We start from the raw sequence: 92,052 nt of genomic DNA on the forward strand, positions 1-92,052 counted from the left end.
TACGCGCTGCCCAAGCAGCTGGTCGGCGAGGGGAACGTCTTCATGCTGGAGGTTCGCGGCGACTCGATGATCGATGCGGCCATCTGCAACGGCGACTGGGTGGTCGTGCGCCAGCAGCCCGATGCCGACAACGGCGACATCGTGGCGGCCCTGCTCGATGACGAGGCGACGATCAAGACGTTCAAGCGCACCGCCGACGGGGTCTGGCTGCTGCCGCACAACCCCGCGTACGACCCGATCGACGGCACGTACGCCACTGTCCTGGGCAAGGTCGTGGCGGTGCTGCGCCGGATCTGAGACCGTCCGACTACTCCCCCGCCAGCCGCTTCAGGGCCCCGACAGCAACGTCGGGGTCCATCGTCGTCCACATCGGCGGCAGGGACGCCCGCAGGAAGCCGCCGTAGCGTGCGGTCACGATCCGGGGATCCAGGATCGCCACCATGCCCTGGTCGGTGGTGCGCCTGATCAGGCGGCCCGCCCCCTGGGCCAGTAGCAGTGCCGCATGGGTGGCGGCGACCGACATGAAGCCGTTGCCGCCATGGCGCTGCACCTCCTGCTGGCGTGCCTGCATCAGCGGTTCGTCCGGCCGGGGGAAGGGGATCTTGTCGATGATCACCAACCGGCAGGTGTCCCCGGGGACGTCGACCCCCTGCCACAGCGAGAGCGTCCCGAACAGGCTCGTCTCCGGCTCGGCGACGAATCGCCGGGTCAGCTCGGCGAGGTGCGCGTCCCCCTGCAGCAGGATCTCCAGGGCCGGCAGCTCCTCGCGTACGTGCTCGGCCGCTGCCTGGGCCGCCCGCTGCGAGGCGAACAGACCGAGGGTGTGCCCGCCGGAGGCCCAGACCAGCTGGGCGATCTCCGCCAGGACCGCCGGGTCCGTCCCCTCGCGGCCCGGACGCGGCAGGTCCTTCGCCAGGTAGAGGATGCCCTGCTTGCCGTAGTTGAACGGCGACCCCACGTCCAGGGCCCGCCAGGGCATCGTTCCCGCCATGGCCCCCTCGAAGCCCTCCCCCATCACCTCATCGGCCGACGGCCCCTTGTCCGCGCCAGGCGCCTCGTCGGTGACCTCCTCGCCCGCCCGCAGGCCGAAGGACCCGGCGACCTTGGTGAAGCCACCGCCGACCTTGAGGGTGGCGGAGGTGAAGACCACTGTCCGCTGGGAAAGGATCGAGCCCCGCATCAGTCCGGCCACCGACAGTGGGGCGACGCGCAGCTCGCGCCCCGAGCGCTCCCGGTCGATCACCCACACCACGTCAGCCTCGGACGGGGACGCCATCCGCTCGGCGACCTCGAAGACCTCCTGCAGCGCGGCCTGTGCCTGGCGCCGCTCCCCGTCGGCCTCCTTGCTCTCCTTGCCCTTGCCGACCTGGGAGACACCGTCGCGAGCCAGGTCACGCACCTGGCCGAGGGCGGTGAGCAGGGCGGAGTCACCGGGCTCGACCCGTGCCAACGGGGCCGTTGCCAGCGCCGTCCCGACGGCTTCCCCCGCGTCCATCAGGTCGAGGGCGGTGTCGTCGTCCATCCAGGCCATCGCCCGCTTGGCGACCCGCTCCACCATCTGCGGGCTGAGCTCGGCGGAGGCGGCACCCGTGACCCGGGAGACCAGCTCATGGGCCTCGTCGATCACCACCGCGGAGTGCTCGGGCAGGACGGTGCCCTCCTGCATCGCATCGATGGCGAGCAGGGCATGGTTGGTCACGACCAGGTCCGCGGCGCGCCCCAGTTCGCGGGACTTCTCCACGAAGCACTCGCCGCCGAACGGGCAACGCTGGGCCCCCAGGCACTCGCGCGACGAGATCGACACCTGCGACCAACCCCTGGCGGTGTGGGTCGGCGCGTCGTCGCGGTCCGCCAGCCCCTTCCGCTCGGCCTCCTCCTCGGCCCACTCGCGCAGCGCGAGGACCTCGGCCCCCAGCACCGACACCTCGTCGGCGCCGGAGTCGCGGATCTGGTCGACGACGTCGGCCCCACCGAACAGGCCCTGTTGCTCCATCGGCCCGTTCTCCCGGACCCGCAGCAGGCAGGCGTAGTTGCTACGGCCCTTCAGCACGGCAGCGCGCACGCTGCGCCCGGCGACCTTCTCCATGGCGGCCAGGGCGTGCGGGATGTCGCTCTCGGCGAGCTGGGCCTGCAGCGCCAGGGTGGCCGTCGCAATCACCACCCGGTCGTCGGGGTGGGCGGCCAGGTGGGTCAGGACGGGGGCCAGGTAGCCCAACGACTTGCCGGTACCGGTTCCGGCCTGCACCAGTAGGTGCTCGCGGCCGGCCAGCGCGGCGGCGACGGCCTGGGCCATCTGCTGCTGGCCAGGCCGTGGGCTGCCGCCGATCTCCCCGACCGCCGCCTCGAGGACGGCATCGACGGTGACCGCGGGTTGCTTCTCGGATGGCACCCGTCAACCCTAGACGCTCCCACCGACGCTTCCTGCCCGCGCCGCCATCGGGCCGCCGGCCCGATGACCGTGCCTCAGTTGCCCAGCAGCCGGGCGACACCAGCCAGCGGCAGGCCGTGGGCCTCGGCGACGCCACGATGGGTGACCCGGCCCGCATGCACGTTGAGCCCGCCGGCGAGCGCCGGGTCGTCCCGCATCGCCTGGCGCCAGCCCTTGTCGGCGAGCGCCAGAACGTACGGCAGGGTCGAGTTGGTCAACGCGTACGTGGAGGTGTGCGGGACGGCTCCGGGCATGTTCGCCACGCAGTAGAACAACGACCCGTGCACCCGGAAGGTCGGGTCACTGTGGGTGGTCGGCCGGGAGTCCTCGAAACAACCGCCCTGGTCCACCGCGATGTCGATCAGTACGGACCCGGGTCGCATCGTGGCGACCATCTCATTGGTGACCAGCTTCGGCGCCCGCGCCCCGGGGATCAGCACCGAGCCGATCACCAGGTCAGCGCGCGGGAGCAGGTCGGCGATCGTCAGCCGGGTCGAGAACAGGGTGTCGACATGGCCATCGGTCCGCCAGAACACGTGGCGCAACTTCTCCAGGTCGGTGTCCAGGACGGTCACGTCCGCACCCATGCCGAGCGCCACCCGGGCGGCGTTCTGGCCGGCCACTCCCCCGCCGATGATGACCACGTGCGCCGACGCGACACCGGCCACGCCGCCCATCAGGATGCCCCGGCCCCCGTGCGAGGCCTGCAGTTCGACAGCACCGATCTGGGGCGCCAGCGAGCCGGCGACCTCCGACATCGGATACAACAGCGGCAGCGTGCCATCGGGCAACTGCACGGTCTCGTACGCGATGGCAGTGGTGCCGGCGCCGATCAGCGCCCGGGTGCACTCCGGGGACGCGGCCAGGTGGAGGTAGGTGAACAGCATCTGGCCCGAGCGCATCAGGGGCCACTCGGACGCCACCGGCTCCTTGACCTTCAGCACCAGGTCGGCCTCGGCCCAGATCTGGGCGCAGTCGTGCTCGATCCTCGCACCCTGCGCGGCGTAGTCCTTGTCGGGGATGGAACTGCCGGCTCCCGCACCGGCCTGGACCAGCACGTCATGGCCGCGCCGGACCAACTCGTGCACGCCACTGGGGGTCAGCGCCACGCGTTCCTCGTTGTTCTTCACCTCGGTGGGTACCCCGATGCGCATGCCCGGTGTCCTTTCACGTACGGCGTCGTCAGGGGCCACGCTACCGCCCGGAGAGGTTCGACACCCCACGTACGCTGGTCCCGTGGCTCCCGACTCCTCCCCTGCACCGACGACCGCGCTCTGGAGGCCCCTCGTCCGGACCCTGCTCGCCGTCGTGCTGGCCTGGGGCGCCGCGGCCGTGGTCGGCTGGGTCGCCCTGGGAACGGTTCCCGGCCAGTACCTGGACGAACGGGCGCTGCGCGGCGGCCAGGCCCTCACCTTCCTCGGCCCCCGGACCCGGCAGGTGCTGGACACGCTGCCGGCGGTCGGCGCCGCTGTGGGCGGCCTGGCCCTGGTGGTGATGTCGGTACGGGCGCGGTCGCTCCGCGCCGCCGTCGTGGGACTGGGCGTGGCCCTCGGTGCCACGGTCTCGGTCCAGGTCCTCAAGCGGCTGGTGATCGACAAGCCCGACCTCAACGTGCAGGCGGCAGCACTGAACTCGTTCCCCTCCGGGCACACCACGATGGCCGCGGTGGCCGGGATGGTGCTGGTGCTGGCGATCCCGGCCGGTGCCCGCGCCCGGGTGGGGCTGCTGGCTGCCCTCTACACGGCCCTGGCCGGCGCCTCGACCGTGGTGAACGGCTGGCACCGGCCCTCCGACGTGGTCGCCGCGGTGTTCATCACCGCAGGATGGGCCATGATCGGTAGCCTGGTGCTGCACACCACCACCGGGCCCGAACAGCCGCGGGCGAGCGGGACGGGTGAAACGTCAGCCGTAGCGCTGGGGCTGGTGGCCGGAGGCGCCTGCGTCCTGCTGGCCGGTGCTGCTGCGGTCCCGACCTTGGCCGGGGTCGGCCTGGCCTGGGGACTGGTCTCGGGGATGGCGACGGTCCTGGGCGCCTGCCTGCTGTCGTACGCAACGCTGGCAGCCCTGGCCCGACACCGCTGAGCCCCGGCTCAGTCCTCCAGGTAGGGGGCGAACTCCCCCGCCAGCCCGGGGTGGACCCGCGCGACGACACGGGTGCCGTCGGGGGTGTGCTCCTGGGTGACGAACTCCCCGTGCTGGTGGACCTTGTCCAGCAGGTCCCCACGGGAGTAGGGCACCAGGGCGCGGACCTCGACCTCGGGGTGCGGCAGGGCCGCCTCGATGGCGGCCTGTACCTCGGCCACCCCGGCCCCGCTGCGGGCGGAGCAGAACATCGCCGAAGGGAAGGCCGAGGCCAGCTCCAGCCGGGTGGTCGCATCGACCAGGTCCATCTTGTTGAACACCAGCAGCTCGGGCAGGTCGGTCGCCTCGATCTCGCCGAGCACCTGGCGGACCGCCTCGACCTGGCCGGCCGGGTCGGGGTCCGCCCCGTCGACCACGTGGACCAGCAGGTCGGCCTGGGCCGATTCCTCCAGGGTCGAGCGGAACGACTCGATCAGGTCGGTGGGCAGGTGGCGCACGAAGCCGACCGTGTCGGTCAACGTGTACACCCGGCCGTCGGGCGCCTCGGCCCGGCGCGTGGTCGGGTCCAGGGTGGCGAACAGGGCGTCCTCGACCAGCACCCCCGCCCCGGTGAGCCGGTTCAGCAGGGACGACTTGCCCGCGTTCGTGTAGCCGACGATGGCGACCGAGGGGATCCGGTTGCGGTGGCGCTCGGCCCGCTTGGTCTCCCGGGTGGTGTCCATCTCGCGCAGCCTGCGCTTCAACAGGGCGATCCGGGTGTTGATCCGGCGTCGGTCCGTCTCGATCTTGGTCTCACCGGGTCCACGCCCACCGATACCGGCACCGCCGGCGGCCTGGCCGCCGGCCTGGCGGGACAGGTTGCCGCCCCAGCCGCGCAGGCGCTGCTTGCGGTACTGCAACTGGGCCAGCTCGACCTGGGCCTTGCCCTCGGCGCTCTTGGCGTGCTGGGCGAAGATGTCGAGGATCAGGATCGTACGGTCGACGACCTTGACCTTGATCTGGTCCTCCAGGTTGCGCAGCTGCGAGGAGGACAGCTCGCCGTCGCAGATGACGGTGTCGGCCCCGGTGCGCTGGACGACCTCGCGGACCTCCGTCACCTTGCCCCGGCCGATATAGGTCGCGGGATCGGGGTGCTGGCGACGCTGGATCAGGCCGTCAAGCACCTCCGAACCGGCGGTCTCGGCCAGCAGCTTCAGCTCGGCCATCGCGTTCTCGGCGTCCTGTTGGGTGCCGGTGGTCCAGACACTGACCAGGACGACCCGCTCCAGCCGCAGCTGGCGGTACTCGACCTCGGTGATGTCCTGCAGGTCGGTACGGATCTCCGGGACCCGACGCAGTGAGAGCCGCTCGGCGAGCTCCAACTGGTCCCCGTCGTACGCCTCCGGGTCGTCCCCCTCGATCGGGATGAAGTCATCGCCGAACAGCGTGGGTCCCTCGTCGGACTCGTCGAGGTCATCCGACCACTCGGTCTCGTCGGTCTCCTCGGCCGGCAACCGGTCGCCATCGCCGTCGAGCTCGTGCAGCCGTCGGTCACGGATGGAAGCGGCCCGGTCGCGGGTCGGCCAGAAGTCGCCGTCGTCGGCATCGGCGGGACCGGACTGGGCAGGGGTGGTGACGATGGTTGTTCTCCTCGGTGTGGTGATCCCCCCAGTGTAGGAGGTGCCGCCGCGCCGCGCCGGACGGCGGTCGCCGGGCCGCCACGGTCAGGAGAGGTCGGGGATCACGATCGTGCCGTTGTACACCAGCTGGGCGGGGCCCGTCAGGGTGGCCAGCACCGGGGCCTGCGGGGTCGCCCGGCTGAGTCCGACCTCGACCGTCCCCCCGGGGACGTCGACGCGGACCATGTGCTCCTGCGGGCCGACCTGCACCCCCAGGCGGGAGAGCGTCGCGGCAGCGACGGCGACCGTGCCGGTGCCGCACGATTCGGTCTCCCCCACCCCGCGCTCGTGGACGCGCATGCCGACGTGGCCGGCATCGTGGACCCGGACGAACTCCGCGTTCACCCCGTCGGGGAACTCACCGATCGGCCAGACCGGCTGGTGGGTCAGGTCGAGGGTCCCGATGTCGTCGGTGAACGAGACCGCGTGCGGGTTGCCGACGTCGACCGGCTGGGCCTGCCAGGTCCGGCTCCACGGCGTCCCCTCGGCGACGGTGATCGGGACCGTGGGTGCCAGGCGTCCGGGCTCGACCCGGACCGGTCCCATCTCGACCCGCACCCGGTCGTCGGGCAGCAACTCGGCCCGGCGCAGGCCCGCACGCGTGCCGATGCTCATGCTGCGCTCGTTGACCAGCCCGCACTCGTAGAGGTAGCGGACGAACACGCGCACCCCGTTGCCGCACATCTCCGCCACCGAGCCGTCCGCATTGCGGTAGTCCATGAACCAGATCGCCGGGTCGCCATCCCAGCCCAGGATGTGCTTGGCACGTACGGCGCGGAGCATACCGTCGGCCCCGATGCCGCCGCGACGGTCGCACAGGAAGCGCACCTCCACCGGATCGAGGTCCAGCAGGCCACTGTGGTCGGTGTACACGACGAAGTCGTTCCGGGTGCCGTGGCCCTTGGCGAAGGTGATGTCGCGCATGGGGACCATCATTCCACGGTGGACAATCCGAAGCGCCGCAGCGGTCCGTCCAGGAGCTCGGCCGCGAGGGCCTCCGGGGGACGGGTGGCATCGACCCAGAGGATGCGATCATCCCGGCGGAACCAGCCGAGCTGCTTGCGGGCGAACCGCCGGGTACGGGTGATGGTGCCCTCCTTGGCGGTGGCCTCGTCGATGGTGCCGTCGAGCAGGTCGAGCACCTGGCGGTAGCCGATCGCCCGCGAGGCCGTACGTCCCTGCCGCAGACCCTCCCCCTCCAGCCGGCGCACCTCGGCCACGAAGCCGTCGGCCCACATCTTCTCCACCCGCCGGGCGATCCGTTCGTCGAGGACGTCCCGCTCCAGGGACATGCCGATCTCGACCACGTCCTCGAGCGCATAGCTGTGCGCCGGGAGGGTCGAGGAGTAGTGCCCGGTCAGCTCGATCATCTCGAGCGCCCGGACGATGCGCCGGGCGTTGTTCGGTTCCACCCTGGCCGCTCCCTGAGGATCGGCGGCCCGGAGCCTCTCGTACATCGCCTCGGAGCCGACCTGCTCCAGCTCGGCCTCGAGCCGGGCGCGGACCGCCGGGTCGGTGCCGGGGAAGTCGAAGTCGTCCAGGATCGCCCGGATGTAGAGCGAGGAGCCGCCGACCAGTACGGGAACCACCCCGCGGGCACGGCAGTCGGCGATCGCCTCCCGGGCCAGCCGCTGGAAGTCGGCGACGGTGGCGGTGCGGGTGAGGTCCCAGATGTCGACCAGGTGGTGCGGGACGGCCGCCAGCTCGTCCGGGGAAGGCTTGGCGGTCCCGATGTCCATCCCGCGGTAGACCAGCATCGAGTCCGCGTTGACGATCTCCGCCGGATGCCCGGTCCGCCCCATCAGCCGGGCCAGCGCGATCGCCAGGGCGGTCTTGCCCGAGGCGGTCGGGCCGATCACGGCGATCACAGGCAGGGAGGAGGCTCTGGGCATTCCCACAGTCTGCCCCAGGGCCGGTAACCGTCCGACTGCGGCCGGTGGTGTAAGGATGGGGTCAGGCGGCAACAGCTGTCGCCGATGTCACACGCGAGGGAGTCACTCCATGAGCTTGTTCGACCAGGCCCGCAATGCGGCCGAGGACTACGCCAAGAACAACCCTGACCAGGTCAACGAGGCCATCCAGCGCGTCGGCGAGGAGGTCGACCAGCGTACCGGCGGTCGGTTCACCGACCAGATCGACCAGGCCGAGCAGGCCGTGGCCCAGCAGATGGGCGCCGAGCAGGCCGATCAGCCCGCCGCGCAGGACCAGCCCGCGCAGCAGGACCAGACCGAGGGCGACCAGCAGGCCTGAGCATCCTCAGGGTCCAGCGGCGGGTCACCTACGGGGTGGCCCGCCGTTCGGCGTTCCTCGCCCGCAGGGCGGTCTCAGCCCCGTGCTGCGGGCATCCCGAGTCCGACGGGGGCGGGCCGCAGCGTCGGCATCCCGAGTCCGACCCCTGCGGGCGCGGACTCGACCTGCTGGCGGGCCTGCCAGGCATCGCCTCCGCGGGTGCGGCGCAGGCCGGTGATGCCGGCATCGGCGTTCAGGTGGTGGGGGGCGGCGTACGTGATCACCGTCTCGGCGATGTCCCCGGGCCGCGGGCGCTGCGCCGGGTCCTCGGGGACGGCAACGTGGACGAGCCGGTTGTCGCGGGCGCGGCCCGACATCCGACGCGTGTCGCTGTCCTTCTTGCCCTCGCCGTCGGCGAACATCACCTCGACGGTCCGGCCGACGAGCTTCTTGTTCTCCTCCCAGGCGATCTCGTTGACCAGGTCGACGAGCCGCTGGTAACGCGCGTGCTTGACATCGTCGGGCACCTGGTCCGGCATGGTGGCGGCCGGCGTACCGGGACGGATCGAGTAGAGGAAGGTGAAGGCTGCGCTGAAGCGTGCCCGGCGGACGACCTCCATGGTCTGCTCGAAGTCGGCCTCGGTCTCGCCGGGGAAGCCGACGATGATGTCGGTGGTGATCGCGGCGTGCGGCATCGCCTCCCGCACCCGGTCCAGGATCCCCAGGTAGCGCTCGGAACGGTAGGAGCGACGCATCCGGCGCAGTACGTCGTCCGAGCCGGACTGCAGCGGCATGTGCAACTGCGGCATGACGTTGGCCGTCTCGGCCATCGCCGCGATGACGTCGTCGGTGAAGTCCTTCGGGTGGGGGCTGGTGAACCGCACCCGCTCCAGGCCCTCGACCTCCCCGCAGGCCCGCAGCAACTTGGCGAAGGCCTGGTGGTCGACCGAGGTGTCCGCATCCTCCGGCCCGAACCAGCCGGTGCCGTAGGCGTTGACGTTCTGGCCGAGCAGCGTGACCTCCTGGACGCCCTGGTCGACGAGGGTACGGATCTCGTTCAGCACGTCCCCGGGCCGGCGGTCGGTCTCCTTGCCGCGCAGCGAGGGGACGATGCAGAAGGTGCAGGTGTTGTTGCAGCCGACGCTGATCGAGACCCACGCGGCGTACGCGGAGTCGCGGTGGGTGGGGAGGTTGGAGGGGAAGGTCTCCAGCGCCTCCTTGATCTCGACCTGGGCCTCCTGCCGGATGCGTGCGCGCTCCAGCAGGACCGGCAGCGAGCCGAGGTTGTTGGTGCCGAAGACCACGTCCACGTAGGGCGCCTTGCGGACGATCAGGTCGCGGTCCTTCTGGGCCATGCAGCCCCCCACGGCGACCTGCATGCCGGGATGCTCGGCCTTGACCGAGGCGATGTGGCCCAGGTTGCCGTACAGCCGGTTGTCGGCGTTCTCACGGACGGCGCAGGTGTTGAACACCACCAGGTCGGCCACCGCACCCTCGGGCGCGGGCACATAGCCGCCCTCGTCGAGCAGGCCAGCGATGCGCTCGGAGTCGTGCACGTTCATCTGGCAGCCGTACGTGCGCACCTCGTAGGTGCGCGGCGCGACGGACGGGGAGGAGGGCTCGTTCAGGGCGGAGGTCTCATTCATGGCGGCCCCACTCTACAGGAGGGGCACCGCTTCCCCACCGTCCGCGAACGTCGGCCCAGCCGACGTACACCCCGGTTGCAGGCGGGTAACGACATGCGAACATCACCCGCGAACTCCACCAAAGGTCTGTCCATTTGCCCGTTCGGGCCCTAGCCTGCGGATATGAGTGCATCGCTCCCTGAGGACACCGGCCCGCTTCCCCACCGGATCGGTGAACCGATCGTCACGATGGAGCACGTGCAGAAGCACTTCGGCGACCTCCACGTGCTGCGCGACATCAACCTGGAGGTGGCGAAGGGCGAGGTGGTGGTCGTCCTGGGACCGTCCGGTTCGGGCAAGTCCACCCTGATCCGTACGATCAACCGGCTGGAGACCATCGACTCGGGCACCATCACCGTCGACGGCAAGGAGCTGCCGTCCGAGGGCAAGGAGCTGGCCCGCCTGCGCGCCGAGGTGGGGATGGTGTTCCAGTCGTTCAACCTCTTCTCGCACAAGTCCATCCTGGAGAACGTCACCCTCGGTCCGACCAAGGTGCGCAAGCTCTCCAAGGCGGAGGCGGAGAAGGAGGGCATGCAGATCCTCGAGCGCGTCGGCGTCGCCAACCAGGCCCAGAAGTATCCCGCCCAGTTGTCGGGCGGCCAGCAGCAGCGCGTGGCCATCGCCCGCGCGCTGGCGATGAAGCCCAAGGTGATGCTCTTCGACGAGCCCACCTCGGCCCTGGACCCGGAGATGGTGCAGGAGGTCCTGGACGTGATGGTCGGCCTGGCCCGCCAGGGGATGACGATGCTGGTCGTCACCCACGAGATGGGGTTCGCACGCAAGGCCGCCAACCGCGTGGTGTTCATGGACGAGGGCCAGATCATCGAGGAGGCCGAACCGCAGGCGTTCTTCACCTCTCCGACCAGTGATCGGGCCCGCGACTTCCTGTCCAAGATCCTCCCCCGCTGACCCTGACAGCAACCGAACAACGGGGCGTACGAACGTACGCACGCCAACCGGGCCAACCCCGGCAACGAAAGGAACGACCCATGCAACGTCGAAAGATCGGTTTGGCAGTCGGCGCGGTCGCCATGAGCCTCGCCCTGTCCGCCTGCGTGGCGGGCGGCTCAGGTGGTGGATCGTCCAGTGGGTCCACCCCCGGCGGCCAGACCGGGAACATCACCATCGGCATCAAGTACGACCAGCCGGGTCTGGGCATGCAGGTGGGCAACCAGTACCAGGGCTTCGACGTCGACGTGGCGCGCTACGTCGCCAAGGAGCTCGGGTACGCCGACAACCAGATCACCTTCATGGAGACCCCCTCGGCCCAGCGCGAGACGCTGATCCAGTCCGGACAGGTCAAGCTGATCTTCGCCACCTACTCGATCACGGACGCCCGCAAGGAGAAGGTCGACTTCGCCGGCCCGTACTTCGTGGCCGGCCAGGACATCCTGGTCAAGTCGGATCGTACGGACATCAACGGGCCTGCCGACCTGAAGGGGCACAAGCTCTGCTCGGTGGTCGGCTCGACCTCCGCGAAGAAGATCAAGGACCAGTACCCGGAGGTGCAGCTGCAGGAGGTCGACACCTACTCCAAGTGTGCCGAGGCCGTGGCCGCCGGCTCGATGGACGCGATGACCACCGACGACATCATCCTGGCCGGCTACGCCGCCCAACCGCAGTACAAGGGCAAGCTGAAGGTCGTCGGCCACCCGTTCACCCAGGAGCGCTACGGCGTCGGCCTGAAGAAGGGCGACACCGAGCTGCAGACGAAGGTGAATGACGCGCTGAAGAAGATGATCGCCGACGGCTCGTGGCAGAAGTTCCTCGACAACAACTTCGGCGCCTCGGGCTACCAGTACAACAAGGACACCAACCCGCCGACCCCGGGAACGGCCTGATCCCCCAGCGGGCGGGGCGCGCCTGATCCGGCGCGCCCCGCCCGGCCCATCCATCGACCTCCCAGGAGGTGAACCCGTGCAAGGCCTGATCGAGCTGCTCCAGCAGTACAACGTGCTGGCAGCGTTCTGGATGACCATCCGACTCACCCTCATCTCGGCGGTGGGGGCCCTGGTGCTCGGCACCATCATCGCGGTCATGCGCGTCTCTCCGGTGCCGGTCCTGCAGCGTTTCGCGACCACGTACGTCACTCTGGTCCGCAACACCCCGTTGACCCTGATCGTCACCTTCTGCGTGCTGGGGCTCTACCTGTTCATGAACGTACGCCTGCTGCCCCCGAGCGTGGATCCCAAGGCCCAGCTGTTCACCTGGGCGGTGGTGGCCCTCACGATCTACCATGCGACCTTCGTCGCGGAGGGAATCCGTTCGGGGATCAACACCGTGCCCCAGGGCCAGGCCGAGGCGTCGCGGGCGATCGGCCTGAACTTCGGCCAGGTGCTGGGCCAGGTCGTCCTGCCCCAGGCGATGCGCGCGGCGATCACGCCACTGGGCAACACGTTCATCGCCCTGACCAAGAACACCACGGTTGTCTCGGCGGTGGGTGTGGCCGAGGCGTCGTACCTGATGAAGAACATGATCGAGTTCAGCCCCCAGTTGCTGTTCGCCATCTTCTTCCTGATGGCGCTCGGGTTCGTGATCCTCACCCTGCCGGCGGGACTCTTCTTCTCCTGGGCCTCGGCGAAGTGGAGGGTACAGCGATGAGCGCAGCGCAAGCCACCGTCCTGTTCGACGCGCCCGGGCCCCGCGCGAAGGCCCGCAACCGTCTCCTGAGCATCCTCGGCACCGTGCTGATCCTGGCACTGGTGGGGGGTCTGGTCTACGGACTGCGCGGCCAGCTCACCGGCGCCAAGTGGGTGCCCTTCCTGCGGCCGGACACCTGGGTGTCCTATCTGCTGCCCGGCGTCCTCAACACCCTCCAGGCGGCGGTGCTGTCGGTGGTCACCGCGTCGGTGCTGGGTCTGGGCCTCGCTCTGGGACGGATGTCGTTCAACCGTCCGCTCTCGGTGCTCTGCACGGTGCTGATCGAGTTCTTCCGTGCGGTTCCGGTGCTGATGATGATGCTGTTCGTCTACTTCCTGACGATCTTCGTCCCGGTGATCGCGAACCTCTTCCCCGGCCCGCTGGTGCAGCTCAAGCCGCTGGTCGCCGTCGTCGCGGGCCTGACCTTCTACAACTCAGCGGTCATCGCCGAGCTGCTCCGGTCCGGCGTCGGCAGCCTGCCGCGCGGCCAGACGGAGGCCGGACTGGGCATCGGCATGAGCATCGGGCAGACGCGTCGGCTGATCCTGTTGCCCCAGGCCATCACCGCGATGCTGCCGGCCCTGGTCTCCCAGCTCGTCGTGATCGTGAAGGACTCGGCGCTCGGCTACATCATCAGCTACCCCGAGTTGCTGCGGTCCTCGCAGACCCTGGCCAGCCGCTGGTCCAACTCGATCGCCGCGTTCCTGGTCGCCGCCGCCCTGTTCATCCTGCTGAACTGGTCACTGACCCGCCTCGCCGGCTTCCTGGAGGGCCGCGGACGGGCCCGGCAGGCCGGGCGGATGGTCCAGCTGGAGGAGATCGACGTCAATGCGGTCGACAGGGGGGTCCCGAGAGGCCTCTGAGGCCTGCAGCCGGACCCAGGGATCCGGTCCCAGGGATCCGGTCCCAGGGATCCGGTCCCAGGGATCCGGTCCCAGGGATCCGCCACGACGTTGCGAGGGGCCGTCCACCGATCGGTGGACGGCCCCTCGCAACGTCGTGACGGGATGGTCAGCGGGCGACCTCGGTGGCCCGCGACTCACGGACCACCGTCACCCGGATCTGTCCCGGGTACGTCAGCTCCTCCTCCACCTGCTTGGCAATGTCTCGGGCGAGGACCTGGGCCCCGATGTCGTCGACACTGTCCGGCTCCACCATGACGCGTACCTCGCGCCCGGCCTGCATCGCGAACACCTTCGCGACGCCCTCGTGGGCCGCCGCCAGCGCCTCGAGTCGTTCCAGGCGCTGGACGTACGACTCGAGGGACTCCCTGCGGGCGCCGGGCCTGCCACCGCTGATGGCGTCACAGGCCTGGGTCAGCACGGCCTCCACCGAGTGCGGCTCGACGTCGTTGTGGTGCGCCTCGATCGCGTGCACGATGTCCTCGGACTCTCCGTACTTGCGTGCCAGGTCGGCCCCGATGACGGCATGCGGTCCCTGTACCTCGTGCGTGAGGGCCTTGCCGATGTCGTGCAGGAACGCCGCCCGCTTGCAGACGGCGACGTCGAGCTTGAGCTCGGCCGCCATCACCCCGGCGATGTTGGCGCACTCGACCAGGTGCTTGAGCACGTTCTGCCCGTACGAGGTGCGGTACCGCAGCCGGCCCATCAGCGTGACGAGCTCGGGGTGCATGTCGTGGATCCCGACCTCGATCAGGGCATCCTCAGCCGCCTGCTGGCAGCGATCGGCGATGCGCCGCTGGGACCGCTCGTAGACCTGCTCGATCCTGGCCGGGTGGATGCGCCCGTCGGCGATCAGCTCGGTCAGCGCCAACCGGGCGCTCTCCCGGCGCACCGGGTCGAAGCAGGAGAGCAGGACCGTCTCGGGGGTGTCGTCGATCAGCACGTTCACCCCGGTGATCTGCTCGAACGAACGGATGTTGCGCCCCTCGCGGCCGATGATGCGGCCCTTCATCTCGTCGCTGGGCAGGTCCACGGTGGAGACCACCGACTCGGCGGTCTGTTCGGGGGCCAGTCGCTGGATCGCCTCGACGATCACCGCCTGCGCCTTCACCTCGGCATGACGACGGGCCTCCGACTCGATGTCCCGCGCGACGATCGCGGCCTGCCGCCTGGACTCCTGCTGGGCCGTGGCCAGGACCTCCTCGCGGGCCTGGTCGGCACTCAGGCCGGCGATCCGCTCCAAGGCGCTGCGGTGCTCCGCCTCGGCCTCGGAGAGGGCAGCCTCCCGAGCCACGAGGGCGGCCTGCAGCCCCTCCAGCTCGGCGCGCCGCCGCTCGACGTCGGCGCCGTCGCGGTCCAGCCGCTCCTCGCGTTCGGTGAGCCGGTGCTCACGACGTTCCTGGCTCAGGCGGATCTCGCGGATCTCGTCGTGCTGGGTCTGGGAGAACGTCGCGGCCTCACTGCGCAGGCGCTCCCCCTCCAGCCGCGCCTCCTCCGCCTCGCGCAACGCCGCCTGGGCGAGCTGGCGCTGCTCCTCGGCCGTCGTCCGGATCGACTGGTCATAGCTGTCGGCCTCGTCGCGGGTGAGGCGCTGGTAGGCGTCCGCCTCACCGCGCAGCGAGGAGGCCTCGGCGCGCAGGGCGTCGAGTTCCTCCTGGGTATCGGTGCGCAGCTGGCGGACGTCGGACTGGGCACGGGCCCGCAATTCGTCGACCTCGGTCTGGGCCTCGGCCCGCAGCCGGGCGATCGCCTCCCGTTGGGCGGGCGTCGGTTCGTCGGCCCCGGTGGTCCGGCTCCGGCGCAGCATGATGACGGCGAGGACCCCCACGGCGATCAGCAAGATCACCAGGAGGATCCCCACCACGAGGAACCCGATCATCGAGTTCATGTGCACTCCCTTCGACACGTCTCCGTGCTGGTTGGGAGGGCGCTACAGCGAGATACGCCGAAGAGCCGACATCGACGGATGCCGGCCGAATCTACGTCCATGTCTATCGTCGGTGGGGTCGTCGACCCGCACCCATCAAGTTCATATACAAAGGATCACTGCACAACCCTCAACAGTCATCCTACTGAGGTCCCGGATGCTGACTCAACAGCCGCGCCGCCACTGTCCCGCAAACCGCGGCGGAGTCATCGTCCGAGGACAGCACGGGTCACCAGTCATCGCCGGGGACGTCCTCGGGAAGGCCCCGGTCGAGCTCCGCCAGTACCCGTGTGGTGAGCCCGGCGGAGAACCCCCTGCGGGCCAGCGCACCGGCCAGGCGCCGCCAGCGCACCTCGGGGGCCAGTTCCGACATCGAACGGGCCCGGCGCTCGGCCAGGTCGTACGCTGCCCGGTACTCGTCGTCGGAGTCGACCCCCTCCAGCACGTCATCGATGATCGTGCGGTCGACGCCCTTCTTCATGAGTTCGTCGCGCAACGCCCGCCGGGACAGGTGGCGTCGCTCCTGGCGGGAGCTGACCCAGGCCTCGGCAAAGGCCCGATCATCGACCAGCCCGACCTCGGTCAGGCGGTCGAGCACCTGGCCTGCCACCTCGGGATCCGTGTGCCGTTTGGCCAGCGCCTGCTCGAGCTCACGACGGGACTGCGCCCGGTCGGCCAGGCGCCGCAGGACGATCTCGCGGGCGACCCCGAACGGGTCGGCCTCCGGGTCCGGATTCTCCTCCGGACCCGGACCGCGCCGCGCGGCGGGACTCAGAACTTCACCTCACCGGTGACCGGGTCGATGTCCTCCTCGGCTTCGACCTTCTCCTCCGCGGCATCCTTGTCGACCCCCACGCCCATCTTCGCCTTGATCTTGGCCTCGATCTCGTCGGCGGTCTCCGGGTGGGTCTTCAGGAAGTTGCGGGCGTTCTCCTTGCCCTGCCCGAGCTGGTCGGAGTCATAGGTGAACCAGGCGCCTGCCTTGCGGACGATGCCGGACTCCACGCCCATGTCGATCAGGGACCCCTCGCGGCTGATGCCCACGCCGTAGATGATGTCGAACTCGGCCTGCTTGAAGGGCGGGGCCACCTTGTTCTTGACCACCTTGACGCGGGTCCGGTTGCCGACCATCTCGCTGCCGTCCTTCAGCGTCTCGATCCGGCGCACGTCCAGACGGATGGAGGCGTAGAACTTCAGCGCCCGGCCACCGGTGGTGGTCTCCGGGTTGCCGAACATCACCCCGATCTTCTCGCGCAGCTGGTTGATGAAGATGGCGGTGGTGCCGGCACTGCTCAACGCACCGGTCATCTTGCGCAGGGCCTGGCTCATCAGACGCGCCTGCAGGCCCATGTGGGAGTCGCCCATCTCGCCCTCGATCTCGGCGCGCGGCGTCAGGGCCGCCACGGAGTCGATCACGATCAGGGCCAGGGCACCGGAACGGACCAGCATGTCGGCGATCTCGAGGGCCTGCTCGCCGTTGTCCGGCTGGCTGATCAGCAGGGCATCCGTGTCCACCCCGAGCCGCTTGGCGTACTCCGGGTCGAGAGCGTGCTCGGCATCGATGAAGGCACAGATCCCGCCCAGCTTCTGCGCCTGCGCCACGGCATGCAGGGCGACGGTCGTCTTGCCGGAGGACTCCGGGCCGTAGATCTCCACCACGCGCCCGCGGGGCAAACCACCGACGCCCAGGGCGATGTCCAGGGCCACCGACCCGGTCGGGATCACCTCGATGGCGGCATGCCCACGATCACCGAGGCGCATCACCGAGCCCTTGCCGAACTGCTTCTCGATCTGGCCGAGCGCGGCGTTCAGCGCCTGCTCGCGGTTGTTGCTGGCTGCCATCGGACCGCCCTTTCGTGTCCCCGTCACCGGAGGTCTGTGTCCCCGGAGGTCCGGGGCGTCTGCGTTCGTTGCTGTCATCGACAACCCTAGGTAGTCCCACTGACACTTCTCGGGTCCTGCGAGCATCTGGGGATACCGGCACCGTCGAGGTCGTCGATGGGGACAAGGTTACCGAACATACGTTCGAAGTGGGAGTGGGTGTCGGCGTGTCGTTCAGCGGTCGCGCGCGGGGAGCTCCAGGGCCCCCCAGCAGGCCCGCCAGATCGTCTTCAGGTTGACCCCGGCAGCGATCGCCTCGACCACCGTGCGGCCCCCGAGGTCCGCCAGCACCTGCTGCTCGGCCCAGACCCGCGCATAGCCGGACCCCAGGTGCAGCTCGAGACGTCGCCACAACTCGGTCTCACGCATGGGCACAGTCCACCTGTCGTACCAGCGGCACAGAACTCCCGCCGCCGCTCAGGCCGCGGTCGCGGTGGCGTCGCGCACGCGCAGCGGCAGGGTGGTGACGTCCCGCTCGGTGGCGGCCATCCGGTCCGCGACGTCCCCGATCACCCGGGACATCGGCACCCGCAGTGCTCCACAGATGGCTCCCAGCAGCTCGCTGGAGGCCTCCTTCTGGCCACGCTCGACCTCGGAGAGATACCCCAGGCTGACCCCGGCCCGGCGCGACACGTCCCGGAGGGTCTTTCCCTGCGCGACACGCTCGGAGCGCAACGTGGCTCCCAGGTGCTCGCGCATAAGCGCGGGCTTGGTGATGTCGGTGACAGGGGTCATGTCGTCAGCTTACTAGCGCGGACCACACTGTCCCACTCCGACCACACCGTACTTTTCAGCCAGTGGCGATGGCACGTTCCAGCTGGCGCAGGGCCGCCTCGACCGTGCGGGAGCGGATGGCGTGCCGGTCCCCGTCGAAGCGGTACTGATCCACTGCGGCGGAGCCGTCCCGGGCAACCGCGACGAAGACGGTGCCGGCCGGTCGCCCCTCCTGCTCATCCGGTCCGGCCACGCCGGTGACGGCCACGGCCCAGTCGGCCAGGCAACGCTCCCGGGCCCCGGAGGCCATCGCCAGGGCGGTTCCGGGAGCGACCGCGCCGTCACGGTCGAGGTCGTCCTGGTCGACCCCGGCGAGCACGTGCTTGAGGTCGGTGGCGTAGGTGACCAGGCCGCCACGATAGGCCGCGGAGGCCCCCGGAACCGACGTCAGCGACGCCCCCAGCAGTCCGCCGGTCAACGACTCGCAGGTCGCCAGCGTCTGGCCGGCGTCAGCGAGCAGGCCGAGGACCCGGACGGCAGCGTCGTACGCCTCCTGGGTCGGGGCCGCTCCGGAGGCCACCTCACTCCCCGGCTGGCTGGGCAGCGCGATAGGCGGTCCGCATCCGGAACGCCTCGCGGACATAGTCCAGGCCGGTCAGGACCGTCAGCAGGAAGGCCGCGGCCATCACGATCCAGGAGATCACGTCGACCGCCGAGCCGACCGAGAGCTCGTCGACGATGAGGGGCAACGGCATCAGGTAGAGCACCAGTGCGGCGGACTGGGTCATGGTCTTGAGCTTGCCACCGCGGTTGGCCGCCATCACCCCGTACTTGAGGATGAAGAACCGCATCACGGTGATCCCCCACTCCCGGACGAGGATCACGATGGTGACCCACCACCACAGCTCCCCCACGATGCTCAGGCCGATGAAGGCCATGCCGGTGAGGGCCTTGTCGGCGATCGGATCCATCAGCTTGCCGAAGCTGGTGATCAGCTGGCGGGACCGGGCGATGTGGCCGTCGACGAAGTCGGTCGCCATGGCCAGGACGAAGACCGCGGTCGTTGCCCAGCGCCAGCCGGCCTCGTCGGGGTGGGCGAGCAGCATCCAGCCGAACAGCGGCACCATCAGGATCCGCAGGACGGTCAGGGCATTGGGGACGTTCCACGGCGATGGCTCGCCGGCCGGGTGCAGTGCCGAGGCGTTCACGACAGCACCTCGATCGGGGTGGCCTCCAGGTCGATCCCCGCCGAGTCGGTGACCCGCGCACGGACGAAGGTACCCACGGCGAGGGAGAGGTCGGGGTCGGCGGACAGGTCGAGCAGGGTGATCCCGTCAACCTCCGGCCCCTGGTGGGCCGCTCGGCCGATCCAGGTGCCGTCGTCCTCGTCGCGCTGTTCCAGCAGCACGACGACCTCCTCACCGACGCGATCGGCAGCCCGCCCCTCCATCACCTCCATGGCGAGGTCGGCGAGCATCGCCCGGCGATCCTCGATCTCGTCCTCGGACACATGGCCGTCCAGGTCGACGCCCTCGGTGCCGTCCTCGTCGGAGTAGGCGAAGACCCCGCACACGTCGAGGCGTGCCTCGCGCAGGAAGTCGGCCAGGATCTCCACGTCGCGCTCGGTCTCCCCGGGGAACCCGGCGATCACGTTCGCACGGATGCCGGCCTGGGGCGCCACCTCGCGGACCTGCTCGACCAGGCCGAGGAAGGACTCCGGGTCGCCGAAGCGCCGCATCCTGCGCAGCACGTCGGGGGCAGCATGCTGGAAGGAGAGGTCGAAGTAGTCGACCACCCCGTCCAGGCTCCCCATCGTCCGGATCAGGCCCGGCCGGATCTCGGCGGGCTGCAGGTAGCTCACCCGCACCCACGGCAGCTCCTCGATGCCCGACAGGGCCCGGAGCAGCGCCTCCAGGTCCTGGCCGGGGGCCAGGTCCTTGCCGTACGAGGAGGTGTTCTCCGAGACCAGGAAGGCCTCCTTGACCCCCTGGGTGGCCAACCATCGGGCCTCGGCGACGACATCGTCCAGGGTGCGGGAGACGTACGAGCCACGGAAGGAGGGAATGGCGCAGAAGGCGCACCGGCGGTCGCACCCGGACGCGATCTTCAGCGGGGCCGAGGGTGCGCCCGAGAGTCGACGCTGGAAGGTACGCGGGCCGCTCGCCGGCACCGGGCCCTCGCCGGCACGGGTCACGCCGGGGACGATGATGCCGCTGGCAGCGGCCTGCCGCTCGACCGGGGTGATCGGCAACAGCTCGCGACGGTCCCGCGGCACGTGCGGGGTGGGGTGCACGCCGCCGAGGATCCCCTGGAGTCGTGCGGCGATGTCGTCGTAGTCGTCGAAGCCGAGGATGTCGGCCTCGGGAAGCTCGGCGGCCAGGTCGGCGCCGTAGCGCTCGGCCATGCAGCCGACGGCGACCACGGCCTGCGTACGCCCGTCCGCCTTGAGCTCGGCGGCCTCGAGCAGGACGTCGACGGACTCCTGCTTGGCCTGGGTGATGAATCCGCAGGTGTTGACCATCACCGCATCGGCCCCGTCGGCGTCGTCCACCAGTCGGAAGCCGCCGGCGGCCAGCCGACCTGCGAGTTCCTCGGAATCGACGTCGTTGCGTGCACAGCCCAAGGAGACCAGGTGCACCGACAGGAGGTCAGAAGAATCGCCACTCATGATGGCGTCCAGTATTCACCACGACGGCAGTCCTCGTCGCCCCGCCGTCGGCAGGGTGGCACCGTGCGGAGCTCGAGCGGTACCGATCACCCGTGCTGCAGGTTGTCCACCACGTCGTCGAGGTCGTCCGGCTGGACCAGCACCTCCCGCGGCTTCGAGCCCTCCGAGGGGCCGACCACTCCGCGGGTCTCCAGGATGTCCATCAGGCGGCCTGCCTTGGCGAAACCGACCCGCAGCTTGCGCTGCAGCATCGAGGTCGAGCCGAGCTGCAGGTTGACCACCAGCTGGGCCGCCTCGAGCACCAGTTCCATGTCGTCACCGATGTCCTCGGCCACCTTCTTGGCGGCCGCCGGGGCGGTGACGTCGTCACGATAGGCCGCCTGCATCTGCCCGGTGACGAACTCCACGACGTCGCGGATCTCCTGCTCGGTGACCCAGGACCCCTGCACGCGGACAGGCTTGGAGGCGCCCATCGGCAGGAACAGTCCGTCACCCTGTCCGACCAGCTTCTCGGCGCCGGGCTGGTCCAGGATGACCCGGGAGTCGGTCATCGAGGAGGTGGCGAAGGCCAGGCGGGAGGGCACGTTGGCCTTGATCAGGCCGGTCACGACGTCGGTCGAGGGCCGCTGCGTGGCGAGGACCAGGTGGATGCCGGCGGCTCGGGCCAGCTGGGTGATCCGCACGATCGAGTCCTCGACGTCGCGCGGGGCGACCATCATCAGGTCGGCCAACTCGTCGACGATCACCAGCAAGTAGGGGTAGGGACGGACCTCGCGCTCGGAGCCCGCCGGGGGTGCCACCTGGCCGGCCCGCACGGCCTTGTTGAAGTCCTTGACGTGCTTGAAGCCGAACTCGGCCAGGTCGTCGTAGCGCTGGTCCATCTCACGGACCACCCACTGCAGCGCCTCGGCGGCCTTCTTCGGGGAGGTGATGATCGGGGTGACCAGGTGCGGGATGCCGTCATAAGCGGTCAGCTCCACGCGCTTGGGGTCGACCAGGATCATCCGCACCTCGTCCGGGGTGGCACGCATCAGGATCGAGGTGATCAGCGAGTTGACGAACGACGACTTGCCCGAACCGGTGGCGCCGGCCACCAGCAGGTGCGGCATCTTGGCCATGTTGGCCAGGACGTAGCCGCCCTCGACGTCCTTGCCCAGGCCGACCGTCATCGGCTCGTGGTCGTTGCGTGCCTTGGTGGAGCGCAGGACATCGCCCAGGGAGACGATCTCCTTGTCCACGTTGGGGATCTCCACGCCGATGGCGGACTTGCCCGGGATCGGCGACAGGATCCGGACGTCGGCACTGGCCACCGAGTAGGCGATGTTCTTGGAGACGTTGAGGACCTTCTCCACCTTCACGCCGGCGCCGAGCTCGACCTCGTACCGGGTGACGGTGGGACCACGGGTGTAGCCGGTGACCTGGGCGTCGATGTCGAACTCGTCGAACACCTCGCTCAGGCGGCTCACGATCTGGTCGTTGGCCGGCGTGCGGGGCTGCGGCGGAGTACCTGCCTTGAGTGTTCCCATCTCGGGCAGGTGGTACTCGATGTCGCCGACCTGCTCGACCCGCTGGGGCAGCGGTGAATCGTCGGGAACCTCGACCGGCTGGTTGACCGTCACCTCCGCGGGCAGGCCGGCGGTGACCGGTCGCTCCTTGGCCGCCGCCACGGCGGTCGCCGGGCGATTGCGTGGAACCGGTGTGGCATCGGGGCCGGTGTCGAAGGCCATCGGGTCGATGTCGACCAGGTCCGTCCCGGCCCGCGAGGCGGGGTCCGCACCGCGCGGGGCGCGGGCGATCACGACGCTGTCCTCGTCCGCCGAGGGGCGCCGGCCGCGGGCCGGCGAGGTGGTGGTCGCGTCCTCGGCCGGATCGGCGTCGGGCCGGGCCCGGCGGCGACGGTCACGGACGATCGGGGTGTCGTACGCCTCCTCGTCGAGGCCGTACTCGGGACGCTCGGGGCGGCGCGGCATCCGGTCCCTGGCCTCGTTGATCCGGGCCGGGATCTCGTAGATCGGGATGCCGACCACGAGCAGGACGCCGTAGAAGGTGAGCAGCACCATCAGCGGCACCGCGACCCACACCGTCAGCAGGTCGGTCAGCAGGCTCGAGGAGATGAACCCGAGCACGCCGCCGGCCTCGCGCAGGGCGATCGGGGTGGAGGGTGCCGGGATGCCGTGGGAGACGCTGACCAGGCCGAGCAGCCCGAGCGCGGAGGCGAGCCAGCCGAGGACCTGGCGTCCGGCCGGTCCGGTGGTCTCCGGGTGGCGGATCGTCCGCCAGGCCATCGTGGCGGTGAGCAGCGGCGAGCCGTAGGCGGCCATGCCGATCACCGAGGTCACCGCGATGTCGAGCCAGCCCCCGACCGGGTCCGGCAGTCCCCACCAGAACTCCGCCGCCAGGATGAAGGTGGCACCGATCAGGCCCAGTCCGATGCCGTCCCGGCGAAGGTCCGGGGGGACGTCGCTGGCCGTGGTGCCGATCGATCGCACCCCGGCCGCGACCAGGCCGGCGATGCCGTCCCAGAGGATCGCCAGGACGTTGCGGGAGCGGGGAGCGGGGCGGCCGCCGGACGGCCGCTTCTGCGGCGCACGGGACGACCCACCCTTGCCACGGGTGCTGCCGGTCGATCCCTTGGAGGTCCCCGAGCGCCCTCCAGAGGAACGGGTCTGCGAGGAGGACCGCCCGCTGGAAGGACGCGCGGGGGAACTTGCGCGCGTCGCCATGCCCACGAGCCTAGGCCATCGGCGGCCCCGGTCCGGGGCTGCCACGCCGGGGCGGGTCGCCGGGCCGTGCCGTACGTCAGCCGGCGGCCACCTGCAGCCCGGGCCCGGGGGTCCAACCGCCCTCTCCGAGCGCCCCGCGCAGGTGCCAGAGCGGATCGACCGGCCCGATCCCCGCCCCGAGGGCGTAGCCCGCCGGGATGGCGCCCATCATGAAGCGCTTGGCCAGCCCGACCGCCTCGGGCACGGTGAGTCCCTGTCCGAGCCCGGCGGCGATCAGCGACCCCATCGTGCAGCCGGTCCCGTGGGTGTGGGTGTTGTCCTCGCGCGGGGCGCGGAAGAGGTGCCGCTCGCCGGTGTAGGAGACCAGCAGGTCGTCGGCGTCGCCCTCCCTGTGCCCCCCCTTGATCAGCACCCACTCCGCCCCCAGCTCCAGCAGTGCGCCGGCGAGGATCGCGGGCGGCGCTCCGGCCCCGAGACCGGTCAGCATCGCGGCCTCCGGCAGGTTGGGCGTGATCACCGTCGAGCGGGGTACCAGCAACGAGCGGACCGAGGCGGCCGCCTCGGGGTCGAGCAGCGGGTCGCCGTGCTTGGACATCGCGACCGGGTCGACCACCACGGGGACCCGGCTCCCGTCCTCCCGGCGGGGCACGGTGTCGAGGAGCTCGGCCACCGTGCCGACGATCTCGGCGGAGGCGAGCATGCCGGTCTTGATCGCGTCGACGCCGATGTCGTCGACGACACTGCGGAACTGTCCCCGGATCGCCTCCACCGGTAGCGGCCAGGCGCCCTGGACGCCGATCGAGTTCTGCGCGGTGACGGCCGTGACCACGCACATGCCGTGCGTGCCGAGCGCCATCATGGCCTTCAGGTCGGCCGGCACCCCCGCTCCCCCACCGGAGTCGGTGCCCGCGATCGTCAGCACCCGGGCCGTCGGCAGCGGCGTCGCGCCGCGGACCGCGGGCCTCCCGGCGGAAGCGGAATCCTCAGTGGAAGTGGTCATAGCCCTGTGTTCCTTCCCACGGCCTGCCGTCGACCGTGACGGTGGGTCGCCTGTCGTGTACCTCCTGGACGGTACCGATGACCGTCCAGCCCTCCGGGACCGACCCGGGTGGGAATGTCGCGGCCAGCGCGTGGTCCTCCCCGCCGGTGAGCAGGAAGACGTACGGGTCGGTGCCGGTCGCCTGCCCGACGGACCGGATCGGCTCGGGCATGCCGAGCGCGCCCTTGTGCACGTCGATGTCCACGTGGGAACGGGAGGCGATGTGGCCGAGGTCGGCCAGCAGCCCGTCGGAGACGTCGATCATGGCGGTGGCGCCCGCTGCTGCGGCCCGGCTGCCCTGTCCGTAGGGCGGCTGGGGCACCTGCTGTGCCTCGACCACTGCCTTGGGCATCCGGAAGCCGCGGCTCAGGGCGGCCAGGCCGGCGGCGGCCCAGCCGACGCGTCCGCACAGGGCCACCAGGTCCCCGGGGCGGGCACCGGAGCGCAGCACCGGCCCCTCTGGACCGGTGTCCCCCAGGATCGTGACGGCCAGGGTGATGTCCCGCGACCTGGTGGTGTCCCCACCGATCAGTGCGACGCCGGCCCGGACACACTCCTCGCGCAGGCCCTGGACGAAGTAGCGCACCCAGGTGACGGAGAGGTCGCCGGGGGCGGAGAACCCCAGCACCAGACCGATCGGGCGGGCGCCCATGGCCTCGATGTCGGCGGCGTTGACGGCGACCGTCTTGCGGCCGATGTCCATCGCCGAGGACCAGTCCCGGCGGAAGTGGACGCCCTCCACCAGGGTGTCGAGGCTGATCAGCGTACGACCACCCCTACTGGTGATGATGGCGGCGTCGTCGCCGGGGCCGAGTTGGACCTGGTCGTGCTGGGGCAGGCCCTTGGTGATCAGGTCGATCAGCTCGAACTCTCCGAGGTCGGCCAGGGTCTGCGGCGAGCCCGCCGGGACCGGCTCGCCGGGTCGTGGGGTGGAGAACGGCCAAGGGGTGTGCCCGGAGCCGGCGGGGTTGTTCATCGGGGACTCCTCGGTCGGTTTCATCCCCGACACGGTAGCGTGATTGCCTAGGGGCGGTCGTCCCCGACGCACGGCTGAGAGGGCAACGATGAGTACTGGACCGAAGGTCGAGGCATACGTTCTGGTACAGACCGAGGTGGGGCGCAGCGAGGAGGTCACTGCCGCGATCCGCAGCGTGAACGGGGTCTCCGAGGCCAGCGGGGTGACCGGCCCCTATGACGTGATCGCCCGCGCGTTCGCCGACGACATGCTGGCGCTCGGACGCCTCGTGAAGGCGGTCCAGTCGGTGGATGGGATCACCCGTACGGTGACCTGCCCCGTCATCGCGGAGTGAGGGCCCTCCGGCTGCTGGCCGGCGCCGGGGTGATGGTGCTGCTGGCCGGCTGCGCCGCGCCGGTCACCCTGCCTGATCCGGTCGTCGACGCGCCGACCCGGGACCTGTGCACCTCGCTGGTGGCGGCCACGCCCGAGAGCGTCCTCGGCTCGCCGAGGCGCGAGACGACCGGGACCCTGGGTGCGGCCTGGGGCGATCCACCGATCACGCTCGAGTGCGGCATCCCCCAGCCACCGGGGCTCACCGCGACCAGCCAGTGCCTGGAGGTCGACGGCGTCGGCTGGTGGCCCCAGGACGGGGTGACGGGCCAGGTCTTCACCACCATCGGGCGCCGGACCCACGTGCGTATCGGGGTACCGAACAGCTACGGCAATACCGGGGACGTACTGGCCCAGCTGTCGCCGGTCGTCGCCGAGCACATCCCCCAGGTCAGGCCCTGCGCGGGCTGACCTGGGGGCCCGCCGGCGGGGCCTGCGAAGCCGGCCAGGCGGGTCAGGTCGTGTGGCCGGGGTCCCGCCGCGATCAGCGCAGGCCGAGCGGGCGCTGCAGGGCGAGCTCGATCAGCCAGGCGATCAGGTCGGGATAGCTGACGCCCGCAGCCGCCCAGACCTGCGGGAACATCGAGTACCTGGTGAAGCCGGGCATGGTGTTCAGCTCGTTGACGAGCACCTTGTTGTCACGGGTGAGGAAGCAGTCCACCCGGGCCAGCCCCTCGCAGTCGAAGGCCTCGAAGACGCGTACGGAGACCTCGCGGACCTGCTCGGCCACAGCCTTGTCCAGGTCGGCCGGCACGTGCAGGCTGACCTGCTCCTCGGGCAGGTACTTGGCGTCGAAGTCGTAGAAGCCCGAGGCTGTGTGCATCTCGATCTCCGCGACCACCGAGGCCTGCGGGCGTCCGCCGGCCGGGTCCTGCAGGACGCCGCACTCGATCTCGCGGGCCTGCTCGACGCCCTCCTCCACGATCACCTTCGGGTCCCACTTCTGGGCCTCGCAGATGGCGTCGCGCAGGCCGTCGCGGTGCTGCACCTTGGTGATACCGACGCTGGAGCCGCCGCGGGCGGGCTTGACGTAGACCGGGTAGTTCAGGGCGTCGACCGCGTCGAGGCAGGCGGCCTCGTCCCGCGCCCACTCGGCGGGCTGGATCCCGACCCAGGGCCCGATCGGCAGACCGCTGAGGGCCATCAGCTGCTTCATCCGGATCTTGTCCATCGACACCGCACTGGCCGTCACGCCCGAGCCGACGTAGCGGATACCGAAGATCTCGAACATGCCCTGGATGGTGCCGTCCTCGCCCATCGGGCCGTGCAGCAGCGAGAAGGCGACGTCGACCGGGTGGGCCTCGGTCAGCCCGTCACCGTCGAGCGTCGCGATCCGGGCCCCATCGGCGGTCCGCACCAGCACGGCGTCGGGGCGGGACTCGGGGACCTCCGGGAGGACGCCGTCCACGGTCCGCATCGCCAGTACGTCCTCGGCCGACACCTGGACCCACCGACCGGAGCGGGTGATCCCGACCGGGACCACCTCGTACCGTTCGGTGTCGATCGCGGACACCACGCCCGCCGCGGTGAGGCACGAGACACCGTGCTCGGAGCTGTCTCCACCGAAGACGACGGCGACCTTCGGACGGGCGGATGCGGCCATGGAACCTCCTGGTACGGACAACGGGCTCCACCCTACAGCCGCTCGGAGGGCACCTTCGTGCGTGCTCGCGCGCGTCCGGCCGTCCGCTCAGCTCTCGGGCTTGGGCTCACGTTCCATCAGTACCGGGACCATCGCCGCGGGAGTGGAGCGACCCTCGAGGACGGCGACCACGCCCTCCACGATAGGCATGTCGACCCCGTGGGCGCGGGCGAGGTCACGGACCGCCAGACTGGTCGCGACGCCCTCGGCGACGCCGGCACTCTCCTCGACGGCCTGTTGCACGCTGAGTCCCCGACCCAACCGCTCGCCGAACGTACGGTTGCGCGACAGTGGCGAGCTGCAGGTCGCGACCAGGTCTCCGAGCCCGGCGAGTCCGGCGAAGGTGGACTGCTGTCCGCCCATCGCCTCCCCCAGCGCGGCCAACTGGTGCAGTCCGCGGGTGATCACCGAGGCGAGGGCGTTGTGTCCGTAGCCGAGGCCGGCTCCCATGCCGACGGCCAGGGCGATCACGTTCTTGGCCGCACCGGCGATCTCGGCACCGACCACGTCGTCGATCGTGTACGTACGGAAGGCGGGGGTGAGGCAGACCTGTTGCAGGCGACGGCCCACCGCCGGGTCGTAGGCAGCGATCACCGAGAGGGAGGGTTGCCGCTCGGCGATCTCGCCGGCAAGGTTCGGCCCGGACAGCACGGCGATCCGCGCGAGGTCGACCTCGCCGGCCTGGGCGATCACCTCGCTCATCCGCATGTCGGTACCCGTCTCGATGCCCTTGACCAGGCTCAGCACGGGCGCCTGGCTGTCCCGCCAGACCGGCAGGGTGGCCAGCTGGCGCAGGTAGCTGCGCATCTGCTGGGCCGGGACGGCCAGCACGATGACCTCCGCCCCCGCCAGGCCGGCGACCGGGTCGGTCGTCGCCGTGACCAGCTCCCCCAGGTCGATGTCGGACAGGTAGTCCGGGTTGCGGTGCTGTTCGGTGATCGCGCGGGCGACCTCGGGGCGCCGTGCCACGATGGTCACCCGGTGGCCGGCGTCGGCGAGGACGCGGGCGAAGGCGGTCGCCCAGTTCCCGGCTCCGAGGATGCAGCACTGTGCCATTCGGTCAGGCTATCGTCCGTCGCCGCCTGCCGTGCGTCACCCCGCGGGGTGGCTGGCGCCCGAACGCACGGTGTGCCAGCATCCGAGCCATGACCCACGACGCCGACCTCGAGTACCTGCTGTTGCCACCGGACCCCGACCAGGCCCCCGGGTGGCGGGCGTGGCCGGCGCCTGTCCGTCGCCGGGCGGCGCTGTGCGCGCTGCTGGACCGGATCGAGACGCTGGTGGGCGACGGTCGGCGGATCTGCGTGCTGGTGCCCGACGAGGAACGACGGGCCTGGCGCGGACTCGGCGTGGCCCTGGAGTCGTACGCGGCCGTCTCGGTGGCGGCCGCGGACGCTGCCCGGGACCGGAAAGGGGCGGAGCGGGTGCCGATGCCGGCCGACGCGGCACAGGCCCGCGCGGGACGGCATGGGGCTGCGATGTTGGGGGCGAGGGACCTGCCGGTACGTCATCTGGGGGCCACTGTGGCGGGCGACTCCGGGACCACGCCGTGGACCGGCCCATGGGCCGTCATCACCGACGAGGGCTGGCGAACCCGGCTGTCCCCCGAAGCGCTGCTGGACCCCGTACTGGGGTTGCGACCCGGGCAGCGCCTGCAGGCGCTGGTCACCCTCGAGGCCGAGCCACGGCTCGTCAGTGCCTGGCACTGACCGCCGGGAGAAACAGGCCGGGGAAGAAACAGATCGGTGAGAAACAAAGTGGGCCCCGGGCCGGACGCCTGGAGCGTCCGGCCCGGGGCCCACCTACCGACGAGGGTCAGCCCGTCGAAGGTGTCAGTCCTGCGTACGCAGCGGGAGGGTGGTGACCTTCCAGCTGGGGCGCTCGGCCTCGTACGCAGCGATGTCGTCCTCGTGGGTGAGGGTGACGCCGATGTCGTCCAGGCCGTTCAGCAGCCGGTACTGGGTGTAGTCGTCGACGTCGAACCCGGTGCTGATGTCACCGGCGCTGATCGTCTTCGACTCCAGGTCCACGGTCACCTCGAGGGTCGGATCGGCTTCGGTGGCGTCCCACAGCCTGTCGACGACGTCCTGGGGGACGACGGCGACGAGCAGGCCGGACTTGCCGGCGTTGTTGCGGAAGATGTCGCCGAAACGCGAGCCGATGATGACCTTGAAGCCGTAGTTCTGCAGCGCCCACACCGCGTGCTCGCGCGAGGAACCGGTACCGAACTCCGGGCCCGGGATCAGGATGGTGGCGCCCTGGCGCTCCGGCTTGTTCAGGATGAACTCCGGGTCCTGGCGCCAGGCGGCGAACAGCCCGTCCTCGAAGCCGGTCTTGGTGATCCGCTTCAGGTAGACCGCCGGGATGATCTGGTCGGTGTCGACGTTGCTGCGACGCAGCGGGAGCGCCGTTCCGGTGTGCTGGATGAACTTCTCCATGGCGATTACTCCTCAGGCGTTCAGGTCGGCGGGGCTGGCGAGGTGACCGGCGACCGCGGTGGCGGCGGCGACGGCCGGCGAGACGAGGTGGGTACGACCGCCCTTGCCCTGGCGACCCTCGAAGTTGCGGTTGGAGGTCGACGCGGAGCGCTCCCCCGGCTTGAGCTGGTCCGGGTTCATGCCCAGGCACATCGAGCAGCCGGCGAAGCGCCAGTCGGCGCCGGCCTCGGTGAAGATCTTGTCCAGGCCCTCGTCCATCGCCTGCTGGCGGACGCGCTGGGAGCCGGGCACGATCAGCATGCGCACGCCGTCGGCAACCTTGCGGCCCTCGACGATGGAGGCGGCCAGGCGGAGGTCCTCGATCCGGCCGTTGGTGCAGGAGCCGACGAACACGGTGTCGACCTTGATGTCCTTCATCGGGGTACCGGCGGTCAGGCCCATGTACTCCAGCGCCTTCTCGGCCGCGACCCGGTCGACCGGGTCGGAGAAGTCCTCGGGCGCGGGAACGGTGGCCGACAGCGGCACGCCCTGGCCGGGGTTGGTGCCCCAGGTGACGAAGGGGGCCAGCTGGGTGGCGTCGACGTCGATCTCCACGTCGAAGGTGGCGTCGTCGTCGGTGCGCAGGGTCTTCCAGTACGCCACCGCGGCGTCCCAGTCGGCGCCCTGCGGGGCGTACGGACGGTCCTTGAGGTACGCGAAGGTCTTCTCGTCGGGCGCGACCAGGCCGGCCTTGGCGCCCCACTCGATCGACATGTTGCAGATCGTCATGCGGCCCTCCATCGAGAGCGCCTCGATGGTGCTGCCGCGGTACTCGACGATGTGGCCCTGGCCGCCGCCGGTGCCGACCTTGGCGATGATCGCCAGGATGACGTCCTTGGCGGTGACGCCCTCGGGGAGCTCACCGTTGACGTTGACGGCCATCGTCTTGAGCTTGGCCTGCTGCAGGGTCTGGGTCGCGAAGACGTGCTCGACCTCGGAGGTGCCGATGCCGAAGGCGATCGCGCCGAACGCTCCGTGGGTGGCGGTGTGCGAGTCGCCGCAGACGATCGTCATGCCGGGCTGGGTCAGCCCCAGCTGCGGGCCGATGATGTGCACGACGCCCTGGTCGATGTCGCCCAGGGAGTGGATCGGCAGGCCGAACTCCTTGGCGTTGGCTCGCACGGTGTCCAGCTGCAGCTTGGAGACCGGGTCGGCGACCGGCGCGAAGATGTCGTCGGTGGGCGTGTTGTGGTCCTCGGTGATCATGGTCAGCTCGGGACGGCGTACCCGCCGCCCCGCCTGGCGCAGGCCGTCGAAGGCCTGCGGGCTGGTCACCTCGTGGGCCAACTGCAGGTCGATATAGAGCAGATCGGGTTCCCCGTCCGCGGAGCGGACCACGTGGTCCTGCCAGACCTTCTCACTGAGGGTCTTACCCATAGGAATGTCCTCCATCCGGATCAACGAGGACCAATCTCATATATTGATACATCGGTCCCATTACGTGAGACCACTGTACCCCCGGTGATGCCGTTTCCACAGCCGAACGGGACTTGCGTTTCACATCGCGAGACTGCAATATCGAAATATGGATAACGGAAGCGGTGTCGGCGTTCTCGACAAGGCGGCCCTGGTGCTCGGGGCCCTGGAGACCGGGCCCACGACCCTGGCAGGTCTGGTCCAGAGTACGGGACTGGCCCGCCCCACGGCCCACCGGCTGGCGGTCGCCCTGGAACACCACCGGCTGGTCGCCCGTGACCTCCAGGGACGCTTCGTGCTGGGCCCGCGGCTGGCCGAGCTGGCCGCCGCCGCCGGCGAGGACCGCCTGGTCGCCACCGCCGGACCGGTACTGGCCCGGCTGCGCGACATCACCGGCGAGTCCGCCCAGCTCTTCCGGCGCCAGGGCGACATCCGGATCTGTGTCGCCGCCGCCGAGCGCTCCTCCGGCCTGCGCGACACCGTCCCGGTCGGCAGCCAGCTGACGATGGCCGCCGGCTCGGCGGCCCAGGTGCTGCTCGCCTGGGAGGATCCCGATCGGATGCAGCGCGGTCTGGAGAACGCCGAGTTCAACGCCGTCTCGCTCACCGGCGTCCGCCGGCACGGCTGGTCCGAGTCGGTCGGCGAGCGGGAGCCGGGAGTGGCCTCCGTGTCGGCCCCGGTCCGCTCCCCCTCCGGCAAGGTGATCGCCGCTGTGAGCGTCTCCGGCCCGATCGAGCGGCTCACCCGCCAGCCCGGCCGGCTGCACGCCCCCGCCGTGATGGCGGCCGCCGACCGTCTCAGCGAGGTCCTGCGCCGCTCCGGCCAGGAGGGCTGAGGGCCCCCACCAGGGGTCCTGGGCACTCAAGCGTGCCGAGGCCCGGGCCGAGCCCTGGCCTCAGCCGACGAACTTGCCGCGGACCCGCCGCTGCCCGGCCTTCTCCCCGCGGGCCTGGGCGGCGGCAAGCTCACCGGGGGCGGTGCCGAGCGGCTGGTCGGCGAAGGAACGGGTGTTGACCTTGCGAGCGACCTCGCGAAGGGCCAGCCACCACTGGTCCTTCGGGCGTCGGGCCTCGAAGTCGATGAGGTCGTTGAACTCCTTGAACGACTTCATCAGGTAGCCCTCGTCGTCGGACTCCGCCGCGAAGACGTGCTCGCTGACACCCGCCGCGAACTGCCGGTCCAGCTCCTCGATACCGCTGGCCGCCAACCTGGTCGCGACCAGCCGATCGAACGCCGTCGGGTTGCCGCCCTGCTGGACGTGCCCCAGGATCAGCGCGCGGACGTCGAACAGGTCCCCGCCCTCGGCCTCGAACAGCCGGGCCAGGAAGTCGGTGGTGTAGTACTGGGCGGCCTCCTCGCTGCGGACCGCCAGGTAGAAGCGTCGCCCCTGCTCGAAGGCGGCCGTCATCTGCCGGACGTCCTCCTCCAGCATCGAGACGGTGATCCCTTCCTCGTGGGTGTAGACCCGTTCGGCGCCGGCGGCCAGGCCGCTGAGCATCGCCAGGAACCCGCACGTACGACCCATCGTCTCGACCACGAAGCAGCGACGGCTGGCGGCCGCCGACTGCTTGAGCCGGTCGAGGGACTCCACCGCGACGTTGAGCGCGGTGTCGGCTCCGATCGCCATCTTCCAGTCCGGCAGGTTGTTGTCGATGCTGGCGGGCAGGGCCACGATCGGGATATCGAAGGCCGAGTAGCGGCGCCGCTCCTCGTACATCAGCTGGACCGCCTCGTAGGCGTTGAGGCCACCGATCACCAGCAGGCCGTCCAGCCGGCTGTCCTCGATCGTACGGGCGATCCCGTAGAGCTCCTCGGGGGCGGGGACGGTGCGACGGGTGCCGAGCTCGGCCCCGCCGAGCGCGGTCCAGCCCTCGACGTCGCCCCAGTCGAACTCCAGGACGTGCCCCTTGACGAAGCCGGGGAACCCGCCCTGGATCCCGAGCATCCGGTGTCCGGCGTCGATGCCCAGCCGCACCGCTGCCCAGACCGCGGTGTTCATCCCCGGCGCCAGGCCACCGGCGTGGATGATCCCGATCCGCTTGCCGGCCTCGGCCGGCGAGACCCGCGGCTCGGCCTCGGCGAGCGCGTTGAAGGTCGCGACCATCCGGCTGAAGCCGACACCACGGGCGGCCACCGCCCCCTCGAAGTCGTGCGCGGCCACCATCGAGGCGATCGCACGGGTCTGCTGGACGGCCTCGATCAGTGGCGTACGAATGACGGCATTGCGGTGGATGCCGAGCACGGAGGGCACGCTGGTGCTGTCCGCGGCGAGCAGGTCCTCGGTGGCCGACACCCCGAGCAGTGAGGACATCCAGCGGTCGTAGGCGCTCGGCGTGCCACCGCGCTGGACGTGCCCCAGAATGGTGATCCGGGCGTCCTGGCCGAGGTTGTCCTTCAGCGCCTGGCGGACGTCGGCGGAGGTGATCGGCCGGCCGGAGCGGTCCCGGGCCCCCTCGGCCACGATGATCACCGAGTCCCGGCGGCCGGCCTCCCGGCCGCGCTGGATCAGCTCGCACATGTGCTGCTGCCAGCCGTCGGCCGGCGGCGCCTCGGGGATGAAGGTGTAGGCCGCCCCACCTGCCACCGCCCCGGTGAGGGCCAGGTAGCCGCACTCGCGGCCCATCACCTCCACGATGAAGGTGCGCTGGTGGCTGGCCGCGGTGGAGGAGATCGCGTCGACCGCGTCGATGATGCGGTGCAGCGCGGAGTCCGTCCCGATCGTCATGTCGGTGCCGACCATGTCGTTGTCGATCGACCCGACCAGGCCGGCGATCATCAGGTTGCGGTGCGCCCGGGCCATGTCCTCGTCGATCTCCCCCGCCGCGACGAGCTCTGCCAGCAGCTCGGGCCACTCCTGTCTCAGCAGGTCGGCACCGGTCAGCGAACCGTCGCCGCCGATCACCGCGAGCCGGTCGATGCCGTGCCGGACCAGGTTGAGGGCCGCGCGCCGGCGCCCGCCCCGGTCCCGGAACTCCTGGCACCGCGCCGTCCCGATCACCGTTCCGCCCCGGTGCATGATGCCGGAGACGTCGTCCCAGTCCAGCGCGACGATGTCGTCCCCGCCCTCGACCGCGCCCTGCCAGCCCTCCCGGATCGCGAAGACCTCGGCACCGGCCTGGAGGGCGGAACGCACCACTGCCCGGACGGCGGGGTTCATGCCGGGGGCATCGCCCCCGCTGGTCAGCACACCGATTCGAGGAGGTCCAGCGGTCTCGGGCACGAGAGGTTCCTTCCGCCACGAGCGAGAGTTGTCTCCAGCAGTCTAGGCAGCCCGGGCCCGGGGACGGAGTGCAGAGGGTCGGTCCGTCACCGGGCCCCCGATGCTGGCAGAGTGGCAGGATGCTGCCGGACCTGACCCGCCACGCACTGGACGTGGCCCCGGAACTGCTGGGCTGCGTGCTGCAGTCCGGCCCCGTCGCCGTGAGACTGGTGGAGGTCGAGGCGTACGAGGGGGCCGACGACCCCGCCTCGCACGCCTTCCGCGGCCGGACGCCGCGCAACGCGGTGATGTTCGGGCCGGCCGGGCACCTGTACGTCTACCGGCTGCACGGTTCGTACTGCGCGAACGTGGTCTGCGGTCCCGAGGGCGTGGCCACGGCGCTGCTGATGCGCGCCGGCGAGGTGGTGGCCGGACGAGACGTAGCCCGAGCCCGCCGCGCCGAGCGCCGCAGTACGCCGGTGTCCGACCGCGACCTCGCCCGAGGGCCGGGCAACCTGTGCCGGGCCCTCGGTATCGGCCCGGCCGAGAACGGCGCCGGCGTGCTCGGGGACGGTCCGGTCCGGCTGCTGCCGCCCACCGCTCCCGTCGCGACCCTGGGGATAGGGCCACGGGTGAACATCGCCGGTGCGGCCGATCGGCCCTGGCGCTTCTGGGACGCCGACTCCGCGTCGGTGTCGACGTTCAAGCGGCACCCCCGGGCCGGCACCTGATGATCCCGCTCGTTGGTCAGGCCGGGGAGGTGCTCCACTCCGCATCCGGATCGGCCGGCTCGGCCACGCCGGTGTCGATGTCGTACGCCTTGAGCCGGGCCCGGTCGGCCACCGAGTTGGATGCCTGCAGGGCCAGCAGTTCGGAGTAGATGCCACCGGAGACCGCCAGCTCGGCCGGCGTACCGATCTCCTCGACCCGCCCCTGCCGCAGCGTGACGATCCGGTCGACGGTGGAGATCGTGGACAGCCTGTGCGCGATGATCAGGCTGGTCCGGTGGGCCATCAGCTCCTCCAGGCCGGCCTGGACCAGGCGCTCGGACTTGGTGTCCAGCGCACTGGTGGCCTCGTCCAGCACCAGTACCGGGGCGTCCTTCAGCATCGCCCGGGCGACGGCGATGCGCTGCTTCTGGCCGCCGGACAGCTTCAGTCCGCGCTCGCCGATCAGGGCGTCGTAGCCGTCCGCGAAGTTCCGGATGAACCGGTCGGCGTTCGCCCGGCGTGCGGCCTGGACGACCTCCTCCTCGGTGGCGTCGGGCCGGCCGTAGGCGATGTTCTCGCGGATGGTGCCGGAGAACAGCGAGGGGTCCTGGAAGACGACGCCGACCCGGCTGCGCAGCTCCCCGAAGGGCATCGTGGAGATGTCGCGGCCGAGCAGGGAGACGGTGCCGGCGTCCGGCGGGTAGAGCCCGAGCAGCAGGCTGACGATCGTCGACTTGCCGCCGCCGGACTCCCCGACCAGGGCGATCCGCTCCCCCCGGTCGGCATGCAGGGTGATGTCGCTCAGCACCGGGGTGCCGGGCTCGTAGCCGAAGGTCACCGCGTCGAACCCGATCACGTGCCCGTCGCCGGTGGACGGATCCGGTACGTCGGTGGTCGGCGGGGCGACCGGGAGCACCGCCGTACGGTCCAGCGGCTCGTCCATCACCTCGAAGTAGGACTTGGAGCCGGCGATGGCGTGCTGGCCGGAGTCGATGAAGAAGCTCATCATCAGCACCGGCTGGCGGGCCATGTTCATCAGCTGGATCAGCAGCACCATCACCCCGACGCTGTACGCGCCGCTGGCCGTCTGCAGGAAGATCACCAGGTAGATGCCGAAGAAGGCGAGGTTCAGCACGCCCCGTCGGGCGGTGTCCAGACCGTGCCAGTGGCGCGCCTGGTCCTCGGTCAGCTCGACCGTCCGGGCGTAGCGCCGGTCGAAGGCATCGAGCTCGGAGCGCTCCCGCACGAAGCTCTTGACCACCCGGATCTGCCCGATCACCTCGGAGAAGCGCCCGTTGGCGACGTCGACCTGCTCGTTCTTCTCCCCCTCGATCCGCTGCCAGCCCCGTGACGTACGGGCCGTCAGCCAGGTGTACGCCGGGAACATCACGGCCAGCATGAGCGCGAGTGGCCACGAGTAGAAGGCGCTGATCACCAGCACCGCCGCCGTGGTGATCAGCATCGAGAAGAACGAGTTGGAGAACGACTTGAGGAAGTTCGTGACCTCGGTGATCGAGCGCGACAGGCGGCCGATGATCGTACCGGTCAGCTCGTTGTCGAAGTAGCGCTGGGGCAGCCCCAGCAGCTTCTCGTAGTAGCGCGTGGACAGCACCCTGCGCAGCCGTGCGGTCATGGTGTCGCCGAGGTAGCCGCCGACGTTGGTCAGCAGGGTGTTCAGCACCTCCGCGACCAGCAGGGCGACGGCCAGCCACACCACCGCGCGGACCGTTCCCCCGCTGCCGCCCGCCATGGCGATCACCTCGTCGGTGGCCCGGCCGATCACGAACGGGGTGACCAGCGAGGTGGCGGTCATCAGCACCGAGCTGACGATGATGCCGAGGTAGTAGGGCCACAGTTGCCTGGTGGTCGAGAGGATCCTGACCAGGGATCTCATGCGCAGCTCCGTAGGTATCGGTGATCGGGACGCTCGCCACGACCGGGAACCATGCTACGGCCCGCCACCGACAGCCCCTGACCGGCGGGAGGGCCATCGGTGGGCCGGGTCAGCCGCGCGGCACGTCGCGTTCCAGCTCGGCCAGCCAGGTCGCGGCGGCCACGTCCGAGGGCATCCGCCAGTCACCGCGTGGCGAGAGCGCGCCCCCGGCCATCACCTTCGGACCGTTCGGCAGTGCCGAGCGCTTGAACTGGTTGGCGAAGAAGCGGCGGACGAAGACCTCCAGCCAGCGGCGGACGGTGGCCAGGTCGTACGCCGTCCGGTCCTCCGTGCGGTAGCCCGGAGGCCAGGCGCCGGCATCGGCGTCGCGCCATGCGTGTTCGGCGAGGAAGGCGATCTTCGCCGGCCCGTAACCGAGCCGGAGCATGTGGTAGAGCGTGAAGTCGTGCAGGGCGTACGGTCCGATCGAGTCCTGCGTCGACTGGGGCTTCTCCCCCTCTGCGACCGGGACCAGCTCCGGGCTGATCTCGGTGTTCAGGATCGAGTCCAGCACTGCCACCGTGCGCTGGTCCACCTGCCCGGAGGCGATCACCCAGCGGATCAGGTGCTGGATCAGGGTCTTGGGGACCCCCGAGTTCACGCCGTAGTGCGACATCTGGTCGCCGACGCCGTACGTGCACCAGCCCAGCGCCAGCTCCGACAGGTCCCCCGTGCCGACAACGATGCCGCCCAGGTGGTTGGCCAGCCGGAACAGGTAGTCGTAGCGCAACCCGGCCTGGACGTTCTCGAAGGTGACGTCGTAGACGCTCTGCCCCTCGGCGAACGGGTGGTCCAGGTCGGCCAGCATCTGGCGGGCGGCGGGCCGGATGTCGATCTCCTCGAAGGTCACCCCCAGCGCCCGGCACAGCTCCTCGGCGTTGCTGCGGGTGTGCGCGCTGGTGGCGAAGCCCGGCATCGTGTACGCGAGCACGTCGGTCCGCGGCCGCCCCAGCAGGTCCATCGCACGCGTGGCGACGATCAGCGCGTGGGTCGAGTCGAGGCCGCCGGAGACGCCGATCACGGCCTTCGGCGACCCGATGGCCCGGATCCGCTGGACCAGGCCTGCGACCTGGATGTTGTAGGCCTCGTAGCAGTCGAGGGCGAGCCGCTCCGGGTCGTCGGGGACGAACGGGAACCGGTCCACCGCCCGCTCCAGGCCGATGTCCTCCCGGGGCGGGTCGAGGACGAAGCGGATGGTCCGGAAGGCCTCGGTGCGCCCGGCCAGGGTGCGGCGGTTGTCGTCGAAGGTGCCCTGCCGGAAGCGCTCGGCGGTCAGGCGCTGGACGTCCACGTCCGCGACCGAGGCCCGCGTCCCGTGCGGGAAGCGCTCGGTCTCGGCCAGCAGGTCGCCGTTCTCGTAGACGAAGGTCTGGCCGTCCCAGGCCAGGTCGGTGGTGGACTCCCCCTCACCGCCGGCGGCGTACGCGTACACGGCCAGGCAGCGCGACGAGGCGGCCCTGGCCAGCAGCTTGCGGTGCTCGGCCCGGGCCACCGTGATCGGGGAACCGGACAGGTTGAGCAGGACGGTGGCGCCCGCCAGGGCGGCCTCGGCGCTGGGCGGCACCGGCACCCACATGTCCTCGCAGACCTCGACGTGGACCACCAGGCCCGGCACGTCGTCCGCGGCGAAGAGCAGGTCAGGTCCCAGTGGCACCCGGCGGCCGGCGACGGCCAGTTCCCCGCGGATGTCGTCACCGGGCGCGAAGTAGCGACGCTCGTAGAACTCCCGGTAGGTGGGGACGTACGACTTGGGCACCACGCCCAGCAGTTCGCCGCGGTGGACCACAGCGGCGGCGTTGAGGATGCGGTTGCGCCACCGGACGGGCAGGCCGACCACGACCAGCGGCAGCAGCTCCCGGCTGGCCTCCACCACCGTGGCCAGCGCCTGCTCGGCCGCGTCGAGCAGGGGGGACTGCAGGAACAGGTCGTCCAGGGCGTACCCGGTCAGGCAGAGCTCGGGGAACACGACCACGCCCACCCCGCGTCCGCTGAGGTCCTCGGCCACCTGGATGACCTCCCGGGCGTTGGCGGCCGGCTGGGCGGAGGCGACCGGCACGGTGGCCGCCGCGACCCTGACGAAGCCCTGGTCATAGGCCGAAAGGAACTGCACGGGTCCTCCTGGGTCGCACGGGAAGTGGGCCCCACCAGCCTAGCGAGGTGCCGTCGCTCGACGGTGACCCGGCCGACCACGACGCCCCGGGGCCCCTACCCCGGCGGATCCCCTCCGGATGCTCCGGTGAGCACCTACGATGCTGACTACCAACCAATTTCCACGGGAGGACGACATGGCTGACGAGAACGCTGCTTCCGAGGTCGATCGGGCCGACGACATCGAGATCGATCCCCTCGACGTGGACGACCGGGAGTTCTTCACCGACGAGCGGCCCGAGCTGCTGGAGGACGAGACCGACATCGACGATCGCCCCGACTACGTCGGCGAGGAGTTGCGCGACCAGGACTGACCGGACAGGGCGCGGACCGTGCCGGTCGCCCGGCCGGTTCGGCGTGTCTGGCTGCGCCGCTGTGGACAGGCGGCCACAATGGTGCCAAGGACCACCATGACGACCTCACTCGAAGGGCTCGGCTCCCAGGAGCCGGGCCCTTCCTGTTGCGGCCCACCCCTCAACCTGCGACCGGGCGCGTGCCCGGGGACGGAGCCCATCCATGGCCGGCAGCGCCGAAGAACCCGACACCACGACGATCCAGGTGACCAAGAAGCAGGCCCGCGACGAGAAGTCCGCGGTCGAGATGGCCCGGACGGTCTACCTCGCGATGAACCGGCGCCCGGCACCGTCCGCCGTCACCGTCGAGGCGCGCAAGGACTCCTGGGACATCACCTTCACCGAGGCCTGATCGGGCCGGACCACCCTCGCGCTCACAGCTCGAGCTCGGCCCCCATCACCACCGTACGGTCCGGCGGCAGGTGGAAGACCTCGGTGCGAGAGGCCGCATTGTTCGCCATCAGCACGTAGAGCCGCTTGCGCCAAGGAGCCATCCGCGCCTCCCCGGTCGGGTGCATGGTGAGCACCGACAGGAAGTACCGTGCCTGGGCGGCGTCGAAGGTGAGCTCGGGGCTCTTCCCCACCGCCAGGGCCAGTCCCTTGGGGATGTCCTGCGAGTCGTTGAAGCCCACGTGCACGCTGACGTGCACGATGCCGTCCATCGGGTCGCCGAGGTCGTGCACCTCGACCCGGTCCACGTGGCGGATGTGCGGGACGTTCTCGTTCACCACCTGGATCAGGACGACGTTCTCGAACATGGCGTGCGTGAACAGGACCAGCGTGCGCAGCGCCAGTGGTGCGCTGGTGCTGTTCGGGTGCGGGAAGACGGCAACCCCGGGGATCCGCGGCAGTTCGGAGTTGTGCACCGCCTCGATGAACTCGTCCAGCGGGCCCTCCAGCTCGGTACGACTCCGGGTGACCATCCCCGCCCCCCGTCGCCAGGTGGTCATGATCAGGATCACGATGATCGCGATCAGCAGCGGGAGCCAGCCGCCACTGATGATCTTGGCGAGGTTGGCCGCGAAGAAACACACCTCGAGTCCCCCGACCAGCACGGCGAAGACCACGAGCTTCCAGACCGCCACGTGCCACGCCATCCGGGCCAGCGCCAGGAAGAGCAGGCTGGTGAGGATCAGCGTGCCGGTCACCGCCAGGCCGTACGCCGAGGCCAGGCTGGCCGAACTGCCGAACGTCGCGATCAGGGCCAGCACGCCGAGGTAGAGGATCCCGTTGACCAGCGGGACGAAGATCTGGCCGCCCTCCTCCTTGGAGGTGTGCCTGACCAGCAGACGGGGCAGCAGCCCCAGTCGTACGGCCTGGCGGGAGACCGAGAACGCCCCGGAGATGACGGCCTGGGAGGCGATCACGGTCGCCACGGTGGCCAGCACCACCAGCGGCAGGGTGGCCCAGTCCGGGGCCATGTGGAAGAACGGGTTGGTGATCGTGCTGGGGTCCTGGAGGATCATCGCGGCCTGGCCCAGGTAGTTCAGGGCCAGGGCGGGGAACACCAGGGCGAACCAGGCGATCTTGATCGGACGGGGTCCGAAGTGCCCCATGTCGGCGTACACGGCCTCCGCGCCGGTGATGGTGAGGACCACCGCCCCCATCGCGACGAAGGCGATGATGGGGTGTTCGACCACGAAGGCCAACGCGTACGTGGGGGAGATCGCGCGGAGTATCGCGGGGTAGGTGACGATGTGGGCGATCCCCAGCACGGCGAGGACCAGGAACCAGAGCGTCATCACCGGACCGAAGGCCCGGCCGACCGCCGCCGTCCCCCACCGCTGGACCAGGAACAGCGCCGAGAGGATGACCACCGACAGTGGCAGCACGAGGTGCTCGAAGCCGCCGTTGACGACGGTCAGCCCCTCGACCGCGGACATCACCGAGATCGCGGGGGTGATCACGGAGTCGCCGTAGAACAGGGCGGCCCCCAGGATCCCGAGCATCAGTACCAGGGTGAGCCGGCGCCGGTTGGTCACCCGGTCGCGGAGCAGGTGGGTCAGGGCGAGGATGCCGCCCTCGCCGTCGTTGTCGGCACGCATCACGAGGATCACGTACTTGAAGGAGACGATCAGGGTGATCGACCACAGCATCATCGAGACGACCCCGTAGACGTCCACCGGCGTCGGCTTGACGTCATTGTGGTCGATGCTGAACACGGTCTGCATCGCGTAGAGGGGGCTGGTGCCGATATCGCCGAAGACCACGCCGAGCGCTGCGAAGGAGAGCGTCGCGAGGCGGGACCCGCTCGGCGCCGCCGGCGGCCTGGTCATGGTGGTATCGGGTCCGGGAGCGGCCACGGGAGCGCCGTGTGGTCGGGCTGCGGGCCCTTCCGGGGGGATTGACATGCGCTCATCGTCCTTCCGTACGTTTGAGCCGCGGCTGAGGACCGAGGTGCGGTCAGATCTCCATCTCGGCGCCCATCACTGCCGTACGGTCCGGCGGCAGGTGGAACACCTCCGTGCGAGAGGCCGCATTGTTGGCCATCAGCACGAAGAACATCTTGCGCCACCTCGACATCTTGGCGTCACCGGTCGGGTGCAGGGTGAGGACCGACAGGAAATAGTGCGCCTCGTCCGGGTCGATGTCCAGCTCCGGACTGCGACCGATCGCGAGCGCGAGCCCGCGGGGAATGTCCTGGGAGTCGCTGAAGCCCACGTGGACGCTGATGTGGACGATGCCGTCGTCCTCGAACCCGAGGTCCTGGACATGCACCCGGTCGACGTGCCGGATATGCGGGACGTTCTCGTTGACGATCTCGATCAGCACCACGTGCTGGTGGACCACGTGGTTGAAGTAGACGTTCGAGCGCAGTGCCAGCGGGGTGGTCTCGCTGTTGGGATGGGCATAGACGGCGACACCGGGCACCCGCGGGATGTCGCTGTCGCGAAGGGCCTCGACGAACTCGTCCAGCGGTCCCTCCAGCTCCCGCCGGTGCTTCGCCACCAGGCCGGCGCCCTTGCGCCAGGTGGTCATCACCATCAGCACGGCAGTGGCGATCGTCAGGGGAAGCCAGCCGCCGCTGACGAGCTTGGCGAGGTTGGCGCTGAAGAAGGCGAGCTCGACGCCCAGCACGAGGACGATGTAGACGACGATCTTCCAGGTCTGGACCTTCCACACCATGTGGGCCAGGGACAGGAAGAGCAGGCTCTCCAGGATGAGCGTGCCGGTCACGGCCAGTCCGTAGGCCGAGGCCAGGTTGGCCGAGGAGCGGAAGACCCCGATCAGGGTGAGCACTCCGAAGAACAGGATCCAGTTGACGACGGGTACATAGATCTGGCCGCCCTCGAGCTTCGAGGTGTGGCGGACCAGCAGTCGCGGGAAGAGGCCCATCCGGACCGACTGCCGGGCGACCGAGAAGGCTCCGGAGATGACCGCCTGCGAGGCGATCACCGTCGCGATCGTGGCCAGCCCGACCAGGGGCAGGGTGGCCCAGTCCGGCGCCATGTTGAAGAACGGGTTGCCGACGGTCGCCGGGTCCTCCAGGATCATCGCGCCCTGCCCGAAGTAGTTCAGCGCGAGTGCCGGGAAGACCACCGCGAACCAGGACATCCGGATCGGTCCCTTGCCGAAGTGCCCCATGTCCGCGTACAGCGCCTCCGCACCGGTGATCGTCAGGACGACGGCACCGACGGCGATGAACGCGATGAAGGGGTGGGAGACGATGAACAGGATCGCGTGGTGCGGCGAGACCGCCCCCAGGATCGCCGGGTGGCTGATGATGTGCGGCAGCCCCAACAGCGCCAGGGTGACGAACCAGACGGCCATCACCGGGCCGAACCACCTCCCCACCGCGGCGGTGCCCCACTTCTGCACGAAGAAGAGCCCGGAGAGGATCACGACGGCTGCGGGGACCACCCAGGTCTCGAACATGGGACTGACGACCGTCAGCCCTTCGACCGCCGACATCACCGAGATGGCCGGCGTGATCACCGAGTCGCCGAAGAACAGGGCGGCTCCGGTCATCCCCAGGGCCGTGACGACGGCCATCCGGCGGGTCGAGCTGACGGTGTTGCGCAGCAGGTGCGTAAGGGACAGGATGCCGCCCTCGCCCTCGTTGTCCGCGCGCATGACCAAGGTGATGTACTTGAAGGACACCACGATGGTGATCGCCCACAGGACCATGGAGATGACGCCGAAGACGTCCTCGGGCACCGGTTGGACGTCGTTGTGGTGCGTGGCGAAGACGGTCTGCATCGCGTACAGCGGGCTGGTACCGATGTCGCCGAACACCACGCCGAGCGCCGCGAACGCCAGTCCTGCCGCCGGGGTGCCGGCATGGCCCGACGCCTCCACGTGCGTCCCGTCGGCCGCACCCGTCGAGGCCGGGCCCGGTGGCTGCGGACTCGGCCGGGTGTCATTCTCGCGCATGACGACAAGTCTGCTCCTGAAACGTCGCCAGATGTCAAACACGGGACGATGGGACGGGGCTGCGCCGCTCACCCGGGCAACCTGCCGCGCCGCTCGACCGGGGAACATGTCGGTGCTGTCCGATAGAATGGACCGGTCGGCTCGGGTGGCTGGCCGGCCCCGCGGCTCGGGGCGTCTGGTGTCCACCTGATCCCGTCGGAAGCTCCCTGCCCTGCGGCGCCGTGATCCGGTTTCCGCCACCTCGGGGCGGGGCGGGGCGGCGCGTATGGAGGGTTACCCGTACGTCGTCGAGTCGGCGCGAGAGATCTAGCGTTGCGAGGCAGAGCAGATGGAATTCCGTCAAGGCCACATCGTCATCCACCCCCACCACGGCCCCGCCAGTGTCATCGGCACGACCACGCGCATGGTGAAGGGCATCGCCCGCCAGTACGTCGAGCTGTCCATCCATTGCGGCAAGATGACGGTCAGTGTCCCCCTCGAGCGGGCCGAGGAGATCGGCATCCGGGACGTGGCGGGACTGGGTGAGCTGGAGCACCTCGCCGCTGTCCTGAGCGCCCCGACCGGCCCGGAGGAGAGCCAGTGGGCGCGACGCTTCAAGGCGAATCGTGCGCTCATCTCGACCGGCAACCCGATCCACCTGGCCGAGGTCGTTCGGGACCTGACCCGCCGGCTCGAACGGGGCGGCCTGTCCCTGGGCGAGAAGGACCTGCTCAAGGAGGCATCGATCCCCCTCGTCGCGGAGATCGCCCTGGCCACCGGCTCCGACGAGGAGAATGCCGTGGCTGTGATGCGGACCCTCATCATCGAGGAGTCCATGGCGGTACTGAAGGTCCTCGAGGAGAAGCAGACCGTCGCCGCCTGACCCTGTCGTGAACCCCTTCAGCCAAAAAGAAATCCCTTCGCAGAGCTGCGAAGGGATTTCTTTTCGTCTTTCCAGAAGTAGCCCCGACGGGATTCGAACCCGCGCTACCGCCTTGAGAGGGCGGCGTGCTAGGCCGCTACACAACGGGGCCCCAGCCGGTCCCGGCGCGCCGGAACCTCGGAGAGCTTAGCAGGGGACGAGCCCCGTCCGCAAACGCGGCCACCCCTCCCCCGGCCGGGCGTTCGCAGTGGCTCCGAGCTCCCTGGACTGGGCCGCGGACGGCGACCGATCCTTGGAGGACCGGTGCCAGAGCGCTGATCCTGAACCGCAGCCGGCCCTCCGGCACGGAAACGAAAAGATCCCTCCGCTTGAAGCGGAGGGATCCAGACCGTAGCCCCGACGGGATTCGAACCCGCGCTACCGCCTTGAGAGGGCGGCGTGCTAGGCCGCTACACAACGGGGCCCTAGCATTTCCGGAAATACCGAAACACTGAGAAAGCTTATCCGACAGGAATCATCCTGCCTGACCTGCTTTCATCGCTGGGGTACAAGGACTCGAACCTCGACTAAATGAACCAGAATCACTCGTGCTGCCAATTACACCATACCCCAAGATTTCGCTGCCCCGGGGGGCAACGACGTGTAACTTTAGCGCACCTCCGGCCGGATGACAAATCGGCCCCAGCAGCGGGATCGAGGGGTCCCCGAGGTCATGTCGCAAGCCCCGCCGAGCGGGTCCGCAGCCGCATCGCGCGCGCCACGCCCCACGCGGCGAGGGCATACACCGCGTAACCGCCGACCCCGATGATCGCGCCCAGCCAGCCCATCTCGGTGACACCCCTGGTCGCCGCGATCCCGGTGGTCAGGCCGGCCCACACGTACGCGAAGATGTTGTTCACCACGTGGCCGGCGATACCCGCCTCCAGCCCGCCGGTGGCCATCACCAGCACCGCGGCCACCAGGCCAAACGCCAGGCGGTTCAGGAACAGCGGCACGTTCTGCGAACCGTGCATGACGGCGAACAGGAAGGCGGAGGCCACCACGGCGAACCACGGGGATCGTGCCAGCGAACCGAGGGCCTGCATCAGGTAGCCGCGGAAGAAGTACTCCTCGCCGGTGGCCTGGGCCCACGTGGTCAGCAGGACCACCACCATGTAGCCCCAGAAGCCGTGCTGCGGCTGCAGGTGGATCTCTGCGCCCGTGAGGCGCCAGGTGACGAGTTGCATCACGTTGAGCACGAGGACGGCCAGCAGGACGCAGACGGCGAGGTAGCGCCAGCGGATCCCGCCGCGGACCGAGGCGAGCCAGCGGGGCCGGGTCCGGTGGATGCTCGCCACCAACAGCCAGGACACCGGGATCAGGGTGGCGGTGACCAGGTTCATCGCGACCATGCCGGCCGGATTGAGGTAGGCCCGGGCGTCGGCGAGGAACTGCGCGAAGGTGCTCCCCTGGCCGCTGAGCATCCAGCCGATCCAGATCACCAGGTAGGGCAGCACGGACAGCACCGCCCCGTAGAAGACGAAGCCGGTGATGATGCCCATCACGGTCTGCCACGGCTCGACGTTCTCGCGGCGCAGCAGTGAGGGGTAGGTCAACCCTCCCCGGGGGTCCTCGTACCCCCCGACGAAGGTCTCCAACCGGCCGGGAGCATTCCTGGCGGTCCCAGGATGTACAGGACGCGCCATGTCAGCCCCGCGGGACCGTCGCCAGGGCGCGGTCGATCCGGTCCAGGCAGGACGTACGCCCCAACAGCTCCATCGACTCGAACAGTGGCGGGGATACCTTGCTGCCGGTGATCGCTATCCGCAGCGGCCCGAACGCCTTGCGCGGCTTCAGGCCCATCTCATCGACCAGCGAGGCGCGCAACGCGGCCTCGATCGCCGCATGGTCCCAGTCAACGTCGACCAGGGCACTGCGGGAGGCCTCCAGCACGGGGCCCTCCTCCGCCTTCAGCGTCGCCGCCTCCTCGATCCGGATGTCCTCGTCGGCGGTGAACAGGAAGGCCAGCTTGTCGACCGCCTCGGCCAGGCTGGTGAGGCGCTCCTGGACCAGCGGGGCGGCCCCCAGGACCAGCCGCTCCTCCTCGGCGGACGCCGGCGTACCGACGACGTGGGCCGCCTGCAGGAAGGGGGTGATCTGCGCGGCCAGGTCCTCGGTGGACAGCATCCTGATGTGGGCGGCGTTGATCGCCTCGCACTTCTTGTGGTCGAACTTGGCGGCGTTCGCGTTGACCCGGCGGATGTCGAAGGCCTCCACCATCTCCTGGAGGCTGAACACGTCGCGGTCGTCGGCGATCGACCAGCCGAGCAGGCCCAGGTAGTTCAGCAGGCCCTCCGGCAGGAAGCCACGCTCGCGGTACTCCTCCAGCCCCGCTCCCTTGTCGCGCTTGGAGAGACGCTTGTTCCCCTCCCCCATCACGATCGGCAGGTGGCCGAACAGCGGCGTACGACCCGATCCGACGCCGATCCGGGCCAGCGCCTCGTAGAGCACCACCTGGCGGGGGGTGGACGAGAGCAGGTCCTCCCCGCGGAGCACGTGGGTGATGTCCATCAGGGCGTCGTCCACGGGGTTGACCAGGGTGTACAACGGCTCGCCGTTGGACCGGACGATGGCGTAGTCGGGCACGTTCCTGGTGTCGAAGCTGACGTGGCCGCGGACCAGGTCCTCGAAGGAGACCTCGCCCTCGGGCATCCGGATCCGGATCACGTGCGGGCGGCCATCGGACTCGTACGCCGCGATCTGCTCGGCGGTGAGGTTCCGGCAGTGGCCGTCGTAGCCGATGGTGTCGCCGCCGGCCTTCTCCTGGCGCTGCTCCTGCTCCTCGCGCGTGCAGTAGCACGGGTACGCGGCTCCATCGGCCAGTAGCCGGGCGACCACGTCGCGGTAGATGTCACTGCGCTCGGACTGGCGGTAGGGGCCGTACGGGCCGCCGACGTCGGGGCCCTCGTCCCAGGTGATGCCGAGCCACGTCAGCGACTCCAGCACGTTCCCGTAGTACTCATCGGTGGACCGGGCCAGGTCGGTGTCCTCGATGCGCAGGACCATCGTGCCGCCGTAGTGGCGGGCGAAGGCGTAGTTGAACAGCGCCGAGCGGATGTTGCCGACGTGCAGGTTGCCGGTCGGGGAGGGAGGGAACCGCACGCGCACGTCCTGCGGAGCGATGCCGCCCAGGACGTCTTCCTCGGTCATTCCGTGCGGGTCGGTACGGGTGTCGCTCACTTGGTGCTGTCTCCGGTCGTCGTGGTGTGGCTGCCCGCCGCGGCTGCGGGGACGAGAGTATTGGTGAGGGTGCCGATCCCGTCGATGGTGATCGAGACCTCCTGGCCCGGCTCCAGCCGGCCCACCCCGGCGGGGGTGCCGGTCAGGATCACGTCGCCGGGGAGCAGGGTGGTGAAGCTGGTGATGTAGGCGATCAGGTCCGCGATCGGGTGGATCATCAGCGTGGTCGACCCGTGCTGGCGCTGTTCCCCGCCGACCACCGTGGTGATCACCAGGTCGGAGGCCTCCGCGAGCGTCAGGTGGGAGGCGATCCACGGACCCAGCGGGCAGGACGTGTCGAAGCCCTTCGCCCGGGACCACTGCTTGTCGGGCTCCTGCAGGTCACGGCAGGTGACGTCGTTCGCGACGGTGTAGCCGAAGATGACCTCCTCGGCGCGCGCGGCCGGGACGTCCTTGCAGATCCGGCCGATCACGACAGCGAGCTCACCCTCGTAGCTGATGTACTGGGAGGCGGCCGGCGGCACGATGATGTCGTCGGGTCCGATCACGGCGGTGTTGGGCTTGTAGAAGCACAGCGGGGTGCCCGGGACCTCGTTGCCGAGTTCGGCGGCGTGGGCGGCATAGTTGCGTCCGACCGCGACGACCTTCGAGCGGGGGATGACCGGGGACAGCAGTCGTACGTCGGCCAGGCGATGCCGTTCCCCGGTGTACTGGACCGGGCCGGCCAGCGGGTCGCCGGTGAGCGTACTGACGGAGTCCGGGTGTCCTCCGCCGTCCTCGGCCAACTCGACCACGCCGAAGGCGGGATCCTGTCCGGCCATCGAATACCGTGCAATTCGCATTGCCCCACCCTATCGCGTGGCCGCCACGGCCCCCTGTGACGATCGCCGGGGCCCCGTCGGTCGGCACAATGGGGCCATGGACGCCGCCCCGGACCCGCATCGCTATGCCATCGTCGACCTGATCCGCCGCAAGCGCGACTGCGGCACCTGGACCCCCGACGAGGCACGGTGGATCATCAACGCCTTCACCGCCGGGATCGTCGCCGACGAGCAGATGTCGGCGCTGGCGATGGCCGTGTTCTTCCGCGGCATGGCGCCGGCCGAGCTGGATGCCTGGACCGAGGCGATGATCGCGACGGGCTCCCGGCTGGACTACTCCGGGTTGGGCCGTCCGACGGCCGACAAGCACTCCACCGGAGGGGTGGGCGACAAGATCACCCTTCCGTTGACGCCGCTGGTTGCGGCCTGCGGGGTGGCGGTGCCCCAACTGTCGGGGCGCGGCCTCGGGCACACCGGAGGCACCCTCGACAAGCTGGACTCCATCCCGGGGTGGCGGTCGGACCTGCCACCGGCCCGGGTGCGGGCCCAGCTGGAGGACGTCGGGGGCGTCATCGTCGCCGCCGGGCCGGACCTGGCGCCGGCCGACCGGAAGCTCTACGCGCTGCGCGACGTCACCGGCACCGTCGAGTCGATCCCACTGATCGCGTCCTCGATCATGTCCAAGAAGATCGCCGAGGGCACCGGCACGCTGGTCCTCGACGTCAAGGTCGGGTCCGGGGCGTTCATGAAGGACATCGACCGGGCGCGCACGCTGGCCGAGACGATGGTGCGGCTCGGCACCCGGGCAGGCGTGCGGACCACCGCCCTGCTGACCGACATGGACACCCCGCTGGGACTGACGGCCGGCAACGCCCTGGAAGTGGGCGAGGCCCTCGAGGTACTTGCCGGGGGTGGCCCCGCCGATGTCGTGGACCTCACCCTCGCGCTGGCCCGGGAGATGCTGGCCGGCGCCGGGGTCGATGCCGACCCGGCCGAGGTCCTCGCGTCCGGACGGGCGATGGATCGGTGGCGACGCCTGGTCCGCGCCCAGGGCGGGGACCCCGATGCCCCGCTGCCGGTCGCCCGCGAGCACGAGACCCTCACCGCAGAGTCGGACGGGGTGATCGGGGGCGTCGATGCCCTGGGCGTCGGACTGGCCGCCTGGCACCTGGGCGCCGGTCGCGCCCGCAAGGAGGACCAGGTCCAGGCCGGCGCCGGGATCCAGCTCCACGTCCGGCCCGGTGACCGGGTCCGGACCGGTCAGCGGCTCGTCACCCTGCACACCGACACCCCCGAACGATTCGAGGCGGCCAGGCGTGCCCTGGCCGGGGCCGTGACGCTGCTGGGCCCCGAAGGCCACGTCGACGAGCGGCCCCTGGTGCTGGGCCGGGTCACCGCCGACGACATCCGGTGAGCCCCTGCGCGTGCTCGTCGGGCCCGTTTTCCTCGGCCGGTGTCCTCAGTCCCCGACATCGGGGACCCGGTCGTTCCACGGCTCGTCCCACGGGTCGAGCGGCTCTAGCGGCCGGCCCCAGGGCTCCTCGAGCAGCGGTCCCCCGTCCACCGGACCAGGTCCCCACAGGGGGTCGTCCCCGCCCGGCTCGGACCCCCACGGTGGGCAGTCCGCCGGGAACGGCGCCCTCGGCAGCGCCACCAGCGTGCTCGGCGCCCGGACCTCGCGCAGGTCGATCCCCTGGCCCGACTCCCGGATCACCGCCCCCAGCCGCCGGCTCACCGACCACGGGTGCCGGAGCTCGTCCAGCGACCACTCGACGACGTACCAGCCCTCGCCCCGCAGCCGGCTCCGAGCACCGGCCTCCCAGGCCAGGCGGTCGCCGGCCCAGCCCCGCGGCACGCCGCCCTCCGCCACCGGGGCGTCGAGCACCATGCCCAGGATCCGCAGCGCCGGCCAGCTGAACGGCACCCGGACGGTCCCGTCCAGCCGCTCGATGCCGTCCTCCTCGATCCAGTCGATCCAGTCGATCCCGTCGGCCCCGATCGGGTAGACGAGGTCGAGCAGGGGGGTCGGCATCCCCATCCGCTGGAGCAGGACACGGCTGACCGTCTCCGCCGTCCCCGCGGACTGATGGGTGGCGGATCGCAGCACGGACCGGGCCATCGCCAGGCCGGCACAGCCACGCAAGTCGAGGATCACCTGCTCACACTCCTCCCTCAGGGCCGTCGGGTCCGCTGCCCTGCGCAGGGCGGCGTCGGCCGCGACGATCGCCGTCAGGTCCTCGTGCCAGCTGCTCCGGCGGGCGACGTCGACGATGGTGCGAGCGATCGAGGTGACCGGCATCCGGTCGACGGTGCAGACGTGCGCCGCCGGCAGGCGCGAGGAGATCACCTCGACGTCGGATGTTCCGCCCCCACCCGCGCCGGGACGTACGAGCGTCGCTCGCGCCGGCAGTGACCAGTCCCCGACCGCCAGCCCGTGCACGAGCGCGGCCGAGAGGCCCCCAACGGCGCCGGGGTGGCGCGTCCGGACCAGGCAGGCGCGCACCAGCTGCAGGTGTCGCTCCACTGGATCGGCGGGGAGCTCACGGGCATAGACGCCGTGGCACACCTTCACGATCTCGCCCTGGGCAACCGCACGGCGGATCGTGCTGCGGTCCCCGTCGGGACCGGTCAGGTCAGCGGTGGTGAACAGTTCTCGGGCCGGGATCACCAGCGTGGGCAAGGCACGTTGCAGGGTGCTCATGCCACCCATCCCATCGGCTGGCCGAGCCTGGTTCAAGACCTGGCAGCCGACGGACAACACCGGTACGGCAAGGGACAACACCCTCGGCTCCGGAGACAACACCGTGGCCTGGCGGGACAACACCCCGTCGCCGGCCGGACAACACCGAAGCCCCAACTGCGTGCAGCATTCAGCGCCAGCGTGCAGCGGGAGGCTCAGCGCTCGATCGCCGCGCGCCGGGCACGCCTCTCGCGGCGCCGCCTCAGCAGCCACCGGTCGATGAAGTTCGCCCTGCGAGCCACGAAGTCACCGACCGTGAGCTGCCCCGAGACCTCGATCAGCGGCGCTCCAGCAACCGGGCGGTCCGGGACCTTCACGTGGACCCCGCCCACACCCCTGCGCAGCCGGTCGGTACGGACCGCCCAGCCCTCCGGCAGGATGAGTCGTACGTCGCCCATGCCGCCGGCGACGTCGATCTTCACCAGCCGCGCCTCGGCTCGGGCCTCCAGGCAGACGAGGATGACATCGCCGAGCCCCGTGCTGACCTGGAGGTAGGGCGGCAGCGACCACTCCCCCACCCGACGGTCGTCGTCGAAGCCCGCGGAGATGACCAACGGATCCTGCGGGCTCCACCCCGGCGGCTTCGACTCCCCGGGCACGACGACCTGGTCCAGTGGACGGTTGACGGCCGGCAGCGCGGCCACGTCCTCGGCCATCGACGGCAGGAACGGGGTCAGGTCGGCGACCAGCGGGTCCAGGTCCCCGAAGGTCCTGGCCGCGAGCGCCGCCCCGATCCGTTCCTCGCCCTCGGCCATCGTCAGGCGCCCGTCGCCCACGGCGTGCTGGAGCAGGGACACCACCTGGTCGCGCTCGGCGTCACCGGCGCGGAGCTCGCGCCTGTCCATCAGGCCAGCGCGTCCACGGGCGAAGCTGCCCCGCGCGCGCCGACCGGTTCCACGGTGTTCTCCAGCAGATGGATCAGGCCGTAGCGGTACGCGTCGCAGAGCGCCTCCCAGGACGCCTCGATCACGTTCGTCCCGACCCCGACGGTGGTCCAGGTCCGCTCCCCGTTGGTGGTGTCGATCAGGACCCGCACCGATGCCTCGGTGCCGGACGACCCGTCGAGGATCCGAACCCGGTAGTCCGTCAGCTCGTAGCCGTCCACCGCGGGGTAGACCGGCGTCAGGGCCCGGCGCAGCGCCATGTCGAGCGCGTTGACCGGGCCGTTGCCCTCGCCGACGAAGTACTGCACCTGCCTCTGGGCGACCAGCTTGACGACCGCCTCGCTGACGATGTCGGCGTCGTTCTCGCCGTCCGCGAATGAGGTGGTGGTCCAGTGCTTGATCGTGAACACGTCCGGCAGCTGCCCGAGCTGGGCACGCATCAGCAGTTCGAAGGAGGCGTCGGCGGCGTCGAAGGTGTAGCCCTGCAGCTCCTTCTCCTTGACCCGGTCGGTGAGCTCGGCAGCCAGGGTGCGGTCGGACAGGTCGAAGCCGAGCTGCTCGCCCTTGATCTGGATGTTGGCCCGACCGGCCATGTCGGACACCAGCATCCGCATGTCGTTGCCGACCAGTGCCGGGTCGACGTGCTGGTAGAGGTTCGGATCGACCTTGATGGCCGAGGCGTGCAGTCCGGCCTTGTGGGCGAACGCCGAGGTGCCGATGTAGGCGCGGCGCGGTCCGGCGGGCACGTTGGTGATCTCGGCGATCGCCTGGGCCGTACGGGTCGCCTCGGCCAGGTTGCCCTCAGGCAGCACCTTCCAGCCGTACTTCAGCTCCAGGTTGGCGACCACGCTGATGATGTCGGCGTTGCCGGTCCGCTCGCCGTACCCGTTGACGCAGCCCTGGACGTGCATCGCACCGGCCTCGACCGCGGCGAGGGTGTTCGCGACGGCGCAGCCGGAGTCGTTGTGGCAGTGGATGCCGATCGGGGCGCCCAGCTCGACGGCGGCACTGACCACCTCGCCCATCCAGCTGGGCAGCATGCCGCCGTTGGTGTCGCACAGGACGACCGCCTCGGCGCCGGCCTCCGCCGCCGTCCGGACGACCTCCAGGGCGTACGCACCGTCGAGGCGATAGCCGTCGAAGAAGTGCTCCGCATCGATGATCACCCGCATCCCCTCGGACCGCAGGTGGCTGACCGAGTCGCGCAGCATCGCCAGGTTCTCCTCCAGCGTGGTGTGCAGCGCGTTCGCGACGTGCCCGACGTGGCTCTTGGCGACCAGCGTCGCCACGCGCGCACCGGAGTCGCGCAGGGCGGCGATGAGCGGATCGTCCGCGGCCCGGCCGCCGACCCGGCGGGTCATGCCGAAGGCGACCAGCTCGGCGTTGCGCAGCTCGAGCTCACCACTCGTGGCGCGCCGGAAGAACTCGGAGTCCTTCGGGTTGGAGCCCGGCCATCCCCCCTCGATGAATCCCACGCCGAACTCGTCCAGGTACGCGGCGATACGGAGCTTGTCGTTGACCGACAGCTGCATGCCCTCCTGCTGCGAACCGTCACGGAGTGTGACGTCGTACACCTGGAAGGTCTGGGGTGCGGTCGGAAGAGTAGGAGCCATGGTGCGCGGTCCTCTGGTCGGGTGCGGTGATCGTGTCGTGCATCGGCAACAAAAAACCTCCTGCGTGAGGACAGGAGGTTGAGCGCGCCGATGCCCCGAGGGCTCAGGCGCGCTCGCGGATAATCAGCGTGCGATACGACACAGGGTGATTGTTGCCCAATGAGTCCGCTCTGGCCACCCCCCTGCCCACCCAGTGAGACGGTTTTGGCGGAACGTGACGCGGGGCGGCCCCTCAGGAGGGACCGCCCCGCCGCCGGCCACCGTGCGACCGGACCGGTCAGCAGACCTTGTGCATCCAGCCGTGGGTGTCCTCGATCCGGCCGTACTGGATATCGAGCAACGTCTTGCGGATCTCCATCGAGTGCGGACCGGAGGTGCCGTCGCCGACGACGTATTCCTCGTCGCCGTCCTTGAACGCCCGCACGGAGGCCACGACGGCGGCGGTGCCGCAGGCGAAGGCCTCGACGATCTCACCGGAGCGGATCCGGGCCAGCATGTCGTCGACCTCGATGCGCTCCTCGACCGGCTCCAGTCCCTTGTCGCGTGCCAGTTCCAGGATGGAGCGGCGGGTGACGCCGGGCAGGATCGATCCGGACAGCGCCGGGGTGTGCAACTGTCCGTCACCGGTCACGAAGAAGCAGTTCATCCCACCGAACTCCTCCACGTAGCGGAACTCCGCGGCGTCGAGGAACAGCACCTGCGGGCAGCCGTGGGCGTACGCCTCCTCCTGGCCGGCGAGGCTGGCGGCGTAGTTGCCGCCGCACTTGGCCGAGCCGGTCCCGCCGGCGGCGGCACGGGTGAAGCGACGGGAGACCCAGAAGTCGACCGGCTCGACGCCGGACGAGAAGTACGGGCCGGACGGAGAGGCGATGCAGTAGTAGCGCGCCGTGTGCGCCGCCCGTACGCCGAGGAAGTCCTCGTGGGCGATGGTGAACGGGCGGATGTAGAGGCTGTCCTCCCCTCCCCCGGTCGGCACCCAAGCGGCGTCCGCCTTCACCACGGCCTCGATCGAGGCGATGAAGTCCTCCACCGGAAGCGGCGGCAGGGCCAACCGTTCGGCCGAGTCGATCATCCGCTGGGCGTTCGCCTCGGGGCGGAACAGCCAGACGGAGTCGTCGGCGTGGCGGTACGCCTTCAGGCCCTCGAAGACCTCCTGCGCGTAGTGGAACACGGCCGAGGCGGGGGCGAACTGCTCGACGCCGTACGGTACGACCTTCGCGTCACTCCAACCACCCTCGACCGTCCACGTGGCCACGGCCATGTGGTCCGTGAAGTGCTGACCGAATCCGGGGGCGGCGAGTACGACCGCTCGCTCCTCGGCCGATGCCGGGGAGGGATGGGGGTGCACGTCGAACGAAAGACTCATGGGGAGAAATCTAGTCCCCCCTCCCGCCCTGACCCCAGCAGGGAAGACGGGTGAGACATCCCGGATCGTCGGCGGTGCCGTTGTCCCGTGCACCGGCAGGGCCCGCGTGCCGCTCACCGGCAGTGCTGGTGAGATCGGGCACCGCCGGGGCCCCGTCGCCGATAACCTGACCGCGTGTCTACTCAGAACTCTGCTGATCGCCCGTCCATCGCCGTGATCGCCGGCGACGGTATCGGCCCCGAGGTCGTGGCCGAGGGTCTCAAGGTCCTCGACGCCGTTGCCGGACCGGACGCCTTCGACAAGGTCACCTATGACCTCGGCGCCGAACGCTGGCTGCGCACCGGTGAGGTGCTCCCCGAGTCCGAGATGGAGTCGCTGGCCCAGCACGACGCCATCCTCCTCGGCGCCGTCGGTGCCGCCCCCGGCGACACCCGCATCCCCTCCGGCATCCTGGAGCGCGGCCTGCTGCTCAAGCTGCGCTTCGCCTTCGACCACTACGTCAACCTGCGCCCCTCCAAGCTCTATCCGGGCGTGCCCACCCCGCTGGCCCCGCACGTGACCGAGGGCAAGCTGGTGGACTTCGTCGTGGTCCGTGAGGGCACCGAGGGCCTGTACGCCGGCAACGGCGGCAAGCTCCGCACCGGCACGGTGCACGAGGTCGCGACCGAGGTCTCGGTCAACACCGCGTACGGTGTCGAGCGCGTCGTCCGCTTCGCCTTCGAGCACGCCACCACCCGCCGCAACAAGGTGACGCTTGTGCACAAGCACAACGTGCTGGTCAACGCCGGCGGCCTGTGGCGTCGCGTCTTCGAGTCCGTCGCGGCCGAGTACCCGCAGGTCGAGACCGACTACCTGCACATCGATGCCGCCACCATCTTCATGGCGACCGACCCGGCCCGCTTCGACGTGCTGGTCACCGACAACCTGTTCGGCGACATCATCACCGACCTCGCCGGTGCCGTCACCGGTGGTATCGGCCTGGCCGCCTCCGGCAACCTCAACCCGTCCGGCGCCTACCCGTCGATGTTCGAGCCGGTCCACGGCTCGGCCCCCGACATCGCCGGGCAGCAGAAGGCCGACCCGACCGCCGCCATCCTGTCGGTCGCGATGATGCTCGACCACCTCGGCCGCCCCGACGAGGCCGCGAAGATCGTGGCCGCCGTCAACGCCGACATCGCCGAGCGCGGCAACAAGGTCCGCACCACGACCGAGATCGGCGACGCCATCGTCGCCAAGGTCTCCTGACCCCCTCCGGGCGCGTCGGCCCGTGCCAGTCCTGAGTTCCCCGTGGGACACCCCCGACCTCGTCGGGGCTGCCCTCAGCGCATCCCTGCGGATCGGGTACCTGGAGTCGACGCGCTCGGAGACCGGCCGGTTCCTGGCCACCCTGGCGGCCTCCCGCCAAGGGGTCATCGCCGACCTCGGCACCGGCTGCGGGGTCGGCACCGCCTGGCTCCGCACCGGCGCCCCCGCCTCGACGCGGGTCGTCACGGTCGAACGCGACCCCGCCCTCGCCGCGAAGGCGACCCGCCTCTTCGCGGGCACCGGCGTGGAGGTCCTCCCCGGCGACTGGTCCACGATGGGCTGGTCCGCCCATGGCATCACGTCCCTGTCGCTGGTCACCATCGACATCGGTACAGCCGGCGGTTCCCGCGAACGGCTGGTCGACCTGCTGGCCCCCGGGGGTCTCCTCGTCCTGGACGACGTGCACGGGCACCGCAATTTCGCCGATGACCGGCTCGACACCATGGCACTGCAGGCCTGGATGCACGAGAGCCGGCTGCTCTGCACCGAGGTGTACCTGGCCCCCGACGCCTGCGTCCTGCTCTGCGCCCGGCGCTGACACCGCTCCCCCTACACGGACAACACCCGAGGGCCCGGGTCCCATCGTGAAGATGGGACCCGGGCCCTCGTGCTGTTCCGGCCGGGCCCGATGGCCCGGTAGGGGTGGTCGTACGTGACGACCCGGTGGGTCAGCGACCCGCCTGGCCCTCGACGTAGTCCTCGGTGCCCTGGTTCTCGTCGACCCAGGCCATCAGGCCGCGCAGCTCGCGGCCGACTGCCTCGATCGGGTGCTGCTCGCCCGCCTTGCGGTACTCGAGGAACTTCTTGCGACCGTTCTTCTGGTCCGCCACGAAGTCCTTGGCGAAGGCGCCGGACTGGATGTCGTCCAGCAGGCCCTTCATCGCGGCCTTGGAGGCGTCGCCGATGACCTTGGGGCCGGCGATGTAGTCGCCGTACTCGGCCGTGTCGGAGATCGACCAGCGCATCTTGGCGATGCCGCCCTCGTACATCAGGTCGACGAGCAGCTTCAGCTCATGCAGGCACTCGAAGTAGGCGATCTCGGGCTGGTAGCCGGCCTCGACCAGGGTCTCCCAGCCGGCGGTCACCAGGTGCGACATGCCACCACAGAGGACGGCCTGCTCACCGAACAGGTCGGTCTCGGTCTCCTCGGTGAAGGTGGTCTTGATGACGCCGGCGCGGGCGGCGCCGATGCCGGCGGCCCAGGAAAGCGCCAGGGCCTGGCCCTCGCCCTTCGGGTCCTGCTCGACGGCGATGAGCGCCGGGACGCCACGGCCGTTCTCGTACTCACGGCGGACCAGGTGGCCCGGGCCCTTCGGCGCGACCATCGCGACGGTCACGTTGGCCGGGGGCTTGATCAGGTCGTACCGGATGTTGAAGCCGTGGGCGAAGAACAGCGCGTCGCCGTCCTTCAGGTTCGGGGCGATCTCGCTGGCGTACATGTCGGCCTGGAACTGGTCCGGCACGAGGATCATCACGACGTCGGCTTCTGCGGCAGCCTCGGCGGGGGTCAGAACGCGCAGGCCCTGCTCCTCGGCGCGGGCGCGGGAGCTGCTGCCCTCCTGCAGGCCGACCCGGACGTCGACGCCCGAGTCACGAAGGTTGAGCGCGTGGGCGTGGCCCTGCGAGCCGTAGCCGATCACCGCGACCTTGCGGCCCTGGATGAGGGACAGGTCGGCGTCCTTGTCGTAGAACATTTCAGCTGCCACTGAGGTAACTCCTTGTTTAGTGGGGTGGCCGGGGACCCGCCCCGTAGCTGCCAGCCTAGACCGGCGGCCGCGTACGGGGCGGGGGTGTATCACCGTTGGGTCTGCTGGCCCCGCTCCTTGCGGGGCTTCTCGCTGATCGACTTCGCGCCGCGGCCGAGAGCGACCAGGCCCGACTGGGCCAGCTCCCGGATGCCGTACGGCTCGAGCATCGTCAGCAGGGAGTCGAGCTTGTCCGGGTTGCCGGTGACGACCAGGGTAATCGCGTCAGGGGTGACGTCGACCGTCTTGGCCTTGAACAACTGGACGATGTCGAGGATCTCGCTGCGCGTGTTCGCATCACAGCGGACCTTGACGACCTGGAGCTCGCGACGGATCGCGTCCGGCTCCAGCTCGACGATCTTGAGCACCTCGATCAGCTTGTTGAGCTGCTTGGTGATCTGCTCGAGGACGTGGTCGTCGACATCGACGACGATCGTCATCCTGGAGATGCCTTCGTTCTCGGTCGGGCCGACGGCCAGCGACTCGATGTTGTATCCGCGGCGGGAGAAGAGCGCCGCGACCCGGGTCAGGACACCCGGATTGTCGGAGACAAGGACGCTCATCGTACGCGTGCTCACAGTTCTTCCTCTTCCCACTTCGGCGCCATGTCGCGCGCAACCTTGATGTCGTCGTTGCTGGTGCCGGCGGCCACCATCGGCCACACCATGGCGTCCTTGTGCACGACGAACTCCACCACGACCGGACGGTCGTTGATCGCCATCGCCTGCTCGATCACCGCGTCGACCTCCTCGGGGGTCTCCGCCCGCAGGCCCACGCAGCCCATCGCCTCGGCGAGCTTCGGGAAGTCGGGGATGCGGTAGGAGTGCAGGTCGGTGTTCGAGTAGCGCGCGTTGTAGAACAGTGTCTGCCACTGGCGCACCATCCCGAGCGACTCGTTGTTGATGATCGCGATCTTGATCGGGATGCCCTCCAGGGCACAGGTGACCAGCTCCTGGTTGGTCATCTGGAAGCACCCGTCCCCATCGACGCCCCAGACGACGGCGTCAGGCTGGCCGACCTTCGCGCCCATGGCTGCAGGGACGCAGTAGCCCATCGTGCCCAGGCCGCCTGAGTTGAGCCAGTGCCCCGCCCTCTCGAAGGGCAGGAAGTGGGCGGCCCACATCTGGTGCTGGCCCACGCCGGTGACGTAGTAGGCGTCCGGGCCGGCGATCTGGCCGATGCGCTGGATCACGTGCTGCGGGGAGAGGCGGTCGAACCCTTCCTCCCAGCCGACCGGGTACCTGCGGGCCATGTCGGTGAGGAGCTTGACCCACGGCTCGTAGTGGGGCAGCTCGGTCTCCCGCAGGGTGTCGTTGAGGTCGACCAGGACCTCCTTGGCATCACCCACGATCGGCACGTCGGCGATCCGGTTCTTGGAGATCTCCGCCGGGTCGATGTCGGCGTGGATCACCTTGGCCCCCGGGGCGAAGGAGTCCAGCTGCCCGGTGACACGGTCATCGAAGCGGGTGCCGAGGGCGATCAGCAGGTCGGCCTGCTGCAGGGCTCCCACCGCGGGAACGGTCCCGTGCATGCCGGGCATGCCGAAGTTCAGCGGGTCGGAGTCCGGGAAGGCGCCGCGGGCCATCAGCGTGGTGACGACCGGGATGCCGGTGATCCGGACCAGCTCGGCCAGCTCCTCGTGGGCGTGGGCCTTGATGATGCCACCGCCGACGTAGAGCACGGGGCGACGCGACTCGGCGATCAGCCGGGCGGCCTCCTTCACCTGGCGGTGGTGCGGCCGGGTGGTGGGCCGGTAGCCGGGCAGGTCCATCTCCTCGGGCCACTCGAAGTGGGCCTTGGCCTGCAGGGCGTCCTTGGTGATGTCGACCAGGACCGGGCCCGGGCGGCCGGAGGACGCGATGTAGAAGGCCTCCTTGATCGCCAGCGGGATGTCGGCGGCCTTGGTCACCAGGAAGCTGTGCTTGGTCACCGGCATCGTGATGCCGCGGATGTCGGCCTCCTGGAAGGCGTCCGTCCCGATCATGGCGGAGCCGACCTGACCGGTGATCGCGACCAGCGGCACCGAGTCCATCATCGCGTCGGCGAGCGGGGTGACCAGGTTGGTCGCGCCGGGGCCGGAGGTGACCATCACGACGCCGACCCGACCGGTCGTCATGGCGTAGCCCTGGGCGGCATGCCCGGCACCCTGCTCGTGGCGGCAGAGGATGTGCCGGATCTGCCCGGAGTCCATCAGCGGGTCGTACGCCGGCAGGATGGCCCCGCCGGGAAGCCCGAACATGACATCTACCCCGACCTTCTCCAGCGAGCGGACCAGCGCCTCGGCGCCGGTCGACATCGGTGTGGTGGACGTGGCGGTGTTGTCCTCCATGGCCTCTCTACTTCCTCTGGGTGATCAGGGTTGGTCGACAGTGATTCTGCAACAAAAAACCCCCGCCGCCAGGTGGCGCGCGAGGGAGCGTGTCTGGTCGGGCCTCTGCCCACCGGACACGCTAGCCAACTACGAGAATCATGCCGAGCACGCACGTAATCTTCCGCAGATCCGCGCCGCTGTCAACCGATCCGAGATTTTTCCCAGAATGTGGAAGCTCGGCGGACCCGAGCGCGCCGGAGTCGGCGGCCCGGCTCCTCTAGGGTGTCTGCATGTCGTTCACCGCCGAGCTCCGCGATATCCACGCCGACCTGTTCGAGGCCTTCTGGGCGCATCCGTTCTTCCAGGGCCTGCTGGACGGCACGGCCACCCGCGACGCGGTGGTGCACTACGTCGGGCAGGACGTCGGCTACCTCCAGGCCTTCCTGCGCTGCTACGGGCTGGGCCAGGCGATGGCGCCGACCCCTGACTGGACAGCGTTCTTCATGGACGGCGCCCGGATCATGCTGGAGGAGGAGCCGGACGCCCACCGCGCCCTGGTCGAGCACTTCGGGGTCGACTACGAGGCCTGCCAGGAGTCCCGGCTGGCTCCCACCGCGAAGGCGTACGCCAACCACATGGAGCTCGCGGGCCACGACACGCTGGGGGTCCTGATGGCAGCCCTGCTGCCCTGCCAGTGGACGTACACGTGGGCCGCCCTGCGTGCCGAGCGGGAGCAGGCGCCGGGAGCCGACCACCCGTTCCGGGCGTGGTTCGACTTCTACACCTCCGAGGAGTGCCAGCAGCTGGTGGTGGACTACCGGCGGCGTACGGACGCCCTGGCGGCGGCCGCCGGAACCGCCGAGCGGCAGCGGATGGCGGAGGCGTTCGCCGATTCCCTGTACTACGAGGTGGCCTTCTGGCAGATGGCGGCGACCGGGGAGACCTGGGACCGGCTCCCGGCCCGCGTCCTCGGCACGGAGGACTAGGGCCGGGGGCCGGCCCGGGGGCTCAGTGGCCGCGCCGGATCCACTCCTCCAGATGCGGGGCCTCCGCACCGATGGAGGTCGGATCCCCGTGGCCGGTGCGGACGCGGGTCCGTGGCGGGAGCGTCAGCAACCGGTCACGGATCGAGTCGATGATCGTGCCGAAGTCGGAGAACGAGCGTCCCGTCGCACCGGGGCCGCCCTCGAAGAGGGTGTCACCGCTGAACAGCTCCCCCGCCTCCGGCAGGTACAGGCAGACCGAGCCCGGCGAATGCCCCGGGGTGCTGATGACGTGCACCTGGGTGCCCGCCACCGTCAGCACCTGCCCGTCCGCCAGGTCCTCGTGGGCGACCCCGGGGTGACTGGCCTCCCACAGCATCTGGTCGCCGGGGTGCACCAGGATCCGGGTGTCCAGGGCCCGGGCGAGTTCGGGGGCGACGGTGACGTGGTCGTTGTGGGCGTGGGTGCACACAATCCCGACCACCGTACGACCGGCCACCGCCTCGATGATCGGAGCCGCGGTGTGGGCGGCGTCGACCACCAGCGCCTCGTGGTCGTCACCGATCACCCAGACGTTGTTCTCGACCTCCCACTCGCCGCCGTCGAGGGCGAAGGTCCCGGACGTCACCACCCGGTCGATCCGCAGGCCCCGCCCAGGACCGCTCATACCAGCACCACCGAGCGCAGCACCTGGCCCGCCTTCATCCGGGCGAACGCAGCCTCGACGTCGCCGAGGCCGATCCGCTCCGAGACGAAGTCGCCGAGCGGGAACCGTCCCTGCTGGTACAGGTCGGTGTACAGCGGGAAGTCGCGCTCGGGCAGGCAGTCGCCGTACCAGGCGGACTTCAGCGATCCGCCGCGCCCGAACACGTCCGGCAGCGGCAGGTCGAGGCGCATCTCGCCGGTGGGTACGCCGACCAGGACGACCCGGCCGGCCAGGTCGCGCATATAGAAGGCCTGGACGTACGTCTCGGGGCGCCCGACGGCGTCCACCACGACGTCGGTGCCGAAGCCGCCGGTCAGCTCGCGCACCGCGGCGACGAGCGGCTGGTCCTCCCCCTCGCCGGCACCCAGGGTGCGGGAGTTGAGCACGTGGGTGGCGCCGAAGTGCCGGGCCTGCTCAAGCTTGGCGTCGTCGATGTCGATCGCGATGATCGTCGTCGCCCCGGCCAGGTGGGCCCCGGCGATGGCGGCCATGCCGACACCGCCGCAGCCGATCACGGCGACCGACTCGCCGCGCTTGAGCTCGCCGGTGTTCACGGCGGCCCCCAGTCCGGCCATCACGCCGCAGCCGAGCAGGCTGACCGCCGCCGGGTCGGCCGTTGGGTCGACCGTGGTGCACTGTCCCTCGTGCACCAGGGTCTTGTCGGCGAACGCTCCGATGCCCAGGGCCGGCGACAGTACGGTGCCGTCGGTCAGGGTCATCGGCACTGAGGCGTTGAAGGTGGCGAAGCAGTACTGGGGCTGGCCGCGCTTGCAGGCGCGGCACTCCCCGCAGACCGCGCGCCAGTTCAGGACGACGAAGTCCCCGACGACGACATGGCTGACCGCCTCGCCGACCGATTCGACGATGCCGGCGGCCTCGTGGCCCAGCAGGAACGGGTAGCCGTCGCCGATCCCGCCCTCCTTGTACGCCAGGTCGGTGTGGCAGACCCCGCAGGCCTGGATGCGGACGACCACGTCGTGGGCGCCCGGGTCGGGGATGACGATGTCGACCAGTTCGACGTCGGCATCCTTGGATCGGGAGATGACTCCTCGTACGGTCTCGCTCATACCGCCACCGTAGACGGCTCGCCCGGTCCGGCGGCCGTGAGGGCCGCTTCCTGGGCGGCGGCCTCACCGCGCGGGCGGCGCAGCAGCGCGACGAACAGGCCGATGAACAGGCCCAGGCCGACCAGCGGCGTGACGTTCGCGACGAGGTCCTGCCAGAAGGTGTAGTGCGCCGCGGCGTCGAAGGTGTACGGCAGCACCGTCAGGGGCACCTGCAGGCTGATCCAGACCCCCCAGGCCAGTCCGACCCGCCGGACCCAGACGGGCAGGCCGTGGTCGGTCGTCACCGCGACCAGCAGCGGGAGCACCCAGACGAAGTGGTGGGTCCAGGCCAGCGGCGAGGCGAGGTTGGTGGCCAGTCCGACCAGGGCCAGGGCGAAGACCTGGTGCCCGGTCAGCCACCAGTAGCGGGCGACCAGGAGCGCCAGCACACAGACCAGGGCCCCGAGGGCGATGCCGGCGATCCGGGCGGCCGGATCGAGCCCGAAGAACCGCGTGGTCAGGCCGGTCAGGGACTGGTTGCCGACGTACTGCGGCCCCGAGGTCCCCGCCGGGATCTGGCCGGTCCAGAACTTCATGCTCTCCCTCGGCAGCACCAGGAAGGCGACCAGGGTCGCGACCACGAACGTGCCGGCGCTGGTCCACGCCATGCGGGACCGGCGGGCGAAGAGGGCGAAGACCCCGAAGAGTGCCGGGGTCATCTTGATCGCGGCCGCCACACCGATGCCGACACCTCGCGGCCAACGACGGGCCCGGTCAGGCAGCAGGTCGAACACGACGAGAGCCATCAGCACGGTGTTCACCTGGCCGTAGCCCAGGGACGTACGCAACGGCTCGATCGCCACCAGCGCACCGGCGCCGACGAGTCCGAGCGTCCAGCCGCGGGTGACGCCACAGCGCCGCAGCACGGACTGCTGCGCCCAGACCATCAGGGCGACCCAGACCAGCCGCAGCAGCATGATCGGCCCGAACGCCGTCGGGACCATCAGCAGCGCCGCGAACGGCGGGTAGATGTAGTAGAGGTTCCAGCCCGGGCTGCGCACCGAGTAGATGTCCCCGCCGGTCAGCAGCGCGTGGACACCGATCCGGTAGATGTCCAGGTCGATCATCGCCGGGTCCCAGGGCCACAGCCGTCCCCCGGTGATGATGAACGGGACCAGCAGCACCGCCACGACGAAGGGGAGGCCGTACTCGGCCAGGAACCGGCCGACGGGTCGGCCGTCGAGCGGAACGCCAGCGTTCACAGGGTGTTCCGCAGCGGCTCGCCGGCGGCCCACCGCCGCAGCTGGGATCCGATCAGCGCGTCCGCCCGCGGGGTGAAGGCATCCGCCCAGCCGCCGACGTGCGGGGTGATCGTCACTCCCGGTGTCGTCCACAGCGGGTGGTCGGTGGGCAGGGGCTCCGGGTCGGTCACGTCCAGGGCCGCCCGCAGACGCCCGGAGGCGCACTCGGCGAGCAACGCGTCGGTGTCGACGATCCGTCCACGGGCGACGTTCACCACGAGCGCTCCGTCGGGAAGCAGGGCCAGCGCCTCGGCATCCAGCAGGTGCTCGGTCTGCTCGGTGAGGGGGCAGATCACGAACACCACGTCGGTGGCGGGCAGCAGCTCGGGGAGGTGCTCGAACGGGTGCACGTACGGTTCACCCGCCCCCAGGTCACCGGTACGTTCGTGCCGGGCCACCAGCGTCGTCCCCGCGGTCTCGAAGCCCTCCAGCCGCCGCCGGATGGCGTGCCCGATCCGGCCGTAGCCGAGGATCATCGCCCGGCGGTCCGCCAGCGACCGGCTGAACCACCGCTGCCACCGCTTGGTGGCGTCCGCCCCGTTGCGGGCATGGACGTCGATCTCCCGCAGGTTGGCGAGGGCCAGCGCCAGCGCCAGCTCGGCGGTGGCGGTGTCATGGATGCCGGCGCCGGTGCACAGCGTGACCCCCTCGGGGATCAGCGGTACCAGGTGTTCGTAGCCGGCCATCTGGGACTGGACGACCTGCAGCCGGGGCATCTCGGCGACCCGGCCCAGCCCGCGGCTCCCGGACAGGTAGGGCAGCACCAGGAACTCGACCTCGGCCACGCTGTCGGGCCAGCGGACCTCGTCACCCGTGGCGTCCTCGTCGGTGAAGAAGTCGACGTCGATCCCCTCGGGCAGCCGGCCCAGGTGCGCCTCCGCATCCGCCAGGTCGGTGTACGGCAGCCATGCCACTCGTCCCATCTCAGGCCCTCCTGACCAGGTGGCCCGCAGCGGCGAGCGCATCCTTGACGTCGTTCACGGTGAAGGTGCCGAAGTGGAAGACGCTGGCCGCGAGCACCGCGTCCGCTCCCGCGTCGGCCGCCTCGACAAAGTGCTCGAGTGTCCCGGCGCCACCGGAGGCGATCAGCGGCACGTCGACGACCCGGCGCACCTGGGTGAGCATCTCGATGTCGAAGCCGATGGTGGTGCCGTCGGCGTCCATCGAGTTGAGCAGGATCTCCCCTGCCCCGAGCTCGACCCCGCGGCAGGCCCAGTCCAGCGCGTCGATCCCTGCCGACGTGGTCCCGCCATGCGTGGTGACCCCATAGCCGGAGGGCATGCCCGGCTCGCGCCGGGCATCGACGGACAGCACCAGGACCTGGTTGCCGAAGCGCTGGGTGATCTCGCGGATCAGCTCCGGGCGCCGGATCGCCGCGGTGTTCACCGAGACCTTGTCCGCCCCGGTCCGCAACAGGGTGTCCACGTCCTCGACCGAGGAGACGCCACCGCCCACGGTGAGGGGGATGAAGACGGTCTCGGCGGTGCGACGGACGACGTCACGGGTGGTCGCGCGGCCCTCGCGGGAGGCGGAGATGTCGAGGAAGGTGACCTCGTCTGCGCCCTGCCGGCCGTACAGCGCGGCGAGCTCGACGGGATCACCCGCGTCGCGCAGGTTCAGGAAGTTGACGCCCTTGACGACCCGCCCGTCGTGCACGTCCAGGCACGGGATGACGCGGATGGCAACACTCATGGGGGCCAGCCTAGCCGTCCTCGTCCTCGTCGCCGTCTTCGTCTGGCAGCGCGACCACCGCCTCGACCACCCCGCGCTGCATCCGGTGCCTGACCTCGTGGCAGCTCTCCCGGAGATCACCCGGGCCGGCGGCGGTGGCGACCTGGTCGGCCAGGTCGATGACCAGGCGGGCCCAGCGGACGAAGTCGCCCGCGCTCATATCGGTCTCGTCCAGGATGTCGGCCAGCGGTTCCCCGGCGCACCAGTCATGGGCCGGGCGGGCGAAGCCGGTCGGCAGGTCGATGTCGGACTCCAGCCGGGCATCGCGCTCGACCAGCGCGATCCGCCGGGCGACCTGGCGGATCTGGTCGAGTGCCTCCTGGCTGCGCAGGTCGGGCATGCGCTGGGGCCGGTTCTCGTCCCCCTTGCGCGGCTCATAGGTGAACACCGACAGCACACCGGCCAGTTGTGGGGCCGACAGGCCATGAAAGGCCCCGTCCCGGATGCTCTCGGCCACCACGAGGTCGTCCTCGGAGTAGATCTGCGCCAGCGTACGGCCCTCGGCGGTGACCTCCAGGTCGTCGCCCTCCCCTGCCTGCAGGTAGCCCAGCGAGCCCAGCACCGTGCAGATCTTGTCGAAGCGCTCGGCGATCGACCGGGTACGCCGGGACACCTGGTGCTCCAGGCTGCGGGCGTCCCGCTCGGCGCGCAGGGCCTTCTCCGCCCAGCGGGCGTGCAGCTCTCGGTCCGGGCAGGTGTGGCAGGGGTGCGCGGCGAGGCGATCGCGCAGGTTGGCGATCTGCTCGCGCTGGGCGGGCGGCAGGGAGCCCATCGGACGTACGTGCGGGGGTGTGCTGTCGAGCTGGTCGAGGCGCTGCTTGAAGGCCGCGGCCAGGCTGTGCCTGTGCGAGGGGTCTCGGGACTGGAAGTGCTTGGGCACCTTCACCCGGCCGATGGTCTCCGGCAGGGTCGGGAAGTCGGTGAGGGACAGCCGGCGCACCTGGCGGTCCATCGACATCACCGTGGGGCGCGGCCCCTCCTGGGCGCTGATGTGCCCGTTGTCGATCACCACCACCCACCCCTGGGACCGGCCGCTGGGCACCCGCAGGATGTCACCGGGGCGCAGGGCGGTGAGCAGCCGCTCGCTCTCGTCCCGGTGCACGGCCCGGTCCTGCTTGGCGGCCGCGGTCTCGATCCGGTGGATCTCGTCACGCAACCGTGCGTACTCCATGAAGTCACCCAGCTCGCAGGCCGCCTGGGCGGCGAGGTCGTCGTAGTCCCCCGATGTCCGGGCGAGCTTCCGGGCCAGGCCGACGACCGATCGGTCGGTCTGGAACTGTGCGTACGACAGTTCGAGGACGGTGCGGACCTGGTTGCGCGGCATCCGGTTGAGCATGTTGACGGCCATGTTGTACGTCGGCCGGAACGCCGAGCGCAGCGGGTACGTACGCTTGCTGGCCAGGCCGGCGAGCGCGCGCGGGTCCATCCCCGGCTGCCAGACCACGACGGCATGGCCCTCGACGTCGATGCCCCGCCGACCGGCCCGGCCGGTGAGCTGGGTGTACTCCCCCGGCGTGATGTCGACGTGGGCCTCGCCGTTGAACTTGACCAGCTTCTCGATCAGGACCGACCGGGCCGGCATGTTGATGCCGAGCGCCAGGGTCTCGGTGGCGAACACCACCTTGATCAGGCCGGCCTCGAAGCACTCCTCGACGCATTCCTTGAGGGCCGGCAGCACCCCGGCGTGGTGGGCCGCCACGCCGCGCAGCAGTCCGTCCAGGAAGAGCTCGTAGCCCAGTGCCCGCAGGTCCTCGTCGGTGAACCCGGCGACGTGCCGCTGGGCGATGCGCAGGATCGCTGCCTCCTCCTCCGGGCTGGTCAGGTGCACGTGCGCGGCCTGCAGCTGGCGAACAGCGGCATCACAGCCCTGGCGGGAGAAGATGAACACGATCGCCGGCAGCAGGTCGGCGTGCGCCAGGACCCGGACGACCTCGGCCCGGTGGGCGGGCCGGTAGCGGGAGCGCTCCTGGTGCTCGCGCGCAGCCCCGCCGCCGTACCGGTCACTGCCGGCACGGCTGGTGCGCTTGCCCTTGCCGGACCTGCCGCGCGGGCGCCGGGAGTCGTCCCGGACGGTGCGTGCCTCGTCCTTGGCGATGGTGACCAGCGCGGGATTCACGTCGTACGAAGTGGCGCGGTCCTCCAGGTCGGCCGTGGGCGCCACGTCGGCGAAGAGGTCCATCAGCCGGTTGCCGACCAGGACGTGCTGGTAGAGCGGGACGGGCCGCCGCTCGGACACGACGACCTCCATCTCGCCGCGCACCTCGGCCAGCCAGTCGCCGAACTCCTCCGCGTTGGAGACGGTCGCCGACAGGCAGACCAGCTGCACCGAGTCCGGCAGCCCGATGATGATCTCCTCCCACACCGGGCCGCGGAACCGGTCGGCGAGGTAGTGCACCTCGTCCATCACCACGAAGCCGAGTCCCCTCAGCGTGGAGGAGCCGGCGTACATCATGTTGCGCAGCACCTCGGTGGTCATCACGACGACCGGCGCATCGGAGTTGATCGAGGAGTCCCCGGTCAGCAGGCCGACCTTGTCGATCCCGTGGCGCTCGACCAGGTCGTTGTACTTCTGGTTGGACAGCGCCTTGATCGGGGTGGTGTAGAAGGCCTTGCGGCCCTGGGCGAGGGCCAGGTGCACGGCGAACTCACCGACGATGGTCTTGCCGGCACCGGTCGGTGCGGCGACCAGGACCCCGGCGCCGCCCTCGACCGCCTGGCAGGCCTCGACCTGGTACTCGTCGAAGTCGAACGTGTAGCCATCGGAGAAGTCGCGCAGCTCGGGGAACGCCTGGCGGCGCCGGAACCTGGCGTACTTCTCGGCCGGGGTGAGGTCCTCAGCTGCGTCCATGTCCCGAAGATAGCGCGCGGCCGGGGGCCTGCGCCTCAGGAGCGGCGGGGCAGCCGCAACGGGGGTCGGCTGAGCTGCCGGACGGTCGGGGTGAAGATCGTCAGCGCCTGCGGCTCGACCTCGATGACGAGCGGAACCGGCCCGAGCTCCTCGCCGTCGGCCATGCCGTACAGGCCCTCGCCGTCGACCCGCACCTCGCGGGCGCGGAGCTGTTCGACGGCAGGGTCGCGGACGAAGGTCCCGTTGAACAGCGACGGCAGCAGCCGAAGGAAGGTGGCCCGGCTCACCGGGTGCACGATCGTGAGGTCCAGCAGCCCGTCGGTGACGTCGGCCGAGGGACACATTGCCATCCCGCCACCGGCGTAGCCGGCGTTGCCGACCGCGACGAGGATGGCGGGGAACTCGCGGGCCTCGCCGTCGATCACCAGCCGATAGGGCAGGGGCTCGAAGCGTGCGAGCTGGACCGTGGCCGACCAGGCGTACCGCAGGCGGCCGCGAGGGAAGGTGGTGTGGTTGGCGCGCAGGTTGACCAGGGCGTCGAACCCGGTGGAGACGATCGAGACCACGTGCTCGAGTCCGTCCGCCCCGACTCCGCCGACCAGCGCGCCGGTGACCTTGGCGAGGTCGATCCGCCGGGTCCCCCCGCGCACCACGAGGCGCGCCGCTGCCACCGGATTGGCCGGCGGCAGGCCCAGTCCGCGGCAGGAGTCGTTGCCCGTGCCGGCGGGGATGAGTCCCAGCGGGGTGGTCGTGCCGGCGCAGGCATTGGCGCCGAGGTGCATCATGCCGTCCCCGCCCATCACCAGGAGGGCGTCGGCACGCCGGTCCCCTTCGGCGGGGCGGGCCTCCGCGACGGCCCGGGCGCACCGCGCCTGCGCCTCCGCGAAGGTCTCGGCCAGGTGGACCCGCAGGTCGACGCCGGGCAGGGAGGTGACCAGCTCGGTCACGACCTTCGGCAGCAGTTTGCGGGCCCGGCCCAGGCCGGCGCTCGGGTTGACCACGAGCGAGAGGACGCACCTCTCGTCAGTCACCGGGGGTGCCGCTCGCGGAGGAGTCGAGGAGCTCGTCGTCGGCGTTCCGCTTGGCCTTGCGCCGGTCGTTGCCACGACAGATGATCTCGGCCACCACGTAGAGCAGGGCCATCGGCAGGGCCAGTGCCAGCATCGAGATCGGGTCGGTGGACGGTGTCGCGACCGCGGCGAAGACGAAGGTGCCCACGATGGCGTACGAGCGGGCCGCCCCCAGCTGCTTGCCGGTGACGACGCCGGCGAAGTTGAGGGCGACGATCACCACGGGCAGCAGGAAGGCGACACCGAACACCAGCATGATCTGGAGCATGAAGTTCAGGAACGGCACCATCTCGACCATGTTCGCGACCGGTGAGTGCTGGGGGGTGAAGCCCAGCAGCACGACCAGTCCCTTGGGCAGGATCCAGTAGCCGAGCCCGACGCCGGTCAGGAAGAGCGGAACGCCGGCGGCGATGAAGGCCACCGCCCACTTCTTCTCCTTGGCCAGCAGGCCGGGCGCCAGGAACGCCCAGACCTGGTACAGCCACAGCGGACTGGTCACCACGGCCCCGGCGATCGCGACGATCTTGATCGCCAGGGTCATCGGGGCGGAGACGCCCGCGTTCACGACCAGGACCTCCTGGTCGGGCCGGGAGGCATTGATGCTCGCCACCGCACGCATGTACGGCTCGAGCAGGAACGCGTACAGCTCCTGGTAGAAGAACGCCATCGCACCCATGCCCACGAGGATGAGCAGGACGATCAGGATCACCCGGTAGCGCAGCTCCTTGAAGTGGTCCACCAGCGTCATCCGCCCATCGGGGGACATTACCGGTGGGCGCAGCCAGGCCAGGCGTCGCCTGGTCGGCTGCGCAGTCTGGACGGGCGGGTCCACGTCCGAGGATTCTGCGCGGTGCGGGTCCAGTGACTCGGCCACGGGGCTCAGAGACCCTTCTTGTGCTCCGGATCGACGATCTCGGCCTCGTGCACACCGTCGTCCTCGCGCACCTGGTCGGCGGCCGGTCGAGCCTGCTGGCCCTCGACGGGCTTGGGGTCGTTCACGTCGGTCGCCTTGGACTGTCCCTTGATGTCCTTGGTCTCCTCCTTGAACTCTTTGATGGCACGGCCGGTGCTCTTGCCGAGGCCCGCGAGGCGCGAACCGCCGAAGAGGAGCAGGACGATCGCCAGGATGATCAGCAGTTCGGAGGGGCCCAGGCCCAGCAGGAGGGGAAACATGTCGACCTCAGTCTCGGTGAATGGTGTTCAGTGGCGGACCCGGGAGCGACCGCCCGGGTAGTAGTCGGGTTCGAAGTCCAGATCCGCCTGATGCGATCGTACGTCGTCCTCGTCGTCCTCCCGAACGGGCGAGTGTCCCGGAACGGCACGGGCCGGCTCGATCGGCGCGATCTCGTCGAGCAGCCCCAGCATCTCCTCAGCCTGCCGCCCGACCATCTCCACCTCGGAGAGGACGTCCTCGGCCTTGTGCCACAGCCAGACGGCGTACGCGACGAGGCCGACGAGCCCCAGCAGGGCGATGCCCACGAATACCAGGACCCAGATCATGCGCCCGACCCTACCGGACGGCCCTGCAGGAAAAGTTCACCAGATGTTCCCCGGCGGTACACCTCGAGGGTGCTCGCGGCCCGCTCCCTGGCCCCGGCATCGGCGCCGAGCGGGTCGAGGACCACCGCGTCGGCCCCGCAGCGCAGGAGCAGTCCGCTGAGCCAGGCCGGATCGAGCACCCCCAGCGTGACCACGAGGTCGCCGTCCCGCAGCTCGCGGCCCACCGCGGCAGCATCCGAGGCGTCGGCCGGTCGAACCGACCCGGTCGGGTAGTACTCCACGATCCAGGCGGCTGCGGCCCGGACCCAGAGGGTGGTCTGCTCGGCCTCGGCCAGCCGCCGGGTCCAGTCGGCGCCCATCTGCCCGGCGTGGTCGGCCGCGGCACGGGCCAGTACCTCGGCCCGCTGGATCCGGTCCATCCGGAAGGACCTCCGGTCGGCACGGTCCAGGTCCCAGGCCTCCAGGTAGTGCTGGCCGTCGATGATGCGGGTGAACAGCGGGTCGATCGTCCGGGTCGTCCGCCTGCCCTGCCCGTCGACGTAGGCCAGTGCCAGGCTGCGGTGCTGCTGGATCGCCCGGCCGATGGACTCGCGGACCTCCGGGGTGGCCGAGGAGACCGTCACCTGGATCCGGTCGGCGATGGGCGTGTGCTCCCCCGCGACGGCGGCTATCTTCGCCCGGGCGCTCTCGACGATCGCCGCGGTGTCGTCGGTGGCCGTCTCCGCCAGCGTCCGCAGCCCGACGAGCAGCGTCACGGCCTCGTCGGCGCTGAACCGCGCGGGCCGGGTCGGGGCGTTGTCGATGCCGGGGCGTACGACCCCCTCGCTGTCCAGTGCCTCCAGGTCGACGTCCAGCAGGTAGAAGCCGAGCTGTCCGGGGATCTCGCACATGGTCAGCAGGCGGATGTCGGCAGTGGCCTGCGCCGGGGTGATGGCGAACTCGCGTGCGACCTCGTCGACTGTCGTCTCGTCCTGGCCGTGCAGCCAGGTGCTCAGGGCGAGCAGCCGGGGCACCTGTTCAGCTGCCGTCGCCATGTCGTCCTCCTGTGGACCTGGCCACCGGGGCCTCGAGCATCGCGGTGAGGTGCTCGACCAGTGACGTACGCAGGTCGTGGGGCGCGAGCACGATGACATCGGTGCCGAGCGCCGCCAGGTCGCCCACGAAGGTCCGGCGGTAGCCGTACGCGACGCGCCAGGCCCGGTAGCCTTCCGGCGCCGGCTCCTCGGTCGGGGTGAGGTGGCGGTGCAGGGCCGCCTCGCGTCCGGGCCGGATCGCAACCAGCGCCTCGTCGTCGGCGCGCTGGCCGGCGATCTCGGCACTGATCCGCTCGCTCTGGGCCCGGTCGGGCTCGGGGAAGGCTGCCCGGCTGGTGCCCTCGACGACCTTGCCCTGGATCCGGGCGAGCTTGAACCGGCGCGGCTGTCCGCCCCGGTCCAGGTCTGCACCGAAGAGGTACCACTGCCCGTTGGCCATGGCCAGGCCCCACGGCTCGACCCGCCGGGTGCCGCGGTCCGCGTAGTCGAACGTCACCCGCCGCCGGCTGGCGACCGCGTCGCGCAGCACGGCCAGCTCCCGGGTGGCCCCGGGACGGGTGTCGGCGACCTCGGTGGGGGCGAACAGTGAGGCCAGGGCCTCGGTGTCCGGCTCGGCGCCGATCGTGCGCAGCTTCATCAGGGCCCGCTGGGACGAGGCTGCCATGCCGGCCTGGCGCCAGCTGCGAGCGGCCAACGCGACCGCTGCGGCCTCCTGGGGGGTCAGGTCGACCGGTTCGAGCTGGAAGTCACCCGGCCGGATGCGGTAGCCCTCGTCCTCTCCGGTGCCGGTGGTCTCGATCGGTAGGCTCATCTCGCGCAGGGCGCGCTTGTCCCGCTCGAAGGCCTGGTTGAAGGCCGCGTCGCCCAGCCCGGCGTAGCCGTCGACCAGGCTTCGGATCCGCGCCTTGGTGAGCGGTTGGGCGGCGCTGAGCAGCAGCATGGTCAGGCTGACGCGACGTTCGGCATTGCTCGTCGCCATCGCCCCTCCTCGGATTCCAGCGGGTCCAGCGTCCCTATACCCTCGTCCCAGCGAGAGTAACAGCCAGAGTCCTGCCAGCCGAGGAGTCCGATCGCGTGACCAGCCTGCCGCCCTCCGGTGACGTCGTGGGGGCTGGACGGTTCGCCCCCAGCCCGACCTCCGACCTGCACGTCGGCAACCTGCGCACCGCGCTGCTCGCCTGGCTCTTCGCCCGGCACAGCGGCCGGCGGTTCCTGGTCCGGATCGAGGACCTCGACGTGACCCGGGTGGCCCACGACCCAGCTATCGCCCGGCGCCAGCTGGACGACCTGCAGGCCCTCGGGTTGGAGTGGGACGATGCGGTCGTCCGCCAGTCGGAGCGCATCGAGCTGTACGAGGCGGCGATCCGGCTGCTCGACGCCGATCCCGGTACCTATCCGTGCTTCTGCACCAGGCGGGAGATCGCCGAGGCGGCCAGTGCACCGCACGGTGCCCCCGGCGCCTACCCGGGCACCTGCCGCGACCTCTCCCCCGCCGAGCGGCGGGCCCGGGCGGCGGGCCGTCCGGCCGCGTTGCGGGTACGTGCCGACGGCAGCACCGTCCGCGTGGTCGACGAGCTGGCGGGGCCGGTCGAGGGCCTGGTGGACGACTTCGTGCTCCGTCGCAACGACGGCGCCCATGCCTACAACCTGGCGGTGGTCGTCGACGACATCGCCCAGGGGGTCGACCAGGTCGTCCGGGGCGACGACCTGCTCCCCTCGACCCCCCGGCAGGCCTGGCTGACGTCCAGGCTGGGCGGCCGGGTGCCGACGTACGCGCACGTGCCGCTGGTGCTCAACGCCGCAGGGCGACGCCTGGCGAAGCGCGACGGAGCGGTGACGCTGGCGGACCTGGCCGCCCGGGGTGTCGGTCCGGACGCGGTGCGATCACGCCTGGCCTGCTCCCTGGGGTTGGCCGAGGCCGGCGAACCCGTCCCGATGGCCGTGCTGCTGGACCGGTTCGACCCCGGCTCGCTCCCCCGCGAGCCGTGGGTCTGGACCGATCAGGAGGCGTCGAGGATGTCCACCACGTAGATGAGAGTGGCGCCGGCAGGCACGCTCGCCTCGGGCACGCCCTCGGGGTAGGCCTTGTCCGGCGGGATCACCAGCAGCACGCGGCTGCCGACGGTCTGGCCCTTCAGGCCCTCACTCCACCCCGGGATCAAGGTGCTCAGCTGGCCGGTGTCGGGCCGGGTGGCGTACGAGTCGTCGACCTTGGTCCCGCCGTTCCAGAGCCAGGCCCGGTAGTTGACGGTGATGGTGGACTTCTCGGTGACCTGCGGTCCCTCACCCTTGATCAGCGGCTGGACGAGGAGGTTCTTGGGGGGGGCCCCGGCCGGAACCTTGACCTGGGGGTCGTTGGTCGCGCCGCTGATGGTGGGCTGCCCGGCGGGCTGGGTCACCGCCTTGCCCTGCGGCTCGGTCAGCTGGAAGCCCATGATGTCGACCACGAACACCAGGGTGTCGCCGACCTGGATGCCGGCCTGCGGGTTGCCTCCGCCGGAGTCGTAGCCGTCCTTGCCAGGCATCGCGATCAGGACGCGGGAGCCCTCCTTCTTGCCGACCAGGCCCTTGCTGAAGCCGGGCACCACCCCGTTCAGGGGGAAGGCGACGGGCTGTCCGCTGGGGTAGGAGGAGTCGAACGGTTGACCCGTCCGGCCGTTGACGCCCAGGTAGTGCACCTTGACGGTGTCGGTGGCGGTGACGGTCCGCCCCTTCCCCTCGACCAGCGCCTTGGACTGCGTCTCGGCGATGGTGAACGGCTGGAAGGTGACGGTCGGCTGCTTCCCGTAGTCACCCTCCACCTTGATCCCTGACAGGTCGGGGGCCAGCGACGGCTCGGTGGCCGGCGAGCTGGAGGCGCTGGGCGTGGCCGACGGGTTCGTCGATCCCTGCCCGCCCGAGCAGCCTGTCAGGCCGACCCCGATCGCGAGGACGGCGGCCACCAGGGCCGAACGGGAAGGGTGGGCGCGCAGGAAGTCCATCACGCGAGGCAGCCTACCCGAGTGGGCCCGGTCCCCTCGGAAACGGAGCGGACGGGGGCGTTCCTCACCAGAGTGGTTCGTCCAGGGCTGCGATCATCGCGTCGACGCGCTCGTCGGTGTGCTGGAAGGGATCACGGAGGGTGAGCGCGCGGGTCTGGTTGCCACGGTTGATCCTGAGGTGCATCCAGTCGGCGAGGTAGTCGACACCGGCCGCCCGGGCCGCGTCGATGAAGGCGCCGCGCAGTCGGGCCCTGGTGGGTGGGGGCGTCGTCAGGGCCCGCTCGATCGCCGCGTCGTCGACGACCCGGCTGACCTCCCCGTGGGCGTCGAGCAGACGGAAGAGTCCGCGCCCGTCGGCGATGTCGTGGTAGGCGAGGTCCAGCTGCGCCAATCGCGGGCTGTCGGGTGCCAGGCCGTGGCGGTCGGCGTAGCGCGAGATCAGCCGGTGCTTGATCGCCCAGTCGATGTCCCGCGACAGGGTGTCCAGGTCTCCGGCCCCGATGGCGGTGAGCGTACGTTGCCACAACTCCAGCGCGCGGAGCAGTCCCGGTTGCATCGGGCCCAGGCGGTCCTGGTGGTCCAGCACCGCCTGGAGGTACGCCGACTGGATCTCCAGCCCGGTGGTGGTGCGGCCGTTGGCCAGCTCGACCGGGGTGCGACCGGTGAGGTCGCGGGAGATCTGGCGGATCGCGAGGTTGGGGTTGTCCAGGGTGAGGTCGGGCAGCTCGATCCGGGCCTCGGCCAGTCGCAGCACCAGTTCGGTCGCGCCGACCTTGAGCAGCGTCGTGGTCTGGGACATCGAGGAGTCGCCGACGATGACGTGCAGGCGGCGGTAGAGCTCGGGGTCCCCGTGCGGCTCGTCGCGGGTGTTGATCATCGGGCGCGACCGGGTCGTCGCGGACGAGACGGTGTCCCACATCTGGTCGGCCCGCTGGCTGAGCTGGAAGACCGCCGGGCCGTCCCCGCCCCGGTCGGGGCGCTCGTACAGCCGGGTGCGGGACAGGTGACCGGCTCCGGCGATCAGCTGCCGGCTGACCAGGAAGGGCAGGATCAGCCGGTAGTAGCGGTTGATGTCGACCGACCGGTCGACCAGGTAGTTCTCGTGGCAGCCGTACGAATTGCCGGCCGAGTCGACGTTGTTCTTGAACAGGAAGATCTCGACCGGCGTGCCGTCCTGGGCGAGCTGGTCGGTCGCCAGCCGGCGCAGGTCCTCGACCAGCCGGTTGCCGACCGCGTCGTGGGCGACCAGGTCGTACAGGTCGTCGCACTCGGCGGTCGCGTACTCGGGGTGCGAGCCGACGTCCAGGTAGATCCGCGAACCGTTGCCGAGGAAGACGTTGCTCGAGCGCCCCCAGGCGATCATGCCGCGGAACATCTGCCGGGCGATCTCCTCGGGTCCGACGGATCGCTGGCCGCGCGGCCTGCTGGTCAGCCCGTACTCGGTCTCCAGTCCGTAGATCCGCCTGCTGCGCGCCGTACCGGTCGTTGCCTGGCCGTGCTCCATGGTCACATCCCGACCAGGTCGAGCAGCTTCCCCAGTTCCTCACCGGTCAGGTCACGCATCTCGCCCGGCTGCAGCCGGCCCAGCCGCACCGGCCCGATCGCGATCCGGGTCAGCTTCTGCACCGGGTGGCCGAAGGCCTCCATCATGCGGCGCACCACGCGGTTGCGTCCCTCGTGGAGGGTGATCTGCAGCAGGGTCGCGTCGGCCATGGTCTGCATCACCTTGACCTTGTCGGGACGGACCGGGCCGTCCTCCAGCGTGATGCCCTTCTGGATCCGCTTCAGGGTGTGCGGCGTCACGTGGCCGAGGACCTGCGCGACGTACGTCTTGGGCACCTCGTACGAGGGGTGGGCCAGGCGGTGGGCGAACTCACCGTCGTTGGTCAGGATGATCAGGCCCTCGGTCTCGGTGTCGAGGCGGCCGACGTGGAACAGGCGGACGTTGCGGCGGTCGATGTAGTCGGTCAGGTCCTCGCGACCCTCCTGGTCCTCCATCGAGGAGACGACGCCGCGCGGCTTGTTGAGCACGGTGTACATGTGCCGGCGGGCGGTCGGGATCCGCGAGCCGTCGACCCTGATCTCGTCGGTCTCCGGATCGACCCGGCGCCCCTGCTCGGTCACGACCCGGCCGTTCACCTCGACACGCCCGTCGGCGATCAACTCCTCGCTGGCCCGGCGGGACGCGATGCCGGCCTGCGCGAGGACCTTCTGCAGGCGGATGCCCTCGGTCTGGTCTTCGGTCTCGCTCATCGGACTCCTCAGGGTTGTACGGTGCTCACGCGCAAGGTGCTCGGTCGCACGCTTGTCGGTGGCACGGTTGTCGGTGGCACTGGTTTCAGTGGCAGGGTTGTGGGGTGGCACTGGTCTCAGTGGCACGGGTATCGGCGGGCAGGACTGTCGGGCGTGCGGGGCGGCCAGGCCTCGCTGCGCCTCGCGAACCCGGCGGCGAGGGACGAGCGCCACCACCGACGTGGGGCGCAGGTCCACCCCCGTGGTGTCCTGCTCGAACGTGGAGAGGGGCTGCAACAGGAGGCCGATGGGCCCCTCGAGGTTCTCCGGCCTGGGGTGGAATATCTCGGGACCCGGCGCTCACTTCTTCCGGAGCCGCTGCACCAACTGGCTGTCGGTGCCGTGCTGGCGCAGGTCGTCGAGCGCCATCGCCACCGCAGCGCGGACGATCCGGCCGCGGTCCACGGACAGGCCGCGCTCTCCGCGCAGCTCCAGCCGGGCCCGCTCCAGGGCGATCAGCTCGTCGCCGGAGACGTAGACGGTGATCTTCTCGTCGTGGCGGACGCGGCCGGAGGACTCGTGCCCGTTCAGCCCACGCTTCGAACCGGCCTGTTCTGTTGCGTCACCCAGCGTGACCTGCTGGGCTTCGCCGAGGGATGCCTCGGAGGCGCCCATCGTTGAGGTCGTGGACATGATTCGCTCGACCTCCGGGTCGTCGTCCAGGTGTGTGGGGTGGGCCGGGTCCAGCGAACCGCGGCGGCTTTCATAATCAGACATAGCAATCAGGCGCCAAGACGCGCCAACACTTCTCTTGCGAGGGAACGGTAGGCGGCAGCCCCGGGTGAACTCGACGCGTACGTCGTGATGGGCTCACCTGCGACCGTTGTTTCAGGAAATTTTACCGTACGGCGGATGACCGAGTGGAAGACTTGGTCCCCGAATGCATCGACGACGGTCTGCAGGACCTCACGGGCGTGCAGCGTACGGCTGTCGTACATGGTACCCACGAGTCCGAGGACCTTGAGTCGCGGATTGAGCCGGTCCTGGACCTTGGCGATGGTGTCGGTCAGCAGCGCCACTCCCCGCAGGGCGAAGAACTCGCACTCCAGCGGGATCACCACACTGTCGGCGGCGGTCAGGGCGTTGACGGTGAGCAGCCCGAGCGAGGGGGCGCAGTCGACCAGGATCACGTCGTAGCGGTCGCGCAACGACTCGAGCACCCGGCTGAGGGTGAGCTCGCGGGCGACCTCCGAGACCAGCTGGATCTCCGCCGCCGAGAGGTCGATGTTGCTGGGCAGGATGTCCATGCCCTCGACCGGGGAGCCGGCGATCACGTCGTCGACATCCACACCCTTGCCGAGCAGCAGGTTGTAGATGCTCAGCTCCAGCGTGTGCGGGTTGACGCCGAGCCCGACCGACAGCGACCCCTGCGGGTCGAGGTCGACCAGCAGGACCTTGCGGCCGGTCTCGACCAGTGCGGCGCCGAGGTTGATGGTCGTCGTGGTCTTGCCCACGCCGCCCTTCTGGTTGCACATGGCGATGATCTCGGCGCGCTTGCGGCCCGGAGCCGGCGGTGCGGGCTCGGGCAGGACGGGCCAGGGGCGTCCCGTCGGGCCGATGTCTTGCGCCTCGGCGACCGAGTCGTCGGGGTCGAACAGTGCGGTCGAGCCGTCTGAACGTGCTGCACCGGACTGGTCCACAGAACCCTCCCTTGATCAATTGTCGCCATCCTAGCCGCACCCGGCAGCCGGCCGCCTCTGGGCAGCAAACGACAAGTGTAGCCCTAACGTGCGCGCGGATGCGCCTCCGCATAGACCTCGCGCAGGTGGTCGACCGTGACGAGGGTGTAGATCTGCGTCGTGGTCACCGAGGCGTGGCCGAGCAACTCCTGGACGACCCGGACGTCGGCTCCCCCGTCCAGCAGGTGCGTGGCGTACGAGTGACGCAGCGTGTGCGGGGAGATCTCGACGTCCAGACCGGCGGCCTCGGCGGCCCGGCGGACGACCTCCCACGCCGTCTGCCGGGACAGGCGAGCTCCGCGGGTGTTCAGGAACAGCGCGGGGGTCCCGGCACTGCGAGCAGCGATGCCGGGCCGTCCGCGGACCAGCCAGGCCTCGAGCGCGTCCGCGGCGTACGAGCCGAGCGGGACGAGGCGCTCCTTGGACCCCTTGCCGAGCAGCCGGATCGCCCGTGGCTGGTCGGCCGGTGCCCGCAGGGTCCGGCCCACGTCGTCGACGTCGAGCCGGACGACCTCGGAGATGCGCGCACCGGTGCCGTAGAGCAGCTCCAGCAGGGCCGCATCGCGCAGCCCAACCGGGGTGTCGCGATCAGGGGCGCCGAGCAGCGCCTCGACCTGGTCCACTGCCAGCGCCTTGGGCAGGTGGCGGCCGGTGGAGGGGGGACGTACGTCGGCGGCCGGGTCCGTCGGGGTCAGGCCCTCCCGGGCGATGAACCGGTGGAAGGACCGGACGGCCACGACGGCCCGGGCGACCGAGGACGCGGCCAGTGGCCGGTGCGTGGCGTCGCCCTCGGACAGGTGGGCGGCGAATCCGCCGACGAGGGCCGGGGTGATCCCCGCGATCGCCGTGATGCCCTCACGTTCGAGGTAGTCCCGGTAGCGGTCCAGGTCGCGGCGATAGTTGGACAGGGTGTTGCCGGACAGTCCGCGCTCGACACCCAGGTGCGCCAGGTAGGTGGCGCAGAGGTCCTCCAGGGGGGTCACCGGTCCATCGGCGCACGGGCGAGGAACTCGGCCCGCAGCAGCCGGGCCGGCCACGGCGCGTCGGCCGGTCGCAGGTTCTCCCAGCCCCGGGGCCGGGAGGCTGCTGCCGCCATCGCACCGGCGACGAGTACCGGATTCTGCAGCCGGCCCTCCAGTACGGCGGTCACCACGTCGTCCAGGGTGGCCAGGACGATGTCCATCTCGGCCTCCTCCCCCTCGGCGACGAAGCCCTCGGGGCGGTCGACGGCACTGAGGCCGCGGGCCAGGTAGATGCGCACCGACTCCTGGCTGGCGCCGGGTGAGGTGAACATGTCGACCAGGACCCGCCAGTCGGCGGCGGCCAGGCCGACCTCCTCGGCCAGCTCGCGCTGGGCCGCGACCACGTGGTCCTCCCCGTCCAGGTCCAGCAGTCCGGCCGGGGGTTCCACCAGCCGCAGCCCCGAGGGGTGTCGGTACTGGCGGACCAGGACGACCCGGTCGTCCTGGTCCAGGACGATCACCCCGACCGCGCCGGGATGGCGGATCCACTCCCGGCGGAGCTCGGCTCCGCCCGGGTCGACGACCTGGTCGCGGACCAGGTCGAAGACGGCGCCCTCGCCCACCAGGCGGCGGGACGCCACCGGCCACGCCATCGGGACGTCGCTGAGCTCGTCACCGCTCAGCACGATGGGCGGGTGCACGTCAGACCTCGTCGACGGGCAGCCGGTCGCTGTCCCGTCGGGCCAGCGCAGCCGCGATGAGCCCGGCGAAGAGCGGGTGCGGACGCGTCGGACGCGACTTGAACTCCGGGTGCGCCTGGGTGGCGACGAAGTACGGGTGCACGTCCTGCGGCAGCTCGATGAACTCGACCAGGTGGTGGTCCGGGGAGGTGCCGCTGACCACCAAGCCGGCCTGCTCCAGCTGGGATCGGTACGTGTTGTTGACCTCGTAGCGGTGGCGGTGGCGCTCGGTGACGTGCACCGAGCCGTACAGGCCGGCGACGACCGAGTCGCGCTCCAGCGTCGCCTCGTACGAGCCCAGCCGCATCGAACCGCCCAAATCGCCCTCACCGGACACGATCGCCTCCTGCTCGGCCATCGTGGCGATCACGGGGTGCTCGGCACCCGGATTGAACTCCGAGGAGTCTGCACCCTCGATGCCGGCCATGTCCCGGGCGACCTCGATCACCATCACCTGCAGACCCAGGCACAGGCCGAGGATCGGGATGCGCTTCTCGCGGGCGAAGCGGACCGCTCCGATTTTGCCCTCGACGCCACGGATGCCGAATCCACCGGGGATGCAGATCCCGTCGACGTCGCCGAGCTGCTCGGCGGCACCCTCGGCCGTCTCGCACGAGTCGGAGGCGACCCAGCGGATCTTCACCCGGGCCCAGTTGGCGAACCCACCGGCGCGCAGCGCCTCGGTGACCGACAGGTAGGCGTCGGGCAGGTCGATGTACTTGCCGACCAGTGCGATGGTGACCTCGTTGCGCGGCTGGTGCACGCGGTCGAGCAGGTCGTGCCACTTCGTCCAGTCGACGTCCCGGAAGGGCAGGTTGAGGCGGCGGACGACGTACACGTCCAGGCCCTCGTCGTAGAGGACCTTGGGGATGTCGTAGATGGAGGGGGCATCGGGGCAGGAGACCACGGCCTCGTCCTCGACGTCGCAGAACAGCGCGATCTTGTGCTTGACGCCGCCGGGGATGTCACGGTCGGACCGGCACACGATGGCATCGGGCTGGATGCCGCCCTGGCGCAGGGCTGCGACGGAGTGCTGGGTCGGCTTGGTCTTCAGTTCCCCGGAAGGGCCCAGGTAGGGGACGAGCGAGACGTGCAGGAAGAACGAGTTGTTCCGGCCGACCTCACGACGGACCTGGCGGGCCGCCTCGAGGAAGGGCAGCGACTCGATGTCGCCGACGGTTCCACCGATCTCGTGGATCACCACGTCGACGTCGTCCCCGCCCATGCGGAGCATCTCGTCCTTGATCTCGTTGGTGATGTGCGGGATGACCTGCACGGTGTCGCCCAGGTACTCGCCCCGCCGCTCCTTGGCGATCACCGAGGAGTAGACCTTGCCGGTCGTCACGTTCGCGTCGGCGATCAGGTTCCGGTCCAGGAAGCGCTCGTAGTGGCCGATGTCCAGGTCGGTCTCGGCGCCGTCCTCGGTGACGAAGACCTCACCGTGCTGGAACGGGTTCATCGTGCCGGGATCCACGTTGATGTACGGGTCCAGCTTCTGCATCGTGACACGCAGGCCGCGGGCAACCAGGAGGCTGCCGAGGCTGGAGGCCGTCAGGCCCTTCCCCAGTGAGGAGGCGACACCTCCGGTGACGAAGATGTGCTTGGTGTCAACTGGATGCTGGTTTAGATTCGCGTGGCCCACGGACCTCCACCCTATCCCTTTCGGGGGTGTCAGGCCAGCGGGCCGGACTCGGTCGCGACGGCGAGGAGTTCCTCCGCGTGGGCGAGGGCACTGTCGGTCGTGTCGATGCCGGCCATCATCCGGGCCAGCTCGCCCGCGCGGTCGCCCGCCGCGACCTCGCGTACGCCACTGGTGGTGATCCTGCCGTCGGAGGACTTCACCACGACGAAGTGCCGGTCCGCGAAGGCCGCGACCTGTGCCAGGTGGGTGACCACGATGACCTGCGAGGTCGCCGCCAGCCGCTTGAGGCGCCGCCCGATCTCCACGGCAACGGCACCGCCGACACCGGAGTCGACCTCGTCGAAGACCAGCGTGCGATCGGGGTGGTCGCCGACGGTGACCTCCAGCGCGAGTCGCACCCGGGACAGCTCGCCGCCGGAGGCGACCTTGCCCAGCGGACCGGGGTCCGCACCGGGATTGGCGGCGAAGAGGAACTCGATCGTCTCGGCCCCCCACGGGCCGGGCTCGACCGGCGCCAGGTCGACGATGAGCCGCGCGTGCGGCATCGCCAGGGCCGCGAGCTCGCGCCCCACGGACTCCTCCAGCCGTCGGGCCGCCGACGTACGCGCAGCCCCCAGCTCGCCCGCCAAGGCCTCCAGGCGGGAGCGGAGCTGGTCCACCTGCACGGTGAGGGAGTCGATCCGGTCGTCTGTGCCGACCAGTTCGTCGAGGCGGGACCGCGAGGCCTCCGCCCAGGTCACGACCTCCTCGGCCGTGTCGCCGTACTTGCGGAACAGCTCGGAGAGTGCGGCGCGGCGGCCGGCGATCTCCTCCAGCCGGCCGGGGTCGGCCTCCAGGTCGGAAAGGTAGCTGGCCAGGTCGCCGCCCAGGTCTCCCAGCTGGAAGACGAGCTCGGCGGCCCGCCGGGCCAGTTCGGCGGCGCGGCTGTCGGCATCGGCGATCGCCTCGAGGGCATGGCGGGCGACGCCGACGAGCGAGACCGCCCCCGGGGAGGTGTCGAAGTCGACGTCGTCACCGTTGACGGCGAGTGCGGCCTTGCCGGCAGCCAGGCGCAGGTCGTCGACGGCCTGGAGTCGCCGGGCCTCGTCGGCCAGCTCGGTGTCCTCCCCGGCCTGCGGGTCGACCGCGGCGATCTCGTCCAGCGCGTGCCGCAGCATGTCGACCTCGCGGGCCCGCTCGCGGGCCATGGCCCGCAGGCTGTCGAGCTCTGTCCCGGCCTCCCGCCACTGCCGCCAGGTGGCGCGGTAGTCCGCCAGCAGCGTGGCCAGCTCCGGCCCACCGAAGCGGTCCAGCATGTCACGCTGGGTGTCGGGACGGGCCAGGCGGATCTGGCCGGACTGGCCGTGGATGGTGATCAGCTCCTCGCTCAGCGAACTCAGCGAGGCGACGGGCATCTGGGCGCCGCCCACGTACGCCCGGGAGCGTCCGGCCGCGCCGATGGAGCGGGCCAGCACCAGCTCGGGGTCGTCGTCGGGGTCGTCGAGGGTGCCGCCGAGCTCCTCGACCCGGGCCAGGATGTCGTCGTCGAGGCGGCCGAAGCGGCCCTCGACCCGGGCCGTGCGCTCGGTGCCGGACGCGTCCCGCCGGACCAGGCCCCGGTCGGCCCGCTGTCCCAGCAACAGGCCCAGGCCGGTGACGATCATCGTCTTGCCGGCCCCTGTCTCGCCGGTGACGGCGGTGAAGCCGGGGGCGAGGTCCAGGGAAGCCTCGGCGATCACACCGAGGTCGACGATCCGCAATTGGCTGATCATGCGCCGCGGCTCTCCGCCGCGCCCCGCCAGCCCTGGATGCTCAGGCCGAACTTGCGGACGAGTCGGCCGGTGAAGTCGTCGGGGGCGATCCGGGCGAGCTGCAGGCGGTGGGCCCCGCGGGTCACCTCGAGCACGTTGCCGGGCTGCAGGTCGAAGGAGCGTCGTCCGTCCAGCCAGACCACCGCGGTGTTCTGCTCGGCCTCGACCACCTGCACGTTGACGTGCGCGTCGGCGGGCACGACGACCGGCCGGTTGAACAGGGCGTGGGCGCTGAGCGGCACGATCAGCATGGCGTCGACCCCCGGCCAGGTGACCGGGCCGCCGGCGGAGAAGGAGTAGGCGGTGGAGCCGGTCGGCGTGGCGACCAGGATGCCGTCACAGCCCCAGCGCGACAGCGGCTGGTCGTTGACGGCGACAACGGCCTCCAGCATCCGCTGGCGGGAGGCCTTCTCCAGCGAGGCCTCGTTCACCGCGAACGACTCCCACAGCACGTCACCGCCGGGGCCGGACAGGACACGCACCCGTACGGTCAGTCGGGTCTCGGTGTGGTACGACCGCTTGCTGACCGCGGAGACGACCTGGTCGATCTGGGACGACTCGGCCTCGGCCAGGAAGCCGACGTGTCCCAGGTTGACACCGAGGATCGGCAGGTCGACGCTCAGCGCCCATTCGACGCCGCGCAGGATGGTTCCGTCACCACCGAAGACCACCACGAGCTCGCACCCGTTCGTGCCCTCCGAGTCGAGCAGGTCGGTCTGCAGGCCCGCGCCGGTCAGGGCGGAGTCCATCTCCGCCGCATCGGCCTGCGGGAGCACACAGGTCACGTCCCGGGCGGAGACGGCGTGGATGAACTGCGCGGCCGCCTGCACCGCCTCGGGCCGATGGGTGTGGGTGATCACCGCGACCCGCCTGTCCCCCGCCACAATGTTCGGGTCGGTAGCGGTGACGACGTGACCGGTATCTGGCGTGCTCACCCGGCCAGCCTAAGGGGTGCGGGCGACCGATGGTCGCAGGCCGGACCACGCGACGAGCATCGCCACGGCCACTACGATTGCGCAGAACATCGACACGGCGGTCCAGCCACCAGCGCTGAACAGGTACCCGCCGACCCAGCCCAGCACCGAGGAACCGGCGTAGTAGAAGAAGTTGTACAGGGCCGTCGCCTGGGCGCGCCCCTCCTCCGCCATGATGCCGGCGAGGGCCGAGGCGATCGCGTGGCCGGCGAAGAACCCCGCGGTCAGGACGACCAGACCGACGATGATGACGGCGACGTCGACCACCCAGGTGAGGGCGAGTCCGGTCAGCATCAGCGTGCCGGCCCCCAGGAGGACGGTGCGGCGTCCGAAGCGTACGGCAGACCTCGTCGCGCGGCTGGACGACCAGGTGCCGGCCAGGTAGGACAGGAAGAGCAGCGAGGTGACGGTCGGCGAGAGGGCGAACGGCGGACGTTCCAGTCGGAACCCCAGGTAGTTGTAGATGGTGACGAAGGCCCCCATCAGGCAGAAGGCCTGGACGAAGACCGTCCTCATGCCGGGGTTGCGCAGGTGTGCGAGGGCGAGGCGTGAGACCTGCACCAGGGACGTACGCCGCGGGGTGAACCGGCGAGGCGGTGGCACGAGGACGGCGAACAGGACCCCGGCGACCGCGCTGAGCGCTATCACCGAGCCGACGCCGACACGCCACGAACCGGTCAGGTCGGTGAGGGGTCCGGAGAGGAGCCGGCCGGACAGACCGCCCAGCGAGGTCCCGGAGATGTACAGCCCGGTGGCGGCGGCCATGGAGGCGGCATGCGTCTCCTCGGTGATGTACGCGACCGCGACGCCTGCGACGCCACCGAGGCCGGCGCCCTCCACGAACCGCAGGGCCACCATGACGGGGAAGCTGGCGACGAACGTGAAGGCGGCGCCGGCGAGTGTCGCCACTATGATGGCGAGCAGCATCGTACGGACCCTGCCCCACCGGTCCGCCAACCAGGACCACCACAGGACCGACATGGCGAGACCGCCGGTGGCCGCGGAGACGAGGAGTGCTGCCTGGGCCGGTGGGACCGACAGGCCCGCGCTGATCGCCGGCAGGACGGCCTGGGGCGCGTAGAGCTGGGCGAACGTGGCCACTCCGGCGCAGAACATCGCGGTCAGCAGGCGCGTGAAAGCAGGCGTGCCGCGGCGGTGGCCCTGCCAGGTCGCGTCGTGTCGGCCTTCCCCGCCGGGCCGGTCCCCTGGGCTCACCGCCCGTTCCGGGCCAGGCGTAGGAAGTACTCGATGTTCCCGGCAGGTCCGGGAAGGCGACTGGCGGCACTTCCCGTCACCTCCCAGCCGAGGTCCCGTGCGGCTGCGGCGACGTGTTCGACGGCGGCCAGCCGGGCAGGTTCGTCCCGGACCACGCCCTTCTTGTCGAGTCCCTGCCTTCCGACCTCGAACTGCGGCTTGACCATGAGCAGAGCGTACGCGTGCGGGCCGGCCACAGCCGTGATGGCCGGGAGCAGGTGCGTCAGCGAGATGAACGAGACGTCGGCGACGACGAGGTCGACCGGGAGCCCGTCCAGGTCTCCCCGGTTCAGTTCCTTGGCGTTGAGGCCCTCTCGTACGTGGACGCGCGGATCGGCACGCAAGGACTCGTCGAGCTGGTCGTGCCCCACGTCGACGCAGTACACCTCCTGGATGCCGTGGGCCAGCAGCACCTGGGTGAAGCCGCCGGTCGAGGACCCCACGTCGAGACCGCGGCCGGCCACCGGGACCGGCAGGTCCTCCAGGGCGCCGAGCAGTTTGTGCGCGGCACGTCCGACCCACTCCTCGCCATCGACGTCGAACTCGCCACAGGGGTCGACGTCGGTGGCCGGACGCGTCACGACCCGGCCGGCCACCCGGACCCGGCCGGCCTTGATCAGCTCCTGGGCGTGGCTGCGGGACCGGGCGAGGGCCAGTTCGGCCAGTACCCGATCGAGTCTCACCGCGATGTTCCGGCCAGCGATGCGCCTGGCCGCGATATTCCGGCCAGCGGTCGATCAGCCAGGGCGACCAAGGCGCCGTCGATCTCCGGAAGTCCGGGGGCCAGCGGCAGCAACTCGTCCTCGTTCACCTGGCGAGCTCCCCCGCCACCGCCTCCAGTACCTGTCCGGGGTCGGCGACCCCACCGGCGTCACGTACGTCCCACACCAGCCGGGCGGTGGCCCAGACCAGGTCCATCGCGTCGCCGGGGGCGTCGATCCGGACCCTGCCGTCCTCGAGGTGTACGGAGGCGTCGCCACAGCGGGCGCGCCCATCGGACAGGCTGACCGTACGCACCGGCGCCAGCAGGTCACGCAGGTCCCGCCCGACGTGGTCGGGGCGCTGCGAGGGCACGGCGTCGAACAGCTCCGGCGCTCGGTGGGAGCCGGTGAACACCAGCATGGTGTCCAAGCCGGAATTGATTCCGCCGGCGATGTCGGTGTCCAGCCGGTCGCCGACGAAGATCGGTCGCTCCGCGCCCAGCCGAGCGGTTGCCGCCAGCATCAGCGGCTTGTCGGGCTTGCCGGCGGCTCGCGGTTCCCCACCGACAACCAGCCGGACCGCCGCGATCTGCGCACCGGCGCCGGGCTCGAGGCCACGGTCGGTGGGCCGGGACGGGTCGAGGTTCGTCGCGAACCAGCGGGCCCCGCGCTGGACGGCCAGGGCCGCCTCCGTCAGGGTCGGCCAGCCGAGCTCGGGGAAGTAGCCCTGGATGACCGCATCGGGGTGGTCATCGGCGCTCAGGGCAACGGCGAACCCGGCATCGCGAACCTGCTCGACCAGCGCCGGCGACCCGCACACCAGCACCGAGGCGCCTGCAGGCAGCTCCTGGGTGAGCATCAGCACGCCGGCCTGGCCGGCAGTGACGACCTCCTGGTCCGTGCACGGGATGCCGAGGGCGTTCAGGTGGTCCACCACGGCCTGCGGTGCGCGCGCCGCATTGTTGGTGACGAAGCCGACCGGAACGTTGCGGTCACGCAGGCGGGCAATGCCCTCGGCCGCGCCGGGCACCGGCTCCGGACCGAGGTACACGACCCCGTCGAGATCGAACAGCACCGCGTCATAACCGGCGACGACCTCAGTCATTGCGTTCCTTCTCCTCTGCTTCCGCGCTGTCGTCGGCCTCCCCGGCCTCGTTGAGCAGCGCTTCCTGGCCCTCGGGAACGACCTCAGAAGTCACGACCTCAGGAGTCAGGCCTTCTGTGTCGTCCTCGTGAGGCTGATCGTGGTCCTCGCCATCCTCATCAGCGGGCTCGTCGTCCACACTGGGCTCGGAATCCTCGTCCTCATCAGACTCGTCCTCATCAGACTCGTCCTCATCAGACTCGTCCTCATCATCGAAGTCGAACACGAAGTCGACGCCGTCGAGCAACTCGATCTGGTCCTCGGCATCCAGTTCGCGCGCCACGTCCAGACCATCGGCGGTGACGAACCACTCGCGTGCCGCCTCCTCCTGGCCATTGCGCAACAGCATCGCGGCGTACGAGTAGGCCAACCTCGCATGGGCCTCATGAGGGATGTCACGGCCAGCATGGCCCAACGCGACCTTCAGGATCCGCAGGCCTTCCTTCGCCTGCTTCAGATCCTCGCGAGCGCCAGCCTCGATGATCACCAGTTCGACGCGCGTCCGCTGGGTCATGTCGACCAGCTTGGCCTCCTTGACGAGTCGCAGTGCCTCCTCCGGCCGCCCGAGAGCGCGCTCGCAGTCCGCCATCACCGGAAGATAGGCGCTGTCCCCTGTCATCCGCCGCAGGGCCCGGTACTCGTTCAACGCAATGGCGTATTCGTCCGCGGCGTACGCGGTCTCGGCCAAGGCCTCGCGAACCAGGGGGAGCCGTGAGCCGCGACGCTTCGCCGCCTGGGCGTGCCGAAGCGCCAGAGCCGGATCGGTGTCGACCAGATCACCGGCAGCGACCAAGTGCTTGCTGACGAACTCAGCGCCCTCCGGGGAGAGGCTCCGGAGCTCGGCGCGCACTTCCCGTGGCAGACGGCTCGGATCGGCGTCCTGGGGCACCGGCGGTTCGTCCTCGGCCCTGGCCAGACCGGGCGGCAACGGCTCCCGCTCCCGATCGCTGCGCGGGCCGCGCCCCTGGCGCTGGTCCCGGTCGTCCCGCCAGCTACGGCCAGCGCCACCGCTGTCACGGCCACCCTCGGGGCGCGCTCCCTGTCGCATCTGCCCACCATGGGTGCTGCCACCACGTCGCATGTCATCGGGACGGCGAGCCCCCTGTCCGCGGGGACCCCCGGTGAAGCCGCCAGAACGCTCTGATCCGCCCCGATCGCTCTCACGGCGGGGGGAACGGTCGCCCTCGGGGCGATCCCAGCCGCCCTCATTGCGCTGGCCGGAGGTGCGGTTGTCGGCCTGCCGGTAGGGCCGGTCGCCGCCGCTGCGGGAACCACGGCCCTCATCCGAGGGACGCCCCCCGCGGGCAGGTCCGCCGGGCCGCTGTCCCCTGTCGTCGTCGCGCTCACGCCATGGGCGATCTCCACCTGTGCTCGAGCCCCGGTAGTCATCAGAAGGTCGACCGCCACGGTTGTCACCCTGGCGATAGGGACGGTCACCGCCGCTGCGGGAACCGCGACCCGCATCGTACGAGCGCCCACCTCGGTCGTCCTGTCCCCACGGGCGGTCCCCGCCAGTCCTGGAACCCCGGGAATCGTCAGAAGGTCGACCGCCACGGCCGTCCGCCGGTCGGTAGGGCAGGTCGCCGCCGCTGCGGGGCCCACGAGCGTCGTCAGGGGTGCGCGAGCCCCGACCAGGGGCGTCCGAACGCTGTCCCCGGCTGTCATCACGATCGCGCCACGGGCGGTCTCCGCCGCTGGGTCGATCTCCGCTACTACGGGAATTACGCGGACCGTCAGAAGCACGGCTGCCACGGTTGGGGCCACGGGACTCGTCACGGTCACGCCACGGGCGCTCTCCGCCGCTGCGGGGACCGCGACCCTCCTCAGAGGGTCGTCCACCGCGGGCGGGTCCACCGGAACGGTCTCCCCGGCTGTCGTCGCGATCGCGCCAGGGACGGTCTGCGCCGCTGCGGGGACCGCGACCCTCCTCAGAGGGTCGTCCACCGCGGGCGGGTCCGCCCGATCGGTCTCCCCGGCTGTCGTCGCGGTCACGCCAGGGACGACTCCCTTCGCCTCGCGGACCGCGGCCTTCGCCTTCGCTGCGCGGACCCCGGCCCTGGCCTTCGGGTCGTGAGCTGTTCCAACGGCCACCGCCCTGGGCGCCTCGATCGCCGCGACCCTCGCCACCGGGGCGACCTCCGCGGCCTCCTGGGCGATCCTGCCCACCTCGGCCGGGACCGTCGTGACGCCCGGTGTTGTCGTCGCCCATGGCGAGTCCTTTCGATCCGCAAAAATCCCTGTAAACGCAGCTGAGGCCGGCACCTAACGGTACCGGCCTCCAGCCGTTCCACCAACGAGATGGTGGTGTGTTGTCCGGCGACGTCCTAGTCTCCCACACACTCCCGTGTGCAGTACCATCGGCGCTGAAGGGCTTGACTTCCGGGTTCGGAATGTGACCGGGTATTTCCCCTTCGCCATGATCACCGTAACACTGTCGAAACAGCACTCTATTCAACTGTCCCCACCCCGCCGGCCCCCGTAAAGGGGGAACAACAGGTGGGTGTCAGGACCCGGTGCTTGTGTTCCGGGAACAACATAGTGGACGCGAACATCTTGCGCAGAAAACTCTTATAAGCGTGATGGTTTGTGTTAAGCCCTCGGCCTATTAGTATCGGTCAGCTCCACACCTTTC

General features: G+C 70.4%; 81 protein-coding genes, 3 tRNA genes, 1 rRNA gene and 1 pseudogene (1 of these 86 only partly in view). 20 read left to right on the forward strand and 66 right to left on the reverse strand.

Annotated features, from left to right (window positions below; translation table 11 throughout):
• Nucleotides 1-297 carry the 3' portion of a transcriptional repressor LexA gene (lexA, locus tag GA0111570_RS08095; RefSeq protein ID WP_092608999.1) on the forward strand. It extends 516 nt beyond the left edge of the window, so only the last 297 of its 813 coding nucleotides appear in the window; its start codon lies beyond the left edge, outside the window; it ends in the stop codon at nt 295-297.
• A 10-nt stretch (nt 298-307) separates the two neighbouring features.
• On the opposite strand, the gene GA0111570_RS08100 is transcribed toward lexA, so the two are convergent.
• Both GA0111570_RS08100 and ald read right to left on the reverse strand, forming a co-directional pair.
• Complete coding sequence (locus GA0111570_RS08100) at nt 308-2,293, reverse strand: ATP-dependent DNA helicase (protein ID WP_092609265.1); 1,986 nt, start codon at nt 2,291-2,293, stop codon at nt 308-310.
• A gap of 170 nt (nt 2,294-2,463) precedes the next feature.
• Nucleotides 2,464-3,582 carry an alanine dehydrogenase gene (gene ald / locus GA0111570_RS08105; protein WP_092609003.1) on the reverse strand — a complete coding sequence of 373 codons (1,119 nt, stop codon included), beginning with the start codon at nt 3,580-3,582 and terminating at the stop codon, nt 2,464-2,466.
• Nucleotides 3,583-3,664: 82 nt separating this feature from the next.
• Here ald and GA0111570_RS08110 point away from each other — a divergent pair, with 82 nt between their 5' ends.
• Nucleotides 3,665-4,510 carry a phosphatase PAP2 family protein gene (locus tag GA0111570_RS08110; RefSeq protein ID WP_092609006.1) on the forward strand — a complete coding sequence of 282 codons (846 nt, stop codon included), beginning with the start codon at nt 3,665-3,667 and terminating at the stop codon, nt 4,508-4,510.
• Between the two features lie 8 nt (nt 4,511-4,518).
• Here GA0111570_RS08110 and hflX read toward each other — a convergent pair whose 3' ends face one another.
• From hflX to miaA, 3 genes are all read right to left on the reverse strand, one after another.
• Entirely contained in the window at nt 4,519-5,934 is a 1,416-nt protein-coding gene (hflX, locus tag GA0111570_RS08115; protein ID WP_483880029.1) for a GTPase HflX, read from the reverse strand.
• A gap of 279 nt (nt 5,935-6,213) precedes the next feature.
• Entirely contained in the window at nt 6,214-7,092 is an 879-nt protein-coding gene (gene dapF, locus GA0111570_RS08120; protein ID WP_092609271.1) for a diaminopimelate epimerase, read from the reverse strand.
• Between the two features lie 8 nt (nt 7,093-7,100).
• A complete protein-coding gene (gene miaA / locus GA0111570_RS08125) occupies nt 7,101-8,060 on the reverse strand; it encodes a tRNA (adenosine(37)-N6)-dimethylallyltransferase MiaA (protein WP_092609009.1) in 960 nt (319 codons plus the stop codon).
• A gap of 109 nt (nt 8,061-8,169) precedes the next feature.
• On the opposite strand from miaA, the gene GA0111570_RS08130 reads away from it, so the two are divergent.
• On the forward strand, nt 8,170-8,418 hold the full coding sequence (locus GA0111570_RS08130; protein ID WP_175557395.1) for an antitoxin: 249 nt from the start codon (nt 8,170-8,172) through the stop codon (nt 8,416-8,418).
• A gap of 74 nt (nt 8,419-8,492) precedes the next feature.
• On the opposite strand, the gene miaB is transcribed toward GA0111570_RS08130, so the two are convergent.
• On the reverse strand, nt 8,493-10,043 hold the full coding sequence (miaB, locus tag GA0111570_RS08135; RefSeq protein ID WP_092609014.1) for a tRNA (N6-isopentenyl adenosine(37)-C2)-methylthiotransferase MiaB: 1,551 nt from the start codon (nt 10,041-10,043) through the stop codon (nt 8,493-8,495).
• 228 nt (nt 10,044-10,271) lie between these two features.
• On the opposite strand from miaB, the gene GA0111570_RS08140 reads away from it, so the two are divergent.
• The 4 genes from GA0111570_RS08140 to GA0111570_RS08155 all read left to right on the forward strand — a co-directional run bounded on the left by GA0111570_RS08140 (nt 10,272) and on the right by GA0111570_RS08155 (nt 13,585).
• Nucleotides 10,272-10,991, forward strand: coding sequence for an amino acid ABC transporter ATP-binding protein (locus tag GA0111570_RS08140; RefSeq protein ID WP_425438617.1), 720 nt, complete (start codon nt 10,272-10,274; stop codon nt 10,989-10,991).
• Between the two features lie 80 nt (nt 10,992-11,071).
• Nucleotides 11,072-11,923, forward strand: coding sequence for a glutamate ABC transporter substrate-binding protein (locus GA0111570_RS08145; protein ID WP_092609020.1), 852 nt, complete (start codon nt 11,072-11,074; stop codon nt 11,921-11,923).
• Nucleotides 11,924-11,999: 76 nt separating this feature from the next.
• Nucleotides 12,000-12,683, forward strand: coding sequence for an amino acid ABC transporter permease (locus GA0111570_RS08150; RefSeq protein WP_092609023.1), 684 nt, complete (start codon nt 12,000-12,002; stop codon nt 12,681-12,683).
• Nucleotides 12,680-13,585, forward strand: coding sequence for an amino acid ABC transporter permease (locus GA0111570_RS08155; protein WP_092609026.1), 906 nt, complete (start codon nt 12,680-12,682; stop codon nt 13,583-13,585). Before GA0111570_RS08150 ends, GA0111570_RS08155 begins: the two co-directional genes overlap by 4 nt.
• 148 nt (nt 13,586-13,733) lie before the next feature.
• Here the strand turns inward: GA0111570_RS08155 and rny are convergent, their stop codons facing one another.
• The 11 genes from rny to GA0111570_RS08210 all read right to left on the reverse strand — a co-directional run bounded on the left by rny (nt 13,734) and on the right by GA0111570_RS08210 (nt 25,576).
• Complete coding sequence (gene rny, locus GA0111570_RS08160; protein WP_092609029.1) at nt 13,734-15,512, reverse strand: ribonuclease Y; 1,779 nt, start codon at nt 15,510-15,512, stop codon at nt 13,734-13,736.
• A gap of 268 nt (nt 15,513-15,780) precedes the next feature.
• Nucleotides 15,781-16,326 (reverse strand): RecX family transcriptional regulator, encoded by a 546-nt coding sequence (locus GA0111570_RS08165; protein WP_092609032.1) that lies wholly within the window; start codon nt 16,324-16,326, stop codon nt 15,781-15,783.
• On the reverse strand, nt 16,323-17,393 hold the full coding sequence (recA, locus tag GA0111570_RS08170) for a recombinase RecA (RefSeq protein ID WP_092609035.1): 1,071 nt from the start codon (nt 17,391-17,393) through the stop codon (nt 16,323-16,325). The genes GA0111570_RS08165 and recA overlap by 4 nt, the downstream gene beginning before the upstream one ends.
• Nucleotides 17,394-17,606: 213 nt before the next feature.
• Nucleotides 17,607-17,801, reverse strand: coding sequence for a DUF3046 domain-containing protein (locus GA0111570_RS08175; protein ID WP_092609038.1), 195 nt, complete (start codon nt 17,799-17,801; stop codon nt 17,607-17,609).
• Between the two features lie 48 nt (nt 17,802-17,849).
• A complete protein-coding gene (locus GA0111570_RS08180) occupies nt 17,850-18,167 on the reverse strand; it encodes a helix-turn-helix domain-containing protein (protein ID WP_092609040.1) in 318 nt (105 codons plus the stop codon).
• Between the two features lie 55 nt (nt 18,168-18,222).
• A complete protein-coding gene (locus GA0111570_RS08185; RefSeq protein ID WP_245703073.1) occupies nt 18,223-18,726 on the reverse strand; it encodes a CinA family protein in 504 nt (167 codons plus the stop codon).
• 1 nt (nt 18,727) lies between these two features.
• Nucleotides 18,728-19,354: a CDP-diacylglycerol--glycerol-3-phosphate 3-phosphatidyltransferase gene (gene pgsA, locus GA0111570_RS08190; protein ID WP_175557397.1), complete on the reverse strand. Its 627-nt coding sequence runs from the start codon at nt 19,352-19,354 to the stop codon at nt 18,728-18,730.
• Nucleotides 19,351-20,790 carry a 30S ribosomal protein S12 methylthiotransferase RimO gene (gene rimO, locus GA0111570_RS08195; RefSeq protein WP_092609277.1) on the reverse strand — a complete coding sequence of 480 codons (1,440 nt, stop codon included), beginning with the start codon at nt 20,788-20,790 and terminating at the stop codon, nt 19,351-19,353. The genes pgsA and rimO overlap by 4 nt, the downstream gene beginning before the upstream one ends.
• 110 nt (nt 20,791-20,900) lie before the next feature.
• The gene (locus GA0111570_RS08200; RefSeq protein ID WP_092609046.1) at nt 20,901-23,537 is read right to left on the reverse strand and encodes an FtsK/SpoIIIE family DNA translocase; all 2,637 of its coding nucleotides are present in this window, start codon (nt 23,535-23,537) and stop codon (nt 20,901-20,903) included.
• A 76-nt stretch (nt 23,538-23,613) separates the two neighbouring features.
• The gene (gene thiD / locus GA0111570_RS08205) at nt 23,614-24,537 is read right to left on the reverse strand and encodes a bifunctional hydroxymethylpyrimidine kinase/phosphomethylpyrimidine kinase (protein ID WP_092609048.1); all 924 of its coding nucleotides are present in this window, start codon (nt 24,535-24,537) and stop codon (nt 23,614-23,616) included.
• Nucleotides 24,521-25,576: a thiamine-phosphate kinase gene (locus GA0111570_RS08210; RefSeq protein WP_245703074.1), complete on the reverse strand. Its 1,056-nt coding sequence runs from the start codon at nt 25,574-25,576 to the stop codon at nt 24,521-24,523. Before GA0111570_RS08210 ends, thiD begins: the two co-directional genes overlap by 17 nt.
• A gap of 64 nt (nt 25,577-25,640) precedes the next feature.
• Between GA0111570_RS08210 and GA0111570_RS08215 the strand changes: the two genes are divergently transcribed.
• Together GA0111570_RS08215 and GA0111570_RS08220 are read left to right on the forward strand one after the other, a co-directional pair.
• Nucleotides 25,641-25,886, forward strand: a complete 246-nt coding sequence (locus GA0111570_RS08215) for an Lrp/AsnC family transcriptional regulator (RefSeq protein WP_092609054.1) — start codon at nt 25,641-25,643, stop codon at nt 25,884-25,886.
• Nucleotides 25,883-26,335: a DUF3515 domain-containing protein gene (locus GA0111570_RS08220; RefSeq protein WP_092609057.1), complete on the forward strand. Its 453-nt coding sequence runs from the start codon at nt 25,883-25,885 to the stop codon at nt 26,333-26,335. The genes GA0111570_RS08215 and GA0111570_RS08220 overlap by 4 nt, the downstream gene beginning before the upstream one ends.
• Before the next feature lie 73 nt (nt 26,336-26,408).
• Here GA0111570_RS08220 and GA0111570_RS08225 read toward each other — a convergent pair whose 3' ends face one another.
• A complete protein-coding gene (locus tag GA0111570_RS08225; RefSeq protein WP_092609060.1) occupies nt 26,409-27,527 on the reverse strand; it encodes a D-alanine--D-alanine ligase family protein in 1,119 nt (372 codons plus the stop codon).
• Between the two features lie 87 nt (nt 27,528-27,614).
• Nucleotides 27,615-28,622, reverse strand: coding sequence for an NAD(P)H-dependent glycerol-3-phosphate dehydrogenase (locus GA0111570_RS08230; RefSeq protein WP_092609063.1), 1,008 nt, complete (start codon nt 28,620-28,622; stop codon nt 27,615-27,617).
• An 89-nt stretch (nt 28,623-28,711) separates the two neighbouring features.
• Here GA0111570_RS08230 and GA0111570_RS08235 point away from each other — a divergent pair, with 89 nt between their 5' ends.
• Entirely contained in the window at nt 28,712-29,275 is a 564-nt protein-coding gene (locus tag GA0111570_RS08235; protein ID WP_092609066.1) for a hypothetical protein, read from the forward strand.
• A 123-nt stretch (nt 29,276-29,398) separates the two neighbouring features.
• Here the strand turns inward: GA0111570_RS08235 and leuD are convergent, their stop codons facing one another.
• Together leuD and leuC are read right to left on the reverse strand one after the other, a co-directional pair.
• Nucleotides 29,399-30,004, reverse strand: coding sequence for a 3-isopropylmalate dehydratase small subunit (leuD, locus tag GA0111570_RS08240; protein ID WP_092609069.1), 606 nt, complete (start codon nt 30,002-30,004; stop codon nt 29,399-29,401).
• Nucleotides 30,005-30,016: 12 nt separating this feature from the next.
• Nucleotides 30,017-31,420, reverse strand: coding sequence for a 3-isopropylmalate dehydratase large subunit (gene leuC / locus GA0111570_RS08245; protein WP_092609072.1), 1,404 nt, complete (start codon nt 31,418-31,420; stop codon nt 30,017-30,019).
• Nucleotides 31,421-31,568: 148 nt separating this feature from the next.
• Between leuC and GA0111570_RS08250 the strand changes: the two genes are divergently transcribed.
• Complete coding sequence (locus GA0111570_RS08250; protein ID WP_092609075.1) at nt 31,569-32,294, forward strand: IclR family transcriptional regulator; 726 nt, start codon at nt 31,569-31,571, stop codon at nt 32,292-32,294.
• Nucleotides 32,295-32,354: 60 nt separating this feature from the next.
• Here the strand turns inward: GA0111570_RS08250 and GA0111570_RS08255 are convergent, their stop codons facing one another.
• The gene (locus GA0111570_RS08255; protein WP_281245197.1) at nt 32,355-34,679 is read right to left on the reverse strand and encodes a 6-phosphofructokinase; all 2,325 of its coding nucleotides are present in this window, start codon (nt 34,677-34,679) and stop codon (nt 32,355-32,357) included.
• A 119-nt stretch (nt 34,680-34,798) separates the two neighbouring features.
• Here GA0111570_RS08255 and GA0111570_RS08260 point away from each other — a divergent pair, with 119 nt between their 5' ends.
• Nucleotides 34,799-35,389, forward strand: a complete 591-nt coding sequence (locus tag GA0111570_RS08260) for a DNA-3-methyladenine glycosylase (RefSeq protein WP_092609078.1) — start codon at nt 34,799-34,801, stop codon at nt 35,387-35,389.
• 16 nt (nt 35,390-35,405) lie between these two features.
• Here GA0111570_RS08260 and GA0111570_RS08265 read toward each other — a convergent pair whose 3' ends face one another.
• Nucleotides 35,406-37,262 (reverse strand): ABC transporter ATP-binding protein, encoded by a 1,857-nt coding sequence (locus GA0111570_RS08265; RefSeq protein ID WP_092609081.1) that lies wholly within the window; start codon nt 37,260-37,262, stop codon nt 35,406-35,408.
• A 109-nt stretch (nt 37,263-37,371) separates the two neighbouring features.
• The gene (locus tag GA0111570_RS08270; protein ID WP_092609084.1) at nt 37,372-39,411 is read right to left on the reverse strand and encodes an NAD(+) synthase; all 2,040 of its coding nucleotides are present in this window, start codon (nt 39,409-39,411) and stop codon (nt 37,372-37,374) included.
• Nucleotides 39,412-39,586: 175 nt separating this feature from the next.
• On the opposite strand from GA0111570_RS08270, the gene GA0111570_RS17655 reads away from it, so the two are divergent.
• Together GA0111570_RS17655 and GA0111570_RS08275 are read left to right on the forward strand one after the other, a co-directional pair.
• On the forward strand, nt 39,587-39,763 hold the full coding sequence (locus GA0111570_RS17655) for a hypothetical protein (RefSeq protein ID WP_175557399.1): 177 nt from the start codon (nt 39,587-39,589) through the stop codon (nt 39,761-39,763).
• Between the two features lie 202 nt (nt 39,764-39,965).
• Nucleotides 39,966-40,154, forward strand: a complete 189-nt coding sequence (locus GA0111570_RS08275) for a hypothetical protein (RefSeq protein WP_092609087.1) — start codon at nt 39,966-39,968, stop codon at nt 40,152-40,154.
• Nucleotides 40,155-40,176: 22 nt separating this feature from the next.
• On the opposite strand, the gene GA0111570_RS08280 is transcribed toward GA0111570_RS08275, so the two are convergent.
• Together GA0111570_RS08280 and GA0111570_RS08285 are read right to left on the reverse strand one after the other, a co-directional pair.
• A complete protein-coding gene (locus GA0111570_RS08280; RefSeq protein ID WP_092609090.1) occupies nt 40,177-42,078 on the reverse strand; it encodes a potassium transporter Kup in 1,902 nt (633 codons plus the stop codon).
• 127 nt (nt 42,079-42,205) lie between these two features.
• A complete protein-coding gene (locus tag GA0111570_RS08285; RefSeq protein ID WP_092609093.1) occupies nt 42,206-44,176 on the reverse strand; it encodes a potassium transporter Kup in 1,971 nt (656 codons plus the stop codon).
• A gap of 328 nt (nt 44,177-44,504) precedes the next feature.
• Here GA0111570_RS08285 and GA0111570_RS08290 point away from each other — a divergent pair, with 328 nt between their 5' ends.
• Complete coding sequence (locus GA0111570_RS08290) at nt 44,505-45,038, forward strand: CarD family transcriptional regulator (RefSeq protein ID WP_092609096.1); 534 nt, start codon at nt 44,505-44,507, stop codon at nt 45,036-45,038.
• Nucleotides 45,039-45,116: 78 nt separating this feature from the next.
• Here the strand turns inward: GA0111570_RS08290 and GA0111570_RS08295 are convergent.
• The 6 genes from GA0111570_RS08295 to GA0111570_RS08320 form a co-directional block, all read right to left on the reverse strand.
• Nucleotides 45,117-45,189, reverse strand: a tRNA-Glu gene (locus GA0111570_RS08295).
• Between the two features lie 240 nt (nt 45,190-45,429).
• Nucleotides 45,430-45,502: transfer RNA gene (locus tag GA0111570_RS08300), tRNA-Glu, on the reverse strand.
• A 76-nt stretch (nt 45,503-45,578) separates the two neighbouring features.
• Nucleotides 45,579-45,650, reverse strand: a tRNA-Gln gene (locus tag GA0111570_RS08305).
• A 98-nt stretch (nt 45,651-45,748) separates the two neighbouring features.
• A complete protein-coding gene (locus GA0111570_RS08310; RefSeq protein ID WP_175557400.1) occupies nt 45,749-46,633 on the reverse strand; it encodes a CPBP family intramembrane glutamic endopeptidase in 885 nt (294 codons plus the stop codon).
• A 91-nt stretch (nt 46,634-46,724) separates the two neighbouring features.
• Entirely contained in the window at nt 46,725-48,257 is a 1,533-nt protein-coding gene (gltX, locus tag GA0111570_RS08315) for a glutamate--tRNA ligase (protein ID WP_425438612.1), read from the reverse strand.
• A complete protein-coding gene (locus tag GA0111570_RS08320; RefSeq protein WP_092609102.1) occupies nt 48,254-49,099 on the reverse strand; it encodes a fumarylacetoacetate hydrolase family protein in 846 nt (281 codons plus the stop codon). The genes gltX and GA0111570_RS08320 overlap by 4 nt, the downstream gene beginning before the upstream one ends.
• A gap of 76 nt (nt 49,100-49,175) precedes the next feature.
• Here GA0111570_RS08320 and GA0111570_RS08325 point away from each other — a divergent pair, with 76 nt between their 5' ends.
• Nucleotides 49,176-50,492 carry a thymidine phosphorylase gene (locus GA0111570_RS08325; RefSeq protein ID WP_092609105.1) on the forward strand — a complete coding sequence of 439 codons (1,317 nt, stop codon included), beginning with the start codon at nt 49,176-49,178 and terminating at the stop codon, nt 50,490-50,492.
• 45 nt (nt 50,493-50,537) lie between these two features.
• Here the strand turns inward: GA0111570_RS08325 and GA0111570_RS08330 are convergent, their stop codons facing one another.
• From GA0111570_RS08330 to GA0111570_RS08345, 4 genes are all read right to left on the reverse strand, one after another.
• Nucleotides 50,538-51,779: a type IV toxin-antitoxin system AbiEi family antitoxin domain-containing protein gene (locus GA0111570_RS08330; protein ID WP_092609107.1), complete on the reverse strand. Its 1,242-nt coding sequence runs from the start codon at nt 51,777-51,779 to the stop codon at nt 50,538-50,540.
• 194 nt (nt 51,780-51,973) lie between these two features.
• The gene (locus tag GA0111570_RS08335; RefSeq protein ID WP_092609109.1) at nt 51,974-52,663 is read right to left on the reverse strand and encodes a DUF1707 SHOCT-like domain-containing protein; all 690 of its coding nucleotides are present in this window, start codon (nt 52,661-52,663) and stop codon (nt 51,974-51,976) included.
• Nucleotides 52,663-54,315: a citramalate synthase gene (gene cimA, locus GA0111570_RS08340; RefSeq protein ID WP_092609112.1), complete on the reverse strand. Its 1,653-nt coding sequence runs from the start codon at nt 54,313-54,315 to the stop codon at nt 52,663-52,665. The genes GA0111570_RS08335 and cimA overlap by 1 nt, the downstream gene beginning before the upstream one ends.
• Nucleotides 54,316-54,592: 277 nt before the next feature.
• The gene (locus tag GA0111570_RS08345; protein WP_092609115.1) at nt 54,593-55,681 is read right to left on the reverse strand and encodes a branched-chain amino acid aminotransferase; all 1,089 of its coding nucleotides are present in this window, start codon (nt 55,679-55,681) and stop codon (nt 54,593-54,595) included.
• A 174-nt stretch (nt 55,682-55,855) separates the two neighbouring features.
• Here GA0111570_RS08345 and GA0111570_RS08350 point away from each other — a divergent pair, with 174 nt between their 5' ends.
• Both GA0111570_RS08350 and GA0111570_RS08355 read left to right on the forward strand, forming a co-directional pair.
• Nucleotides 55,856-56,926 (forward strand): 3-isopropylmalate dehydrogenase, encoded by a 1,071-nt coding sequence (locus GA0111570_RS08350; protein WP_175557401.1) that lies wholly within the window; start codon nt 55,856-55,858, stop codon nt 56,924-56,926.
• A gap of 22 nt (nt 56,927-56,948) precedes the next feature.
• Nucleotides 56,949-57,524: an O-methyltransferase gene (locus GA0111570_RS08355; protein WP_092609118.1), complete on the forward strand. Its 576-nt coding sequence runs from the start codon at nt 56,949-56,951 to the stop codon at nt 57,522-57,524.
• A gap of 130 nt (nt 57,525-57,654) precedes the next feature.
• Here the strand turns inward: GA0111570_RS08355 and ilvC are convergent, their stop codons facing one another.
• From ilvC to GA0111570_RS08370, 3 genes are all read right to left on the reverse strand, one after another.
• Entirely contained in the window at nt 57,655-58,680 is a 1,026-nt protein-coding gene (gene ilvC / locus GA0111570_RS08360; RefSeq protein WP_092609121.1) for a ketol-acid reductoisomerase, read from the reverse strand.
• A gap of 101 nt (nt 58,681-58,781) precedes the next feature.
• On the reverse strand, nt 58,782-59,309 hold the full coding sequence (ilvN, locus tag GA0111570_RS08365) for an acetolactate synthase small subunit (protein WP_092609124.1): 528 nt from the start codon (nt 59,307-59,309) through the stop codon (nt 58,782-58,784).
• Nucleotides 59,306-61,060 (reverse strand): acetolactate synthase large subunit, encoded by a 1,755-nt coding sequence (locus tag GA0111570_RS08370; RefSeq protein ID WP_092609127.1) that lies wholly within the window; start codon nt 61,058-61,060, stop codon nt 59,306-59,308. Before GA0111570_RS08370 ends, ilvN begins: the two co-directional genes overlap by 4 nt.
• A gap of 272 nt (nt 61,061-61,332) precedes the next feature.
• On the opposite strand from GA0111570_RS08370, the gene tenA reads away from it, so the two are divergent.
• A complete protein-coding gene (gene tenA / locus GA0111570_RS08375) occupies nt 61,333-62,028 on the forward strand; it encodes a thiaminase II (RefSeq protein WP_092609130.1) in 696 nt (231 codons plus the stop codon).
• A 22-nt stretch (nt 62,029-62,050) separates the two neighbouring features.
• Here tenA and GA0111570_RS08380 read toward each other — a convergent pair whose 3' ends face one another.
• The 12 genes and pseudogenes from GA0111570_RS08380 to GA0111570_RS08435 all read right to left on the reverse strand — a co-directional run bounded on the left by GA0111570_RS08380 (nt 62,051) and on the right by GA0111570_RS08435 (nt 74,240).
• Entirely contained in the window at nt 62,051-62,692 is a 642-nt protein-coding gene (locus tag GA0111570_RS08380) for an MBL fold metallo-hydrolase (protein WP_092609133.1), read from the reverse strand.
• Entirely contained in the window at nt 62,689-63,798 is a 1,110-nt protein-coding gene (locus GA0111570_RS08385; RefSeq protein WP_092609136.1) for an S-(hydroxymethyl)mycothiol dehydrogenase, read from the reverse strand. Before GA0111570_RS08385 ends, GA0111570_RS08380 begins: the two co-directional genes overlap by 4 nt.
• Entirely contained in the window at nt 63,795-65,039 is a 1,245-nt protein-coding gene (locus GA0111570_RS08390; protein ID WP_092609139.1) for a glycosyltransferase 87 family protein, read from the reverse strand. The genes GA0111570_RS08385 and GA0111570_RS08390 overlap by 4 nt, the downstream gene beginning before the upstream one ends.
• Nucleotides 65,036-66,001, reverse strand: coding sequence for an NAD(P)-dependent oxidoreductase (locus GA0111570_RS08395; RefSeq protein WP_092609141.1), 966 nt, complete (start codon nt 65,999-66,001; stop codon nt 65,036-65,038). The genes GA0111570_RS08390 and GA0111570_RS08395 overlap by 4 nt, the downstream gene beginning before the upstream one ends.
• 1 nt (nt 66,002) lies before the next feature.
• Nucleotides 66,003-66,770, reverse strand: a complete 768-nt coding sequence (gene hisF / locus GA0111570_RS08400) for an imidazole glycerol phosphate synthase subunit HisF (RefSeq protein WP_092609143.1) — start codon at nt 66,768-66,770, stop codon at nt 66,003-66,005.
• A 10-nt stretch (nt 66,771-66,780) separates the two neighbouring features.
• The gene (locus GA0111570_RS08405; RefSeq protein ID WP_092609146.1) at nt 66,781-69,657 is read right to left on the reverse strand and encodes a DEAD/DEAH box helicase; all 2,877 of its coding nucleotides are present in this window, start codon (nt 69,655-69,657) and stop codon (nt 66,781-66,783) included.
• A 35-nt stretch (nt 69,658-69,692) separates the two neighbouring features.
• Nucleotides 69,693-70,688, reverse strand: a complete 996-nt coding sequence (locus tag GA0111570_RS08410; protein ID WP_092609149.1) for a diacylglycerol/lipid kinase family protein — start codon at nt 70,686-70,688, stop codon at nt 69,693-69,695.
• The gene (tatC, locus tag GA0111570_RS08415; protein WP_217634079.1) at nt 70,681-71,601 is read right to left on the reverse strand and encodes a twin-arginine translocase subunit TatC; all 921 of its coding nucleotides are present in this window, start codon (nt 71,599-71,601) and stop codon (nt 70,681-70,683) included. Before tatC ends, GA0111570_RS08410 begins: the two co-directional genes overlap by 8 nt.
• Before the next feature lie 158 nt (nt 71,602-71,759).
• Nucleotides 71,760-71,900 (reverse strand): annotated as a pseudogene (gene tatA, locus GA0111570_RS18410) (twin-arginine translocase TatA/TatE family subunit); the annotation flags it as partial.
• Between the two features lie 27 nt (nt 71,901-71,927).
• Nucleotides 71,928-72,227, reverse strand: a complete 300-nt coding sequence (locus GA0111570_RS08425; RefSeq protein WP_092609155.1) for a hypothetical protein — start codon at nt 72,225-72,227, stop codon at nt 71,928-71,930.
• The gene (locus tag GA0111570_RS08430; RefSeq protein ID WP_175557402.1) at nt 72,224-73,261 is read right to left on the reverse strand and encodes a helix-turn-helix transcriptional regulator; all 1,038 of its coding nucleotides are present in this window, start codon (nt 73,259-73,261) and stop codon (nt 72,224-72,226) included. Before GA0111570_RS08430 ends, GA0111570_RS08425 begins: the two co-directional genes overlap by 4 nt.
• Nucleotides 73,245-74,240 (reverse strand): helix-turn-helix transcriptional regulator, encoded by a 996-nt coding sequence (locus GA0111570_RS08435; protein WP_092609161.1) that lies wholly within the window; start codon nt 74,238-74,240, stop codon nt 73,245-73,247. The genes GA0111570_RS08430 and GA0111570_RS08435 overlap by 17 nt, the downstream gene beginning before the upstream one ends.
• Before the next feature lie 95 nt (nt 74,241-74,335).
• On the opposite strand from GA0111570_RS08435, the gene gluQRS reads away from it, so the two are divergent.
• Nucleotides 74,336-75,292: a tRNA glutamyl-Q(34) synthetase GluQRS gene (gene gluQRS, locus GA0111570_RS08440; protein ID WP_245703075.1), complete on the forward strand. Its 957-nt coding sequence runs from the start codon at nt 74,336-74,338 to the stop codon at nt 75,290-75,292.
• On the opposite strand, the gene GA0111570_RS08445 is transcribed toward gluQRS, so the two are convergent.
• From GA0111570_RS08445 to rrf, 15 genes are all read right to left on the reverse strand, one after another.
• Entirely contained in the window at nt 75,262-76,242 is a 981-nt protein-coding gene (locus GA0111570_RS08445) for an FKBP-type peptidyl-prolyl cis-trans isomerase (protein WP_092609164.1), read from the reverse strand. The genes gluQRS and GA0111570_RS08445 overlap by 31 nt on opposite strands.
• Nucleotides 76,243-76,306: 64 nt before the next feature.
• A complete protein-coding gene (pafA, locus tag GA0111570_RS08450; RefSeq protein ID WP_092609295.1) occupies nt 76,307-77,746 on the reverse strand; it encodes a Pup--protein ligase in 1,440 nt (479 codons plus the stop codon).
• A 2-nt stretch (nt 77,747-77,748) separates the two neighbouring features.
• Nucleotides 77,749-78,495, reverse strand: coding sequence for a pseudouridine synthase (locus GA0111570_RS08455; protein ID WP_092609166.1), 747 nt, complete (start codon nt 78,493-78,495; stop codon nt 77,749-77,751).
• Nucleotides 78,496-78,834: 339 nt separating this feature from the next.
• On the reverse strand, nt 78,835-79,167 hold the full coding sequence (locus tag GA0111570_RS18335) for a hypothetical protein (RefSeq protein ID WP_217634091.1): 333 nt from the start codon (nt 79,165-79,167) through the stop codon (nt 78,835-78,837).
• Nucleotides 79,168-79,256: 89 nt separating this feature from the next.
• On the reverse strand, nt 79,257-80,132 hold the full coding sequence (locus GA0111570_RS08465) for a ParA family protein (protein WP_092609298.1): 876 nt from the start codon (nt 80,130-80,132) through the stop codon (nt 79,257-79,259).
• Nucleotides 80,133-80,257: 125 nt separating this feature from the next.
• Nucleotides 80,258-81,196, reverse strand: coding sequence for a site-specific tyrosine recombinase XerD (xerD, locus tag GA0111570_RS08470; RefSeq protein WP_092609169.1), 939 nt, complete (start codon nt 81,194-81,196; stop codon nt 80,258-80,260).
• Complete coding sequence (locus GA0111570_RS08475; protein WP_092609301.1) at nt 81,193-81,828, reverse strand: NUDIX domain-containing protein; 636 nt, start codon at nt 81,826-81,828, stop codon at nt 81,193-81,195. The genes xerD and GA0111570_RS08475 overlap by 4 nt, the downstream gene beginning before the upstream one ends.
• Before the next feature lie 49 nt (nt 81,829-81,877).
• Entirely contained in the window at nt 81,878-83,557 is a 1,680-nt protein-coding gene (locus GA0111570_RS08480; RefSeq protein WP_092609172.1) for a CTP synthase, read from the reverse strand.
• 29 nt (nt 83,558-83,586) lie between these two features.
• Nucleotides 83,587-85,308: a DNA repair protein RecN gene (gene recN / locus GA0111570_RS08485; RefSeq protein WP_092609175.1), complete on the reverse strand. Its 1,722-nt coding sequence runs from the start codon at nt 85,306-85,308 to the stop codon at nt 83,587-83,589.
• The gene (locus tag GA0111570_RS08490) at nt 85,305-86,282 is read right to left on the reverse strand and encodes an NAD kinase (RefSeq protein ID WP_425438613.1); all 978 of its coding nucleotides are present in this window, start codon (nt 86,280-86,282) and stop codon (nt 85,305-85,307) included. Before GA0111570_RS08490 ends, recN begins: the two co-directional genes overlap by 4 nt.
• A gap of 9 nt (nt 86,283-86,291) precedes the next feature.
• Nucleotides 86,292-87,536 carry an MFS transporter gene (locus GA0111570_RS08495; protein ID WP_245703078.1) on the reverse strand — a complete coding sequence of 415 codons (1,245 nt, stop codon included), beginning with the start codon at nt 87,534-87,536 and terminating at the stop codon, nt 86,292-86,294.
• The gene (locus GA0111570_RS08500; RefSeq protein WP_092609183.1) at nt 87,533-88,258 is read right to left on the reverse strand and encodes a TlyA family RNA methyltransferase; all 726 of its coding nucleotides are present in this window, start codon (nt 88,256-88,258) and stop codon (nt 87,533-87,535) included. The genes GA0111570_RS08495 and GA0111570_RS08500 overlap by 4 nt, the downstream gene beginning before the upstream one ends.
• A 124-nt stretch (nt 88,259-88,382) precedes the next feature.
• A complete protein-coding gene (locus GA0111570_RS08505; protein ID WP_092609186.1) occupies nt 88,383-89,381 on the reverse strand; it encodes an HAD-IIA family hydrolase in 999 nt (332 codons plus the stop codon).
• Nucleotides 89,374-90,468: a tetratricopeptide repeat protein gene (locus GA0111570_RS08510; protein ID WP_139283186.1), complete on the reverse strand. Its 1,095-nt coding sequence runs from the start codon at nt 90,466-90,468 to the stop codon at nt 89,374-89,376. The genes GA0111570_RS08505 and GA0111570_RS08510 overlap by 8 nt, the downstream gene beginning before the upstream one ends.
• Before the next feature lie 1,263 nt (nt 90,469-91,731).
• Nucleotides 91,732-91,848: ribosomal RNA gene (rrf, locus tag GA0111570_RS08520) — 5S ribosomal RNA — on the reverse strand.
• Nucleotides 91,849-92,052: the final 204 nt, after the last annotated feature.

Origin of the sequence: Raineyella antarctica (assembly GCF_900092135.1) — a bacterium.
Lineage (GTDB): Bacteria > Actinomycetota > Actinomycetes > Propionibacteriales > Propionibacteriaceae > Raineyella > Raineyella antarctica.

Coding starts and splice junctions, on each gene's coding strand:
- GA0111570_RS08100 (WP_092609265.1), bottom strand. CDS start 2,293: ATGGCCCAGGCCGTCGCCGCCGCGCTGGCCGGCCGCGAGCACCTACTG.
- ald (WP_092609003.1), bottom strand. CDS start 3,582: ATGCGCATCGGGGTACCCACCGAGGTGAAGAACAACGAGGAACGCGTG.
- dapF (WP_092609271.1), bottom strand. CDS start 7,092: ATGCGCGACATCACCTTCGCCAAGGGCCACGGCACCCGGAACGACTTC.
- miaA (WP_092609009.1), bottom strand. CDS start 8,060: ATGCCCAGAGCCTCCTCCCTGCCTGTGATCGCCGTGATCGGCCCGACC.
- GA0111570_RS08130 (WP_175557395.1), top strand. CDS start 8,170: ATGAGCTTGTTCGACCAGGCCCGCAATGCGGCCGAGGACTACGCCAAG.
- miaB (WP_092609014.1), bottom strand. CDS start 10,043: ATGAATGAGACCTCCGCCCTGAACGAGCCCTCCTCCCCGTCCGTCGCG.
- GA0111570_RS08140 (WP_425438617.1), top strand. CDS start 10,272: ATGGAGCACGTGCAGAAGCACTTCGGCGACCTCCACGTGCTGCGCGAC.
- GA0111570_RS08145 (WP_092609020.1), top strand. CDS start 11,072: ATGCAACGTCGAAAGATCGGTTTGGCAGTCGGCGCGGTCGCCATGAGC.
- GA0111570_RS08155 (WP_092609026.1), top strand. CDS start 12,680: ATGAGCGCAGCGCAAGCCACCGTCCTGTTCGACGCGCCCGGGCCCCGC.
- rny (WP_092609029.1), bottom strand. CDS start 15,512: ATGAACTCGATGATCGGGTTCCTCGTGGTGGGGATCCTCCTGGTGATC.
- recA (WP_092609035.1), bottom strand. CDS start 17,393: ATGGCAGCCAGCAACAACCGCGAGCAGGCGCTGAACGCCGCGCTCGGC.
- GA0111570_RS08175 (WP_092609038.1), bottom strand. CDS start 17,801: ATGCGTGAGACCGAGTTGTGGCGACGTCTCGAGCTGCACCTGGGGTCC.
- GA0111570_RS08180 (WP_092609040.1), bottom strand. CDS start 18,167: ATGACCCCTGTCACCGACATCACCAAGCCCGCGCTTATGCGCGAGCAC.
- GA0111570_RS08200 (WP_092609046.1), bottom strand. CDS start 23,537: ATGGCGACGCGCGCAAGTTCCCCCGCGCGTCCTTCCAGCGGGCGGTCC.
- thiD (WP_092609048.1), bottom strand. CDS start 24,537: ATGACCACTTCCACTGAGGATTCCGCTTCCGCCGGGAGGCCCGCGGTC.
- GA0111570_RS08210 (WP_245703074.1), bottom strand. CDS start 25,576: ATGAAACCGACCGAGGAGTCCCCGATGAACAACCCCGCCGGCTCCGGG.
- GA0111570_RS08215 (WP_092609054.1), top strand. CDS start 25,641: ATGAGTACTGGACCGAAGGTCGAGGCATACGTTCTGGTACAGACCGAG.
- GA0111570_RS08225 (WP_092609060.1), bottom strand. CDS start 27,527: ATGGCCGCATCCGCCCGTCCGAAGGTCGCCGTCGTCTTCGGTGGAGAC.
- GA0111570_RS08230 (WP_092609063.1), bottom strand. CDS start 28,622: ATGGCACAGTGCTGCATCCTCGGAGCCGGGAACTGGGCGACCGCCTTC.
- GA0111570_RS08235 (WP_092609066.1), top strand. CDS start 28,712: ATGACCCACGACGCCGACCTCGAGTACCTGCTGTTGCCACCGGACCCC.
- leuD (WP_092609069.1), bottom strand. CDS start 30,004: ATGGAGAAGTTCATCCAGCACACCGGAACGGCGCTCCCGCTGCGTCGC.
- leuC (WP_092609072.1), bottom strand. CDS start 31,420: ATGGGTAAGACCCTCAGTGAGAAGGTCTGGCAGGACCACGTGGTCCGC.
- GA0111570_RS08250 (WP_092609075.1), top strand. CDS start 31,569: ATGGATAACGGAAGCGGTGTCGGCGTTCTCGACAAGGCGGCCCTGGTG.
- GA0111570_RS08260 (WP_092609078.1), top strand. CDS start 34,799: ATGCTGCCGGACCTGACCCGCCACGCACTGGACGTGGCCCCGGAACTG.
- GA0111570_RS08265 (WP_092609081.1), bottom strand. CDS start 37,262: ATGAGATCCCTGGTCAGGATCCTCTCGACCACCAGGCAACTGTGGCCC.
- GA0111570_RS17655 (WP_175557399.1), top strand. CDS start 39,587: ATGGCTGACGAGAACGCTGCTTCCGAGGTCGATCGGGCCGACGACATC.
- GA0111570_RS08275 (WP_092609087.1), top strand. CDS start 39,966: ATGGCCGGCAGCGCCGAAGAACCCGACACCACGACGATCCAGGTGACC.
- GA0111570_RS08280 (WP_092609090.1), bottom strand. CDS start 42,078: ATGACCAGGCCGCCGGCGGCGCCGAGCGGGTCCCGCCTCGCGACGCTC.
- GA0111570_RS08285 (WP_092609093.1), bottom strand. CDS start 44,176: ATGCGCGAGAATGACACCCGGCCGAGTCCGCAGCCACCGGGCCCGGCC.
- GA0111570_RS08290 (WP_092609096.1), top strand. CDS start 44,505: ATGGAATTCCGTCAAGGCCACATCGTCATCCACCCCCACCACGGCCCC.
- GA0111570_RS08320 (WP_092609102.1), bottom strand. CDS start 49,099: ATGCGAATTGCACGGTATTCGATGGCCGGACAGGATCCCGCCTTCGGC.
- GA0111570_RS08325 (WP_092609105.1), top strand. CDS start 49,176: ATGGACGCCGCCCCGGACCCGCATCGCTATGCCATCGTCGACCTGATC.
- GA0111570_RS08330 (WP_092609107.1), bottom strand. CDS start 51,779: ATGAGCACCCTGCAACGTGCCTTGCCCACGCTGGTGATCCCGGCCCGA.
- GA0111570_RS08335 (WP_092609109.1), bottom strand. CDS start 52,663: ATGGACAGGCGCGAGCTCCGCGCCGGTGACGCCGAGCGCGACCAGGTG.
- cimA (WP_092609112.1), bottom strand. CDS start 54,315: ATGGCTCCTACTCTTCCGACCGCACCCCAGACCTTCCAGGTGTACGAC.
- GA0111570_RS08345 (WP_092609115.1), bottom strand. CDS start 55,681: ATGAGTCTTTCGTTCGACGTGCACCCCCATCCCTCCCCGGCATCGGCC.
- ilvC (WP_092609121.1), bottom strand. CDS start 58,680: ATGTTCTACGACAAGGACGCCGACCTGTCCCTCATCCAGGGCCGCAAG.
- GA0111570_RS08370 (WP_092609127.1), bottom strand. CDS start 61,060: ATGGAGGACAACACCGCCACGTCCACCACACCGATGTCGACCGGCGCC.
- tenA (WP_092609130.1), top strand. CDS start 61,333: ATGTCGTTCACCGCCGAGCTCCGCGATATCCACGCCGACCTGTTCGAG.
- GA0111570_RS08380 (WP_092609133.1), bottom strand. CDS start 62,692: ATGAGCGGTCCTGGGCGGGGCCTGCGGATCGACCGGGTGGTGACGTCC.
- GA0111570_RS08385 (WP_092609136.1), bottom strand. CDS start 63,798: ATGAGCGAGACCGTACGAGGAGTCATCTCCCGATCCAAGGATGCCGAC.
- GA0111570_RS08395 (WP_092609141.1), bottom strand. CDS start 66,001: ATGGGACGAGTGGCATGGCTGCCGTACACCGACCTGGCGGATGCGGAG.
- hisF (WP_092609143.1), bottom strand. CDS start 66,770: ATGAGTGTTGCCATCCGCGTCATCCCGTGCCTGGACGTGCACGACGGG.
- GA0111570_RS08405 (WP_092609146.1), bottom strand. CDS start 69,657: ATGGACGCAGCTGAGGACCTCACCCCGGCCGAGAAGTACGCCAGGTTC.
- GA0111570_RS08425 (WP_092609155.1), bottom strand. CDS start 72,227: ATGATCTGGGTCCTGGTATTCGTGGGCATCGCCCTGCTGGGGCTCGTC.
- GA0111570_RS08430 (WP_175557402.1), bottom strand. CDS start 73,261: ATGGCGACGGCAGCTGAACAGGTGCCCCGGCTGCTCGCCCTGAGCACC.
- GA0111570_RS08435 (WP_092609161.1), bottom strand. CDS start 74,240: ATGGCGACGAGCAATGCCGAACGTCGCGTCAGCCTGACCATGCTGCTG.
- GA0111570_RS08445 (WP_092609164.1), bottom strand. CDS start 76,242: ATGGACTTCCTGCGCGCCCACCCTTCCCGTTCGGCCCTGGTGGCCGCC.
- pafA (WP_092609295.1), bottom strand. CDS start 77,746: ATGGAGCACGGCCAGGCAACGACCGGTACGGCGCGCAGCAGGCGGATC.
- GA0111570_RS08455 (WP_092609166.1), bottom strand. CDS start 78,495: ATGAGCGAGACCGAAGACCAGACCGAGGGCATCCGCCTGCAGAAGGTC.
- GA0111570_RS18335 (WP_217634091.1), bottom strand. CDS start 79,167: ATGTCCACGACCTCAACGATGGGCGCCTCCGAGGCATCCCTCGGCGAA.
- GA0111570_RS08475 (WP_092609301.1), bottom strand. CDS start 81,828: ATGGCGTGGCCGGTGGCGTCCCGCCGCCTGGTGGGCGAGGGCGCCGTC.
- recN (WP_092609175.1), bottom strand. CDS start 85,308: ATGATCAGCCAATTGCGGATCGTCGACCTCGGTGTGATCGCCGAGGCT.
- GA0111570_RS08505 (WP_092609186.1), bottom strand. CDS start 89,381: ATGACTGAGGTCGTCGCCGGTTATGACGCGGTGCTGTTCGATCTCGAC.
- GA0111570_RS08510 (WP_139283186.1), bottom strand. CDS start 90,468: ATGCGACAGGGAGCGCGCCCCGAGGGTGGCCGTGACAGCGGTGGCGCT.